Origin of the sequence: Krasilnikoviella flava (assembly GCF_900167525.1) — a bacterium.
GTDB lineage: Bacteria > Actinomycetota > Actinomycetes > Actinomycetales > Cellulomonadaceae > Isoptericola > Isoptericola flavus.
This window is the reverse complement of record NZ_FUZQ01000008.1, coordinates 1-114672: the sequence shown is the minus strand read 5'-3', so window position 1 is coordinate 114672 and position 114672 is coordinate 1. Positions and strand designations below refer to the sequence as shown.

Below are 114672 nucleotides of genomic sequence, written 5' to 3'. Positions count from 1 at the left end.
GTGGTGGACGACGTCGACTCGACGCTGGACTCGGCGACGGCCGGTGATCTGCCGGGCGTTCTCGATGATGTCGCCGCCGACGACGGTCTGGTCGACGACGTCCTGGAGGACGGTGGGGTCGACACGGCCGCGGACGATCTCGTCGGTCAGGTCTCCGACCTGGCGGTCGTGGTCGACAACACGGTCAGCACCGGGTCGCTGGTGCAGGACACGGTGGACGGTCTGGTTGGTGAGGACGGCGTGGTGGATGACGTCGTCGGTGCCGACGAGCCGCAGGGTGGTGTCACCGACGAGGCCGTGGAGCATGCGCTCGACGACCTGGAGCAGGTCGTGGGAGACCTCACCGACGGCGACCTCGGCGGGGTGACCGACGGCCTGACCGCCGAGGACGGTCTGGTGGACGACGTGCTGGAGGACCAGGGTCTGGACCCGGTCCTGGGCGACGTCGTGGACTCGACCGGCGTGGTGGACGACGCCCTCGGCACGGGCGACCTGGTCGAGGACGTCGTCGACGGGATCGCCGGTGAGGAGGGCGTGCTGGATGACGTCCTCGGTGCTGACGAGCCGCAGGACGGCGTCACCGACGAGCTCGTCGAGCACGTGGTCGAGGATGTCAACGAGACGGCCAACGATCTGCTCGAGGGCGACCTCGGCGGGGTGGTGGACGACGTCCTCGCCGAGGACGGCCTGATCGACGACGTCCTCGAGGACGGCGCCACCGCGACCGGTCCTGGTGACGGCACCGATCCGGGTGATGGCACTGACCCGGGTGATGGCACTGACCCGGGTGATGGCACTGACCCGGGTGATGGCACTGACCCGGGTGATGGCACCGATCCGGGTGATGGCACTGACCCGGGTGATGGCACCGATCCGGGTGATGGCACCGACAACGGCGATGGCACCGACACCGGCACCGGGACCGGCGACGGCACCGGGACCGGCGACGGCACCGGGACCGGCGACGGCACCGGGACCGGCGACGGCACCGGGACCGGCGACGGTACTGGGACCGGCGACGGCACCGGGACCGGCGACGGCACCGGGACCGGCGACGGCACCGGGACCGGCGACGGTACTGGGACCGGCGACGGCACCGGGACCGGCGACGGCACCGGGACCGGCGACGGCACCGGGACCGGCGACGGTACTGGGACCGGCGACGGCTTGACCACCCCGGCCGGTGGCCCGATCGCGGAGGCCTCGGGCGCTGACGGGCCGGGGCAGCTGACGGGCACCGGGGCGGACGGCGCCTCGGCGTCGGCCGCCGCGGACGGCACGGCCGGGGCGCAGACCCTGCCGGCGACGGGCGGTGACCTGCGGCTGCTGGGTCTGGCGCTGCTGCTGATGCTCACGGGCGGCGCGCTGGTGCTGCGCCGCCGGAAGGAGGCGGCTGCGGTCGCACACCGCTGACCCCACCGGAGCCGGCACCGGCTCCGGACGGGGCGGTGCGGTCACGGGGGATCACTGGGGAGTGTCCCGTGGCCGCTCCGCCCCGGCTGGGGCCGGCGTGGACGCAGCACGGCGCAGGGGGCCGGGCTGCGTCCACGGCTTCCGGCTGACGCGGGGCACGCGCGGCGGCCCCGGGAGGACGATCACCGGCCCTTCGAGAGACGGGCTGGCAGACCCGCCCGGGGCTGCCCGCGGAACGCGCCTACCCTGGTTCACCGTGCCCCGACTGATCGCCGACCTCACCCCGTTGCGCGTCTCACCGGCGTACCGACGGCTGTGGTGGGGCCTCGGGGTGTCGAACATCGGCACGCAGGTCACCGTCGTCGCGGTGGGCCTGCAGGTGTACTCGCTCACGGGCTCCACGCTCGCGGTGGGCACGCTGGGCATCGCGGCGCTGGTGCCGCTCGTGGCCCTCGGGCTGTACGGCGGGGCGCTGGTGGACCACTACGACCGCCGCCGGGTGTCGCTGCTCGCCTCGTCGGTGCTGTGGCTGGTGACGGCGGCCATCGCGGTGCAGGCATGGCTCGACGTCGGCTCCGTGAACCTCCTGTACGGGCTGGTGGCGCTGCAGTCCGCGGCGTTCGCCATCAACAACCCGGCGCGCACGTCGATCGTGCCCCGCCTGCTCGAGCCGCAGCTCATGCCGGCGGCCAACGCGCTGCAGACGCTGTCGATGAACGTCGCGCTCACGGGCGGACCGCTCATCGGGGCGACGCTCGTCGGCTGGGGCGGGTACGGCATCGCGTACACGCTGGACGTGCTGCTGTTCACCGCCGCGCTGTGGGCGGTGTGGCGGCTCCCGGCGGTCCCTCCCGAGGCGGGCACGGGGGAGGACGCCGGTGACCCGACAGCGGCACCGCCACGGCGTCGCGTCGTCGGGCTGAGCTCCGTGCTGGACGGGCTGCGCTACCTCGCGACGCGGCCCAACGTCCGCACCACGTTCGTCGTCGACCTCGCGGCGATGGTGCTCGCCTTCCCGCGCGTGCTGTGGCCCGCGGCCGGCGCCCTCTATCTCGGCGGGGGCGAGACGACGACCGGCGTGCTCGCGGCGGGCTTCGCCGTCGGGGGCATCCTCGCGAGCGTCTTCTCCGGTGCCCTGGTGCGCGTGCGGTGGCAGGGCCGGATCATCGTCTGGGCGATCACGGCGTGGGGGTTCGCCGTGGCCGCCTTCGGCGCGGTGCTCGTCGCCGTCGGCCCGGACTCCCCGGACGGCGTCCTGTGGGGCGCCGTCGTGCTGGCGGGGGTGGCGCTGCTGCTGGCGGGCGGGTCGGACGCCATCTCGTCCGTGTTCCGGCAGTCGATCCTGCAGACCGCGACGCCGGACCACATGCGGGGCCGGCTGCAGGGCGTGTTCATCGTGGTGGTCGCGGGCGGGCCGCGGCTCGGGGAGATGGTGCTCGGCACGGAGGCCACCTGGTTCGGCGAGGGCTGGGCGGCCGTCGTCGGCGGCCTCGCGTGCGTCGCCGTGCTGTGGCTGGTCGTGCGCCTCCAGCCGCGGTTCTGGCGCTACGACGCGCACCACCCGGAGCCCTGACCTCGGTCCCCGTCTCAGACGGTGGCGGTGTACGGCTTGCGCCGTCGCATCCCGGGCAGCGCCACCACCGCGAGGACCGCGCACAGCCAGCCGCCCGACATCGTGACGAGGAAGCCGGCGTGGGAGTCGACCGCGTCGATCGCGACGCCCGCGAGCCACGACCCGAGCGACACCCCGACCCCCAGCGACGTGCCCACCCAGGTGAGGCCCTCGGTGAGCTGGTGCGGTGCGACCAGCGCCTGCACCAGCGCATTCCCGTTGACCAGCGTGGGCGCGATGGCGAAGCCGGTCAGGAACATCACGACGGCGAGCACCGCGATGTGGTGCACGAGGAAGAACATGGAGACGCCGACGGCGATGGCGCACGCGCCGATCGTGAACCGGGTGGACAGCGGCGACACCCAGTGGCGCGCCCCGTAGGCGAGGCCGGAGATCATCGAGCCCAGCGCGAAGCAGGCCAGCACCAGACCCGCCATGCCCTTGATGCCCTGCTCCTCCGCGAAGGCGACCGTGGCCACGTCGCTGGAGCCGAACATGACGCCCATCGCGACGAAGACGACGGCGAGCACCGGCATCCCCGGCATCCGGATCGCCGACCGGTGCTCCAGCCGGACGGCGTCCGGGTGCGCCACCGTCCCGAGATGCTCGCCGTCCACGGGCACGGCGACGCGGCCCGCGGGCGGCTCCGTGGCGCGCTGGGTGAGGAACCACGCGGCGCCCCCGCCGCCCACGATCGCCGCCACGAGCAGGCCGCCCGCCGGCGCGACCGTCGTCGCGAGCGTCGTCGCCACCACCGGCCCGACGATGAACACCAGCTCGTCGAGCGCCGCCTCCAGCGAGTACGCGGTGTGCAGCCGCTTCGCGTCGTCCAGAGAGTGGGACCAGCGGGCGCGCACGAGCGACCCGTACGAGCCCTGCGACGCGCCGCCGACCGCGGCGAGCACCCAGAGCACCCACTCCGGCGCGCCCGCGAGGGCGGCCGCGACCAGGCCCAGCAGCCCGATCGTCGTCGCCACGAGCAGCGGCGTCATGACCTTCGCCTGCCCGCGGCGGTCCACCACGCGCGCGATCTGCGGCGAGACGATCGCCTGCGCGACGACGAGCACGGCGGCGACACGGCCCGCCATCGCGTAGGAGCCGTACAGGGTCTGGACCATGAGCACGGTGCTGATGCCGACCATCGACATCGGCAGGCGCGCGATCACGCCGGCGGTGGAGAACGGGACGGCGCCCCGCACCTGGAGGACGTCGAGGTACGGGTTGCGCTTCCGGGCACCCGGCGCCGCGCCGGGGTTCTCGGGGGCGGGCTGGGTCACTGCCGGATTCTCCCACCACCGGGGTGCGGCGGCAGCGCCACCGCGCGCACCTGGCCCCGGGCACCTACCGTGACGAACCATGACCCTCGGTGGCCGCGTGCAGGCGGCGCAGCTCGTCCCACGTGCGCTCTGGGCGCTCGGCGGCGTCGCGGTGCTCGCCCTCGGGTCGGCCGTGCTGCTCTCCGCGCACGTCGGCGTCGACCCGTTCACTGCCGCGAACATCGGGGTCAGCGGGCACCTCGGCGTCGGACTCGGGGCGTATCAGCTCGCCGTGAACGTCGTCCTGCTCGTGCCCGTGGTGGTGTGGGCGCGCCGGTACGTCGGCCTCGGCACGGTCATCAACATGGTGATGACGGGGTTCTTCGTCCAGTGGTTCGGCGCGCTGGTGGAACCCCTGGTGCCCGACCCTCCCGGCCACCTGCTGCAGGCCGTGCTGTTCCTGGTGGGGATCGTGCTGTTCACCGCGGGCGCGTCGGCGTACATGACCGCGGGGATCGGGACGGCGCCGTACGACGCGATCGCGCCCATCGTCGTCGACCGCACCGGCTGGCGATACCGGGTGGTGCGCGTGGTGCAGGACCTGGCGTTCGTGGGGCTGGCGGTCGTGTTCGGCGGGCCGGTGGGGGTCGGGACCGTCATGACGGCGTTCTTCGCCGGGCCGCTCATCGACTACTTCACCAGGAAGGTCAACACGCCGCTGCTGCACCGCTTGCTGCCTGACGACGAGACGCCTGCCCGCGCGGTGCGGTGAGGTGCGTCTCGCCCACGGCGCGGGGGGCGACAGACGTCGGGGGCAGCGGCCAGGATGGGGCCATGACGGACTCCCCGACCCCTGTCACCGTGGTCGACGATCGCGACCAGCAGGTCTTCCTCGCCCGGCTCGACGACGGGCGCACCGCCGGCGGCGCGTACTACGAGCGGACCGACGGCGTGGTCGTCTTCACGCACACGGAGGTCGACCCGGCGTTCGAGGGGCAGGGGATCGGGTCGCAGCTCGCCGCGGGCGCGCTCGCCCAGGTGCGTGACGCGGGCGAGAAGATCGTGCCGCTGTGCCCCTTCATCAAGGCCTACGTCCGGCGTCACCCCGAGCAGGCCGACCTGCTCGCGCACTCCGCCCGGTGAGGGCCCGCACCTCGGCGCGACGTCCCTCGGCGCGGCCGTCCACGGCACGATCCTCCTTGACACGGCGCGGTGGGGCCGGCGCCGCCCTGGGCCTCTCCGTCGCGCTCCTGCTCGGCGCGTGCGCGGGCGGCCTCGAGCCCGCCTCCACGGGCCTCGGCGGGGAGGACGTCGAACGGCCGGCCGCCACGTCGACGCCCGCGCCGGCAGAGTCCGCGCCGGCCGATCCCGATGAGTCCGCGCCCGCCGCGTCCGGCACCGCCCTGGCCGCGCTCGACACCCTGGCGGTGAAGGGACGCGCGCCCAAGACGGGCTACTCGCGCGACCAGTTCGGCCCCGCCTGGGCGGACGTCGACCACAACGGCTGCGACACGCGCAACGACATCCTGGCGCGCGACCTGACCCGCACCGTCACCGACCCGGGCACGCACGACTGCATCGTGCTGAGCGGCGTGCTCGCCGACCCGTACACGGCCACCACGGTCGACTTCCTCCGCGGGCAGGCCACGTCCACGGCGGTGCAGATCGACCACGTCGTGGCGATGTCGGACGCGTGGCAGAAGGGGGCGCAGCAGCTCGACGGCGTCGCGCGCCGGCAGCTCGCGAACGACCCGCTGAACCTGCTCGCCGTCGACGGGCCGACCAACGCCGGCAAGGGCGACGGCGACGCCGCCACCTGGCTGCCGCCGAACAAGACGTTCCGCTGCCAGTACGTGGCACGACAGGTGGCCGTGAAGCAGGCGTACGCGCTGTGGGTCACGCAGGCCGAGCACGACGCCATCGCGACGGTGCTCACCCGCTGCCCCGACGAGCCGCTGCCTGCCGGCGGGCCCGCACCGCGGGTCGACGACGCCGGAGACGGCACGGCGTCCGACGGCGCCGCGTCCAACGACACCGGGTCTGCGGAGACCGGGTCAGACGACGCGACGTCCGAGACGCAGGCGCCGTTCGCGAGCTGCGCCGAGGCGCGGGACGCCGGGGCCGCTCCGGTGCGCCGCGGCGACCCCGGCTACTCGTCGCGCCTCGACGGCGACGGGGACGGGGTCGGCTGCGAGTAGCACCGGGTGCGGGCAGGGGTCAGGCGGGGAGGGTCGCGCCCTGTGCGGCCTGGATCTCCAGCTCGACCTTGAGGGTGGTGCCGACGACGGCGACGCCGGCCGCAGCCACCTCGTTGTAGCGGATGGCGAAGGCGTCCCGGCGCAGCTCGGTGGTGGCGCGGAACGCCGCGCGCACCACCCCCTGCGCGTCGGCGCCGGTGCCCAGGTAGGTCACGTCGAGGTCCACGGGGTGTGCCCGGCCGTGCAGGGTGAGCTCGCCGTGCACGGTCCAGCGGCCGGCGGCGACGGGCGTCATCCCGCCGGAGCGGTACGTGATGTGCTCGTACCGCTCCACGTCGAGGAAGTCCGGGGAGCGCAGATGGCCGTCGCGGTACGCGTTGCCGGTGTCGATCGACGCCGCCGAGATCACCGCCGCCACCCCGGAGCGGGAGACGTCCCCGGGTGCGACGTCGATGCGGCCGGCCAGCTCGGTGAACCGCCCCCGCACGCTGGAGATGCCCAGGTGCTGGGCGACGGCCGTCACCGACGAGTGCGCCGGGTCGATCGTCCACGGCCCGGGCGGCGGCAGCTCGGTGCCGCCCTGCCGCGCCAGGGTCACGACGCCGACGGCCGCGTGGCCGGCGGCGGTGACGATCGTCGACGTCGCGGCGGGCGCGTAGCCCACCGCCGTGACGATCGCGACGTACGCGCCCGGCGGGAGCGCGGCCTCGCCGCGGACCGCGCCGTCGTCGTCGGCGTCCGCCCGCAGCACCTGGCTGCCGGCGGCGTCCGTCAGCGTGACGACGGCGTGCGGCACGGCCCACCCGTCGCGCGTCCGGACGGTCGCGGTCAGCATCCCGTTCACCGTCCCCCTCACCGACCCGCTCACTCGGCCGGGTGGGCGAGGGAGATGTCGTGGCCGTCGACCCCCGCGCCCGTCAGGCTCAACGCTGTCGCCGCCGGCGGGTAGCCCGTCGCGATCAACGTGTACTCGCCGCCGTCCAGGTCGGCGAAGGCGTAGGCGCCGTCGGCCCCCGTCGTGGCCGTCCCGGCGACGTTGCCCGCCGCGTCGACGAGCGTCACGCGCGCGTCCGCGAGCGGGCCGTGCGGCGCCTGCACGACGCCGGTCACCCGGGCGCCCGCCGCGAGCTCCACCTCGATCCGGGTGACGCCGGCGGCGCCCACCTCGACGGGCAGCGCGCGGGGCCGGAACCCGGCGGCGTTGACCGCCACCGTGACCGGGCCCGGCACGAGCTCTTCGAACGCGAACGTGCCGTCGTCGGCCGTGCCGGCGCTCGCCTGCAGGTCGCCGCGCACGTCCGTGACCAGCACCATCGCGCCGGCGACGGGCTGCAGGTCCGGGCCGCGGACGACGCCGCGCAGTCCGCTGGTGCCGCTGAGCAGCACGTCGTGGGCCAGCGGCGTCGAGCCGACGACGATCGTCGACGCCTGCGGCTGGAACCCGTCGGCCGAGGCGATGAGCACGTACGTCCCGGCGCCGGGGGCGTCGACGGCGTATGCGCCGTCGGACCGGGCGATCGCCAGGCCGAGCTGGCGCCCGCCCAGCGAGATGAGCGTGATCGCCGCCTGCGGCAGCGGGGCGCCCTCGGCGCCGCGGACCAGGCCGTGGACGGGGACACCGCCGCTCGAGACGCCGGCGGGCAGGACGCCGGTCGCCGGAACGGCGCGCTGAGCCGTCGGCTCGGCGCCGACCGCGACGAGCTCCGGGACGTAGGCCTCCTCGGACTCCGTGGCCGCGGCGCCGGCCTCCTCGGCGGCGGACTGCTCCATCGCGCCCTTGGTCTGCAGCGGGACCTCCTTGATGAAGGCCACGAGCAGGAAGGCGACGAGCGCGGCGCACGCGCCGATGAGGAAGACGTCGGCGATGCCGTGCCCGTACGCGCTCTCCAGGATGCCGCGCAGGGGCTCGGGCACCTGGTCCATGTCGGGGATCTCGCCGGAGCCGCCCGCCGCGCCCTGCGCGATCTCGGCTCCCTTCGGGCCCAGGTTCCTGAGGCCGTCCGCGACGTAGTCGGGGATCCGGTGGGCCAGGACGGCGCCGAGCGCGGAGACGCCGATCGCGCCGCCGAGCGAGCGGAAGAACGTCACCAGCGAGCTGGCGGAGCCCAGGTCGGCCGGTGCCACCTGGTTCTGGGTGCAGAGCACGAGGTTCTGCATCATCATGCCGACGCCGACGCCCATCACGGCCATGAAGACGGCGACGTGCCAGTACTCGGTGTCGTACCGGATGGTGCCGAGCAGCCCGAGCCCTGCGGTCAGCAGCAGGGCGCCGGAGACGAGCCAGCCCTTCCAGCGGCCGGTCCGGGTGATGATGAGGCCGGAGAGGGTCGACGAGACGAACAGGCCGCCGATCATCGGGATCGTCATGACGCCGGCCATCGTCGGCGACTTGTCGCGCGCCAGCTGGAAGTACTGGCTGAAGAAGATGGTGCCGGCGAACATCGCCACGCCCACGAAGAGCGACGCCACCGAGGACAGGGCGACCGTGCGGTTGCGGAACAGCCGCAGGGGGATGATCGGCTGGGAGACCTTCGACTCGACCAGCACGAACAGCAGCACGAGGACCAGCGCGCCGCCCGTCATCGCGTACGTCTGCCACGAGTTCCACTCGTACTTGTCGCCCGCGAACGTCACCCACAGGAGCAGCAGGCAGACCGCGGCGGTGGAGAGGAACGCGCCGCCCCAGTCGATCTTGACGTTGTCGCGCTTCGCGACGGGCAGGTGCAGCGTCTTCTGCAGCACGACCAGCGCGACGAGCGCGAACGGCACGCCCACGTAGAAGCACCAGCGCCAGCCGAGCCAGTCCGTGTCGGTGATGACGCCGCCCAGCAGCGGGCCGCCCACCGTGGCCACCGCGAACGTCGCGCCCAGGTACCCCGAGTACCGGCCGCGCTCGCGTGGGGCGATCATCGTGGCCATGACGATCTGCGCCAGGGCCGACAGGCCGCCGGTGCCGATGCCCTGGAACACGCGGCAGACGATGAGCCACTCCGCGGACTGCGCGAGCCCTGCGGCCGCCGAGGCGACGACGAAGATCACCAGCGCGACCTGGACCAGCACCTTCTTGCTGAACAGGTCGGCGAGCTTGCCCCAGATCGGGGTCGTGGCCGTCATCGACAGCAGCGAGGCCGTGACGACCCAGGTGTAGGCCGACTGGCCGCCGCCGAGCTCGGCGATGATCTCCGGCAGGGCGTTCGAGACGATCGTGGAGGACAGGATCGCGACGAACATGCCCAGCATGAGGCCCGACAGGGCCTCCAGGATCTGCCGGTGGCTCATCGAGGCCCCGGCCTGGTGATCGGTGCGCCCGCCGCGCTTGGCGTGCGCGGGCGCCGCCGCTGTGGTCGATGCCATGAGGTTCCTCTCGAGGTGCTGCGTGTCGCGGTGCTGCTGCGACGGGGTGTCAGGCCTGGGCCGAGACGGCGCCGCGGGTCGTCGGGGGACAGTCGGAGAAGCTGCCGTGCAGGCGCGCCATGAGGCCGGTCAGCTGGTCGATCTCCCGGTCGTCCCAGTCGGTCATCCGGTCGGCGAGCAGCTGCGCGGTGCGCGTGGAGATCTGCTCGAGCATCCCCAGGCCCGACGGTGTGAGGCTGAGGATCGACGACCGCCCGTCGGCCGGGTCGGGCGTGCGCTCGACCCAGCCCCGCTCGACGGCGTGCGACACGTGCCGGCTGGTCACGGAAGGGTCGATCCAGAGCAGGTCGGCGAGGCGGCTGAGCCGCATCGGCCCGTGCCGGCGCAGGGTCGACAGGACCGCCGTCGGACCGACGGCGCAGTCGTGCGGCAGGTTCCGCACGATGGTCCGCTTGACGACGCCGACGGCCCGCAGCTGGCGCTGGAGCTCTTCGAACCTCGCGTGCTCAGGCATGCTCGCCCACTCCCATATCGGTTGCGGGGAGCAAACATAAAAAGGTTGCCTGCTGAAATCAAATTGATGTCAGGGAGTGGGCGGCCGGCGCCGCGCCTCCCGCCACATCGTCGCCATCTCACGGACGCCGTACCGGAGGTACACCCGCTGCGGGCGGCCGCCGCGCGTCAGGGCGTCGGTGCCCCCGTCGCAGTAGACGACCTGGCCGGTCATGAAGCGGTTCTCCCGCGAGACCAGGAAGGCGAGCAGGTCGGCGACCGGGGCCACCGGCCCGGGCGCGCCGAGCGGCTGGGGGAGCGCCGTCTCCAGCAGGGCCCGGTCGCGCTCCCAGGTGCGGGTCACGACGTCGGTCGCGACGATCCCCGGTGCCACCGCGTTGAGCACGATCCCCGCGCGTGCCCACGACGGCGACACGGCCGTGGCGCGGGTCCACAGGTTCAGGGCGGCCTTGCTGGACCGGTAGAGCTGGCTCCCGCGCCCGGTGCGGACCAGGCGGCCGGCCAGCGCCAGCGCGCGCGGCTCGTCGCCGCTGCGGCAGGCGCGGACCAGCGCGCCGCTGCCGCGGTTCAGGGTCGACGACGAGGACACGACGACGGCGGCCGGCGCGTCCGAGGCCGCCAGGCAGTCGCGCAGGCCCTCCAGCACGGCGGTGGCGCCGAAGTAGTTCAGCGCGACCGTTTCCGCCCGGGGAGCGCCCGCCCCGGCGGCCGCCACCAGGCCGTCGACCCGGCCGCCGGTGAGCGACCGCACCTGCCCGACCAGGTCGGCCCGGCCCTCGGCGGTCGTGAGGTCGGCGCGCACGTCCACGCCGTCGGCCAGCCCGCAGGTGATCACCCGCCCGCGCGTGGCGAGCAGGGCCGCGACCGCTCGGCCGAGGCCGGAGTCGGCGCCGGTGACGACGTAGGTGCGCGGGTCCGGCACGGCGGGCCCGGTCAGGCGTCGCCGAGCGCGCCGTCGACCAGCTCCTTCGCGGCGGCCTGCACCTCGGCGAGGTGGTCGGCGGACACGAACGACTCGGCGTAGATCTTGTACACGTCCTCGGTGCCGGACGGGCGGGCCGCGAACCACGCGTCGTCGGTGGTCACCTTGAGGCCGCCGATCTTCGCCCCGTTGCCGGGCGCCTCGGTGAGCGTCGCGGTGATGTCCTGCCCGGCGAGGGTGGTGGACGTGACCTGGTCGGGGGAGAGGGCGGACAGCTTCGCCTTCTGCTCGCGCGACGCCGGGGCGTCCACCCGCGCGTACCAGGACTCGCCGTGGCGGGCGACGAGGTCGGCGTGGTGCTCCGACGGCGTGCGGCCGGTGGTCGCGATGATCTCGGAGGCGAGCAGCGCCAGCAGCAGGCCGTCCTTGTCGGTGGACCAGACGCGGCCGTCGCGGCGCAGGAACGACGCCCCCGCCGACTCCTCGCCGCCGAACCCGACCTCGCCGTCCAACAGGCCGGGCACGAACCACTTGAAGCCCACCGGCACCTCGACGAGCCGCCGGCCCAGGCCCGCCGCGACCCGGTCGATCAGCGCCGACGACACGAGCGTCTTGCCGATCGCCGCGCCCTCGGGCCAGCCGGGACGCGCGCCGCCGTACAGGTACTCGATGGCGACGGCCAGGTAGTGGTTCGGGTTCATCAGCCCGGCGTCGGGAGTGACGATGCCGTGCCGGTCGGAGTCCGCGTCGTTGCCGGTCGCGACGTCGAACGGCGTCTCGGCGGCCGAGCCTGTCGAGACCATCTTCTCCACGAGCGACGCCATCGCGTACGGGGAGCTGCAGTCCATGCGGATCTTGCCGTCCCAGTCGAGCGTCATGAACGACCAGCGCGGGTCCACCTGCGGGTTCACCACGGTGAGGTCGAGGTCGTACCGCTCGCCGATGGCGCCCCAGTACTCCACTGACGCGCCGCCCAGCGGGTCCGCGCCGATGCGCACCCCGGCCGTGCGGATCGCCTCGAGGTCGACGACGTTCGGCAGGTCGTCGATGTACGTGGTGAGGAAGTCGTGCTTGTGCGTGGTCTCGGCGCCGAGCGCGTCCTCGAGCGAGACCCGGCGCACGGACGCCAGCCCGCCGGTGCGCAGGATCTCGTTGGCGCGGTCCGCGATCCAGCCGGTCGCCTCCGACCCGGCGGGCCCGCCGTGCGGCGGGTTGTACTTGAAGCCGCCGTCGCGCGGCGGGTTGTGCGACGGGGTGACGACGATGCCGTCGGCGAGCCCCGGGCCCTCGGTGCGGACGCCGTCGCCGGTCGTCGCACCGTTGTGGATGAGGATCGACTGCGACACCGCGGGGGTGGGGGTGAACGAGTCGCGCGCGTCGACCATGACCGTGACGCCCGCGGCGGCGAGCACCTCCAGCGCCGTCTGCCACGCCGGCAGCGACAGGGCGTGCGTGTCCCGGCCGATGAACAGGGGCCCGTCCGTGCCCTGCGACGCGCGGTACTCGACGATCGCCTGCGTGACCGCCGCGATGTGCGCCTCGTTGAACGCCGTGTCCAGGCTGGAGCCGCGGTGGCCCGACGTGCCGAACACCACCTGCTGCGCCGGGTCGGCGACGTCGGGGACGAGGTCGTAGTACGCGCCCACCACCTGGTCGACGTCGATGAGGTCGCTCTCCTGGGCCGGCTTCCCTGCGCGCTCGTGCATGGGTCGATCTTGCCAGGCGCCGCCCCCGGATGTCAGGGCGGCGCCTCCGTCGGTCAGCGGCGGAAGTCCGCCTTGCGCACCAGCCCGTGCACGCCGACGGTGCGGTCCACGACCTGCGAGACGGCGAAGTCGGCGGCCGCGGACAGGTAGGCGTACGCGATCGCGCGGTCCAGGCCCTGGTCGTGCTCGAGGAAGTCGAGGGCGTTGACGACGGCGCGCCGCATCGCGACGTCGAGGTCGCTGCCGTTCCCGCCGACGGCGCCGTCAGGATCGGACAGGCCGATGGGGATCCACGCGTCGTCGGTCTCGGCGAAGGGGTAGGAGTACGCGACGGACGGGGCGTCGCCGGAGCCCGGCTTGCACACCGAGAGGCGGAACGTGCCGCGCAGCGAGCCCTCCATCGCGGTGAGCGCCACCTCGCCGTCGCCCATCGCCATGTGCGGGTCGCCCACGTAGAACAGGGCGCCCGGCGCGCGCACCGGCAGGTAGAACGTGGACCCCGCACCCAGCCGGCTGATGTCGATGTTCCCGCCGCCCAGCGTGGGCGGGATGGAGTTCGCCTCGGGGGCCGTGAGGCCCGTGTTCTCCGAGAAGGCGACGCCCATCGTGCCGAAGAAGTAGCGCAGCGGGAACGACACGCGGGAGCGGCTCTCGCCGATGACCGCCTTGCCGCCCTGGATCTGCGCGAGCACCGACACGTTGCCGTACTCGGTGGGGACGCCGGTGTCGCGGCCGTCGGTCGCGACGGGCGGCATCACCTCGTCCAGCGTGATGCCCGCGGGCGCCCCGCCGGCGGTCAGGGCCAGCGCTCCCTTGCCGTGCCGCGAGGAGATCACGCCGTACGGCACACGCGGGACGACGTCGAGCGTCTCGATCTTCAGCACGTCGCCGGGCTCGGCGCCCTCGACGTGCACCGGCCCGGTGATGACGTGCGGGCCGTCGGTGTCGAAGTCGCGCGGGGTGCGGTCGTATCCCCCCGCGATGGCGACGGCGTCGTCCAGCACCTCGCGGCGACGCACGCCCCGCTCGCCGAACCACTCGACGGGGTCGCGGCCCTGGTCCTCGAGGATGCCCTCGTGCGACACGGAGTCGATCGTGATGGTGCGGCCTGAGCGGACGCGCGCCACGGCCGTCGCGTGCACCGAGGGGACGTAGCCCCACAGCACGTCGTCGACGTCCGAGCGCAGGTAGTGGTCCCCGCGGATGCGGCCCTGGCCCGGCTGCAGGATGCCGCCGAAGCTCGCCCCGCCGCCCCGGCCTGCGGTGGCGGGGGCCGCCGCGGCGGGGACCGCCGAGCCCACCGTCAGCGCCGCGCCCGCCCCCACGCCGGCCGCGGCCTGCAGGAAGCGGCGGCGGCCGAGTCCGGCGGTGAGGGTCTCGGCAGCGTCTCGTCCGTCGTGCATGTGGTCCTCCTGAGGTCGGCTGGGCCCGACGGTAGGCAGCCCGCATGACGTGCGTGTTCGGGCCCGGTGTCCGCCGGGTAACGGGGAGGGCTCGTTCGCTGGGAGTTCGCCGTGCCTCCTCTGACGTTCCGCTGCCCGGCGTCTCGCCGTCACCGGACGGTTGCCTCGGCTGCCTACCGTCGTCGCCATCGGCATGCCGGAGCGCCCTGACGAGGGCGTGTACTCGATCCGCTCCATCGACAACGGAGGAAGTACATGAACCCCCGCAGCACTCGCCTGGCCTGTGCGCTCGCCGGGATCGCCCCGCTCGTCGGGCTGGTCCTGGTGGCACCGAGCGCCAGCGCTGCCACGGCTCAGGCGCGCAGCGCCGAGCCCGACCTCTACACCGGCCACGTCGAGGTGGTCCGCGGCGACGCGGCCGACCCGGAGGTGCTCAACGGCACCGTCTTCGACGACAGGGACGAAGACTCGACGCAGGACCGTCGCGAGAAGGGCATCGCCGGCGTCACGGTGTCCAACGGCCGCGACGTCGTCACCACCGACGGCAAGGGCCGCTACTCGATCCCCGCGTACGACGGCATGACCGTCTTCGTCACCCAGCCCGCGGGCTACCAGGTGCCGGTGGACGAGGACAAGGTCGCGCAGTTCAGCTACAACCACCTGCCCGAGGGCTCGCCGGAGCTGAAGTACGGCGGCATCGAGCCGACCGGCCCGCTGCCGGAGGCGGTCAACTTCCCGCTCGCGAAGTCCAAGGCCACGGGCAAGGCGCAGCAGAGCTGCCCGATCGCCTCCGACACGCAGGCGTACAACATGACCGAGATGGGCTACGCCCGGGACGGCGCCGTGGCGGACCTCATGGACCGCGACGACTACGCCGGCTGCGGCATCCTCATGCTCGGCGACAACGTGGGCGACGACCTGAGCCTCAACCCGGCGCTGAGGGACATCTATGCCGAGGCCAACGGGCCCATCCGCCTGGCGCCCGGCAACCATGACATGGACTACGACGCGGCGGACGACACGCGCGCGCTCGACACGTTCCGTCAGCAGTTCGGGCCTGGCTACTACTCCTACGACGTCGGCCAGGCGCACGTCGTCGTGCTGGACAACGTCATCTACAACGGCGCCAAGGAGGGTGGCAAGAACGGCGGCTACAAGGAGGCGATCGACGACCAGCAGCTCGCCTGGCTCGAGGCCGACCTCGCCGAGGTGCCGGCCAACAAGCTCGTCGTCGTCGCCGCGCACGCGCCGATCGTCGACCACCGCATGGTCGTCACCGACAACGCCGCGGAGCTGTACGACGTGCTGGAGGGCCGCAACGCCGTCACCGTCGGTGGCCACACGCACATGCTGGAGAACCTGCTGCCGGGCGACACCCGCGCCGAGTGGCAGGCCGGCGGGGTCGACGAGCTCGAGCACACCCAGCTCGTGGCCGGCGCCGTGTCGGGCAACTGGTACTCCGGCGGCCTCGACGAGCAGGGCCTGCCGTACGCGTTCATGACCGACGGCGCCCGCCCCGGCGTGCTCACCATGGAGCTCGACGGCAACGAGTTCTCCGAGCGGTACACGATCCGCGGCGAGTCGGACGACCTGCAGCTGGCGCTCGGGGTGAACACCCCGCACTGGCGCGAGTGGGCGGCCAAGCAGCTCGAGTGGCGCGACGGCGGCAAGGAGGGCGACGCGCCCGCGCTCGGTGACGAGGGCGTCGTCTCCGCACAGGACCTGGCCGGCGACAGCTGGCTGACCGCCAACTTCTACGCCGGCTCCTCGGACGCCCGCGTCGAGGTGTCGATCGACGGTGACGCTGCGGTCGAGGCGGAGCACACGCAGCCCATGCAGGGCGAGGCGCTCGCGAAGGGGTGGGAGTACTCCGACACGTTCGCGGCCACGCGCAACCTGCTCACCAGCGGGGGCGTCACGCAGTCGAACGCGCACCTGTGGCGGCTGCCGATCCCGGCCGACCTCGAGGCGGGCACCCACACCGCGGAGGTCACCGCGACCGACAACCACGGCCGTGAGTTCACCGAGACCCTGCGGTTCACGGTGACGGACGAGCGGCCCACCGCGACGACGACCGTGCTGCGCGGCGAGGTGCCGGGCAAGGTCCCCGCGAACATCGGGGTGACGGCGAACAACTGACGCTGCCTCACTCGAAGTAGCGCGGCACGTCCAGCGGGCCGCCGTGCGCGACGAACTCGTCGTGCACGGCGGTCCGCAGCGCGTCGTCGGACAGGTACTCCAGCGCGGTGAGGGCGAGCCCGACGGCGCTGTCGACGGCGGCGGGCACGGCCGCGGGGCCGCCGGCGGCGGCGGCGAACTCGGCGGTGTGCAGCGCCACGTCGGGAGCCGACACCTGCACCAGGGGGTGCATCCCGGGGACGCGGAACGACACGTTGCCGAAGTCGGTCGAGGCTGCGATCGTCTCGGAGACGACGCCGGCGGGCAGCGGGTCGCGGCCACGCCGTCGCTGTGCCGCCACCCAGCGCTCGGTGAGCGCGGCGTTGGTGCGCACGGGCAGGCTCGGCAGGGCGCCGTCGTCCCAGGCGATCTCCACCTCGGTGCCCGTCATGAGCGCGGCGCCGCGGGCGACGTCGTCGAGCCGGGCGGACAGGTCGCGCAGGGTGTCCGGGTACTTCGACCGGGCGTAGAGGCGCATGACGGCCCGCTCGGTGATGATGCTGGGCCGGGTGCCGCCCTCGACGATCGTCGCGTGCACGCGGTCCACCGGCGGCATCTGCTGCCGCAGCAGGCCGATGCCCTGGTAGGCCAGGTTCGCGGCGTCGAGCGCGTTGCGCCCCATGAACGGCTGGGCCGACGCGTGCGCCGGCCGGCCCGTGAACGTCCAGGTGAGCAGCCGCCGCCCCAGCCACACCTGCTCGGCGACGTCCTGCCCGTACGGGTGCACCATGATCGCCGCGTCCACGTCGTCGAACGCGCCGGCGCGGGCCAGCACCTCCTTGCCGGAGTGCCCCTCCTCGGCGGGCGTGCCGAGCAGGACGACGCGGCCGGCGGGGGCCTTGCCGGAAGAACCGTCGCCCGACAGCACGTCGCGCAAGGCGAGGAACGCGCCCACCCCGGCGGCGGCGATGACGTTGTGCCCGCAGGCGTGCCCGATGACGGGCAGCGCGTCGTACTCCGCGCAGATCGCGATCGTCGGCCCGTCGCCGCCGTCGCGGGACCCGCCGAGCTCTGCGCGGAAGGCGGTCGGGACGCCGTGGGCTCCCAGCTCGGCCTCGACGCCGTGCCGCGCCAGCACCTCGACGAGCGTGGCCGCACTGTGGTGCTCCTCGAACGCGGGCTCGGGGTCGGCGTGCAGCCGCTCGACGATCTCGCGCAGATCGGGCTCGAGCGCCTCGGCCGCCCGCTCGACGGCGTCCGCCACCGCGGCGGGCAGCAGCGACGGGGCGACGTCGGACGGCGGGGCGGCCCGCCGCCGTTCCTCGCTCTCCCGGAACAGGTGGTCGAGGTAGGCGGTGCTCGGGCGGGCGGGAGGAGCGGCGTTCGCGTCGGGCACGGTCATGTCCTGCATCGTAGGGAAGCCGTCGCGGCGACCGGGAGGAACGGCGCGAATCTCATGATGCGGACGAATCTCTCGCCACGGATGCCCGGGGCCACTACGGTCGGCCGGACACGCCCGCGGCGGCGGGCCGGACCCTGGAGCTCGCGTGACCAGCACCGTCGACGCACGATCCCGCACCGACCGGTTCCTGGCGGGGGTGGAACGGGTCGGCAACAAGCTGCCCGAGCCCTTCACGCTGTTCCTCATCCTGTTCGGCGTCATCGCCCTGGCGTCGACCGGGATGGCGCTCGCGGGCGTCACGGTGCAGATGCCCGGCAGCGACGAGGTGGTCGAGGTCAAGGGCCTGTTCACGGCCGAGGGGATGACCTGGCTCACCGAGAACCTCGGCGAGAACTTCCTGGGCTTCCCGCCGCTGGTCACGGTGCTGCCGATCCTCATGGCGGTCGGCGTGGCCGAGAAGTCGGGGCTGCTCGGCGCGGCGGTGCGCTACGCGTTCGGCTCCGCGCCGCGGTGGGCGCTCGCGTACGCCGTCGGGTTCGTCGGCGTGATGGGCAGCATCATGTCGGACACCGCGTTCATCGTCATCCCGCCGCTCGCCGCGATGGTGTTCCGGGCCGCCGGGCGCCACCCGGTCGCGGGCCTGCTCGGCGGGTTCGCCGCCGCCGGCGCGGGCTACTCCACGAACATCCTCGTCACCAGCCTCGACGCGCTCTTCGCGGGCATCACCAGCTCGGTCGCCCAGATCCTGCCCGACCCGGGCTCGCCCGTGAACCCGCTGTCGAACTGGTTCTTCAACGCCGTCTCGTCGATCGCCCTGTCCCTGCTCGCGGGCTTCCTCATCGACAAGGTGCTCGAGCCGCGGATCCGCCGGCAGGGCGTGCCGACCGAGCAGGTGGCGGACGACGGCGAGGACCCGCTCGCCTCGGCGTCCGCGGCCACGACGACGGACGAGCGCCGCGGGCTGCGGAACGCGCTGGTCGTGGCGCTCGGCGTCGCGGCCGTCATGGTGGTCGCCGCGCTCGTGCCGGCGTCCCCGTGGCGCAACGAGGACGGCGCGTTCCTGCCCGAGTCGCCGCTGCTCAGCTCCATCGTGTTCATCGTCTTCACGATGTTCCTGGTGCCGGCGATCGTCTACGGGCGTGCGGTCGGGACGGTGCGCCGCATCGAGGACGTGCCGATCATGTTCGGCCAGGCGCTCAAGGACATGATCGGGTTCGTGGTGCTGGCATTCGTGCTCGGCCAGTTCATCGCGTTGTTCAACTGGTCCGGCGTCGGGCAGTGGATCGCGGTGTCCGGGGCGTCGGCGCTCGAGTCGATCGGGCTGACGGGCTACGGCGCGATCCTCGGCTTCCTCGTCGTCGCCTCGCTGCTCAACCTGTTCATCATCTCGGGGTCGGCGCTGTGGACGCTCATGGCCGCCGTCTTCGTGCCCATGTTCGCGCTCATCGGGTACGAGCCCGCGTTCGTGCAGGCCGCGTTCCGGGTGGGCGACTCCGCGACGCAGATCATCACGCCGCTCAACCCGTACATGATCGTGCTGCTGGCCTACCTGCGGCGGTGGGAGCCGAGCGCCGGCCTCGGCACCGTCATGGCACGGCTGCTGCCGTTCACCGTCTGCTTCTGGCTGGTGTGGGCGGCCATCCTCAGCGTGTTCTTCTTCCTCGACCTGCCCGTGGGCCCCGGCAACGGGATCTTCCTGGACAGCTGATCCCGTCGCCGGGACGGTTCACGCGCGCCGGGTGCGGCTCGGCGCCGACTCGTTCCACAGTCGGTCGAGGGCGGTGACGGCGTAGGAGTAGCGCTCGCCGGGCACTGCCGTCGTGTCCGTGAACCCGTGCAGCACCTGCCCGTCGGAGCGGACCGTGCCGAGCAGCTGGGTGGCGTCCTCGATGTCCACGCGGGCGCCCTTCCCGGCGGCGCGGTAGACGGCGAACGACGTCGCACGGCGGCGGTGCGGCGCCGCGTCCACCCAGCGCAGCGCCACGCCGTCGTCGCCGGGGCGGGCGTGGGTGAGCACCGGCTGCTGCACGCGCGTGCCGGGCAGGTGCGGCATCGTCGGGACCAGCGCCGGGTGCGCGTAGTGGTCGGCGCGCACGCGGGACATGGAGCCCTGCGGGTCCTGCGGCACGTGCTTGGCGGAGAAGTAGACGTTGCCGTGCACGGGCGTGCCCTGCTCGGCGACCTCCGCGCAGAACGTGAGGTGGTTGCTCAGCTCGGCCGGGTCGGTGAACACCCCCGACGTCACCTTGTACAGGGCCTCGCCGATGTACAGGTGGGTGCCCGACTGCGCGGCCACGCCCGCCCACCACGGCACGAGCTTGGCGTAGTCCGCGACGGCGAGCCCGAACTGCCAGTAGATCTGCGGGTTGATGTAGTCGAGCCAGCCCTCGAGCACCCACCTGCGCGTGTCGGCGAACTGCAGGTCGTAGCTCTGCGACCCGCCCGTGTCCGAGCCGCGGGGGTCCGTCGAGGCGTTGCGCCAGATGCCGAACGGGCTGATGCCGAACTTGACCCACGGCTTGAGCTGCTTGATCCGCTCCGAGACGGTCCGGACGAAGGTGTCGACATTGTGCCGCCGCCAGTCCTCGATCGTCGCGAAGCCGGCGCCGTGCGCGGCGTACGTGGCAGCGTCCGGCACGGTCTGGCCGGCCACGGGGTAGGGGTAGAAGTAGTCGTCGAAGTGCACGCCGTCGATGTCGTAGTGCTCGACGCTGTGCAGGATCGCGGCGTAGATGTGCTCGCGCGCCTCCGGCAGGCCCGGGTCGAAGTAGAGCTTGCCGCCGTACGGCCACACCCATTCGGGGTGCCTGCGGGCCGGGTGGTCGGGCAGGAGCTGCGCCGGGTCGGCCTGCATGGACACGCGGTACGGGTTGTACCAGGTGTGCAGCTCGAGGTTGCGGGCGTGGGTCTCGGCCACGACGAAGGCGAGCGGGTCGAAGCCCGGGTCGCCGCCCTGCGTGCCGGTGAGGTACTGCGACCACGGCTCGTGGGGGCTGGGCCAGAACGCGTCCGCCGTCGGACGCACCTGCACGAAGACGGCGTTGAGGTTCATGGCGGCGGCGACGTCGAGCCAGTGCCGGTACTCGGCCCTGAGCTCGTCCGCGCTCAGGCCGGTGCGCGACGGCCAGTCGATGTTGACGACGGACGAGATCCACATCGCGCGCAGCTCCCGCTTGCGGGCGGTGGTGCCGGCGGCCTCCGTGGCATCCGTCGGCAGGGCGGCGGCGGGCGTCATCGAGCCGACGGTCACGGACAGCGCCGAGCCGGCGACCCCTGCCGTCGCGAGGGAGAGGAAGCCGCGGCGATCGAGGGCTCGTCCGGTCGGGTCAGGGTGCGTCATTGCAGACCTCCGTGGGTGAGAGCGGTCGGGTAAGGGAGTTTCACGCTCGGTGGTGCCGATGAAGACGAGTGTCGTGGATGGCCTCCGCGCGCGCTACCCCTCCCGTCGTGCTTACCGTGCCGCTGGGCAACGATGCCCCAGGACCCTGACGCTGAGAGGGCACCACCATGCGCACCCTGCGACGCATCATCACGACCGGAGTCACCATGGGGATCGCCACGACCGTGGCGCTCACGACGAGCCTCGCGGGAGCGGGTGCCGCGACGGCTGCCGTCCGGCCGCTCCCCGACAAGTCCTACGGACTCTCCTCCTACTACGGGCCGCGGTGCATGCCGATCAGGTCGGCGTCCACCTACCACCTCGGCCAGGACATGAGCGCGAAGAAGGGCACCCCGATCAAGTCCGTCGCGCCCGGCACCGTCATCAAGGCCGGCTCCACGCCCGGCTTCGGCCAGGTCGTCGTGGTGCGCTCCAACGCCAACGGCGGCAAGGTCTTCGCCGTCTACGGGCACGTCATCGACGGCGACAAGTACGTCAAGGCCGGCAAGTACGTGAAGCGCGGCCAGCGCATCGCCGACGTGGGCAGCTCCGGCACCTCGACCGCGCCCCACCTGCACCTGGAGATCTGGAAGGGCGCCTACAAGGGCTCCGGCACCACCACCGACCCGCTGCCGTGGATGAAGAACCACGGCGCGTCGCTCACCGCGGGCGCCGCCTGGGCGAACAAGCGCGTCGTGCCGTCGTCGTGCACGTACTACACGACGACGCGCGTGAACCTGCGCTCCGGCCCGGGCACGAACTACCGGGTGGTGCGGGAGGTCCGGGTCAACCGCGTGATGACTGCCAAGCCGGGAGCCAGCTCCGGGGTCTGGCGCAAGGTCACGCGCGACGGCACCACCGGCTGGATGCACGCGGACTACGTCTCGCCGGGGCTGACGTCCCTGGGGACGCGGTACGTGGAGGTGAACGGGCTGCGGCTGCGCTCGAAGCCCAGCACCAGCGGCACGGCCCTCGACACGCTGAACAAGGGCAAGGCCGTGAAGAAGATCTGGCCCACGTCCAACGGCTGGGTCAAGGTCTACGTCAACGGCAAGCAGGGCTTCGTCGCCGCGAAGTACCTGCGCTACTGACCTCTGATCGACCGGCCCGGCGTGGCCGGGCCGGTCGATCAGGCCGCGTGCGGGTCGGTGGCGTTGAGCCGCGCGACCGTCGCGTCGTAGGCGCCCGACGTCTCGGCGAAGCGGAGGAACTTCACACCCTCGACGAGGATCTCGTGGGCGTCGGGCCGGGCCGACAGGAGCTCGACCACCTCGTCCGCGAACGCGTCGAGCGGCATGGCGATCGGGCTGTCCTCCTGCCCCGGCATGAGGGCGGTGCGCACCGCGGGCGGCACGATCTCGATCACCTGCACGCCCGCCGGCTCGAGCTGCAGCCGGATGCCCTCGCTGAGCCGGTGGACCGCGGCCTTGGTCGCGTTGTACGTCGGCGTCACGGCGAGCGGCACGTGCGCCAGGCCGGACGAGACGGTGACGAAGGCGGACCCGGTGCGGGTCCGCAGGTGCGGCAGGAACGCGGCGGCGAGCCGGATCGGTCCCAGCAGGTTCGTCACCACGGTCCGCTCGGCGGTGGCGAGGAAGTCGTCGGTCGTCCAGTCCTCGGGCTCCATGATGCCGGCCATCGCGACGACGGCGTCCAGGGCGGGGTGGCGCTCCAGCACCTCGCGTCGTGCGGCCTCGATGCTCTCGGGGTCCGCGGTGTCGACGCGGACGGCGTCGATCCCGGGGTGGGCGGCGACGATCTCGTCGAGCAGCGCGGCGCGGCGGCCACCCACGATCACGGTGCTGCCACGGGCCTGCAGGCGCAGGGCGAGTGCCAGGCCGATGCCGCTCGTGGCGCCGGGGACGAAGACGGTGCTGCGGGTGATGTCCATGGCGTCCACCCTGCGTCGGGCGGCACCCGGGCGGGAGAGGAGCGGACATCGGGGGACCGGCGGTCCCTGGCTGGGGTGTGGCCGACCCGGTGTCGTCGGCGGACGATGGGCAGATGGATCGCCCCGCCCTCGCCGAGTTCCTGCGCCGCCGTCGCGAGGCGGTGCAGCCCGCCGACGTCGGCCTGCCCGCCGGCGCCCGACGCCGCACCGCCGGGCTGCGGCGGGAAGAGGTCGCGGCGCTCGCGGCGATGTCCGCGGACTACTACACCCGGCTCGAGCAGCAGCGGGGCCCGCAGCCGAGCGAGCAGATGCTGGCCTCCCTCGCCCGGGCGCTGCGCCTCACCGACGACGAGCGGGACTACCTCTTCCGCGTCGCGGGACGGGGCACGCCCGACCGCGTGACGATGTCGTCGCACGTCTCGCCCGCGCTGCTGCGGGTGCTCGACCGGCTGTCGGACACCCCGGCCCTCGTGCTCTCCGCGCTCGGGGAGACCCTGGTGGCGAACGACCTCGCCGTCGCGCTGCTGGGCGACCGCTCCGCCCTGACCGGGTGGGCGCGCAGCGACGTCTACCGCTGGTTCACCGACCCCTCGGAGCGGTTGCTGTACCCCGAGGACGACCGCGACCGCCAGGGGCGCTCGCTCGTCTCCACGCTGCGCGTGGCGCACGGGATGCTCGGCTCCCGCTCGCGGGCGGGGGAGCTGGTGCGGGAGCTGCAGGCGCGCAGCCCCGAGTTCGCCGAGCTCTGGGACCGGCACGAGGTGCACCAGCGCTTCGCCGACCACAAGACGTTGCTGCACCCGCAGGTCGGGCCCGTCGAGCTGGACTGCCAGGTGCTGTTCACCGAGGACCAGACCCAGGCGCTGCTCGTCCTCACCGCTCCGCCCCGCTCCGAGGCGGAGGAGAAGCTCGACCTGCTCGCCGTCGTCGGGCAGCAGGCCATGGCGCGGTGACCCCGGCGCCGTGCCGACCATGCACCTGCGCGCGGTACCCGGCCTGATTCCGCGCGCAGCTGCATGGTCGGCGGGAGGGCGGGGCCGGGCGGGTCAGGCCAGGTAGTCCTCGACGAGCTGCGCGGCGATGCCGGTGTACGACGCGGGCGTGAGGTCCGCGAGGCGAGCGGCGACGTCGTCGGGCAGGCCGAGGCCGGCGACGAACTCGCGCATCCGCGCGGCGTCGACGCGCTGGCCGCGGGTGAGCTCCTTGAGGCGCTCGTACGGGTTCTCCATGCCCTCGACGCCGGCGACGGACGCGGCGCGCATCGCCGACTGGACGGGCTCGCCGAGCACCTCCCAGTTGTGGTCGAGGTCGTCGGCCATGAGCGCGGCGTTGACGTTGAGCGCCTTGAGGCCGCGGCGGGTGTTGTCGATCGCGAGCAGCGAGTGGCCGAACGCCGGGCCGATGTTGCGCTGCGTCGTGGAGTCGGTGAGGTCGCGCTGCAGGCGGGAGGTCACGAGCGTCGCGGACAGGGTGTCGAGCAGCGAGCACGAGATCTCGAGGTTCGCCTCGGCGTTCTCGAACCGGATCGGGTTGACCTTGTGCGGCATGGTCGAGCTGCCCGTGGCGCCCGCGACCGGGATCTGCGTGAAGAAGCCCAGCGAGATGTACGTCCACACGTCGGTCGCGAGGTTGTGCAGGATGCGGTTGAACCGGGCGACGTCGGCGTAGACCTCCGCCTGCCAGTCGTGCGACTCGATCTGCGTGGTGAGCGGGTTCCAGACCAGGCCCAGGTGCTCGACGAACGCCTTCGACACGGCGGGCCAGTCGGCGCCCGGGACGGCGACGGTGTGCGCGCCGTAGGTGCCGGTGGCGCCGTTGAGCTTGCCCAGGTACTCGGCCCCGTCGATGCGGCGCAGCTGGCGGCGCAGGCGGTGCGCGAGGACGGCGAGCTCCTTGCCCATCGTCGTCGGCGTGGCAGGCTGCCCGTGCGTGCGGCTGAGCATCGGGACCTCGGCGTGCTCGCGCGCCAGCTCGGCGAGCTGGTCGGTCAGCGCGGTGGCGGCGGTCAGCCACACGTCGCGGACGCCGCCCTGCACCATGAGCGCGTACGAGAGGTTGTTGATGTCCTCGCTGGTGCACGCGAAGTGCACGAGCTCGCTCGCGGCGGGGAGGTTCGTCGTCTCGCCCAGGGCCTCGGGGGCGGCGGCGATGCGGCGCTTGATGAAGTACTCGACGGCCTTGACGTCGTGCACCGTCTCGCGCTCGATGGCGGCGAGCTCCGCGATCTCGTCCGCGCCGAACGTCGCGGGGATCGCGCGCAGGTAGGCGATCTCGTCGTCGGACAGCGTCGGGGCGCCCGGGACGACGGCGCCCGGGCTCTCCTGCGTGCCGTTGCACAGCGTGACCAGCCACTCGACCTCGACGTGGATGCGCGCCCGGTTGAGCGCGGCCTCGCTGAGGTGGTCCACCAGCGGCGCGACGGCGCCGCGGTAGCGGCCGTCGAGCGGCCCGAGGGCGATCGGCGGGGTGACGTCGGCCAGGTTCACACGGCTGTTCACGCGGGTCTGGACGTCGGACGGCGAGCTCTGCGGCGCGGGGGAGGTCACGGCCCACATTCTCCCACGAGGGTGGGTCCGGTGGTCGAGTCGGTCGTGCCGGTCGAGGCCCGGAGGTCTCGACCGGCACGACCGACGGTTCAGCCGAGGAGCGGGTACGCGCCGCGGATCGTGCCGCGCGGGTCGCGGGCACGCTTGAGGTCCCGCAGCCGCGCGAGGGTCTCGCCGTCGTAGGCGGCCGCCGCGCTCTCGCCCGGGGCGAGGAACGTGGCGGGCTTGCGCAGGGTGCCGACGCCGGCCAGCTCGGCGGGCAGCGCCTCGAGCCGGCGCCCGACGGCGGTCGCGAGCCCTGGCTCGAAGGCCAGGCCGAACGCGTACAGCAGGTAGGGCTCGGCGATCGCCCCGAGTGCGCCGGCGTCGTCACCCGGCTCGGCGAGCGCGCCCCCCAGGTGCCGCAGCTGCAGCATCAGCAGCGGGGCCACGGACGACGTGAACAGGCGCTCCACGGCCTCGCCGTCGATGCCGCGCAGCAGCTCGGTGCGTCCTTTCCCCGCGGCGGGGTCGGCCGGGTCGGCCGTGACGTCCCCGACGTCGGCCAGCGCGACCGGGCCGATCGCGACGTCGAGGCCGGGCCCCAGCACGTCGGGCACGGCGGCGAACGGCGCGAGCAGGTCGCGCGCCGCGCCGGCCTCGCCGAGGTACGCGGCGTGCAGCACGACGACGGCCGGGGCGCCCGGTGCCTCGACCCGCGACAGCCACAGGCTGAGCGCAGGCGGGGCCGTCGCCGTCACGCGCCGGTAGACGTCGAGGACCTCCCCGGCGCGGGCGGCCGGCCAGGCGACCCTGCCGCCCGAGAACGCGGGCACCGGCTCCAGGTCGATCTCCATCGAGGTCACGACGGCGAGGTCGCCGCCCCCGCCCCGCAGCGCCCAGAACAGGTCGGGGTCCGCGGTGGCGGAGACCGTGCGGCGCTCGCCCCCGGCGTCGACGACGTCGAACGACCGCACGTGGTCGGCCGCGAGGCCGTGCGCGCGGCTGAACCAGCCGAGGCCGCCGCCCAGCGTGTAGCCGACGGCGCCGACGCCCGGCGCGCTGCCGAGCAGGGTCGTGAGGCCGTGCGGTGCCGCCGCGGCCTGCACGGCGCCCCACGGCGCCCCGGCGCCTACCCGGGCCGTGCGGCGCAGGTGATCCACCTGCACGTCGTCGAGGCGGCCGGTGCGGAGCAGGACGGTGCCCGCCACGTCGCCCGACGCGCCGTGGCCGGTGGACTGTGCCGCGACCGTGAGCCCCGCGGACCGCGCGTGCCGCACCGTGGCGACGACGTCGTCCGCCTCCGCGACCTCGACGACGGCCGCGACGGGCTGTCGCACGGCCAGGTTCCACGGGGTCGAGGCGGCGTCGAAGCCGTCGTCGCCCGGGAGGAGCAGCCGCCCGGTCAGCGCGCCCGCGAGAGTGGCGGCCAGGGTGCGGGCCTGGGTGTCGGTCGAGGTCAGGGAGGTCATGCGGGCTCCTCGGGTGATGGCCGGTGTCACCCTCCCGTGGTGGGGTGGGGCTCGGTGGGCACCGGCAGCGGGTGCTGTCACCTCTCTGACACGGCGCGGCGAAGGAGTGTGACCGGTGAGCGCGAACCAGTTCACGGCGGACCAGTTCGAGACGTTCCGCCCCCACCTGCGCGCGGTCGCGTACCGGGTGCTGGGTTCCACCGCCGACGCGGAGGACGCGGTGCAGGACGCGTGGGTGCGGGCGCAGTCGGCGGGCGCGGCGGGGGTGGAGAACCTCGGCGGCTGGCTGACGACGATCGTCGGCCGGGTGGCGCTCAACCTGCTGCGCTCGCGGACGACGCGCCGGGAGGCGGCCTGGGACGCCGCCGTCGGGGACGGCTGGGACGGGCACCTGCCCGACCTGCTCGTCGCGCCCGTCGACGGCCCGGACGCCCCGGAGCGGCGGGCGGTCGAGTCCGACCAGGTCGGTGCGGCGCTGATGGTCGTGCTGGACTCCCTGGCCCCGGCCGAGCGGGTCGCGTTCGTCCTGCACGACCAGTTCGCCGTGCCGTTCGAGGAGATCGCGCCCCTCGTCGACCGGTCGCTCGCGGCGACGCGTCAGCTCGCGAGCCGGGCGCGGCGCAAGGTGCGCGACGCCGTGCCCGCGCAGGACGACGTCGCGCGGCGCCGCGAGGTGGTCACCGCCTACCTCGCCGCGTCGCAGGCGGGCGACTTCGACGGGCTGGTGGCCCTGCTCGATCCCGAGGTGACGGTGCGGCTCGACTACGGCCCGGGAGACCTGTCGCGGCTGCTGCGCGGCGCGCGGGCGGTGGCCGAGCAGGCGCGGCTGCACTTCGGCACGGCGCGGAACTCGCGGCTTGCCCTCGTGGCGGGGTCTCCGGGACTGGTCACGGTGCTCGACGACGGGACGGTGTACTCCGTGCTCGCGTTCACGGTGCGCGGCGGCCGGGTGGTCGGCATCGACATCCTGTCCGACGCCGGCCGGCTCGCCGGGGTGCTGCCCCGCTAGCGGACGCCGGCGCGGGGGTGTGCGGCGCGGAGCCTGTCCCCAGGACGCGGTCGTCCACAGCCTCCGGAAGGCCGGCCGCGGCCGACGGCCGCGCGCCATAGCGTCGCGGTCATGACCTCACCCAGCTCGCCCTTTCCGTCCTCGGCGCCCCTGCCGAGCGGTGCCCGGGACCTCGCGCTCGCGGCCCGCCGCGACGTCGACGAGGCCGTGGCGGGCGCCCGCCGCAGCCTCGCGGTGGCCTGGGAGTCGCCGGCCGCCGACCGGTTCCGCGACGACGTGGCCGCCCTGCTCGTCGGCCTCGACTCCGACCTGCGGCTCCTCGACGACGCCGCGGCGGTGCTGGCGCGGTGACCCGCGGGCTGCCGCCGGAGGAGACCCTGGCCGTCGTGGGCGGTCGGTCCGTCTCCCGGGTCGACGCGGACGCGGTGCAGGGTGCGGCCGCCCTGCTCGACGACGCCGGAGCACGGCTGCGACGGGCGTCTCGGGAGTGTGCCGCCGCCCGGGGCGCCGTGCTGCGGGCGGTCTGGGCGCCGGACCCGCTGGCACCGCCGTTCTCGCCGCGGCCGGGCGCCGTCGAGGCCGCTCTGGCGCAGGCGGCCGGCACCCGGCTGGACGACGCTGCCGCCCGGCTGCGGCTGCACGCCACGGCGGCGGAGCGGTGCGCCCGGCGTCTGAGGTTCGCCGCCGGCCTCTACCGGCACGCGGAGAGCGTGGCCCAACGCGTCGCGGACGGAGCCGTCACCCTGCTGGCGGGCGCCGCCGGCCTCTGGCTGGGACTCCGGGCGACGCCCCTGCTCGCCGGCGCGGCCGTGGGCGACCGCCTCCGGGGCGAACCCGATCCGCGGGTGTCGCCGGCGCCGGGCGCGACGACGGTGCCACGGGCTCCGGCACCGCCCCCGCCGCCGACGGGCCCGGTGACGACCGGTCACGACGGTCCACTGGCCGGCGTGTGGCGCGTCGCCGCCCCGCTGTCCGACGACGCCGTCGCGGGGCTCGGGGCGGGGCTGAGCGCAACCAGGCCGTGGACCTGGCAGGACCTGCGGCGAGGGTTCGCAGAGGGCCCCGCGGCCATGGTGGACGGCGTGACGCGCAGCGCGGACGCGCTGTCCGACGTCGTGGGCGCGCTGCTGCCGGCCTCGGTGGCGCGGGTGGTGCCGCTCACCGACGAGGACCTGGCGGGGCCGCCCCCTGCCTGGACGGACCGGCCGGCCGGCACCGTCGCGGAGGCGCTCGCCCGCACCGCCGACCTGTACGGCCAGGGCAGCGAGATCGTCGGCCGGCCCGCGGCGGGCGCGCCGCAGGGGACGCTCGCGGTGGAGGAGGTGACGCACGACGACGGCACGACGTCGTGGACCGTGCTCGTGCCGGGCACCCAGGCGCTGCTGTCGCCGACGCACCTGTTCGACGCGGCCACCGACCTGGAGCTCATGGCGCACGAGGCCGCCGACGTCTCCGCCGCCGTGGAGCAGGCGCTCGACGTGGCGGGCGCGACGCCCGACCAGCCCGTGGTGCTCGTGGGGCACAGCCTCGGCGGGATCGCCGCGACGGCGCTCGCGGCGTCGCCGGAGTTCCGGGAGAAGCACGTCGTCGGCGGCGTCGTGACCGCGGGCTCCCCGACGGCGACGTTCGCCCTGCCGGCGGGGGTGCCGGCGCTGCACCTGGAGAACGACGAGGAGCTGGTGTCGGCGGTGGACGGGCGCTCCAGCCGCGAGAACCCGGCCTCGGCGGACCGTGTCACCGTCGGCCGGCGCCTGCTCGACTCGGTGGACCCGGCCGACGTCACCGCGGCGGGCAGCGTCGTCCTGGCGCACACCCTGCCCGCGCACCTGCGCACCCTGACGGCCGCGCGATCCTCCGGGAACACCCAGGTGGCGGGGGTGACCGGGCGGTTGGAGCGGCTGCTCGACGGCGCCCGCGCACGGACGCGGTTCTACGCCGTGCGCCGTGCGGGGCCGGCGCCCGCCACGGTCCTGGCCCCGGGAACCGTGCTCGGGACGACGGCGCCCCCGCCGGGTGTCCCGACGGGGGCGACGCTGCACTGATCGTGGGTGCTCGGTGGAGGCGGGCGGTCAGCCCTTCTTCGGCGCGAAGGCCCCGATGACGGCCTGCAGCACGGCGAGGATGAGGGCGATCCAGATGAACCACCAGAACCCGCCGCTGACCTCGACACCCCACTCGCCGAACCATCCCTGGTCGGTGATCCAGGCGGTGAGCCACAGCACGAAGGCGTTGATCACCAGGTAGAAGAGGCCCAGCGTGAGGATGAGAAGCGGGATCGAGATGATGCTGACGATCGGCTTCACGAAGCTGCTGATGATGGTGAACACCAGGGCCACGCCGAGCACCGCCAAGATGTACTCGAGCACGTTGTCGCCGTCGTACGGGGGCAGGATCTCGAGGTTGGTGAAGATCAGGTCGCTCAGCCACAGCGCCACGGCCGTGACGAGGGTGCGGACGATGAAGTTCATGCCGCCATCGTGGCACGTCAGGCACGCGGGGGGCGGGCGCGACTCTCGGCGCGCGGCCCACGGGCGCCCGGTGCGACGGCACGCGTAGGCTCGCCGGGTGAGCGAGCCGACCGCCCTCGTCCTGCACGACAACCCCGACTGGCTGCCGCCGTTCGAGCGGGCCTTCGACCGCGTCGGCGTGCCCCTGGAACCGCTGCACCTGGGCGACGTGACCCTCGACCTCGCCGAGGCGCCACCCCGGTCCGTGCACTGGTCGCGGCTCAGCGCTTCCGCGCACACGCGTGGCGTCCCGCACGCACCCGAGGCCGCGCAGGCGGTGCTCTCCCGGGCCGAGGCGGCGGGCCGCCGTGTGGTGAACGGCACACGGGCCGCCGCGCTCGAGGTGAGCAAGGTGCGGCAGTACGCCCTGCTGCGTGCGGCCGGGCTCGACGTGCCGCGCACCGTCGCCGTCACCGACCGCAGGGCGCTGCGTGCGGCCGCGGAGCAGTTCGGCGCCCCGTTCATCACCAAGCACAACCGCGGCGGCAAGGGGCTCGGGGTGCAGCGGTTCGACGACGTCGAGACGTTCGCCGCCGCCCTGGACGCGGACCTCCTCGACGCGCCGGTCGACGGCGTGTGGCTGCTGCAGGAGCTGCTCGTCGCGCCGGAGCCGTTCGTCACGCGGGCGGAGTTCGTCGGCGGCCGGTTCCACTATGCCGTGCGGGTGGACACCTCCACCGGGTTCGAGCTGTGCCCGGCCGAGGCGTGCGCGCTGCCGGGGGCCGACGGCGCCGCCCCGCCGCCGCTGTTCGCCCTGCGGCCCGAGGTCACGGCGGACCATCCGCTGGTCGCGGCGCTCGAGCGGCTGCTCGCGCAGCAGGGCATCGAGATCGCGGGCGTCGAGTTCTTCGAGACGGTCGACGGCCGCACCGTGCCGTACGACATCAACACCAACACCAACTACAGCCCGGACGTCGAGGCGTCCGTCGAGGTGCCGGCCGCCGACGCCATCGCGCAGTTCGTGGCCGGGCTGGTCCGGGAGCCGGAGCATGCCACCATCTGACCTGGCGCCGTCCGCAGGGTGGCATCCTTGAACGCTGTGACCACCCCCGCTGACTCGCCGGACGTCCCCCGCTCCGCCGTCCCCCTGCGCGCCGCCGTCGCCGCGCTGCCCGCGTACGTGCCGGGCGCCCGGCCCGCCCAGGGCGCGAAGCTGTGGAAGCTGTCGTCGAACGAGAACCCGTACCCGCCCCTGCCGTCCGTCCTCGAGGCGATCACCCGCGCCGCGGAGGAGACCAACCGCTACCCCGACATGTACGCCACGGAGCTGGTCGAGGCGCTCGCCGCGCACGCCGGCGTCCCGGCCGAGCAGGTCGTGGTGGGCAACGGCTCGGTGGCGGTGCTCGGGCACGTGCTGCAAGCGGTCGTGGAGCACGGCGACGAGGTCGTGTTCCCCTGGCGCTCCTTCGAGGCGTACCCGATCGTCGTCGCCGTCGCGGGCGGCGCCGCCGTCACCGTGCCCGTGGCGGCCGACGGCCGGCTCGACCTGCCCGCCATGGCGGCCGCCGTCACGCCCCGCACGCGCGTGGTCATGGTCTGCACGCCGAACAACCCGACCGGGCCCGTGGTGCACGCTGACGAGCTCGAGACCTTCCTCGCGGCCGTGCCGCACGACGTGCTGGTGATCGTCGACGAGGCGTACCTGGAGTTCGTGCGCGACCCGCAGGCCCCCGACGGCGTCGACCTGCTGCGCCGGCACCCGAACGTCGTGCTGCTGCGCACGCTGTCCAAGGCGTACGGCCTGGCGGGCCTGCGGGTCGGGTACGCCGTCGCGGAGCCGCGCCTCGCCGCCGGCATCCGCGCCGTGTCCACGCCGTTCGGCGTCAACCACGTCGCACAGCGGGCGGCGCTCGCGTCCCTCGAGCCGCAGGCCCAGGACGAGCTGCGCCAGCGCGTGGACGCGCTGGTCGTCGAGCGGGGGCGCGTCGTCGCCGCGCTGCGCGAGCAGGGCTGGGACCTGCCCGAGACGCACGCCAACTTCGTGTGGTTCCCGCTCGGCGACGCCACCCTGGACCGCGCCGCCGAGGCCACCGCCGCCGGCGTCCTCGTCCGCCCGTTCGCCGGCGACGGCCTGCGCGTGACCATCGGCGAGGTCGAGGCGAACGACGCGTTCCTCGCCGTCGCCGCCGGCTGGCGCAGCCTCGCTGGTTGAGCCTGTCGCAACCCGAGCCTGTCGAGACCCGGTCTCGACAGGCTCGACCGACGAGCACGGGCTAGCGGGGCAGGTTGCGCAGGTTCGAGCGGGCCATGGACATCACCTCGCCCATCCCGCCGCCGAAGATCTCCTTGGTCATGGCGGTGGCGAAGCCGCGGATCTGACCGGCGGAGATCGACGGCGGGATGGACAGCGCGTTCGGGTCGGTGACGACCTCGATCAGCGCCGGGCCCGGACGGTCGAGGCCGTCCTTGAGGGCGCGGCGCAGGTCCTTCGGCCGCTCGACCCGCACGGACGGGATGCCGACGGCGAGCCCGACGTTCCGGTAGTCCACCGGCGGCGAGTCCGTGCCGTAGGAGGGCAGGCCCTCCACCAGCATCTCGAGCTTCACCATGCCGAGGGTCGCGTTGTTGAACACGACGATCTTCACCGGCAGGTCGTAGGTGCGCACGGTGATGAGCTCGCCGAGCAGCATGGACAGGCCGCCGTCGCCGGCGAGGGCCACCACCTGGCGGCCGGGCTGCGCGAACGCGGCGCCGATGGCGTGCGGCAGGGCGTTCGCCATCGAGCCGTGGATGAACGACCCGATGACGCGCCGCTTCCCGTTCGGGGTGAGGTAGCGGGCCGCCCACACGTTGTTCATGCCGGTGTCGACGGTGAACACGGCGTCGTCGGACGCCGTCTCGTCGAGCTGCACGGCCGCGTACTCGGGGTGGATGGGCGTGTGCTTCTCCACGTTGCGGGTGTACGCGCCCACGACCTTGGTCATGATCCCGGCGTGCTTGTCGACCATCGAGCGCAGGAACTTGCGGTCCTTCTTGCGCCTCACCAGCGGGTTGAGCAGGCGAAGCGTCTCGCCGACGTCGCCGTGCACGGGCAGGTCGAGCCGGGTGCGCCGGCCCAGGTGCGAGGCGTCGACGTCGATCTGCGCCGTGCGCACGTCGGCCGGCAGGAACGAGTCGTAGGGGAAGTCCGTGCCCACCAGGACCAGCAGGTCCGCCGAGTGCATGGCCTCGTGGCACGAGCCGTAGCCGAGCAGGCCGGACATGCCGACGTCGTGGGCGTTCTCGTACTGGATGATCTCCTTGCCGCGCAGCGAGTGGCCGACGGGCGCGGCGGCCAGGTCGGCGAGCTCGAGCACGGCGTCGCGGGCGTCGCGCGCCCCGGCGCCGACGAACAGCGTCACCTTCTTCGCCTTGTTGATCGCCTCGGCGAGCGCCTCGACGTCGGCGTCGTTCGGCACGACGCGCGCCGGGCAGGCGCCGGGCACGAGGATCGGGGCGTCGTCGTCGGGCACGCGCTGGTCGGCGACGTCGCCCGGCAGGGTGAGCACCGCGACACCGGGCGCGGCGAGCGCGTGCTGGATCGCGGACCGGGTGACGCGCGGCAGCTGGGCCGGCGACGAGATGAGCTCCGAGAACACCGACGCCTCGTTGAAGATGCGGTCGGGATGCGTCTCCTGGAAGAACTGCGTGCCGATCTGGGCGCTCGGGATGTGCGACGCGATGGCGAGCACCGGCAGCCCGGACCGGTTCGCGTCGTAGAGGCCGTTGATGAGGTGCAGGTTGCCCGGCCCGCACGACCCGGCGCAGACGGCGAGCTCGCCCGTCACCTCGGCGTCGGCGGCGGCCGCGAACGCCGCGGCCTCCTCGTGCCGGACGTGCACCCAGTCGATGCCCTCGGTGCGGCGCACGGCGTCGACGACGGGGTTCAGGGAGTCCCCGACGATCCCGTAGATGCGCTTCACGCCGGCGGCGACGAGCTGGTCGACAAGGTGTTCGGCGACGGTGCGGGCCATGACGAGACCTCCTGATGACGGCGGCTGGTCCGTCTCGATCCTGCCTCCGACGTCGCGTTTCCGCAGGACGTCGGCACGTGAGGTGGCGCACGCCCCGCCGTTCTCCGGCAGGGGTTGACCTGAACCGTGGTTGAGGTCACAGCATCGAGGGATGACGACGACCTCACCGACGGCCCCGCCCGTCGAGACCTCGCGCAGCGTCCCGCAGCGTGTCCGGGACCTCGTCGCCCGGGTCACCGGCGACGAGAAGCACGACCCGAGCGCCCACTCCACGCTCGACGTCGTGTGGACGCTGTACGACCAGGTGCTCCGTGTGGACCCGGCCCGCCCCGACGCCCCCGACCGCGACCGCTTCCTGCTGTCCAAGGGCCACGGCCCGGCGTCGACCTACGCCGTGCTGGCCGCGCAGGGCTTCTTCCCGACGACGTGGCTGGACGACGTCGCGTCGTTCGACTCCCCGCTGGGTCATCACCCCGACCGCACGCTGGTACCGGGCATCGAGATCGGCAGCGGCTCGCTCGGCCACGGGCTGCCGCTCGCCGTGGGCCTCGCGCTGGGCCTGCGTGGCCGCTCGCCCGCCCGGGTCGTGGTGCTCGTCGGCGACGCCGAGCTGGACGAGGGCAGCAACGCCGAGGCGATCCAGGTCGCCGGCAGGTTCGGGCTCGCGAACCTCACGTGCGTGGTCGTCGACAACCACAGCGACAGCCTCGGCTGGCCGGGCGGCATCGCGTCGCGGTTCGCCCTCGAGGGCTGGTCGGCCGCGGAGGTCCGCACCCACGACCAGCCGCGCCTGACCGCCGCGCTGCGGCACGCCGAGGCCGACCGGCCCACGGTCGTGGTGGTCGACACGACGCCCGCCCCGACCGGCAACCCCGACCCGACCAGCAAGGAGGCGGCATGACCACCCTGGCCACCGCGCCGGCGCTCGACCTGCGTACCCGCTTCTACGAGGAGCTCGACCCGCTGCTCGACGCGCACCCGGACGTCGACGTCGTGCTCGCCGTCATCGGGTCCGGGTACATGGCGCGCGCGATCGAGCGGCACCCGGGCCGCGTCATCGACGTCGGCATCCGGGAGCAGGCGCTGATCGGCGTGGCCGGCGGGCTGGCCCTCGCCGGCCGCCGCCCGATCGTGCACACGTTCGCGTCGTTCCTGGTGGAGCGGCCGTACGAGCAGGTCAAGCTCGACCTCGGGCACCAGGACGTCGGCGCGGTGCTGGTCAGCGCGGGCGCGTCGTACGACGTGTCGGCCGGCGGCCGCACCCACCAGTCGCCCGCGGACGTCGCGCTGATCTCCGCGCTGCCCGGGTGGACGGTGCACGTGCCGGGCCACGCCGACGAGGTCGCCGAGATCCTGCACCGCGAGGCCGCGGGCACCGGCCGCGTCTACGTTCGCCTGTCGGGACAGCGCAACTCCCGGCCGCGCCCGGTCGACGGGCGCCTGCACCTGGTGCGCGACGGCGGGGGAGCGCCGGGCGTGCCGCTCGTCCTCGCCGTCGGGCCGATGCTCGACACCGTGCTGGAGGCCACCGCGGACCTGCCCGTCCGCGTCGCGTGGACCGCCACCCCGCACCCGCTCGACGCCGACGGGCTGCGCGCGCTGGCCGGCCCCGCCCCGGTGCTCGCCGTCGTCGAGCCGTACCTGGAGGGCACGAGCGCCGCGGCCGTCGCGGCCGCGCTGGTCGACCGGCCCAGCCGCGTGCTGCACGTCGGCGTGCCCGGCGAGACGGAGCTGCGGCGGTACGGCACGCCGCGCGATCATGCCGCCGCGCACGGCCTCGACGCGGCGGGGGTCCGGCGGCGGGTCACGAGCCTCCTGGGCTGACCGGCGGGCTGAGGGGCGGCGCGGCCTCGCGCACGTCCAGCCCGGCGAGGTCGGGCGCGGCCCACCCCTCGGGGCCGTGCCCGACCTCCAGGACGGCGACCACCGTGTCGCGGTCCATCGGCAAGGCTCCGCCGATGCGCGGGGAGGGCGTCCCCGCAGCGTCCGGCTCCCAGCGCACCGGGATCCCCTGGGCGGCCAGGGCGTCCTCGTCGACGACGACGAGCACCAGCGCCTCGGTGGCGTCGTCGTACGCGCCGCGCAGCACGGCCGGGAGGCCGCTCGCGGTGGTCGCGTGGACGTGGCCCGCGTCGTCGACCAGGGTGCGGCGCGTCGCGACGTCGTACTCCCCGAACCGCCCGCAGGCCTCCCAGTCGTCGCTGAAGGCCACGTGCAGCAGCCGTCGTCCCGTCATCGGTCCTCCTCGTGTCGTCGGGCGCGTGCTCGACGAGCAGTAATGAAACGCTGACGTATCATTAGAGCATGGACACGACGACGGGCCGACCCGGTGCGCGCCGCGGGCGCCCCCGCCGGGACGAGGTCGAGGCGCGACGGGCGGCGATCCTGGACGCCGCCATCACGCAGCTCGCCGAGCACGGGTTCGCGGGCACGACGATCGAGGGGGTCGCGGCGGCGGCCGGCGCGACCAAGCGCACGATCTACAGCCACTTCACGGACAAGCCCGGCCTCTTCCTCGCCGCCGTGGAGCGCCTGCACCGGCACGAGCAGGAGGGGCTCCACGCCGGGGCCGACCTCGAGGGGGTCGCCACCCGCATCGTGCGCACGCTGCACGGCGACGACGCCGTGACGCTGCACCGCCTGGTCATCGCGGAGTCGCGCCAGCTCCCGCAGCTCGCCGCCGACTTCTACGAGCGCGGCCCCGCGCGCTCCGTCGCCGTCCTCGCGACGCTGCTCGCCGCCGAGCACCCGGACCTCGACGCGGTCCCGGAGCGCGCCGAGGAGCTGTACACGCTGCTGCTCGGCGAGCCGCACCGGCGCCGGCTGCTCGGTCTCGAGGCGGCGCCGTCCGCCGCGCTGGCGCGGGCGCACGCCCGGCGCTCGATCCGGACCGTCCTCGGACGGGCCGCCGCCCCACCGGCCTAGGGTGACCGGGTGAGCAGCGACGTGCGCAACATCCTGACCGCCCTGGAAGGCATCCCCGAGCCCTGGCAGCCCCACCTGCTGGCGAGGGTCAACGACTACGCCGTGAAGGTGGTCAAGCTCGACGGCGAGTTCGTCTGGCACACGCACGACGACACCGACGAGCTGTTCCTCGTGCTCAGCGGACGGCTCACGATCCAGCTCCGCGACCGTGACGTCGTCCTCGGTCCCCACGACGTCTTCGTCGTGCCGAAGGGGGTCGAGCACTGCCCGCGCGCGGACGGCGAGGTGCACGCGCTCCTCGTCGAGCCGACCGTGACCGTCAACACCGGCGACGCCGGCGGGGAGCGGACCGCGCCGCTGCGCGAGCTGGACTGAGCGCGTGGGCGACGCGAGCGCGGCCTACGCGGCGCGCGCCGAGGAATACACCGCGCTGTTCGGCTCCATGGACGCGGTGCACGACGACGACCGGGACCTCGTCCTGCGCTGGGCCGCCGGGCTCACCGGCCGCGTCGTCGACGCCGGCTGCGGGCCGGGCCACTGGACGGACTTCCTCGCCCGGCAGGGCCTCGACGCGGAGGGTATCGACCTCGCGGAGCCGTTCCTGTCCCGTGCCCGGGCGGCGTACCCCGGCGTCCCGTTCCGCCGCGCCGCGCTGGACGACGTCGGCGTGCCCGACGGCGGCCTCGGCGGCGTGCTGGCCTGGTACTCGCTCATCCACACACCGCCCGAGGGTGTGGACGACGTGCTCGCCGAGCTCGCCCGCGCCGTCGCGCCGGGCGGCGGCCTGCTGCTCGGCTTCTGCCGCGGCCCGCGCGTCGAGCCGTTCGACCACGCCGTCGCGACCGCCTGGTTCTGGCCCGTCGACGCGCTGGCCGCCCGGGTCGAGCGGGCGGGGTTCGACGTCGTGGAGACGGCCGAGCGCACCGACCCCGGCGTCCGCCCGCACGGCGCGATCAGCGCGCGGCGTCGGGCGGGACTCAGCGCCTGAGAAGGCTCTGGGCGTACTGATCGAGCACCGTCAGGATTCCGGTGTGCTCCCACACGCGGTTGCGCCGCAACCCGGTCCGCTCGATCAGGACCCCGGCCTCGGTGAGCTGGGCGAGGGCGTTCTGCGCCGTCTGCCCCTTCATGCCCAGGTGGTCGGAGAGGAAGCGGGCGTTCACGACAGGATGGGATACCAGGTGCGGCACCACCCGCCACGCCACGGCCTGCCGCCGGAGGCCGCGCAGCTGGGCACGGGCCGCGTCGACCTGCGCGGCGAGGTCGTCGACGAGCCGGGAGCCCGACGACGCGGCGAACCTTGCGGCGTCCGCGAAGCCCTCGACGATCGGCCGGGCGTCGCCGTCACGATAGGCAGTCAGCGCCGCGAAGTAGCGTTCGGTCTGCTTGAGCAGGCCGGCCGAGACCGGCGCCGTGGTGGCGGTGACGATGCCCTTCGCGCGCAGGATCGAGTGGACCATGGCCCGACCCGTGCGGCCGTTGCCGTCGACGAACGGATGGACGGTCTCGAAGTGGGCGTGCGCAGCTGCGGCTTGGAAGAGCACAGGGAGGTCGTCGCGCCGGACGAACGCCACCAGGTCCTCCATTGCGGGCGGCACGAGCGGCGCCTGGGGGGCGACATGCGAGGCGCCGCGAGGGCTGATCGCACTCGTCCCGATCCACACGAGCTGTTGGCGCCAGCGCCCCGTGTGGTCCTCCAAGCCGCGCTGGCCTGACAGCAGTGCGCGGTGCATGTCCAGGATCGCGTCGGCGTCGAGCCGGTCGGCGAGCGCGAGCGCGGCCTCCATGGCGCGGACGTTTGCGACGACGGTGCGGGCGTTCGTCGACGTCGACTGCTCGATCTCGGCGAGGGCCAGCTGCCTGGGACCGACGGTGAGGTCCTCGATCTGGGACGACGACGCGGACTCCGTGCGCAGGAGAATGGAGCTCATGGGGCCCAGGGTCGGACTCGTCGTCCCGAGGATCTTGGCGGCGTACTCGTCGAAACGACCGAGGGCGGCGGAGGCCTCCTCGATGTCCGCGGACAGGTCGGCGGGGATGTTCGGTACCCAGTCGGCGATCGTCGGCGGGACGGTCGACCGGTAGGGCCCGGATGCTGCCGCTCGCGCGGACCGGCTCACCATCCCGTCCGTGTCGGCGACCCAGTACTCGTCGACGTACTCGAAGGCGGGAACCTTGACCATGGAGTCATGCTAATCAAGGTTTCCGCGAAACCTTGATGAAGGCTCGCGCTCTAGTCCAGGTTTCTCAACGCCGCCGGGATCGGCGTGCCCCCGGACGAGAACCGGACGAAGCGCCCCACGGTCGCGGGCTCGCGCAAGGTCGCGGCGACCACCTGCGCGACGTCGGCGCGCGGCACGCTCGTGTCCGTCCCGGCGGGCACGGCACCGGTCTCGGGCAGGACGGCGATGCGCCCGGTCGGCGGCTCGTCCGTCAGGGTGCCGGGGCCGAGGATCGTCCAGTCGAGGTCCGTGGTGCGCAGGTGGTCGTCGGCGGCCAGCTTGGCGTCCGCGTAGGCGAAGAAGCCTGCCGTCTCCGGGACGCCGTGCTCCGGCGTCGAGCCCACCCACGACACCATGACGTACCGGCGGACGCCGGCGCTCGCGGCGGCGTCCATGGAGCGGATCGCCGCGTCGCGGTCGACGGCGTACGTGCGCTCCGGGCTGCCGCCGCCGGCTCCGGCGGACCAGACCACCGCGTCCGCGCCGGCCAGCGCGGCGGCGATCTCGTCGGTGCTCGCGTGCTCGACGTCCAGCAGCACGGGGTCGGCCCCGAGGTCGGCGACGCGGTCGACCTGCTCGGGCTTGCGCACCGCGCCGACCACGTCCACCGCGGGCCCGGTGCCGCCGTCGACCAGCAGCGGGACAAGCTGGCGCGCGACCTTGCCGAGCGCGCCGATGACGACGACCTTCATGGCGACCTCCGAGCATCGAGCGTGGGATTCCACCGTCGCGCACCAGGTCGCGGATTGCCACCGGGGCCGCATCGAGCCTCCGCCGTCAGCGGTCTCGCGCGATGCGCGCGGCGAGCGCGGCGAACACGAGCGCGAGCCCTGCCTGGACGACGGCGGCGACGGCGAACCCGCGGGGCAGCCCCGCCGTCGCGCCCGCCGGGGCCGCGGCGGCGACGGTCTGGAACAGCCCGCCGAGCAGGGCCACCCCGAGGCCGAGGCCGAGCTGCTGCAGCGTGGTGAACAGCCCGCCCGCGACGCCGGCGGCCCAGGTGGGGGTGCGGGACAGGACCGTGCGGAGCACGGGCCCGTACATGAGCGCCTGGGCGGAGCCGAGCGCGACGAGCAGCGGCTGCAGGGCCGCCGTCGCCCCGCCGTGCCCGCTGCCGACGACCAGCGCCAGCGCGCCGAGCACCGCCGCCTGCGCGATGGCGGCGCCCGTCATCGTCCACCGGCCGGTGCGCCGCTCGATCACCGGCAGGAGGAGGGCGGTGGCGACGAAGCCTCCGCCGAAGCCGAGCAGCAGCACGACGGTGCCCCCGGCGTCGACGCCGAGCGCGCCCTGCGCCAGCGCCGAGAACTCGTACAGGAACGCCCCGTACCCGGTGAAGAACAGCAGCGTCATGACCAGCCCGAGCCGCACGGCCGGGGTGCGCAGCACGCTCGGCGGCACGACGGGCAGGTCGCCGCGGCGCTCCGCCGCCCGCTGCGACCGGGCGAACAGGGCGAGCACGACGCCGGCCGCGGCGAGCATGCCGAGCAGCGGGGCCGGCCAGCCGGCCGACGCGCCGAGGGTCAGCGGCACCACGAGCAGCAGCAGGCCCGAGCCGAGGAGCGCCGCGCCTCGCAGGTCGAGCGCCAGCGGCGCCGAGGAGCGTGACTCCGGCACCGTCCGCAGCGCCAGCAGCGCCGCGACGGCGATCACGCCGGTCGCCGCCTGCACCGCCCGCCAGCCGAGGTGCTCCCCGGCGAGCCCGGCCACGGCCCCCGCGAGGATCTGCCCGGCGATGGTCGCGACGCCGCTCACCGCGGTGAAGAGCGTGACGCCCAGGGCGCGCAGTCGCTCGGGCGCCGTCGCCTGGATGGTCGAGAGCACCTGCGGGGTGAACAGGCCGGCGGCGATGCCGAGCCCGGCGCGCAGCGCGACGAGCACGGGCAGGCTCGGCGCGAACGCGGCCAGCACCGACAGGGCGGCGAACGCCGCGAGCCCGGCGGCGAGCAGGCGCCGTCGGCCGTAGCGGTCGCCCAGGCGGCCCGCGACCACGAGCGTGGCGGCGAACGTCGTCGTGTACGCGGACAGCACGAGCTGGCCGCCCGACATCGCCACGCCGAGGTCGGTCGTGATCGCCGGGGCGAGCAGGTTCACCGACCCGAAGGTCATGTTGACGGGCAGGTAGGCGACGAGCAGGACGGCGAGGCCGAGGCCGGTGAGGACGCCCGGCCTCGCGGCGCGCGCGGTCGTCGGAGCCGCGGCGGCCCCGGTCGCCTGCGCGGCGGTGGTCGTGGAGGTGGTCATGCCACGACGGTGCGCCGTCGCTCATCCTGGTACCAGGAGCCTGCCGATCGTGGTACCAGCACCACCTGGCTGGGCGCCCCGCCCAGGGCGACAAGGCGCGAGACTGGGGCGATGACCGCCACCACGCCCGACCGCGCCGCCCTCGGCGCCTTCCTGCGCGAGCGTCGCGGCCGGGTGACGCCGGGCGACGTCGGCCTCTCGCCCGGCGGCCGTCGCCGCACCCCGGGGCTGCGCCGCGAGGAGGTGGCGCAGCTCGCCGGGGTCGGGGTCACCTGGTACACGTGGCTCGAGCAGGGGCGGGCCCGCAACGTCTCCGACCAGGTGCTCGACGCGGTGGCCCGCGTGCTCGGGCTCGACGACGCCGAGCGCCACCACCTCATGGTGCTCGCCGGCCGTGAGCACACCGTCGCGCCCGGCCCGGCGCCCGGGGTGCGCCCGGAACAGCTGGCCGTGCTGGCGGGGCTGCTCCCGTACCCGGCGGCGGTGCAGACCGACTGCTACGACCTGCTCGCCGCCAACCGGGCATACCGATACCTGTTCGACGACCTCGACGCCCGCCCGCCCGAGGACCGCAACTGCGCCTGGCTGATGTTCACCGAGCCGCGGTGGCGTGAGTCGCTCGGCGACGCCGAGGACGGGGTGCTGCACAACATCGCCGCCCGGTTGCGGGCCCGGGAGCCCGAGCACCGCGACGACCCGCGGTGGTCCGCCCTGCTGGCGCGGCTGCGGGCGTCGTCGGCGGACTTCGTGCGGCACTGGGAGTCGTACGACGTCGCCGGGGACAGCACCCAGCTGCGGCACTACCGCTCGGCGCGCGCGGGGCAGCTCGACGTGCACTTCCAGAGCCTGTGGCTGGACCGCGCCCGCGGGGACCGGATCATCGTCATGACCCCGGCCGACGACGCCACGGCGCAGCGGCTGGAGCGGCTGGACGCGCTGGTGGGGGCCGCGCCGGCCGTGACGTCGCAGGTCGACGCCGCCGCGGGCCCGGCCGCCGCCCGCTGACCTGCGACGTCGCGCCGCGGTCGTGACCGTGCTCAGGGACCAGGGGGCCGCTCGTCGCGGAATGGCCGTGTCGGCACCCGGGCCGCGGGGGGATGATGGTTCCCGTGCGTACCATCCACCAGAGCCGCAAGCTCCGCGGCGTCCGCTACGACGTCCGCGGCCCCATCCTCGTCGAGGCCCAGCGCCTCGAGGCCGAGGGCCACCGCATCCTCAAGCTGAACATCGGCAACACGGCGCCGTTCGGCTTCGAGGCACCGGCGGCCATCCAGGCCGACGTCGTGCACCACCTGCCGGAGGCGCAGGGGTACAGCGACTCGCGCGGCATCTACGAGGCGCGCACCGCGGTGGCGCAGTACTACCAGTCGCGTGGGCTGCGCGACACGACGGTGGACGACGTGTTCATCGGCAACGGCGTCTCCGAGCTCATCTCGATGGTGCTGCAGGCGTTCGTCGACGAGGGGAACGAGATCCTCGTCCCCGCCCCGGACTACCCGCTGTGGACGGGCGCGGTGACGCTGTGCGGCGGCACCGCCGTGCACTACCGGTGCGACGAGGAGAACGGCTGGATGCCGGACCTCGAGGACCTCGAGTCGAAGATCACCGAGAACACGCACGCCATGGTGATCATCAACCCGAACAACCCCACCGGCGCGGTGTACAGCAAGGAGATGGTGGAGGCGATGGTCGACATCGCGCGCCGCCACGACCTCGTCGTCCTCACCGACGAGATCTACGAGAAGATCCTGTTCGACGGCGCCACCCACCACCACGCCGCCGCGGCCGCGGGCGACGACGTGCTGTGCCTGACGTTCAGCGGCCTGTCCAAGGCGTACCGCGTGTGCGGCTACCGCGCCGGGTGGGTCATGGTGTCGGGCCCGAAGGAGAACGCGGCCGAGTTCCTCGAGGGCCTCACCCTGCTGGCCAACATGCGCATGTGCGCCAACGTGCCCGCGCAGCACGCCATCCAGACCGCGCTGGGCGGCTACCAGTCGATCGACGAGCTGATCGTGCCGGGCGGCCGGTTCTACGACCAGGCGATGCTGGCCGACAAGCTGCTCAACGAGATCCCCGGCGTCACCTCCGTGCGGCCGCGCGGCGCGCTCTACTGCTTCCCGCGGCTCGACCCCGAGATGTACCCGATCGACGACGACGAGCAGTTCGTCATCGACCTGCTGCGGGCCAAGAAGATCCTGGTCACCCACGGCACCGGCTTCAACTGGTTCGAGCCCGACCACTTCCGCCTCGTCACGCTGCCTGACGAGGAGGTCCTCACCGAGGCCATCGGCCGCATCGGGGAGTTCCTGGCCACACGCCGCCGGTAGCGCGATTCGATCTCCTGCAACCAGTGGTTGCACATCATGGGCCCGCGGGCTACCGTGATGTGCAACCACTAGTTGCAGGAGGGGTCATGGAGCTCGGAAGCATCGAACGCGAGATCTACGTCGAGGCGACGCCGGAGGTCGTCTTCGACGTGGTGAGCAGCCCGGACCACGTCAAGCAGTGGTGGCCGGACGACGCCCGGTACTCCCCGGAGCCGGGAGGCACGGGGGAGATCGTCTTCGGCGAAGGTGCCGACCGATCGGTCGAGCAGCTCACGGTCGTCGAGTCGCTGCCGCCGCGCACGTTCTCGTTCCGCTGGACGCACCCGGCCGGCGAGGAGGCCGCGCCGGGCAACTCGCTCCTCGTCACCTTCGAGCTCGTGCCGTCGGGCGACGGGACGCTGCTGCGCCTGACCGAGACCGGCTTCCGCGAGCAGGGCTGGGAGATCGCGGTGCTGGAGCAGCGGTACCAGGAGCACGTGGACGGCTGGGCCTTCTACCTGCCGCGGCTGGCGCCGTACGCGGAGAGCCTCGGGGTGCGGTCATGACGGCTCCGGCACCGGCGTCGTCCGTGGACGACGACCTCTGGTCGGCGATCGGCGACCCGACCCGCCGCCGCATCGTCGACCTTCTGCTGGCGGACGGCGGCGGCACCGCGTCGTCGCTGAGCCGGCAGCTGCCGGTCACCCGGCAGGCCGTGGCGAAGCACCTGGACGTGCTCGACCGTGCCGGACTGGTCCGGTCGACGACGGCGGGACGGGAGAAGCGCTGCGAGGTCGACGCCGCCCAGCTCGAGCGCGCCGCGGACCAGCTGGCCGCCGTCGGCCGCACCTGGGATCGCCGCCTGCAGCGCATCAAGTCGATCGCCGAGGCGATCGAGAACACCCAGAAGACCGACTCGACGAGGAGCTGATCACCATGGTGGACATCCTGCACAGGATCGGGGTCACGACCCCGACGCCCCAGAAGATGTACGACGCGCTGACGACGGTCGAAGGCCTCGCCGGTTGGTGGACGGAGAAGACGTCGGGCGACGCCGGCCCCGGGGGGAAGGTCGAGTTCCGCTTCCCTGACGGCGGCTTCGTGATGGAGGTCGAGGAGCTGCGCCCGCGCGAGCGCGTGGTGTGGCGGGTCGTCGGTGGCCCGGACGAGTGGGTAGGCACGACGATCGAGTGGGACCTGCGCCAGGACGGCGACTGGACGATCGTGCTGTTCGCGCACCGCGGTTGGCGCGAGCCGGTCGAGTTCATGCACCACTGCAGCACCAAGTGGGCCACGTTCCTCCAGAGCCTCAAGGCCCTGGTCGAGGACGGCGCGGGGGCGCCGTCGCCCCGTGACGTGAAGATCGACGACTGGAACTGAGGGATCCTCTCGTCGCGGTAGTGCCTCCCGTCGTCCGGTCGTGCCCGCCGTGCACGACCGGACGACGGGAGGCACTACCGCGACGCGGGGGCCACGGCGCGCGCGACGTGCGCGCGCGTGGCCGCGAACGCCGCCGCCATCTCGCGCGCCTGGCCGGGGTACTCCGCGTGCCCGGCGGAGTGCACGGCCAGCTCGAGCCCGGCCCCGGTCCCGGCGCGCTCGGCGACGCGGACTCCGGCCGCGACGCCGAACTGGCCCGGCGGCGGCACGTGCGCGTCCCACAGGGCGCACTCCACGCGGGTGGGCACCCGCAGGTACGTCGCCGCGACGGAGGCGTCCGTGAGGGCGAGGACGGCGCGGGCCTCCGGGTGCTCGGCGACGTACCGGCGCTGCGCCTCGCCGCTGCCGGTGCACGGCACGGCGAGGCGCTCGTCGTACTGGCCGAAGCTCGGCACCTCCAGCGTGGCGCCCACGAACCGGTCGTCCCACGGCACGGCCAGCGCACCGACCCCGCCGCCGAAGCTGGTGCCCACGTAGTACAGCGGCAGGCCGGCGGGCACCCCCGCGACCCCGGCGAGCACCTCCTGTAGCGCCGTGGCGGCATGCCACAGGTCGACGGCGCAGCGGCCCAGCACGGACGTCTCCACATCCTCGATGCCCGCCAGCACGTGCTCGGTGCTCAGCTCCGGCGCACCGACGCCGGCGTTGAGCGTGCCGAGGCCGCGCGCCACCGGGAAGATCACGGCCGCGTCGCGCGGCACCCGGTCGAACGACGGTGACTCCCGGCCGCCGTACCCGTGCCCGTGCACGATCCCCACGCGGACGGCCCCGTCCACCGGCAGAGCCAGCCACGCGCGCAGGCGCAGGCCGCCGTCGGCGGTGAACGTCACGACCGACACCTCGTGCGCGCCCTGACGGCCCAGAGGCTCCGTGGCGACGTCGGCCGGCAGCCCGCGCGCGGCGGCGTGCCACGACCGCCACAGGTCGGCGAAGCCGTCCGGCTCGGCGGCGGGCGGCACGGCCAGCAGGCCGTCGCGGTCGTACCCGTACGTGCCGTCGATCGGGCTGTCGGGGAACCAGGCGTCGTAGGGGGCGGGCAGGGTCACGGGACCTCCATCGCGGTGGGGCGCGGTCCGGGGCGGGACGGGGCGGGCGGCACGCTGCGTGACAGACTGTGCCGCGGGTCGAAAGGGGTGCGGGTGCTGGTCTCAGAGCGCAGGTCGCGGATCGTGGCCGAGGTACGTCGTCGGGGCGCCGCGAGCGTCACCGAGCTGGCCGAGGAGCTGGGCGTCAGCGGCATGACCGTGCGCCGGGACATCGAGGCGCTCGCGGACGCGGGCGAGCTCGACCGGGTGCGCGGCGGCGCCACCACGCGCGGCGATGCCGGGGGCACGCAGGAGCGCGGGTTCGCGTCGCGGGCGCAGCAGCAGGTCGAGGCCAAGCTGGCCATCGCCCGCCGCGCCGCGCAGCTGGTGGAGCCCGGCATGGCCGTCGGGCTGTCCGGCGGCACGACGGCGTGGGTGCTCGCGCAGGAGCTGCGCGCCGTCCCGGACCTCACGGTGGTGACCAACTCGCTGCCGGTCGCGGAGGTGTTCCGCCGCCCCGACCGCTCCGACGAGCCGTACACGCAGTCCGTGGTGCTCACCGGCGGCGTGCGGACGCCGTCCGACGCGCTCGTGGGCCCCGTCGCGGTGCGGTCGCTGGAGCACCTGCACCTCGACGTCGCGTTCCTCGGCGTGCACGGCGTCGACCTGCACGCGGGGCTCACCACGCCGAACCTGCTCGAGGCCGAGACGGACCGCGCGCTGCTGGCCGCGGGCCAGGACGCCGTCGTGCTCGCCGACCACACCAAGTGGGGCGTCGTCGGGCTCACGACGATCGTCGACCTGCACGAGGTGGAGCGGCTCGTGACGGACGACGGCCTGGACGCCGACGCCCGTGAGCTGCTCGAGGCGCACGTCGGCGAGCTGTGGGTCGTGCCGGTCGCCTGACCGCGGCGGGAGGTCGCCACCCGTCAGCGGGCGGTGCTGGCCCGCGGCACGACACGCGCGTCCACGACCACGTGCTGCACCGGCAGGTTGGCGCCGGGCGGCGTGGCGATCTGCCGCTCCAGCTCACCCAGCGCGCGCTCGACGAGCGCCTCCTTGTCGGGGGAGACGGACGTCAGCGACGGCGTGGTGAACCGGGCCCCGCGCACGTCGTCGATGCCGACGACGGCGACGTCCTCGGGGACGCGGCGACCGGTGTCGTGCAGGGCGGGCAGCGCCCCGAACGCGACGGAGTCGTTGGAGCAGACGATGCCGTCGAGCTCCACGCCACGCGCCAGGAGGTCGCGGACTGCCCGCTGCCCCTCGGCCGGTGTGAAGGACTCGACCTGCGCGACGAGCGCCGGGTCGTCCGCGATCCCGAGCGCGGCCACGGCCTCGCGGTAGCCGGCGTACCGGCGGTCGGCGGCGTCCGACGGCCGGGCGTCGCGGGGCCCGACGAACGCCACCCGGCGGCACCCGACCGACGCCAGGTGCTCCGTGGCGGCGTACGACGCGGCCCGGTTGTCGATCGTCACGTGCGTGAACGGGCTGACGAGGATGTGCTCCCCGAGCAGCACCAGCGGGCCGGGGGAGGTGCGCCGCGTCAGGTCCGCGACGGAGAGCGCGCGCGGGATGTGGATGAGGCCGTCGGTCGGGGGCAGCCCGATGCCGTTGGCGACGTCGACCTCGCGCTCGTGGTCGCCCGCGGTCTGCTGGATGAGGATGGACAGCCCGCGCTCGTCCGCGCGCCGCACGAGCAGCGCCGTGAGCTCGGCGAAGTACGGCTCCTCGAGGTCCGGCACGGCGAGCGCCACGATGCCGGTGCGCTCCTTCCTGTGCACGGCGGTCAGCGTAGCCCGGGCGCGGGTGGCGGCGCCGCGCGCCGTGCGGGTGAGTCCTGCGTGCGGCACGGTCACTCCTGTACGCGCAGCGCGACCACGCGGGCCTGCGCTGCGCCGTTCGTGGCGCCGACGACGAGGCGCGCGGCGCGCAGCGGGCCGACGTCGGCGGGGAGCGGGTGGGTGCGCAGGCGCCACCGGTTGTCGGTCTCGTCCGCGACGGTCACCCACCGGTCCTCGGCGGGGACGGCCCCGGCGGGCAGCACCTCGACCCGGTAGTCCCGGACGAGCGTCGGCATGATCTCGTCGGGCGTGCGGTGGTGGTGCAGCGTGTTGAGCTCGACGTCGAGGTCGTCGTCGAACACGACGCGCACCTCGCGCCCGGTGACGGGCTCGTCCCAGTCGAGGTGCAGCCACTCGTCGCGGCCGGCCACCATCGGGGACGACGCCCACAGGTGCGGGCCGCCGTGGTTGCGGTGGAACCCGCTCGTGGCGCGCTCGGGCGCGAGGGCGCGGGTGTCCGGGCCGGCGCGGAACACGACGGAGCGGCCTCGCAGCGGCTTGGTGGGCCACTGCACCAGCAGCTCCTCGGAGCTGATCTGCACGTTCTGGTCGTCGTTGTCGACGCGGTGCACCAGCGTGAGCACGCCCGCGGGCAGCGGGGAGGTGAGGCGGACCGCGACGTCGGGGTTGGCGCGCAGCACGACGACGGCGTTCTGCGGCGTGTCCGGCGCGAACGCCACGTGGGCGGTGACCCAGCGCTCGTCGCCCGCGGCCACGACCACGTCGGTCTTGGCCTCGAGGTGGGCAGGCACGACGTTCTGCGGCTTGCCGGTGGAGTACACCTCGACCGCCAGCGTGGTGTCCCGGCGGGCGGAGACGAGCAGCTCGACGGTGTCGAGGCGCGGGTCGACGGGCAGCACGATGCCGAGGTCGACGTCGAGGTCGTAGACGTCGAAGTCGTAAGGGTCGCCGTCCGCCGGCTCCGCGACGGGCGCGGCGATCCGCGTCGTCGTGCTGGAGGCCGTGACGCGGGCGCGGCGGGCGAGGTCGCGCGGGTCCGCGTTGGCGATGCCGACGGCGGGCGCGTCCCAGCGCAGCAGCGTCTGGCGCAGCTCGTCGAGGTGGTCGGTGTAGATCCCCCGCGGGGTGGTGCCGTGCTCGACGCACAGCGCCGCCGCGGTGCCGGCGGCCTGCCCCATCGCGCCGCACGTCGCCATGACGCGCGCGGCGCCGAACGCGATGTGCGTCGCGGAGACGTCGCGTCCGGCGAACAGCATGTTCTCCACGTTCACCGAGTACAGGGAGCGGTAGGGGATCTCGAAGACGCCCTCGGAGAACCGCTGCAGCGCGCCCGCGCCCTCGGCGTACATGCCCTGGGCGGGGTGCAGGTCGATGGACCAGCCGCCGAACGCGACGCCGTCGTCGAACACCGTCTGGTCGACGACGTCGCCCTGGTGCAGCGTGTAGTCGCCGACGAGCCGGCGGTACTCGCGCTTGCCGGGCACGTTGCCGATCCACTCGAGCGTGAGGTTGTCGGCGTCGAACCTGCCCGAGTTCTTGATGTAGTCCCAGATGCCGAGGATGACGCCGCGCAGCTCGTCGCGGATGCGCTCGTTGTCGTCGACGATGTCGAGCTCGCCGCCCCACTCGATCCACCAGTAGTGGGCGCCCGAGTCGCCGCTGCGGATGACGCGGTTCATGGGGATGGGCGTGGTGGTGATGTCGATCGCGGTCTCCGGCGCCACGTACTTCACCGGGTGGCCGAGGTCCTTGGTGTAGAAGAGCAGCGTGGAGCCGAGGAACTCGCGCACCGGCTCCGGCGGCGCCCACTCCTCGCCGAACTCGGCCTGCGACTCCTTGCCGAGCCGGTAGCGCGCGCCGGCCAAGGCGCCGACCAGGCCGTCGCCCGTGCAGTCGAGGAAGACCGGGGCGGTGAACGTCGTGAGGATCTCCGAGCCCATCGTCCAGCCCGTGACGGACTCGATGCGGCGCGCGTCCTCCGGGCCGGTCGCGACCACCTCGCGCACGTCCGTGTTGAGGAACAGCCGCAGGTTCTCCTCGCGGCGCACGGTGTCGAGCACGACGTCGTCCCAGTAGACCGGGTTGCCCTCGGGGTTGCGGTACTGGTTCTCGACGTACATCTCGCCGACGATCCCGGTCTCGCGGGCCCAGCGCTGGTTGCCGTGCGCGGTGGCGCCGCACACCCACACCCGCACCTCGGACGAGGAGTTGCCCCCGAGCACGGGCCGGTTGTTGACCAGCACCACCTGGCGGCCCAGCCGTGCGGCGGCGACCGCCGCGCTGACGCCGGCGAGCCCCCCTCCGACGACGACGACGTCCGCCTCGACGGTCTGCGTGCGCATGATCTCTCAGTCCTCGATCCGGTGGTTCAGGTGGTTCTGGTGATGCGGGGTGGGTGTGCGGCGCGGCTCAGCCGCGCAGGCCGGCGACGACGTCGGCGAGCGGGCTGCCCGCGATCGGCGCCCCGGTGCGCGGCACCCGGGCGTGGAACAACGTGCCCGACGTCGGCCCCGACTGGGCGGCGCTCAGGTAGAGCACGTCGGTCCCTGCGGACGCGCCGGTGCGCAGCGTGCGGGCGGCGAGGCGCTGCTGGCCCACCTGCACGTCGCCGAGGCCGGCGAACCGCCAGGTGCCGCCGGTCAGGCCGCGCTCGGCACGCACCACCTGGGTGCGCAGCGTGCCGCCGACGGTGCCCTGCACGACGGCGTAGGCGCGGGTGACGCCGGCCGCGGACGTCGCGTCCAGCGCGGCGACGGTGTCGATGCCGTCGCCCAGGGAGTCGGCGTCGATCACCGTCTCGCGCTGCCACGCGGAGCCGTCGAAGCGGGCGAACCGCACGTCGAACCGGTCGGGGGTGCCGTCGGCCTTCGCCTCCGCGTACCGGTAGACCACGCCCGCGAGCGTGTCCCCGTGCACGGCGAGCTTCGCGGTCTGCACCGTCGGGGCGTCGGACTGCATCGTCTCGCCGGGGCGGAACGGCTGGTACACCACGGCGCCGCCCGCCGTCGGGGAGATCGGGGTCGTGAGCGGGGCACCCGCGGCGTCCTGCCACGTGCCGGCCGCCGGGTCGTACACGGCGTACGAGCCGAGGTGCCGGTACGGGCCGGCCGCCCAGCGGTGCCACTCCCACAGCACGTGCAGCCGGCCGTCCGTGCCGACCTCCAGGTCGTCCGGGTAGACCGAGTACCCGACCCCGGACGCGAAGACCGCGACACGCGACCAGGCGTCCGTGGCCGTGTCGTACCGGTACAGGCGGCCGTCGCGCACGGTCGCGCCGTCGCGCCCGCCACGCACCATGACGTACGCGTCGCCGTCGGCGCCGCGCGCCGTGACCGGGTAGGTCATGGGCACGCCCTGGTCGGGCAGGTCGGTGCTCGCCTCCACGAGGGACGTGATGTCGCCGGGGGTGGCGGACCGGTAGTACTGCCACGGCACGTGGTGCATCGACACGAACGCGTGGATGGTGCCGTCGCCGTCCACGACGATCGACGGCTGGTCGTGGCCGCTGTCGTCGAGGAAGGTCGCGCAGGTCCCGTCGTCGGCGCGCAGACAGCCGGCCGTCCACCCGCCGTCGGGGCCCTTCGCGGCGAGGTGCACCTCGTGCCGCGACGTCTCGGCGGCGGGAGCGTCGAACGCCATGTAGGTGACGCCGTCGACCACGTCGAGCGGCGTCCACCAGCCGGCGTTGTTGGACGGGTCCACGGGGAACGGGAGCTGTTCGACGCTCTCCGTGTGCTTCGCGGGCGTGGCCGGCACGGCCGCCGACGCGGCGAGGGACGTGCCGGCGAGCAGGGCGAGCGCCGTCGAGGCGAGGACGAGCCCGCGGGCGGTCCGGCGGGCCATCAGCCGACCAGCTTCTGGGCGGCCTCGCCGGCCTTCTGCATGGCGGTCTTCGCGTCCGTCTTGCCGACGAGCACGGCCTGCACCTGCTCGGCGACGACGGTCTCGATCTGCGAGTACGCGGTGAACGCCCAGAACGGGTTGCTCGTCGAGGTCGCGGTGATGCGCTCGTTGAACTGGGTCCCGAAGGTGTCGGAGGCCACGACCTCGGACTGCTGGGCCTCGGTGGTCACGGGCGGCAGGCCGCGCACCTCGTAGTCGGCCAGCACGGTGTCGAGGTCGGACGTCGCGAACTGCGCGAAGTCGGCCGCGGTCTCGGCGCCCTCGCCGTCCACGACGGCGAGGGCGCCGCCCCACACGAGGGCGCGCGGGCTGTCGCCCGCCTTCAGCACCGGGCGGGAGACGGGGACGAGCTTGCTGCCGAGGTCCTTGTCCGGTGACTCCTCGGTGACCGCGCCCCGGCCGACGGGGGCGTCGTCGTAGACGGCGGCGCGGCCCTGCGCGAACAGCGAGCGGGCGTCGAAGCGGTCGACGTCGGCGGCGATGAGCTTCTGGTCGTACAGCGACTTGTACCAGGTGACGGCCTCGACCGACGCGTCGTCGCCGATGGTGACGGTGTCGCCGTCGACGAGCGGGCTGCCGAACGTCTCCATCCAGATGAGGGCGTCCTTGAGCTGCGCGGCCTTGGTGGACGCGGCGTAGGGGATGAGCCCGCCGCCGAGCCCCTTGAGGTCCTTGAGCGTCTTCTCGAACTCGTCGATCGTGGTCGGGAAGGCGTCGCCGGCGACGCCGACCTTCTCCAGCAGGTCCGAGTTCCCGATGAGGCCGATCGCGCCGATCGTCCACGGCAGGCCGTACTGCACGCCGTCGAACTGGGCGGCGGCGAGCGCGGCGTCGGTGTACCCGCGGCCCTCGGTCAGCGCGGACAGGTCCTGCAGCTTGCCCATGGCGGCGAGCGAGCCGAGCCACGCGACGTCCACGTGCGCGGCGCCGGTGAACTGGCCGCCCTTCACCTGCAGGGTGAGCTGGTTGATGTACTCGTTGTACGGGAACGAGATGTCCTTCACGGTGACGCCGGCCTGGTCCTGGTAGGCCTTGACGATCGCCTCGAGGGCCGGGGCCGCGGCCTCCTCCGTGAAGGACCACGAGGAGAACGCGAAGTCGGTCTTGGCGCCGCCGGTCGCGGCGGCCGAGGCGGCGCCCGTGGACGAGCCGGGGGCCGACGGCGCGCAGGCGGCGAGGGCGGCGGTGCCGGCGCCGATGCCGAGCAGCTGGAGCATGCGCCGGCGGGAGACGGCCGAGGGCATCAGGGGAGTGGTGGACATGAGGATCCTCCGCATCGAGGGTCGTTCGGGGTGGGGAAGGGGGTGGAGCGTGCAGTGCGTCAGCCCTTGACGGCGCCGGCCGTGAGGCCGCCGACCAGGTACTTCTGCAGGGCGATGAAGGCGATCGCGACCGGGAGCGACACGACGAGCGACGCCGCCATGAGCTCGGGCCACGCCGTCGAGGCCTCGCCGATGAAGGTGTTGACCAGGCCGGGCGGCAGGGTCTGCTTCTCCGGGCCGGCGAGGGTGAGGGCGAAGACGAAGTCGTTCCAGCCGCGGACGAAGGCGAACAGCCCGGCGGCGATGAGGCCGGGCGCGGCCAGCGGCAGCACGATGGAGTGGATGATCCGCAGGCGGGAGGCGCCGTCGACGCGGGCCGCCTCGATCAGCTCGTCCGGGATCGTGTCGAAGAAGCCCTTGAGCATCCACACGCACAGCGGCAGCGTGAACGTGGTGAAGCTCAGCACCAGCGCGGTGTACGTGTTGAGCAGGTTGTAGGCGCTGAACACGCTGTAGAGCGTCACCAGCAGCAGGGCCTGCGGGAACATCTGCGACGCCAGCACCAGGTACATCAGGGACCGACGGCCGCGGTAGCGGAACTTGGAGAACGAGTACCCCATGTACGCGGACACGAGCACCGACAGCACCGCGGTGAGCACCGAGACGATGACGCTGTTGCGCAGGTAGCCGAACAGCTGCTCGTTCGAGGCGAGCGCGGCGAACGCGTCCAGGGTGGGCGCCGACGGGAAGAACTTCGGCGGGTAGCTGAACACCTGGTCGCGCGGCGTCAGGGACGTGGCGAGCAGCCAGTACACCGGCAGGAGGCCGAAGCCGCCGCACACGACGACCGTGGCCCAGGCGGCGATCCGCACGCCGGGACGCTCGGAGCGCAGGGCGCCGCGGCGCAGCCGCTGGGGCGGCCGGGGCGCGTCGCCGCCGGCCGGCGACGAGGCGGAGGGCGGCGTGGGCGTGGCGGGGAGCTGGGTCGTCGCGCTCATCGCTCCTCTCCCTTCTCCGAGAAGCGGACGTACACGACGACGAGCGCCATGAGCAGCACCATCCACAGCAGGCCCAGCGCGCCGGCCTTGCCGAGGTCGTAGCCCTGGAAGGCCGTCTCGTACACGGCGGTGGCGAACGTCTGGGTGGCGCCCGCGGGGCCGCCGCCGGTGAGGACGTAGATGATGTCGAAGTGCTGGAAGTTCCAGATGAACTCCAGCAGCAGCACCAGGCCGACGATGCCCTTGAGGTGCGGCATGGTGATGGCGAAGAAGCGCCGGACCGTGCCCGCGCCGTCCATCTCGGCGGCCTCGTGCAGCTCGACCGGCACGGTCTGCAGGCCGGCCAGGAGCATGACCATCATCCAGGGGAACGACTGCCAGGTCTTCGCCAGGATCACCGCGCCCATCGCGGTGCCGGGCTGGGCGAGCCAGGCCTGCGGGTCGTCGACGAGGCCGAGCGTCTGCAGCAGCGCGTTCATCACGCCGTAGTTGGCGTTGAAGATCCACATCCACAGGAACGACACGACGACGCCGGGCACGAGCCAGGGGATGAGCATGAGCCCGCGCAGCACCTTGGCGCCGCGGATCTTCGTGTTCAGCGCCAGCGCGAGGGCGAAGCCGACCACGAACGGCAGGATCGTGGTGCCGAGCGTGAAGACGAGCGTCTGGCGCAGCAGCCGCAGGAAGTCGCCCTGCAGGACCTCGACGATGTTCTGCAGCCCGACGAACGTGCGCCCGGGCAGCACGAGGCTCTGCTCGAAGAATGCCGTGACGAGCGCGGCGATCAGCGGGTAGAGCACCACGCCGGCGAGCAGCGCGACACCAGGCAGGAGCAGCAGCACCGCGAACTGTCCGTCGCTGAGCCGCCGTGGCGGCGCTTGTGATGTTGTGTTCTGAAGAGTGTGAGTTTGTGAACTCGACATGTCCACGTCCCTGTGGGTCAACCTCGGCAACGAGGGTGATGAGCGGGTGTCCGCGACACACTCTGGCCGATCCTGGCCGATCTGGTCAAACGCCTCCGGTCTCGGTGCGATAACAACTGAAGACGCAATGGAACATAAAGTCACACAAACGTACAGCCGAGTGAACATGCAAGAGGCCGCCGATCCGACATGACGTCGAGCTCGGCGGCCTCCCTGGGCGGTGGGCGCTCAGGCGGTGAACGGCAGCTGTTCGGGGCGCGTCTCGTGGCGCAGCGGCTCGCCCGCCGCCCAGCGGTCGACCTCCTCGGCGGCGGCGCGGCCCAGGCGGGCCTCCTCGGTGCCGAGCGAGCCGGCGACGTGCGGGGTGAGGAAGACGTTGTCGAGAGCGAGCAACGGGTGCCCGGCCGGCAGCGGCTCGGGGTCGGTGACGTCGAGGACGGCGAAGAGGTCGTCCCGGGCCGCGAGCGTCCGGGCGAGCGCGTCGTGGTCGAGCAGCCCGCCACGGGCGGTGTTGACCAGGGTGGCGGACGGCGCGAGCCGCCCGAGCTCGGCGGCGCCGAGCATGCCGCGCGTGCCGTCCGTGAGCGGGGCGTGCACGGAGACGACGTCGCTCGCGGTCAGCACGTCGGCCAGGCCGACCAGCTCGACGCCGGCCCGGCGGGCCTCGGCGGCGTCGTAGTACGGGTCGTGGGCGAGCACCCGCACGTCCAGCGGGCGCAGGGTCTCGGCCACGAGGCGGGCGATGAGCCCGAACCCGACCAGGCCCACCACGCTGCCGTCGAGGCCGCGGATGCCGTCGCGCCCGGGCACCGTGTGCGTGCGGGCCGCCGTGAGGCCGAGCCGCAGCACGTTCTTCACCGCCAGGTGCACCATCGAGACCGTGAAGTCCGCGACGGCACGCGCGTTGGCGTGCGCCGCCGACGTGACGCGGATCCCGCGCGCCCACACCCCGGGCGTCACCAGGCCCTGCACGGAGCCGGCCGCGTGCGCGACCAGCTCCATGCGCGGCAGCCGGTCGAGGAGCGCCGCGTCCAGGGTGGGGGCGCCCCATCCGGTGACGAGCACCCGCGCCGAGGCGAGGGCGTCGTCGTCGGCGGTGGCGAGGTCGGTCACCACGCCGTGCGCGGCCAGCCGGTCGCGGACGGCGGGGTCGAGGACCGACCGCGCCCACGGGTCGCCGACGGCGGTGAGGATCGTCGTGGGCGCGGTGGGGTGGGGCATCGTGAGGGCTCCTTGTGTCGGGGCAGTGTGTCGGGGCGGTGGCTCGGGGTCAGCGGGACGGGGTCAGACGGGCGCGGATCCGGCCGGAGGCGGCGGGCCCGGACGCCACGAGCGCGAGGCGCCACAGCCGGTCGCCCCACACGGCGACGAGCAGCGGGTCGTCGAGCTCGACGGCGTGCCAGGCGGCGTCGGCGGTGCCGGCGACGTCGAGCAGCAGGGTGGGCCCCTCGGCGGTCGCCCGCAGCTCGAGCCGCCCGTCCGCGCAGCGCACGGGCTCCGTGCGGAGCAGGAGGTGGGTGCGCACGTCGCGGGGCGGCGCGTCGAGCGCCCAGGCGTCCGTCACGTCGAGGGCGCCGTCGGACCCGAGCCGCAGCTCGCGCACCAGCGAGCCCTCGCGGCCGGGGGCGAGCTCCGCCAGTACCGGGTAGACGTCGCTCAGGTCCAGGCGCAGCGCGGCGACGGTGGCCGGGGAGGGGCCGGCGGCGTCCGCCGGGTCGGGGGCGACGAGGCCGGTGCGCGCGGCGAACCGGCGCCCGACGCCCTGCTCGGTGCCGTCGACCTGCGGCACGGCGTGGAACGACGACGTCGTCCACCACGTCTCGTAGCGGCGGTCGCTGAAGGTGTCCTTCGTGTAGGTGCCGACGCCCACGTCGACCACGACGGGCTCGCCGTCGAGCGCCAGCACGAAGGACCCGACGTCGAGGTGGTTGTGCGGGTCGTCGTCGTGGCCGCCCCGCGCGACGAGCCGCACCTCGTGGCCGTCGGGCCGGGCGGTCGCGCTGAGCAGCTCCAGGGTGGGCAGGTACTCGACGGGCGGGCGGTCGTCGCCGGGGGCGTCGGGAGCCTCCAGCCAGGCGACGTCGCCGAGCACCGCGACGGCGCGAGCCAGGTCGGTGGGCCGTTCCAGCGGCGTCCCGTCGCCGCGGCGCCGGCGGGCGAAGCGCTCGAGGTCCGGCTGGCCCGTGCGGCGCGCGTACCGCGCGAACAGCCCGCCGGGCGACGCGTCGCGCACGAGGCCGGAGCCGGGCCGCGGCGCCCGCGCGGCGCCGTCGCCGAAGTTCGCGCTCCACGGACCGCCGAGGTGCACGACGCGCGGGTAGCGCGCCAGCGCGGCGAGGACCGGGTGCGCCAGCAGGTCGTCGGCCGCCTCGGGCACGAGCGCGGCGAGCAGCTCCACCGCCTCGAAGGCGCGCGCCGCGGACTGCCACCAGTAGGCGACGCCCTCGTCGCAGCCGCCGTCCTGCGGCACGCCTCCGAGGTACGCGTCGAGGCTCTCGACGGCGAGGTCGACGACGGCGGCGAGGTCGGTGTCGTCGTCCGGGCTCGCGGCGTCGGACGGCTCCGGGCCGGTGAGCACCGCGCCCGCGCACAGCAGCACGTTCGAGACGATCCACGGGTTCCAGTTCGAGGGCAGCGCGAACCAGCGGTACGACCGGGCCTCGGTGCGGAACGGGTCCAGCACGCGTGTGCGGATCCCGGCGCGCACCCGGCTCGCGAGGTCGGGGTGGGCGGAGGCCCACCGCGGCAGCAGGCGCAGGAGGGCGGTGAGGGTGGCGCCGGTCTGCGCCTGGAAGAGGTCGAGGACGGGGGCGGCCGGGTCGGGCAGCTCGCGCACCCCCAGCGGGGGTCCGGAGTCGTGCGCGGGCACGCACCACGTGGGCTCGTCGAGGACCGAGGCCACGCGGGCGGCGAGGCCGTCGTCGCGACCGGGGTCGTCGTCGGCCGCGAGGCCCAGCGCGATCGCCGTGAGCAGACGGCGGCGCGCGAAGTACGGGCGCTCGTACGCCTGCCGGTCACCGGACTCCTGGAAGGCGCGCCACGCCGCGGTGGTCGGCGCGGGCCACGGCGCGCTGCGCGCGGCGTCCGCCTCGGCGCGCAGGTCGGCGAGCAGCCCGGCGGGGACGCGCGCGGGGTCGAACCAGCCGGCCGACGGCGCGCCCGGGTCCGCCGCGCGGGCCGACAGCGCCCGCGGGGCGGGCGCCCCGGCGCGGTCGAGCGCCTCGCGCAGGGACGCGCTGGCGGGGGTGGACGTCGTCGTCGACGGGTGTGGCATGAGGGCGACCCTGCCGCACGACGGCGCCCACGGGGATCGCACGGCGGCCAAACGGTCAGAAGTGATCCGGCGTCAGGCGCGAGATTCCGCGGCCGGCCCGCCCATGGCGATCGGGCTGTGGTCGAATGACCGCCGAACGCTACGACCGCTCGAGGGAGAGTGCCGTGATCGCTGCGGAACGCAAGGACGCCGTGCTGCGCGAGCTGCGCCTGCGCGGCACGCTCAGCGTGGCGGAGTTCTCCGGGCGGATCGGGGCCGCGCCGGTGACGCTGCGCCGGGACCTGCGCGAGCTCGAGCGGGAGGGCCGGCTCGCCCGCGTGCACGGCGGCGCCCGGGCGCTGCACGGGGCGCCCCTGCCCGACGGGGATGCGCGGGCCGTGACCCGGCTCGCCGCGACCTTCGGCATCGGGCCGCGCGCCGCCGCGGACGCCGCTCCCGTCGCGACGATCGGGATGATCGCGCCGACTGCCTCGTACTACTACCGCGGCGTCATCGAGGGCGCGAAGGACGCGGCCCGGCTCGCCGGGGTGCGCCTGGTGCTGGCCGTCTCGGAGTACGACGAGGACGAGGAGCTGCGCCTTTTCCGGCGCATGGTGGGGCTCGGCCTCGACGGCATCCTCATCACCCCGGCCACCCAGGGGGTCGGGGAACGCGCCCTGCGCCAGGCGCTCGACGAGTCGCCGGTGCCGGTGACCGTCGTCGAGCGCGGGTGGGACCTGCGCACCCGCGGGCAGGTGATCGACTCGGTCCGGTCCGACCACCTGCACGGCGCCGGGCTCGCCGCCGACCACCTGCTCGACCTCGGCCACGAGCGCCTGGCGGTGTGGACGTCCGAGAACCCGCACGCCGTCGAGGTGCGGGACGGCTTCACCGAGGCCGTCGGGCGTCGGGGGGCCGGGGTCGTGACGCCGAGGTTCACGGCAGGCCGGCCCGACCGGTCGCCGGCCGACCCGGCGGCCGCCGTGCGGCGCTACCTCGACGAGGTGCTCGACGCCGGCGTGACGGCGGTGCTCGTGCACCCGGACCAGCTCGCGCTGCAGCTCGCGCAGGCGGCCCTGGCCCGGGGCCTCGACATCCCCGGCGACCTCAGCATCGTCGCGTACGACGACGAGGTCGCCAGCCTGGGCGAGCTGCCGCTCACCGCCGTCGCCCCGCCCAAGCACGCGCTGGGGTTCGCCGCGATCGACGCGTGCCTGCGCGCCGTCGCGCACCGCTCGCCGGTCGCGTCGTCGATCCCCGCCCGCTTCCCCGCCCAGCGCGTGCGCCTGCTGCCCGAGCTCGTCGCCCGCGCGTCCACCGCCCCTCCGCCTGCCATCGCCCGCCCGACGTCCGAGCCCGTCCGAGAGGTGCCCGCATGACCGCCCCCGCCACCCGACCCACCGGCTTCGCCGCGCGCCTGCGCGACCTCGACGACCACGTCCTGTCCCCGCACACCGGCTGGACGCGGGCGCACTGGGAGGCCCTGGCCGACCACCTGCTGCTCTCCGCCCGCCGCTGGGCGTCGCCCGCGCACGCGGGGATCGCCTTGCCCGGGGAGACCGGCGGCTACGGCGCGCGCATCGACGCCCTCGAGGGGTTCGCGCGCACGTTCCTCACTGCCGCGTTCCGGGTCGCGGGCTCCCGCGGCCAGGACCCGCACGGGTTCCTGGAGCGCTACGCCGAGGGGCTCGCCGCCGGGACCGACCCGGAGTCGGCCGAGGCGTGGCCGCGCCTGCACGAGCACGGCCAGGCGAAGGTCGAGGCGGCGTCGGTCGCGCTGGGCCTGCACCTCACCCGCCCGTGGCTGTGGGAGCGGCTCGACCCGGCGGTCCAGGAGCGCGTGGTCGACTACCTGTCCGACGGCCTCGACACCTTCTACCCGCCGATCAACTGGCTGTGGTTCCGCGTCGTCGTCCGGGAGTTCCTGCACTCCGTGGGGGCGCTGGACGACCTGTCCGGCGTCCGCGAGGAGGTCGCGACGCTGGACGGGTTCTACCGCGGCGACGGGTGGTACGCCGACGGCGACGAGCGCTCCTACGACCACTACGTCGGCTGGGCCATGCACCTGTACCCGGTGCTGTGGGCACGGATGGCGGCCGGCCGCGCGGAGGCGGACGCCGCGGCCGCGACGGCGCACGAGCGCCTGGAGCTGTTCCTCCCCGACGCGCTCGGGCTGGTCGGCGGCGACGGCGGGCCCCTGGTGCAGGGCCGCTCGCTCACCTACCGGTTCGCGGCGGCAGCCCCGTTCTGGGTCGGCGCGATGGCCGACGCCGGGTCCCCCGGCCTGCTGCGCCGGGCGGCGTCGGGCGTCGTCAAGCACTTCGTGGAGCGCGGCGCCCCCGACGACGACGGGCTGCTCACGCTCGGCTGGTACGGGTCGTGGCGGCCGCTGGCGCAGCGGTACTCCGGCCCGGGGTCGCCGTACTGGGCGTCCAAGGGGCTGCTGGGCCTCGTGCTGCCGCCCGAGCACCCCGCGTGGACGGCGGTCGAGGAGCCGCTGCCCGTCGAGGTCCGCGACACGTCGTTCGTCGTCGGCCAGGCCGGCTGGCAGGTGAGCGGCACGCGCGCCGACGGCCTGGTCCGCGTGCTCAACCACGGCACCGACCACTCGCGCCCCGGCTCCGGGCTGAGCGACGGCCCGCTCTACTCCCGCCTCGGCTACTCCACCGCGACGTGGCCCGTCGTGGCCGGGGACCTGCGGCACCGGCCGCTCGACCAGTCCGTGGTGCTGCTCGACGGCGCCGGGGAGCCCAGCCACCGCACCGGGTTCGAGGACGGCCACGTGAGCCTGCTCGACGGTGGCACGTCGGTCGGGAGCTCGCGCTGGCGGTCGCACTGGGTGGAGCCCGACCCCTCCGCGCCCGACCACGGCTCCGGCTACCCGGACGCCTCCGGCAGCCCGCGCCTCGGGCCGTGGCTGGAGGCCGTGAGCCTGCTGCGCGGGGCGTGGGAGGTGCGGCTCGTGCGGGTCGCGCCAGGCCTCGGCGACGACGTCGTGCCGGCCGGGCTGCGGGTCGGGGGGTGGCCCGTGACCGGAGACGTCGTCGACGCCGCGGCCGGCGACGGCGCCGCCCACGCGGTCGTCGCACCCGCCCCGCTCGTCGAGCCTGCCTCGCCGGTCGAGCCTGTCGAGACCCCGCTCGCCTCCGTGCTGCGCACCGCCGACGGGCGGGGCGCGTTCGCGCGCGCGGGCGTCGAGCAGCTCGTCGGCGTCACGCCGTTGGCCGGTACCACCTGCGTGCCCTGGCTCGCGACCGACGGCGCACCGGAGCCCGGCCGCTGGTACGCGGCGGCCGTGGCGCTCGCGGGGGAGGCGCCCGCCGACGCCCCCGAGGTCACGTTCCCGGTCCCCGGCGTCGCGCGCGCGGCCTGGGCGGACGGTGCCGTCGACGAGGTGGTCGTCGACGGCCGCTGACGCCGGTCACCGGTGGGGGTTCAGTCCACCGCCTCCACGCGCAGCACCAGGGACGTCTCGGGCGCGGACTCGGGAGCCTGCAGCCCGGCGACGGCGAGCGTGCGCCCGGTCAGCACGGTGCCGCGGGGGACGTCGCCGGGCTGCGCGGGCCGGGGCTGCGGCGAGACGCCGTCGGAGGCGACCGCGCCGTCGGCGGACGGCAGCCCGAACCAGGGTGGCGCGTTCCAGACACCGAACGCCTCGCGGCTCAGCGGCAGGGGAGTGACGCGGTACCGGCGCTCCGGGTCCAGGCCGCGCAGGGTGAAGCGGCCGAGCGGTGCGACGGAGGGCCGGGACAGGGTCGCGAGCTGGAACAGGGCGGCGGAACGGTCCGCCGCGACCACGCCCCACACCTGCAGGCCGTCGCCCGCGGGCAGGTCCTGGCGCACGAGCGTGCCCGTGTGCAGCAGCCCGCGCTCCGCCTTGTACAGCTCGATCCAGCCGCGCAGGTCGGCGAGCTGCTCGGGCGTCGAGCGCGTGAGGTCCCACTCGATCCCGAAGTGGCCGAACAGCGCCGTCGCCGCCCGGAACGCGAGGGAGTGCGCGCGGCGGGTCTGGTGGCTGACGTCCGCCGCGACGTGCGCGCCCAGGTACTCCAGCGGCAGCAGCTGCGCCGTCCACGGCTGCATCTGCTGCCGCTCCAGCGGGTCGGTGCAGTCCGACACCCACACGCGCTGCGTGTGCTCGGCGACGCCCAGGTCGACGCGGCCTCCGCCCGACGAGCAGGACTCGATCTCCAGCCCGGGGTGCCGCCGCCGCAGCTCGGCCATGATCCCGTAGGCGGCGAGCGTCTGGGCGTGCACGACGGGCCGCCCCTCCCGACCGGAACCGGGGTCCACGAGGTCGCGGTTGTGGTCCCACTTCACGTAGTCCACGCCGTGGCGGCCGATCAGCGTGCTCATCCGCTCCAGCACGTACGCGGCGGCGTCGGGGTCCGACAGGTCGAGCACGTGCTGGTGCCGCGACGGCACCGGCACGCGGCCGCCGGCGCCCATGACCCACTCCGGGTGGGCCCGGGCCAGGTCGGAGTCGAGGTTGACCATCTCGGGCTCGAACCACAGCCCGAACTGCATGCCGAGGCCGTGCACGTGGTCCGCGATCGGGTCCAGCCCGTCCGGCCAGACGTCCTCGTCGACGAACCAGTCGCCCAGCCCCCGCGTGTCGTCTCGCCGCCCGCGGAACCAGCCGTCGTCGAGCACGTAGCGCTCCACGCCCAGGTCGGCGGCGGCGTCGGCCAGCGCCGTGAGGCGCTCCAGGTCGTGGTCGAAGTAGACGGCCTCCCAGACGTTGAGCGTCACCGGGCGCGGGTCGCGCGGGTGCCCCGTGCGACGGCGCAGCATCCGGTGCAGGCGCGCGGCCTGCGCGTCCAGGCCGTGGCCGTGCACGCCGTACACCCAGGGGGTCTCGTACTCCGCGCCGGTCGCGAGCGTCACCTCGCCGGGCAGCAGCAGCTCGCTGCCGCCCAGCACCTGCTCGCCGGTGGGCAGCCGCTCCGCCCAGTGCCGGTGGTTGCCCGACCAGCCCACGTGCAGGCCCCACACCTCGCCGTGCCCGAAGCCGAAGCCGGGCACGCCCACCGTCAGCACCGTGGGCGCCTCGAAGCCCGTGCGGCCGCGGCGGCCCTCGCGCAGGTGCGTGCCGACCGCGAGGTCGCGCCGCTGCGGCACCCGCTCCTTGCCCCACCGGCCCGTGAGGTCGAGGACCTCGCGCGCCCGCGGCGGCACCGGGAGCACGACGGCGAGCTCGTGCAGCCGGTACGGGGCCCCGTCGTTGCGGAGCGTGGCGCGGGCGCGCAGCACGCCGTCGGGGGTGAGCTCGACGTCGAGCACCAGCGTGAGGCCCGCGACCTCGTCCTGGGCCTCGACGCGCAGCGCCCCGGCCCCGGCCTCGGTGAGGCCGCGGGGCAGGGTGCCGCCGCAGAGCGTCGCGACCGTCGTGGTGAAGCGCGGCGACCAGGCGTCGCCGTCGCGCTCGCCGACGATCCCCGGGCGGCCGAGCCAGCCCGTGCGCGGCTCCGGCACCAGCGCGAGCCGCACCGGCTCGTCCGGGGCGCTGTTGGCGAGCGGCGCCGCCGCGGCGAGGGCGACGGCGGCCGCGTCGTCGGCGGTCAGCGGGCCGAGGTCGTCGCCCCAGTGCACGACGGCGGGCAGCTCGCCGCCGCGGGCGTCGATCAGCACGCTGACGCCGTCCGCCCGCAGGTGGAGGAGGGCGTCGACGGCAGGGGAGCGGTCGATCGTGGCGGCGGCGTCGGCGCGGCCGGAGGTGACGGTCACCGCACGAGCGTGCCATGCGGGGTGGCGTGGATCACGGTCGCGCCCGCGATCCGGTCGAACCCGGTCATGCCGGCCGCCGCACCACCCGGAGCTGCCACCCGACGGCGGCGGCCAGGACTGCGACGACGAGCCAGAGCAGCCCGTGCACCAGCGCGTCGTGGGCCTTGGCGATGATCTCGAGGGCGTACTCGGGCGAGGAGTCCTCGAACATCGTCGAGACGTACCAGCGGTTCCCCCAACGGAAGCCGTCGGCGACGGCGAAGAGCGCCGCCAGCACAGCTACCACCCGGAGGATCCTGCGACCGCGGTGTCTGCGCACGGCCGTCAGCCTAGGGTGCCGTCTGCGGGCGCGTCAGCCCTCGGGGACCGTCGCGACCGCCTCGACCTCGACGAGCGCGCCGGGCCGGGCCGGCGCGACGGCGAGCACGGTGACCGCGGTGCGCGAGCGCCAGACCTTGCCGGACGCGGCGTAGGCGTCGTTCGGGTCGACCGACGGGTCCAGGTAGATCGTCAGCTTGGCGACGTGCTCCGCGTCGGTACCGGCCTCGGCGAGGACGGCGAGCACGTTGTTCAGCGCCTGCTCCGTCTGCGGCCCGGGCCCGCCGTCCACGAGGGCTCCGTCGGGGCCGGTGCCGTTCTGCCCGCCCACGTAGAGCGTGCGCCCGGCGGGCAGGATCATGCCCCACGCGAACGCGGGGTTCTGGTGCAGCTGCGGCGGGTTGACCGGCGTCGGCGTCGACTGCGTGCTCATGGGCGCGTCCCTTCGTCGAGGTGTCCCCCGAGCATGTCGTGCGCCACCGACACGCCGCGCGGGTTCCGGTTGCGCCGCCGCCGCGCGGCGGAAGACTCCCCGCCATGGACACCGTGGACTACGACCAGCTCGCCGACGACTACGGGTGGCTCGTGGGTGGGGCCGCCATCGCCGTGTACGTGGCGATCGCCGTGATCTTCCTGATCGCGTACATCCGGATCATCCAGAAGGCCGGTTACTCGGGCTGGTGGGTCCTGGTCGGCATCGTGCCGATCCTCAACGTGGTGATGTTCCTCGTGTTCGCCTTCTCGCGCTGGCCCGTGCTGCGCGAACGGGACGCGCTGCGGGCCGGGCAGGCGTACCCGCGCTGACCAGGTCGAGGGCCGGTGGACGCCTGCCATGTTGGAGGAAACCTCCAATCTGACGCGGAGGACGTTGGCACCACCGTCGGGGGGTGTGCCCCCTGGACGGCAACCTACGCTGGCGTAGGCTACGAAGGCGTAGGTTCCGGTGGGCCACCGTTCTGGTGGGCTCGGCGGGACCTCCTCCCATGCCGGAGCAGCCCAGCCCCGTCCAGGGGCCGACAGCGAAGGAGACCGCGTGCCGCACACCACCCCCGGCGAGCCCGACGTCGCGCCCGCCGACATTGCGCCCGCTGACGTCGACCCCCTGGTCCAGCTCGTCTCGCCCACCGGCGAGCGTGTCGTCGAACCCGACAACGCGACCTACCGCTCGCGTGTCGACCACCTCACCTCCGAGGATCTGCGCGCCCTGTACCGCGACATGGTGCTGACGCGACGGTTCGACGACGAGGCCACGGCCCTGCAGCGGCAGGGCGAGCTCGCGCTGTACGCGCAGGGCCGTGGCCAGGAGGCCGCCCAGGTCGGGTCGGCCGCCGCGCTGGCGCCGCAGGACTACGTCTTCCCCTCCTACCGCGAGCACGGCGTGCTCCAGAGCCGCGGCGTCGACCCCGTCGACCGCCTCCGCCTGTACCGCGGCGCCGACCACGGCGGCTGGGACCCGGCCGAGCACAATGTGCACCTGTACACCCTCGTCATCGGCTCCCACGTGCTGCACGCCACGGGCTACGCGATGGGCGTGCAGCGCGACGGCGCGGTCGGCACCGGCGACGCCGGGCGCGACGCCGCCGTCGTCACCTACTTCGGCGACGGCGCCACGAGCCAGGGCGACGTCAGCGAGGCGCTCGTCTTCGCGGCCGTCAACAACGCGCCGGTCGTGTTCTTCCTGCAGAACAACCAGTGGGCGATCTCGGAGCCGACGTCGCGCCAGTCGCGCGCGCCGCTGTACCGGCGCGGCGAGGGCTTCGGCATCCCCAGCGTCCGCGTGGACGGCAACGACGTCCTGGCCTGCTACGCCGTGACGGCCGAGGCGCTGGAGCGCGCCCGTTCCGGCGGCGGCCCCACCTTCGTCGAGGCGTACACGTACCGCATGGGCGCCCACACCACCTCCGACGACCCGAGCCGGTACCGGGCCCGCGCGGAGGAGGACCACTGGGCGCGCCGCGACCCGATCGACCGCCTGGCGGCGCTGCTGCGTGCCGAGGACGGCTGGGACGACGGATGGGCCGCCGGGATCGAGCGGGAGGCCGACGCCCTGGGCGAGCGGCTGCGCAAGGAGGTGCGCGAGCTCGGCGCCCCGCCCGCGACGACGATGTTCGAGCACGTGTACGCGACCGAGCACGCGCAGGTCCAGGCCGAACGGGCCTGGTACGAGCAGTACGAGAACGAGACGAGCACGGAGGCGGCCCGATGAGCTCTGCTCCCGCACAGACCCTCACCTTCGCCCGGGCCATCACCGAGGGCCTGCGCTCGGCGCTCGAGTCCGATCCGAAGGTCCTCGTCATGGGCGAGGACGTCGGCCGCAACGGCGGCGTCTTCCGCGTCACCGACGGCCTGCAGAAGGACTTCGGCGAGGACCGCGTGGTCGACACCCCGCTGGCGGAGTCGGGCATCCTCGGCACCGCGATCGGCATGGCACTGCGCGGCTACCGGCCGGTGTGCGAGATCCAGTTCGACGGCTTCGTGTTCCCGGCGTACAACCAGATCACGACGCAGCTCGCCAGGATGCACTACCGCTCGCGCGGCCGGCTGCAGGTACCGGTCGTCATCCGCATCCCCTACGGCGGCGGCATCGGCGCGGTCGAGCACCACTCGGAGAGCCCCGAGGCGCTCTTCGCGCACACGCCCGGCCTGCGCGTCGTCTCGCCGTCCACCCCGCAGGACGCCTACGACATGATCCGCGCGGCCGTCGCGTCGCCGGACCCGGTGCTGTTCTTCGAGCCCAAGGGCCGCTACTGGACCAAGGGCGAGGTCGCGGCCAGCCCCTACCCGACGACGCAGGTCGCGGGCGGCGCGGACGTGCTCAACCGGGCGCGCGTCGCCCGGCCGGGCACCGACGTCACGCTCGTCGCGTACGGGCCCACCGTCGCGACGGCGCTCAAGGCCGCCGACACGCTGGCCGCCGAGGGCACCAGCGTCGAGGTGGTCGACTTGCGCGCGATCTCGCCGCTCGACGTGACCGCGGTCGCGGAGTCGGTGCGGCGGACCGGGCGCTGCGTCGTCGTGCACGAGGCGCCGACGTTCCTCGGTTCCGGCGCCGAGGTCGCGGCCCGCGTGAGCGAGGAGTGCTTCTACTCGCTCGAGGCCCCCGTCCTGCGGGTGGGCGGCTTCCACGCGCCGTACCCCGTCGCGAAGCTCGAGCACGAGTACCTGCCGAGCGTCGACCGCGTCGTCGACGCCGTCGACCGCGTGCTGGCCCACTGACCCCCACTGACACGCACGGTTCGCGGACCGGAGGAGAACGATGACGACCCAGCGCTTCCCGCTGCCCGACGTGGGCGAGGGCCTCACCGAGGCGGAGATCGTCGAGTGGCGCGTCGCCGTCGGCGACACCGTCGCCGTCAACCAGGTGATCGTGGAGATCGAGAGCGCCAAGTCGCTCGTCGAGCTGCCGTCGCCGTGGGCGGGCACCGTCTCGGCGCTGCTCGCCGAGGAGGGCACCACCGTCGACGTCGGCACGGCGATCATCGAGATCACCACCGACGCGGAGGTGCCCGGCACCTCCGAGCCCACCTACTACGGGTCCGGAGAGGCCTCGGGGGAGGCGTCGGGCGAGGGCTCCGGCTCCGTGCTCGTCGGGTACGGCACCGGTGACGGCGAGGGCTCCGGCCGCCGCCGCCGGCGTGCCGCCGCCCCGTCGGCCAAGCCCGTCCAGACCACCCCTCCGTCGGTCGAGCCAGTCGTGACCGCGCCTTCGCCGGTCGAGCCAGCCGTGACCGCGCCTTCGTCGGCCGAGCCTGTCGAGACCGCGAACCGGGTCTCGACAGGCTCTACCGGCGGCCCGGCGATCGAGAAGCCGATGGCGAGCGTGCCGGCGACGTCGTCCGCGGGCGCCCAGAGCACGCGCGTGCTGGCCAAGCCCCCGGTGCGCAAGCTCGCGAAGGACCTCGGCGTCGACCTCGCGTCCGTGCACCCCACGGGCCCGGGCGGGATCGTCACGAGGGAGGACGTCGTCGCGCACCACGAGGGCGCGGCCCCGAAGTCCCTCGCCACGTACCCCGACGACGACCGGCCGTGGCTCGCGTCGGGCACCGTCAGCCAGGACGGCCGCCAGACGCGCGTGCCGGTGAAGTCGGTGCGCAAGCGCACGGCCGAGGCGATGGTGGCCAGCGCGTTCACGGCCCCGCACGTCACCGTCTTCCAGACCATCGACGTCACGAAGACGATGAGGCTGGTGGCCCGTCTCAAGGAGGACCGCGACTTCGCCGACGTGCGCGTCACGCCGCTGCTCATCGCCGCCAAGGCGATGCTGCTCGCGGTCAACCGGCACCCGCAGATCAACGCGAGCTGGGACGAGGCCGCGCAGGAGATCGTCTACAAGCACTACGTGAACCTGGGGATCGCGGCGGCTACGCCGCGCGGGCTCGTCGTGCCGAACATCAAGGGCGCGCACACCCTCGACCTGCTCGGACTGGCGAAGGCGATCGCGACCCTCACGTCCACCGCGCGCGCGGGCCGCACGCAGCCGGCGGACATGGCGGACGGCTCGATCACGATCACCAACGTGGGCATCTTCGGCACCGACACGGGCACGCCGATCCTCAACCCTGGCGAGGCGGGCATCCTCGCGTTCGGCGCGATCCGCAAGCAGCCGTGGGTGCACAAGGGCAAGATCAAGTCCCGGTGGGTCACGCAGCTCGCGCTGTCCGTCGACCACCGGCTGGTCGACGGCGAGCTCGCCGCGCGCTACCTGGCCGACGTCGCGAAGGTGCTGGAGGACCCGGCCCGCGGCCTCGTCTGGGGCTGACCCGAGTCCAGCCGAGATAGAGCGCGCGCCGCGCCGAGATAGATCTATCTCGGCGCGGCGCGCGCTCTATCTCGGGTCAGAGGGGCATGCCGACGTACTGCGTCTCCTGGTACTCGGCGATGCCCTCGAAGCCGCCCTCGCGGCCGCTTCCGGACTGCTTCATCCCGCCGAACGGCGCGGCCGCGTTGGAGATGACGCCGGCGTTGAGGCCCAGCAGCCCGAACTCGAGGCGCTCGGCGAACGCGAGGCCGCGGCGCACGTCGGCGGTGAAGACGTACGACGCGAGCCCGTACTCCGTGGAGTTGGCGAGCCGTGCCGCCTCGTCCTCGGTGCTGAACGTCGCGACCGGGGCCACGGGGCCGAAGATCTCCTCGGTCATGCAGCGGGCGTCTGCGGGCACGTCGCGCAGCAGGGTGGGCTGGTAGAAGTGCCCGGGCCCGTCGACGCGCGAACCGCCGACGACGACCTTCGCGCCGCGCGCGACGGCGTCGTCCACGAGCGCGGCGACGGAGTCGACGGCCTTGGCCTCGACGAGCGGGCCCAGCGTGGTCCCCTCGTCCAGCCCGTCCCCGACGACGACGGCGCGCATGCGCTCGGCGAACCGCTCGACGAACTCGTCGGCCACGGACTCGTGCACGTAGAACCGGTTGGCGGCGGTGCAGGCCTCGCCGCCGTTGCGCAGCTTGGCGGCCATCGCGCCGTCGACGGCGACGTCGAGGTCGGCGTCCTCGAAGACGACGAGCGGCGCGTTGCCGCCGAGCTCCATCGAGGTACGCAGCACGTTGTCGGCGGCGGACCGCAACAGGTTCTGCCCCACCGGCGTGGACCCGGTGAACGACACCTTCCGCAGCCGCGGGTCCGCCATCAGGGGCTCGCTCACCGCCGAGGCGGAGGCGGAGGGCACCACGTTGAGCACGCCGTCGGGCAGGCCGGCCTCGACCATGAGCTGCGCGAACAGCAGCGACGTCAGGGGCGTGAGCCGGGCCGGCTTGAGCACCATGGTGCAGCCGGCGGCGACGGCGGGCGCCACCTTGCGGGTGGCCATCGCGAGCGGGAAGTTCCACGGCGTGATGAGCAGGCACGGGCCCACCGGGCGGCGCTGCACCAGCATCCGGAGCGACCCCTCGGGGGTGTGCGCGTATCGGCTGTCGTCGTGCGTGGCCTGCTCCGCGAACCAGCGCAGGAACTCGCCGCCGTAGGTGACCTCGCCACGCGCCTCGGCCAGCGGCTTGCCCATCTCGAGGGTCATGAGCAGGGCCAGGTCCTCGCGGCGCTCCTGCACGAGGGCGAACGCGCGGCGCAGGATCTCGGCGCGCTCGCGCGCCGGGGTCGCGCCCCACGAGGCCTGGGCGGCCGCGGCGGCGTCCAGCGCGGCCCGCGCGTCGTCGCCGGTCGCGGAGGCGACGCGCGTCAGCGTCTCCCCGGTGGCCGGGTTCTCGACGGCGAACGTGCCGCCGTCGGACGCCTCGCGCCACGTGCCGCCGATCAGCAGCCCCGTCGGAGTGGCGGGCAGGAGCTCGGCCGCGCGCTCGCGACGCTCGCTGGTTGAGCTTGTCGAGACAGTCGTCATCGGTGTCCACCGTCCTTCGGCTGTGCGGTCGTGGGGGTGCGAGAGGCGACGCGGGCGGCGAGCTCCCCGGCCCCGCGGGCGATCAGGGTGACGTCGGCGCCGACGACGACGTACGACGCCCCGGCGTCAAGGTAGCGGTCGGCCATGGCCGGGTCGAAGGCGTTGACGCCCGCGGGCGTCCCGGCCTCCCGGCACGCCGCCAGGGCCGTGACCACCGCGTCGACGACCTCCGGGTGGTCCTGCTGCCCGAGGTGGCCGAGCGACGCGGCCAGGTCGGCGGGCCCGATCAGGACGGCGTCGACGCCGTCCGTGCCGGCGATGGCCGCGGCGTCGTCGATCGCCGCGCGGGTCTCGAGCTGCACGACGAGCGTGATGCCCTCGTCCGCGCCGGCGAGGTAGCCGGGCACGCCGTTCCAGCGCGAGGAGCGCGCGAGCGCGCTGCCGACGCCGCGGATCCCGGCGGGCGGGTAGCGCACGGCGCGCACGGCGGCGTCCGCCTCGGCGGCGGAGTCGACCATGGGCACCAGCACGTTGGTGGCGCCCAGGTCGAGCACGCGCTTGAGGCCCACCGGGTCGCCGGACGGTACCCGCACGAGCGTCGCGACCGGGTAGGCGGCCGTGGCCTGGAGCTGCGCGAGGACCGTGGTGAGGTCGTTGGGTCCGTGCTCGCCGTCGACCAGCACGACGTCCAGGCCGCTGCCGGCGAGGATCTCCGCGGCCACGGGGCTGCCCATCGACGACCAGGCGCCGACGGCGGCGCGGCCCTCGGCGGCCGTGTCGGCCAGGACGGCCGAGAGCGAGCGGTCGGTCGTCAGACGAAGCGGCATGTCACGGCCCCCAGGGTCCCGTAGTCGGCGTGCACGGTGTCGCCGGGGTGCACCCACGTGGGGCGGGTGAACGACCCGGCCAGGACGGTCTCGCCGGCGGCGAGCGAGTCGCCGTGCGCCGCCAGCTTGTTCGCGAGCCAGGCGACGCCCGCGGCGGGGTGCCCGAGCACCCCGGCGGCCACGCCTGTCTCCTCGATCGTCTCGTTGCGGTACAGCAGGGCGGACACCCATCGGAGGTCGACGTCGTCGACCCGGACGGGCCGCCCGCCCACCACCATGGCACCCATGGCGGCGTTGTCGCTGATCGTGTCGACGATGGTGCGGCCCGGCATCTCGACGCGGGCGTCGAGGATCTCCAGGGCGGGCACGACGCGATCGGTGGCGCGCAGCACGTCGGTCACGGTGACGCCGGGCCCGGCCAGCGGCTCGGCGAGCACGAACGCCAGCTCCACCTCGACGCGCACGTTCGAGTACGCGGCGTGCTCGACGACGCTGCCCGACTCGATCACCATGTCGTCGAAGATGACGCCGTAGTCGGGCTCGGTGATGCCGGTCGCGGCCTGCATGGCCTTCGACGTCAGGCCGATCTTGTGCCCGACGACGCGGCGCCCGCGCGCCTCCCCGCGCTCGCGCCACGTGCGCTGCACGGCGTACGCGTCGGCCACCGTCATGCCCGCGTGCCGCGCGGTGAGCAGCGGGACGGGTGTGCGGGTGCGGTCGGCCTCGGCGAGCTCGTCGGCGATGGCGACGACGGCGTCGTCGTCGAGGGTGCGCTCCCCGTCTGGCGCGCTCGGGGCGGCCGTCACAGCGTGGCCCCGAGCTTGAACCCCTGTACCCCGCCGCCGTCGACGTCGTCCCGGCGGGTGTAGGAGAAGCCGTCGGCGCCCACGGTCACCTCCATCTCGGAGTCGTCGGTGCGCGCGACCACCGGCTGCGGGACGCCGTCGAGGTCCAGCACGAGGGACGCCTCGGTGTACCAGCTCGGCACCACGGGGTTGCCCCACCAGTCGCGGCGCTGGTTGTCGTGCACGTCCCAGGTGACGACGGGGTTGTCCGGGTCGCCGGTGTAGTAGTCCTGCGTGTAGATCTCGACGCGGTGCCCGTCCGGGTCGCGCAGGTACAGGTAGAACGCGTTGGACACGCCGTGCCGGCCCGGGCCGCGCTCGATGCAGTCGGAGCGGCGCAGCGCCCCGAGCTTGTCGCAGATGGCGAGGATGTTGTGCTTCTCGTGGGTCGAGAACGCCACGTGGTGCATGCGCGGCCCGTCGCCGCCGGTCATCGCCGTGTCGTGCACGGTGGGCTTGCGGCGCATCCACGCCGCGTACACGGTGCCCTCGTCGTCCTGGATGTCCTCGGTGACGCGGAAGCCCAGGTCCTGCATGAACTTCACGGCCCGCGGCACGTCCGGGGTCACCTGGTTGAAGTGGTCCAGGCGCACCAGCTCGCCGGGAGTGTGCAGGTCGTAGCGCCACGACAGCCGCTCGACGTGCGTGGTGGCGTGGAAGAACTCGTACGGGAAGCCGAGCGGGTCGACCACGCGCACCGAGTCGCCGATGCCGCGGGTGAAGCCGCCCGGCTCGCGCCGCACCTCGCAGCCGAGCTCGGTGTAGAACGCGACGGCCTTGTCGAGGTCCTCCGGCGTGCGCACGCGGTAGGAGAACGCGGCGACGGCGGCGACGTTGCCCTGCCGCAGCACCAGGTTGTGGTGGATGAACTCCTCGGTGGAGCGCAGGTAGACGCTGCGGGAGTCCTCCGTGGTGACGTACAGGCCGAGCACGTCGACGTAGAACGCGCGGGAGGCGGCGAGGTCCGTGACGACGAGCTCCATGTACGCGCAGCGCAGGATGTCCGGCGCGGGGCTCGACGGCGTCGCCACCGGGTCGTCCGAGTGGATCGGGGCCTCCTGCGACACGTAGAAGCCCGAGGAGGTGAGGGTGCGGTCGTTCTTGTGGGTCATGTCAGGCGTCCTTGCCGTCGGGGCCGGTCAGCTCTTGCCGAATGTCGGGTTGTGGACCTTGCCGAGCGTGATGTGCACGGCCTGCTGGTCGGTGTAGAAGTCGATCGAGCGGTAGCCGCCCTCGTGGCCCAGGCCGGACGCCTTGACGCCGCCGAACGGGGTGCGCAGGTCGCGCACGTTGTTCGAGTTCAGCCACACCATCCCGGCCTCGACGGCCTGGGAGAAGTTGTGGGCCCGCTTGAGGTCGTTGGTCCACACGTAGGCCGCGAGGCCGTACTTCACGCCGTTGGCCAGCTCGAGCGCCTCGGCCTCGGTGTCGAAGGGCGTGATCGCGACGACGGGCCCGAAGATCTCCTCCTGGAAGATGCGGGCGTCGGGCTTGACGTCGGCGAACACCGTGGGGGCCACGAAGTTGCCCGTCTCGAAGCCCTCGGGGCGGCCGCCGCCGGCGACCAGACGGCCCTCGGTCCTGCCCAGCTCGACGTAGCTCATGACCTTCTCGAAGTGCTCGGGGTGCACGAGGGCGCCCACCTCGGTGGTCTTCTCGTGCGGGTAGCCGACGCGCACGCGCTTCGCCTGGGCGGCGTAACGCTCGACGAACTCGTCGTACACCGGGCGCTCCACGAGGATGCGGGAGCCGGCCGTGCAGCGCTCGCCGTTGAGGGAGAAGACGCCGAAGATCGTCGCGTCGATCGCGGCGTCGAGGTCGGCGTCGGCGAAGACGACGGCGGGGGACTTGCCGCCGAGCTCCATCGACAGGCCCTTGAGGTGCGGGGCGGCGTTGCCGAAGATCAGCCGGCCCGTGCTGCTCTCGCCGGTGAACGAGATCAGCGGCACGTCCGGGTGCTTGACCAGCGCGTCGCCGGCCTCCTCGCCGAGCCCGTTGACCAGGTTGAACACGCCCTGGGGCAGCCCGGCCTCCTCGAAGATCCCGGCCCACAGCGACGCCGACAGCGGCGTGAACTCGGCCGGCTTGAGCACCACGGTGTTCCCGGTGGCCAGCGCGGGCGCGAGCTTCCACGACTCGAGCATGAACGGCGTGTTCCACGGCGTGATGAGCCCGGCGACGCCGATCGGCTTGCGGTTGACGTAGTTGATCTGGCGGCCGGGCACCTTGTAGGTGTCGTCGGCCTGCGCCACGATCAGGTCCGCGAAGAAGCGGAAGTTCTCGGCGGCGCGGCGCGCCTGGCCCAGCGCCTGCGTGATCGGCAGGCCGGAGTCGAAGGACTCGAGCTCGGCGAGGCGGGCGTCGCGCGACTCCACGAGGTCGGCGATCGTGTGCAGCACCCGCGACCGCTCGCGGGGCAGCATCCTCGGCCACGGGCCCTCGGTGAACGCGCGGCGGGCGGACGCGACGGCCGCGTCGACGTCGGCCTGCTTGCCCGCGGCGGCCTGCAGGTAGGTCTCGTTCGAGACCGGGTCCAGCACGTCGAAGGTGGCGCCGTCGACCGAGTCGACGAAGCGGCCGTCGATGTAGTGCCGGATCGCGGTGGGCAGGTCGTCGGGGCGGTGCGCCTGCGGGGTGCTCTGGTCGGTCATCACGTCTCCGAAAGGTGGGGCCGGTGGGACGCCTGGCGGGCGAGCACGGCGTCGAGGGTGGTGGTGCGGTGGCGGCGGGCGGCGAGCTCGACCTCGGTGGCGTCGGCGTCCCCGGCCTGCAGGGCGACGACGAGGTCGAGGATCCGGTCGTGCTCCGCGACGGACTCCTTGGCACGGCCGGGCACGAACGCGAACGAGGAGTCGCGCAGCACGGTCATGCGCCGCCAGCCGCGGTGGACGAGGTCGAGCACGTGCGGGTTGGGGCACGGCTCGAACAGCACCGCGTGGAACTCGAGGTTGAGCTCGGTGAAGCGGTGCGGGTCGAAGTCGGCGAGGCAGCGGCGCATCCGCTCGTTGACCTCGCGCGCGGCGTCGAGCTGGGCGGCGGACAGGTGCGGCGCCGACAGCGCGGTGGCGAAGCCCTCGACCAGCGCCAGCGTCTCCATCGTGTGCTGGTACTCGGTCTCCTTGATGAGGGCGACCTGGGCGCCGACGTTGCGCTCGAACGTCACCAGCCCCTCGGCCTCCAGGCGGCGGATGGCCTCCCGCACCGGCACCACGGACATGTCCAGCTCGCCGGCGAGCTGGGCCAGCACGAGCCGGAAGCCCGGCACGTAGCGGCCGTCCTCGATCCGCTCGCGCAGGAAGACGTACGCCCGCTGCGACTTGCTCATGGTGGTTGAGCCTGCCGAAACCCGGGTCTCGACAGGCTCGACCAGCGGGGGCTTCGTCGTCATCGGGCCCCCCCGGCGGTCTCGCGCTCGTAGCGGGCCCGCCACTCGGCGTTCATCGGGAACAGGCCGTCGACGGGGGCGCCGGCGGCGACCTGCGTCGCGACCCACGCGTCGGCGGCCTCCTGGGCCTCGGCCTCGGCGAGCACCTCCTCGACGAGAGCGGGCGGGATGACGAGGACGCCGTCGCCGTCGCCCACGACGACGTCGCCCGGCTGCACGGACGCTCCGCCGCATGCGACGGTCACGTCCGTCTCCCAGGGCACGTGCTTGCGGCCGAGGACGGACGGGTGCGGGCCCTGGGAGAAGACGGGGATCCCGATCTCGGCGACGGCGTCCGAGTCGCGCACGCCGCCGTCCGTGACGATCGCCGCGGCGCCGCGCACGTGGGCGCGCAGGGCGAGCACGTCGCCCACGGTGCCCGTGCCGCGCTCGCCGCGCGCCTCGACCACGATCACCTCGCCCGGTGCGACGGTGTCGAACGCCCGCTTCTGCGCGTTGAACCCGCCGCCGTGGGAGGCGAACAGGTCGGGCCGGAACGGGATCAGGCGCAGCGTGCGCGCCGTGCCGACGAACCGGTCGCCGGGGTGGTTGCCGTGCACGCCCTCGACGAAGACGTCGGTGTAGCCGCGCTTGCGCAGCGCGGCCGACAGCGTGGCGACGGCGACGCCGGCGAACCGCTCGCGCAGCGCGTCGGGGAGGGTGAACCCGTCGGTCGAGGCTGTCGAATCCTGGGTCTCGACAAGCTCGACCGACGATCGGCCCCACGCCTCGGCGCGCTGCTTCTCGTCGACGGCGGGCTTCGCTCCGAAGTCGCCGAACGCGCGCGTGCCGGCGGTGACGGTGGTGACGAGGCGGCCGCTGGTCGGCGCGCCGGGTGCGTCGGGGGCGTCCACCTCGACCTCGACGACCTGCCCCGGCCCGACGACGGACGAGCCCGCGGGGGTGCCGGTGAGGATCACGTCGCCGGGCTCGAGCGTGAGGTGCTGGGAGAGGTCGGCGACGAGGCGGCCGAAGTCGAACAGCAGCGTGCTGGTGGAGTCGTCCTGGACGAGCTCGCCGTCCACCCAGGTGCGCACGCGCAGGCCGCCGGGGTCGACGTCGGCCGCCGGGATCCAGGACGGGCCGAGCGGGGTGAAGCCGTCGCCGCCCTTGTTGCGCAGGTTGGAGCCCTTGTCGGCGACGCGCAGGTCGTAGAGGCCGAGGTCGTTCGCCGCGGTGACGGCGTCGACGTGCGACCAGCCGTCCGCGGGGGAGACCCAGCGGGCGGCGGTGCCGATGCGGATCGCGACCTCGCCCTCGAACGCGAGCAGCTCCGTGCCGAGCGGCCGCTCGATCGTGCCGCCGGTCGCGGCGAGCGAGGACGCGGGCTTGAGGAAGTAGGACGGTTGGTCCGGCGTCCGGCCCCGCTGCGCTGCGCGGGACGGGTAGTTCAGGTGGACGGCGATGATCTTGCCGGGCTCGGTCTGGTCGTCGGTGACCACAGGCACCCCATTGTCAGGTCGAGGCTGTCTTGTCGTATCCCAGATGATATACGATCTCGCGCACCGCACCACGTACGGACTGACAGAGAGGTCTTCCGGCCATGTCCACGAACGGGACCATCGGCACCGCAGCCGTCCCCAGCGACACCGAGCGTCGCGAGCTCCGTCGCGTCGCCTTCGCGACCGTCATCGGTACCACCATCGAGTGGTACGACTTCTTCCTCTACGCCAGCGCCGCCGGCCTGGTGTTCGGCGCGCTCTTCTTCGAGCCCGCCGGTTCCTCGATCGGGACCCTGCTGGCGTTCGCGACCGTCGGCATCAGCTTCCTGTTCCGGCCGCTCGGCGCCTTCCTTGCCGGGCACTTCGGCGACCGGATCGGCCGCAAGGCGATGCTCGTCGTCACCCTGATCCTCATGGGCGGCGCCACCACCCTCATCGGCCTGCTGCCCACCTACGACCAGATCGGCATCCTGGCCCCGATCCTGCTGGTGCTGCTGCGCATCCTGCAGGGGCTGTCGACCGGCGGCGAGTGGGGCGGCGCGGTCCTCATGGCCGTGGAGCACGCCCCCGACGGGCGGCGCGGGCGCATGGGCGCCTTCCCTCAGATCGGTGTGCCGATCGGCCTGCTGCTCGCCTCCGGCGTGCTCGCCCTCATGACCGGCGTGATCTCCCCGGGGGACGCGTTCGTGCAGTGGGGCTGGCGCATCCCGTTCCTGCTGAGCGTCGTGCTCATCGTCGTCGGCATCGTCGTGCGCCGGTCGGTCGAGGAGAGCCCGGTCTTCCTCGAGATCGCCGAGAAGAAGGCGGCCGCGAAGACGCCGGTCCTCACGCTGTTCCGCAAGCACTGGCTGCTCGTGCTGCTCGCCGCGCTCACGTTCGCGGGCAACAACGCCGCGGGCTACATGACCACCGGCGGCTACCTGCAGAACTACGCGACGACGCCGCTCGCCGACGGCGGCCTCGTCGGCATGGACCGCACGCCCGTGCTGCTCGCCGTCGCCGGCGCGTCCGTCGTCTGGCTGGTGTGCACGTTCGCCGCGGGCACCGTGTCCGACCGGATCGGGCGTCGGAACACCTACATCATCGGTTGGCTGGCGTTCCTCGCCACCGTGTTCCTGCTGTTCCCGCTCGTGAACGCGGGAAACCCCTGGATGCTGTTCCTCGGCGTCTCCCTGTTCGCCGTCGGCAACGGGTTCACCTACGGCCAGCAGGCGGCCTACTTCGCCGAGCTCTTCCCCGCGTCGATCCGCTACTCCGGCGTGTCCATCACGTACGCGATCGGCGCCATCCTGGGCGGCGCGTTCGCCCCGACCATCGCGGCCTGGCTCGTGCAGACCACCGGGACCGCGACGTCCGTCGCGTCCTACATCGCCGGCGTCATGGTGGTCGCCTTCGCCGCCACGCTGCTGCTGCGAGACCGCACCGGCATCCCGCTCGGTCCGGAGCACGAGGACGAGCAGGCCGTCAGCCCGATCTACGGGGTCTCGAAGGTCTGAACCCGCGCCGTCGACCGGGGGTGACCGGGGCCGCCCGGCCCCGGTCAGCGCAGCTTGTTGCGCAGGCTCGTGTAGGCGCGCTCGGTGGCCGGGCCCCAGGTGCCCGTGTCGGACACGGAGACCACGCGCTGCAGGGCCGCGACGGCCTTGTCGTGGGCCGCGCGCGACTTCGGTCCCCACTTGCCGTCGGCCGTGACGCCCACGGCGCGCTGCGCCGTCTTCACGCCGTACGGGAACTTCGTGCCGTGCATGCGGGACGCTGCGCGGATCGACTGCAGCCGCTGATCGGTGTTCGGGCCCCACAGGTTGTCCCGCTGGGCCAGCGGGAAGTGGGCTACCTTCTGCAGCTGCTGGGTCTTGCGCGTGCCGACCGGTGCCGGCACGCGGCCCCGGCCGTAGTTGGACGTCGTGCCGACGTCGACGTGCAGGTGGCTGCGGTGGCTCCCGGCCGAGCCGACCGTGCCGTCGCGCGCGTAGATCACGCCGAGGCCCATCGAGTCGGCCACCTTGATCGCGAACCTCGCGCGGGTCCGTTCCGAGGCGGGCGCGCCGGCCGGGCCCCAATTGAGGTCAGCGGCCAGGCCGTCGTAGTGCCAGGAGTTCGACGAGTGCGCCCCGCGGGTCACGCCGCCGTACGACGGGTGCTCGGAGACCCGGAACCCGTAGGCGCGCGCCCAGCTCAGGTACGCCTTCAGCGTCGTGGACGAGCTCTTCTGCCTGCCGATCCGCAGGGGCAGGGGGGCTTCGGCGGGCCGGGCCGCGGGACCCGACCGGGCGGGCGCCGCCTCCGGGACGGCGCCCGCGGGCGGCGTCCAGAGGGTGACGAGGAGGGCGGCGCAGACCCCGGCGGCCGCGAGGCGTCCGCGAGGCCGGGGCGCGCGGGCAGGAACGGACGGACGTGAGCTCATGGGCACCTCGCTCCTCGACGTGACGGCGGTGACCGCGACCTGCACGGACGCTCCGGGCCACCCCAGACACCATGCACAGGAGTTGACGGTTCTGCCAGGCGACCGTTGCCGCTGCGACGTCCTCGGTGCGCCGCGCGACGCGTCCCGGCGGCCGTGCGCCCCGCGGACGGCGGAAGCGGTTCCCCGTGCGTCGCCGCCCGCACGACGCACCACTGCCGCCCCTTGCCCTCGCGCCGGCCGGAGCGTGGGCCTAGCCGCCGAGGGCCTCGCGGACGGCGCTCGCGGACCGGGCGAGGCGGGCGGCGATCTGCTCGTGGTCGACGGGGCTGGCCACGTGCACGACGGCGACGGCGGCCGGCCCGCGCCCGCGGAGCTCGAGCGGGACGGCGACGGACTCGAGGCTGGGGATGACCTCGTCGTGGCTGGTGGCGAAGCCGCGGCGGGCGGCCTCTGCGACGGTCTCGTGCAGGTCGGCCGGTGCGTCGGCGGGCCACCGGGCCGGGGGCAGCAGCGTGAGGATGGCCTTGCCGGGCGCGCCCGCGGTGACGGGATGGCGCGTGCCCGGGCGCTGCGCCACGGGCGCGACGGCGTGGCGCGGCTCGACGCTGACCAGCGTCACGCACTCGTCGTGGTCGAGGACGGCGAGGAAGCAGGTCATGCCCAGCTCGTTCGCGACGGCGGTGAGCTCGGGCAGGGCCTCGGCCTGCAGGTCGTGGGCGACTCCCGCGGCCAGGGCGGCCATGCGGGCGCCGAGCGCGACGTGCCCGTTCGCGTCGCGTGTCACCAGCCCGTGGTGCTCCAGCGTGCGCAGCAGCCGGTACGCGATGGAGCGGTGCACCCCGAGGCGCGCGGCGACGTCGTCGATGGTGAGGGGCGCGCGGGCGTCGGCGAGGGTCTCGAGGATGCGGATGCCGCGGCTGAGGGTCTGCGACGGTGGTGTGGCGGCGTCGGGCATCGTCGTCCTCCGGTGGGTTAGGCTGCATTCAATAGTAGAACTACGTGTTCGAATATAGAACGCTCCTGGCTCCGGAGGCAACACCGGGCAGGCGAGGTCCCGACACGGCCGTCGGGAGCGCATCGACGACGATGAGGAGAGCTCGTGCAGTTCCACCACCACGGTTACGTCTCCGGCGACCCGCGGGTGCTGCCGCCCGCCGGCACCGGCGTGAACCGGCCCGACGAGCTGCCCGACGTCGTCGACGTCCTCGTCGTGGGGTCCGGTCCGGCGGGCATGCTGCTGGCCGCGCAGATGTCGCAGTACCCGGACGTCACGACGCGGGTCATCGAGCGCCGCGAGGGGCGCCTCGTGCTCGGCCAGGCCGACGGCATCCAGCCGCGCAGCGTCGAGACCTTCCAGGCGTTCGGGTTCGCGGAACGCATCGTGGCCGAGGCGTACAACATCGGCTGGATGAACTTCTGGGGCCCCGACCCGGAGAACCCCGAGAACATCGTTCGCACGACGCGCACCGAGGACTACGGCCTCAAGATCAGCGAGTTCCCGCACCTCATCGTCAACCAGGCGCGCGTGCTCGACTACTTCGCCGAGGCCGCCGCGCACGGGCCCGGCCGCGTCGTGCCGGACTACGGCGTCGAGTTCCTCGGCCTCACGGTGCACGACGGCGACGAGCACCCCGTCGAGGTGCGCGTGCGCCACGTCGCGGGCGACCGCGCCGGCGAGGAGCGCACCGTGCGGGCCAAGTACGTCGCCGGGTGCGACGGTGCCCGCAGCGCCGTGCGCGAGGCGATCGGCCGCAAGCACGTCGGCGAGCTCGCGGCGCACGCCTGGGGCGTCATGGACGTGCTGGTCAACACCGACTTCCCCGACTGGCGCACCAAGTGCGCCATCAACTCGGAGGCCGGGAACATCCTGCTCATCCCGCGCGAGGGCGGGTACCTCTGTCGCGTGTACGTGGACCTCGGCGAGGTCGCCGCGGACGACCACCACCGGGTCCGCAAGACGCCGATCGAGGAGATCGTCCGCCGGGCCAACGAGATCATCACGCCCTACACGCTCGACGTGAAGGAGGTGGCCTGGCACAGCGTGTACGAGGTCGGTCACCGCGTGACCGACAAGTTCGACGACGTGCCCGACGGCGAGGAGCACCGCACCCCGCGCGTCTTCCTCACCGGCGACGCCTGCCACACCCACAGCGCGAAGGCCGGGCAGGGGATGAACGTGTCGATGCAGGACGGGTTCAACCTGGGCTGGAAGCTCGGTTCCGTGCTGACCGGGCTCAGCCCCGAGAGCCTCCTGGCCACCTACTCGGCCGAGCGGCAGCCCGTGGCGCAGCAGCTCATCGACTTCGACCGGGAGTGGTCGAGCCTCATGGCCCGCAAGCCCGAGGAGATCTCGGACCCGCAGGAGCTGGCCGACTACTACCTCGCGACGTCGGAGTTCCCCTCCGGGTTCATGACCCGGTACGGGCCGTCGGCGATCGTCGGCGGCAGCGCGCGGCAGGAGCTCGCCACCGGGTTCCCGGTCGGCAAGCGGTTCAAGTCGGCGCAGGTGACGCGCGTGTGCGACGGCAACGCCGTGCACCTCGGCCACCACGCCAAGGCCGACGGCCGCTGGCGGGTCTACGCGTTCGCCGACGCGGCCGCGCCGGGCGAGGGTTCGCTGCTCGACGCCTGGGCGGACTGGCTCGCGTCACCCGCCTCGCCCCTGGCGCGGTGCACGCCGGCAGGCGCCGACATCGACGCCGTCCTCGACGTGAAGGTCGTCTACCAGCAGGCCTTCCAGGACGTCGACCTCGCCCACGTCCCCGAGGTGTTCAAGCCGCGGACCGGCCCGCTCGGCCTTACCGACTGGGAGAAGGTGTACGCGGCCGGCCCGACGGTCTGGAACGCGGACGACATCTTCGCCGAGCGCGAGCTGTCCCGCGACGGGGTGGTCGTGGTGGTGCGCCCCGACCAGTACGTGGCGCACGTGCTGCCGCTGGACGCCACCGACGAGCTGGCCGAGTTCTTCGCGGGGGTTTTCGCAGGCTGAGATAGCGTCCGCACCCGACCGCGTACGTCGCGCCGACGGCGGTGGTCGTCGGCGACGTGCACGTCGCGGCAGGAGCCCGGATCCTGCACGGCGCCGTCCTGACGGCGGAGGACGGCGTCGTCGTCGTGGGGCAGGACTCCGTCGTCATGGAGCAGGCGCTCGTGCGTGGCCGCAGCGGCCACGACACGCGGATCGGCGCCGCCGTGATGGTGGGCCCGCATGCCCACGTGAACGGCAGCACGGTCGAGGACGAGGCGTTCGTCGCGACACAGATCCTGCCGCCCGACCGCCACGACGAGATCGGGGCCGTGCAGCGTGAGCTCGACTTCCCGGGCACGGTCTACGGGGTGGGGCGGGACGTCCCGATGCGGGAGCTGGTGCGTCGCCAGTCGGAGCTCTACGGCGCGCACCGGGACGACGAGGTGGTGCCGGAGCCGGACGGCACGGCGTGAATGTCCTGGAGGCCGAGCGTGCGATGGGCGATCATCGTCCGATGCCGCTGACGCTCCGACCGCCGCGCTCGCACGACGAGACCGCGCTGCTCCGCATGCACGACCAGCTCGCGGAGGACGGCTTCGCGCTCCTGCAGCACGACGGGACGTGGGACCAGGTGCTCGCGGCGGTGCGTCGGGAGTCGCTCGGCGTCGACCTGCCCCCGGACCGCGTCCGCTGCGACTTCCTCGTCGCCGACGTGGACGGCGTCCCCGTGGGCCGCGTCTCCGTGCGGCACGAGCTCAACGCGTACCTGCACGAGATCGGCGGCCATGTGGGCTACGCCGTCGCGCCCGAGCACCGTCGTCGTGGGTACGCGACGGAGATGCTGCGACAGTCGGTCGCCCTTCTCGCCGCGGGTGGGGTCGAGCAGGTGCTCGTCACCTGCGACGGCGACAACGCGGGCTCGGCGGCCGTGATCGAGGCGTGCGGGGGCGTGCTGGAGGACGTGCGCACGCGCGGGGACGAGACCAAGCGGCGATACTGGATCGCGACCGGGAGCGACGAGCGGCCCTGAAGGGATCTGCGATGGCGCAGCTGACGATCGACTACATCACCTCGCTCGACGGATTCGGCTCGGCCGAGGGGTGGCCCGGCCTGTGGGGGATGGGCGGCCCGGACTACTTCGCGTTCCTCGAGGAGGACGGGCGACAGGAGTACACGACGCTGCTGGGCGCCACGACCTACCGGCTCTTCGCCGGCTTCGCCGAGACCGGCGAGGAGGGGATGGCGGAGGTCACCGCCCGCCCCAAGGTCGTGTTCTCCCGCACCCTCACGGAGCCGCTGGAGTGGGCGAACACCACCCTGGTCGCGGGAGACGCCGTCGAGGCCGTGCGCGCGATGAAGGCCGGCGACGTCCCCCTGCGCACGATCGGCAGCCCGAGCCTGTGCCGCTCGCTCCTGCGGGCCGGCCTGGTCGACCGCGTGCGCGTGGTCGTGTTCCCCGTCGTCAACGGCGCCACCGGCGGCGACCGTCTGTACGACGGCTGGCCCGACGTCCGCCTGGAGCTCCTCGACCACCGGACGCTCGACGGACGCCTCACCCTGCTGGAGTACGCGCCCACCGTGCTCGACGGACCGCCCGGCGTGGGCTGAGGACACGCTCGTCGGATCACCGCCTCGCACGTGCCGTCGTCGTCTCGAGGGATTCGGCTGGAACGACCGGACCCGTGGCGCCTAGGTTCGGGGCATGCGCCTCGACGACGCCCCGCTGACCGGCCGGACCGCTCTCGTCACCGGGGTGTCCCGGCGGCAGGGGATCGGCCATGCCGTGGCCTGCGAGCTGGCTCGGCTCGGCGCCAGCGTCTTCACCCACCACTACGCGCCGCACGACGTCGGGCGGCCGTGGGGTGCCGACGACCTGGACGCCGTGCACGACAGCGTCCGGTCGGCCGCGCACGAAGGTGCCCGCACCGGGTCCGGCGGCGCCGACCTGCGCGACCCTGCACAGGTCGACGGCCTGTTCGACGAGGCCCTGGCACTCACCGGACGGCTCGACGTGCTGGTGTGCAACCACGCGCGCAGCGGCGGCGACGGCTCCATCGTCGACATGACGCCCGAGGCCCTGGACGCGTTCTGGGCCACCAACACGCGCTCGACGCTGCTGCTGACGCGCCGGTTCGCCCGCCAGTTCGTCGCCGATGACGCCGCGCCCGCCCGGCCAGGGGACCGCGTCGAGCGTCGGGCGGCAGCCGATCCCGCCACGGCGCCGAAGGTCGTGTGGATGACGTCGGGACAGCAGGGCGGTCCCATGCGCGGCGAGGTCGCCTACGCCACGTCGAAGGCAGCGCTCGCCGGAGTGACCGCGACCGTCGCCGCCGAGCTGCTCGACCGCGGGATCGTGCTCAACACGATCAACCCGGGCCCGGTGAACACGGGGTACCTGAACCCGGAGTCGACCGACCGCTCGCTCGAGGAGCTCGACCAGGTCCGCGCGGCGCTGCCCTTCGGGCGCTGGGGGGAGCCGGCCGACCCGGCGCGCCTCATCGGGTGGCTCGTCAGCCCGGCCGGGTCGTGGGTCGTGGGCCAGGTGATCAACTCCGACGGAGGCTTCGGCCTGCAATGAGCTCCGCCTATCGTGTGCGGTTCACCCGCAGGATCTCTTCCTGGTAGGGCGCGACGACGGTGGGCGACACGCGGCAGTCGAGCATGAGGAACGGTCGTTCGCCCGCGGGCTCGGCGGCCCACGACGCGAGCCGGTCGAGGTCGGCGAGCGACCGCACGACGACCCCCTCTGCGCCGACGGCGGCGGCGAGCGCGGCGAAGTCGGTCTCGGGGATGCGCATGGGCTCCTCGGCGAGGCCCTGCCGCCCGTAGACGTGCACCTCGGCGCCGTAGACGGCGTCGTTCCACACCACGCCGACGCCGCGCCCTGCGGCGGTGCGCACGGCGGTCTCGAGGTCGGCCAGGGCCATGAGCCCGCCGCCGTCGCCGGTGGTCAGCACGACCGTCGCGTCGGGCAGGGCCGCGGCGGCGCCCGCGACGCTGGGGAAGCCGAGGCCGATGGACTGGAAAGCGGTGCCGACCATCATCATCCGGTCGGGGGAGGCCACCGGCCAGTACATGTTGGCCCAGCCGATGAAGTGGCCGCCGTCGGAGACGACCACGCGGTCGGCGGGCAGCAGCGCGCCGATCCGGTGCGCGACGGCGCGCGGGTCGAGGCGCCCGTCCGCGGCGAGGCCGTCGGCGGGCCCGGCGTCGTATGCGCGGGCCGTCAGGACGTCGACGGACTCGCGCCACCCGGACGGCGCGGCGTCGAGCGCGCGCAGCTCGTCCACGAGGTCGCGGGCCACCAGCGCGGCGTCGCCGCGCACGAAGCCGCCGACGTGGCGGTGCGTCGCGGCGGGCGCGACGTCGACCTGCACGACGCGGGTGCCGGGGGAGAAGAGGTCGCCGAAGCGCATCGTGAACTGGTTGAGCGACGCGCCGAGCACGACGGCGACGTCCGCCTCGCGCACCAGAGCCATGGCGCCCTCGGCGCCGAACCCGCCCGCGACGCCGAGGTCGTACCGGTCGTCGGGGAACACGCCGCGGCCGAGTGCCGTCGTCGCCGTGAGCGCGCCGGTCGTCTCCGCGAGCGCGCCCAGCGCGGCGCCGGCTCCGGCGAGCCAGGCGCCGCGGCCCGCGAGCAGCAGCGGCCGCTCAGCACCGGCGAGGGTGCGCGCGAGGTCGGCGAGCGCGGCGGCGTCGAACGGGCCGGCGGGGGCGAGGGGGCCGGGCAGGGCGGGCTCGGGGGCCGCGGGGACGGGGCCGGCCTCGAGCGCGGCGACGTCGTAGGGGATGGCCAGCACGACGGGCACGCGGTAGGTGAGCGAGTGCTCGACCGCGATGACGGTGGTCGCGGCGGCGTCCGCGCGGCCGACGGTATACGTGCGCGCGCCGACGGCCGCGGCCAGGGCGATCTGGTCGACGTCCCAGGGCCGCGGGCCCGACGTCGGCTCGTCGCCGGCGAGCAGCACCAGCGGCACGCGGGCCTGCGCGGCCTCGGCCAGCGCGGTGAGGGTGTTCGTGAAGCCGGCGCCGTAGGTGACGGTCGCGGCGGCGATGCGGCCGGACGCCCGGAAGTACGCGTCCGCCGCGACGACACCCCCGGCCTCGTGCCGGACGGCGGTGAACCGGGCGGACGTCGTGCGCTCGACGTCGTCGAGGAACCAGGCGTTGCCGTTGCCCATCACGCCGAAGACGTGGTCGACGTGCAGGGCGAGAGTGCGGGCGACGTGCGCGGACACGGTGGGCACGAGGGCCTCCAGGGAACAGTGACGGATGTGGTGCGGTCCGTATGTGTCCCGTGCGGGCCCCGGCACCGGTCACCTGTGACCGGAAGGTCCGCCGCGCGCCCCTTTTTCGAGCGCAGGCGGCGCATGTCCGCCTCGACGCGGCGAGTATAGCGGCGGCCGCGGAAATGCCGTGGCCTCCGGTGCGTCGGGTACCTAGCCTCGAGGGAGGCTCGCCCTGAGCCCCGCTCGCCGTCGGCGAGCGGACGACCGCAGAAAGACGTGATGCTCGATGACCGTCCCGGTGCCGGTGAGCGGCCCTGCCCGCTCCCACACGACCACCCACCGGAACCTCTGCAAGGAGCATCACCGTGTTCGACCTTCGTCTCTTCTCCATCCGTGAGTCCCGCCACCGCATCCACAACCCGCTGACCGAGCGACAGCTCGGCGACCTCGGGGAGAGGCTCGACCTTCCCGCCGGCGCGCGCTTCCTCGACCTGGCCTGCGGGTCGGGCGAGATGCTGTCCACCTGGGCACGCGACCACGGCGTCACCGGGGTGGGGGTGGACCTCAACCCCGACTTCGTCGCGGCCGCACGGGCGCGCGCCGACGAGCTCGGCACGAGCGACGCCGTGCGCTTCGTCGAGGCCGACGCCGCTGGCTACGTGGCCGACGAGGCCGTCGACGTGGCGGCGTGCGTGGGCGCCACCTGGATCGGCGACGGGGTGCCCGGCACCCTGGACCTGCTGAGCCGGAGCGTCCGGCCCGGCGGGATGCTGCTGGTCGGCGAGCCGTACTGGCGCACGAGCCCCGCCACCCCGGAGGCCCTCGCCGCGTGCGGCGTGGAGTCCGCGGACGCCTACCTGCCGCTGCCCGACCTGCTGGCGTCGTTCGGCGCCCAGGGGTACGACGTGGTGGAGATGGTCTGCGCGACCGAGGAGTCCTGGGACCGCTATATGGCGCCGCAATGGCTGGCCATGCGCCGCTGGGCCGACACCCACCCCGGGCACGAGCTGCACGACGAGGTCCGCCGCCTGCTGGCGACCGAGCCGCAGCAGTACGCGGCCGGCGCGCGCATGCACTTCGGGTGGGGTGTGTTCGCGCTGATCGCCCGCTAGCCGGGACGCGTGGGCGGCGGGTGGGCCCAGGGCCTACCCGCCGCCCACGTGCCTATCGCGTGAGGAACAGCTCGACCACGGGGACGGCGACGTCCGGGCGCACCGTCGGCAGGTGCAGCGTGACCGTGCCGGGCGGCTGGCCGCCGGGGTTGGTGTTCCACGCCTTCTGGTCGGGGTCGGAGACCGAGGTGCGCAGCTCGGAGCCGTCGTGCAGCAGCTGGGCGTACCGCACCCGGTCGGCCAGGCCGCGCAGGTGCACGTGCCCGAAGGGCCACGCGAACAGGTGCAGGTAGAGGCGGTCGTCGCGCTGCGTGAGCACGACGCCGGGCGGCAGGCCGGGCGCGACGGCGGCGGCCAGCTCCGGGTCGGCCGGGCCGGCGCCCGTGATCGCCCGGTCGTGCAGCCGCGTCCACTCCCCGAGGGCGGCGAGCGTGGCGGCGTCGCGTGCGGGGGTCGCGCCCCGGCCGTCGGGGCCGATGTTGAGCAGCAGGTTGCCGCCCTTCGACACCGTGTCGACGAGCATGCGCACCAGCAGGTCCGGGTCCTTGAACTGCGTGTTGTCGCGGTCGTAGCCCCAGCTGCCGTTGAGGGTCTGGCAGGCCTCCCACACGACGAGCTCCCCCGCCTCGTCGCGCATCGGCGCGTCCGGCTGGTACTGCTCGGGCGTCACCAGGTCGCCCGGGATGCCCAGCCGGTCGTTGACCACGGCCTGGGGCTGCAGCTCGCGGACCATGGCGAGCAGGGCCTCGGCGTCCCAGTCCTCCGGGTACTTGCCCCGCCAGCCGTCCTTGTCCTCGGCGAACGTGAAGTCGAAGAACACGTAGTCCACCGGCCCGTACCCCGTGAGCAGCTCCCGCACCTGGGCGTGCAGGTACTCCCGGTAGCGGGCCATGTCCCGGCCCTCGTCGAGGGCGTGCGCGTCCGGGTCGTCGCGACGCGGGTGCACGTGGTCCACCGTGAAGTCCGGGTGGTGCCAGTCGATCAGCGAGTGGTACATGCCGAGGTGCAGCCCTTCCGCGCGCACCGCCTCGGCGAGCTCCGCCACGAGGTCGCGGCCGCGGGTGCGGGCGATGCTGTAGTCGCTGACGGCGGAGTCCCACAGCGCGAAGCCGTCGTGGTGCTTGGTGGTCAGCACCACGTACTTCATCCCGGCGTCCTTGGCGGCGCGCACGAGGGCGCGCGCGTCGAACAGGTCCGGGTCGAACACCTCGGCGTACCGTGCGTACTGCTCGACGGTCATGCGCTCGTTGCTCATCACCCACTCGTGCCGGGCCGCGGCGGAGTAGAGGCCGAAGTGCACGAAGAGGCCGAAGCGGGCCTCGGTGAACCACGCCTGCTCGGGGCGCAGGGGCGGGGCGGCCGGGGTCATGGGGATCACTCCTCGTCGAGCGGGCTGACCGGGCGGAAGACCCGGTAGAGATATGACGTATCGGTCGTGCGTTCCGAGACTACTCGCCGCGGTCGGGGCTGGCGCAAGCGGATCACGCCCCTATACATTGGATGAATCAGTCCGCAGGTCGAGGGAGTCCGGATGTCCGACGTCGTCGTCGACGCGCACCACCACCTGTGGGTCCGCGCGCGGCACCCGCAGGACTGGATCGACCCCGTGACCATGGCAGCCATCGACGCCGACTTCACCCCGGCAGACCTCCCCGCCCGCGAGCACGGCGTCGACGCCACCGTCGTCGTGCAGAGCGTGAGCAGCTGGAGCGAGACGCGGGACCTGCTCGACGTCGCCGCGTCGCCGGAGGGGCGTGCTGCGCGCGTTACGGGGGTCGTCGGGTGGGCCGACCTGTGCGACGCGGCGCTCGAGGACCGCCTCGCCGCCCTCCGGGAAGCGCCTGGCGGCCAGCACCTCGTCGGTATCCGCACGATGGTGCAGGCCGAGCCGGACCCCGACTATCTCGACCGCCCCGACGTGCACGCCGGCGTCGTCGCCGTCGGCGCCGCGGGCCTGCCCTTCGACCTCGTGGTCCGCGCCGACCAGCTCGCGTCGTGCGCGCGGCTCGCGGCGGCGCTGCCCGACACGAGGTTCGTGCTCGACCACCTGGCGAAGCCGCCGATCGCCGCGACGACGCCCGATGCCGCCGGCCGCCCCGGCGACCCCGCCGCCCTCGACGCCTGGCGGCGGGACCTCACGGCGCTCGCGGCACGACCGAACGTCGTCGCGAAGCTGTCCGGTCTGGTCACCGAGGCGCGGTGGGACGCCTGGACCACCGCCGACCTGCGCCCGGCCGCCGACCACGCGCTCGACGTCTTCGGTCCCGACCGCCTCATGCTCGGCAGCGACTGGCCGGTCTGCCTGCTGGCCTCCGGCTACGGCCGCTGGCTCGCCGCCGCCGACGAGCTGCTCGCGGCCCTGTCGGCCGACGAGCGCGCCGCCGTGCGCGGGCGCACCGCCGTCACCACCTACGGGCTCGACGTCGGCGTGCGCGCCGGCGCCGTGCCGGTCCCCGTCCCGAACGAGAAGGAGCAGCAGTGACCGCCGCCATCGAGACCCCGCCGGAGTTCGCCGGCATCCGCGCGATCGTGACGGGGGGAGCGTCCGGCATCGGCGCGTCCGTCGTGCGCGCCCTGCTCGCGCGCGGCGCGCAGGTGGTCGCGATCGACCGCACGCGCGACGGCGTCCCCGAGGGCGCGGGCTCCCAGGTCGCCGAGGTCACCGACGACGTCGCCGTCCGCGCGGCAGTCGCGGGGGCCGCCGCCGAGATGGGCGGCATCGACGTCGTCGTGAACAACGCCGGGATCGGCGCGCAGGGCACGGTCGCGGACAACGACGACGCCGAGTGGCTGCGGGTGCTCGACGTCAACGTGCTCGGCATCGTGCGCGTGACGCGCGCGGCGCTGCCGCACCTGCGGGCGTCGGAGCACGCGGCCGTCGTGAACACCGCGTCCATCGCGTCGTGGTCGGGACTGCCGCAGCGCGCGCTGTACTCCGCGAGCAAGGGCGCCGTGCAGGCCCTGACCCTCGCGATGGCGGCCGACCACGTGCGCGAGGGCATCCGCGTGACCTGCGTGAACCCGGGCACGGTCGACACCCCGTGGGTGGGCCGGCTGCTGGACGCCGCGCCCGACCCGGCGGCGGAGCGCGCGGCGCTCGAGGCCCGCCAGCCCACCGGGAAGCTCGTCAGCCCGGAAGCCGTGGCGCACGCCGTCTGCTACCTGGCGAGCCCGCTCGCGACGGCGACCACCGGCACGGCGCTCGCCGTCGACGGGGGCATGCACGAGCTGCGGGTGCGTCAGCCGGAGCAGGCGTGAGCGCGCTGTCGGCCCGGGAGGTGCGCGACACCGGGGTGCGTCTGACCAGCCTCGGCTACGGGGCGGCCCAGGCAGGCAACCTCTACCGGCCGACGACGGACGCCGAGACCCAGGAGGCGGTCGACGTCGCGTGGGACGCCGGCGTGCGGTACTTCGACACCGCGCCGCACTACGGGCTGGGCCTGTCCGAGCGGCGGCTCGGGGCGAGCCTGGCCGCCCGCCCGCGCGAGGAGTACGTCGTGTCGACGAAGGTCGGCCGCCTGCTCGTGCCGTCCCCCGAGACCGCGCACCTGACGGACCCGGACATGTTCGACGTGCCCGCCGACGTGCGGCGGGAGTGGGACTTCTCGCGCGACGGGGTCCTGCGGTCGCTCGAGGCGAGCCTCGAGCGCACCGGCCTGGACCGGGTCGACGTCGTGTACCTGCACGACCCGGACGACCACGAGGAGCAGGCGTTCGCCGAGGCCGTCCCCGCCCTGGTGGAGCTGCGCGAGCAGGGCGTCGTCGGCGCGATCGGCGCCGGCATGAACCAGTCCGCGATGCTCGCCCGGTTCGTCGCCGAGGCCGACGTGGACGTGGTGATGTGCGCCGGCCGGTTCACCCTGCTGGAGCAGCCCGCGCTGACCGACCTGCTGCCCGCGGCCGCCGCGCGGGGGGCGGCCGTCGTCGTCGCCGGCGTCTACAACTCGGGGCTGCTGGCCCGCGACGTCGTGCCCGACGACGCGACCTACGACTACGCGCAGGCGCCTCTCGCGCTGCTCGACCGCACCCGTCGCATCGCCGCCGCGTGCGCCGAGCACGGGGTGACCCTGCCGCAGGCCGCGCTCGCGTACGTGCGCACGCATCCCGCGGTGGCGAGCACCGTCGTCGGGCTGCGCACCGCGGACCAGGTGCGGCAGGCCGTCGAGCGGCACGCCGCCGTCGTCCCGGCCGACCTGTGGACCGACCTGGTGGACCAAGGGCTGCTCGCCCCGGACGCCCACCCCGACGTCTTCGCCTAGAGGCGGGCGTCGCCGGCGCCCGCATGGCGGGACGGAGGTGACCGCACCGCGACACGGGGCGATGATCGACACGCCCCCAGAGAGAACAGAGGACACCGATGCAGCTGCTCCGCCTGGGCCCGGTGGGCCAGGAGATCCCCGCCGTCACCAACGACGGCGTCACCTACGACCTGCGACCGCTGACGGCCGACGTCGACGGCGCGTTCCTCGCGGCCGACGGGATCGGCCGCACCCGGGCCGCCCTCGCCGCCGGCGAGCTGCCCGTGCTCGACGGCGCGGACGCGCTGCGCCGCGGCGCGCCGATCGCGCGGCCCACCGCCGTCGTCTGCGTGGGCCAGAACTACGCGGCGCACGCGCGCGAGTCCGGCGCCGAGCCGCCGCGCCTGCCGATCATCTTCTTCAAGCACCCCAACACGATGGTCGGCCCCGACGACACCGTGCCGATCCCGCCCGGCGCCGAGAAGGTCGACTGGGAGGTCGAGCTCGCGATCGTCGTCGGCAAGCGGGCCGGCTACCTGGCGTCCGTCGAGGACGCGCTCGGGCATGTCGCGGGGTACACGGTGGTGGACGACGTGAGCGAGCGGTCGTGGCAGATCGACGACTCGCTCGGCCAGTGGTCGAAGGGCAAGTGCGGCCCCGCGTTCCTGCCCGCCGGGCCGGCGCTGGTGCCTGCGGACGAGGTGGACACCCGCGACCTGCGGCTGCGCTCGTTCGTCAACGGCGAGCCCCGCCAGGACTCCTCGACCACGGACATGATCTTCGGCGTCGCGGAGATCGTGCACCACCTGTCGCAGTACATGACGCTCGAGCCGGGCGACCTGATCTGCACCGGCACGCCCGAGGGGGTCGCGCTGTCCGGCCGCTTCCCGTACCTGGCCGACGGCGACGTCGTCGAGGTCGAGATCGAGGGCCTCGGCCGCCAGCGGCACGCCTTCGCCGACGCGCGCGTCCCGGCCGCCTCCGGCGCGGCCTGACGTGCTGCGCTACGAGCTGCTGCACCCGGGCCTCGTCGCGGCACTGGCCGCGGCGGGGCACGGGTCGCGGGTGCTGCTCGCCGACGCGAACTACCCGCACTCCACGGGCGCCCGTCTCGGTGCCGCGCGGGTGCACCTCAACCTTCGTCCCGGCCTGCTGACCGTGGACCAGGTGCTCGAGGTGCTGCTCGACGCGGTGCCGGTCGAGTCCGCCGCCGTCATGGTGCCCGGCGGCGTGGCGGGCGACGTCGTCGCCGCGGGGGAGGAGATCCCCGCCCACACCGGCTACCGGGAGCTGCTCGGCGGCGACGTCGGCTGGCAGGAGCTGGACCGCTTCGCGTTCTACGACGCCGCCCGGTCCGACGACGTCGCGCTGCTCGTGGCGACGGGCGACCAGCGCGTGTACGCCAACCTGCTGCTTACCTTGGGCGTCCGCACCCCTGCGACGTAGCGTCGGGGAGATCCCTGTCCGTCTCGCGGTGCCCCGATTCGTCAGAGGAATCGGGGCACCGCGTCGTCGTGCGCCGATGCTCCTCGGTGCATGGGCGCCCGGGTTCAACCACCAGATCGACGGCACCGGGCTCCAGCGCGGAGGGGCTCTCACCTGCGGACTCGTCATTCGCGACCCCTCCGCGGATCACCTGCCGACGACGATCATCGGATCTTTCGGGGGTTGAGGGGTATGCGGGGCGTTAATCATCAGGTAGCCTGGCTAAAAGTATCCACCGCGGCCACCCGGCCGCCCGGACGAGATGGTCGCGATGATGCGGAAGTCCCTGTCGGTGAACGAGCGGATGGTCCTCGACCTCCTCCTCGAGCGCCAGTCGGCCTCTCGGGCCACGATCAGCAAGGCCACAGGCCTGTCGAAGCCGTCCACCGGCGATCTCGTCGTCCGGCTCGTCGAGGCCGGTCTCGTCACGCCCGTCGGCGAGGTCTCGTCGGCCCAGCGAGGACCGAACGCGGTGCACTTCCGCGCGGTGACCGACCTCTGCCACGTCGCCGGCGTCGAGATGCAGCCGGGCCGGTTCGTGCACGCCGTCGTCTCCGACCTCTCCGGCGCCGCGCTCTCCGACGTCCGAATCCCGCAGCGCGGCGACGACCCGGTCGAGACCGTGGCCGAGGCGGTCGCCGCCGCCTGCGCGGAGGCGGGCATCGAGCCGTCCAGGCTGTGGCAGGTGCTCGCGGGCACGCCCGGCGTCGTGAACCCCCAGGGGGACATGGACTTCGTCTCCGGGCACCCGGCGTGGCGCGCGGGCCAGCGGGGCCGGCTCGCCGCCCGGCTCGGCTGCCCCGTCGCGCTCGAGAACGACGTCAACCTCGCTGCCCTCGCCGAGGCCGAGAGCGGCAACGCGGCCGGTATCGAGAGCTTCACCCTCCTGCGCCTGGACGAGGGCATCGGCGCCGCGACCGTCGTCAACCGCACGCTGCTGCGTGGTGCGCACGGGTACGCGGGCGAGATCGGCCTCGCGCCGACGACGGGCGGCGGCCCGCTGGGCTCGTCGTCCGCTGGGTTCCAGAGCCTCGTCGGCTCGGCGGCGCTCCAGGAGGTGCTCGACGGGCTGGGGCTCGACGGGACCTCGCCGGAGCAGGCGCTCCGCGACGACGACCCGGGCGATGGCCTCCGCGCGTTCCGTCGCGAGGCAGCGCGACGGGTCGCCGTCGTCGTCACCACGATCGCCACCGTCGTCGACCCGCACCGCGTCGTCCTGGCGGGGACCGTCGGCACGGCGGGGGCCGAGCGGTTTGCCGCGGAGGTCGAAGAGCTCCTCCGCGCGGAGTCCCCGCTGCGGACCGAGGTGGTCGCGTCGTCGTTCGGCCCGGGCGGCGTGGTCCGCGGCGCGCTGACCCTCCTGCGCGAGGCCGCGCGGGAGTCCGTCTACGGGATCGGCGCTGTCGCCGCTCCCGTCCGGACCTGGCCGGAGCTGCGCGGGCCCTGACACCCACCCACCACGCGACCCACCACGCACGAGAACGACCTCGTGCGACGGCCAGCCGTAGAGAGGCGCCTGGACCAGACCGGGCGCCAGTGACGGCACCCACCGCCACAACTGTGGAACACCACGGACCGCATCGAGGTCCGGCCCACCGTCGGGTAGACACTTCACGAGGAACGGTTGAACACCATGAGCACTCATACCCTCACGCCTCGACCGCGCCGCCGCGCCCGCACGCTCACGGGCGGCATCGCCGGGGTCGTCGTCGCATCCCTCGCCTTGTCGGCGTGCGGTATCGGCGGCAGTTCCGACGCGGTCGGCGCCAACGGCAAGCCGACCACGGCGGGCAAGTGCGAGCTCTCGGAGGAGGTGACCTCGGACCAGCGACTGTCGGGTGAGCCGTCCGGCGAGATCACCTTCCAGACCACGGCGCTCAAGCAGGACTTCAGCCCGTACTTCGAGAAGCTCATCGCGGCCTTCGAGAAGAAGTACCCGGACGTCACGGTGAAGTGGCAGGACGACCCGGGCGACGCCGAGTTCACGCAGCGCCTCGTGACCAACGCGCAGTCGTGCGACCTGCCCGACGTCGTCAACCTCAACCAGACGACGGCCTACGCGCTCTACCGCGAGAATTTCCTGCTCGACCTCACCACGAAGGGCCCGGAGGACATCGGCGAGCCCTTCATCCCGTCGGTGTGGGAGTCGCAGAAGTTCCCCGGCGACGACGACCACTACGTCCTCCCGTGGTACTGGGGCCTGAACGGTCTGCAGACGTTCAACAAGGACCTCATGAAGGACGCCGGCCTCGACCCGCAGGCCCCGCCGTCGACCGTCATGGAGCAGCTCGACATGGCGAGCCAGATCGCCGAGAAGTCGGGCGGCGAGTACTACGCGTTCCCGGCGAACCCGTACACGCACGTGCCGAACGACTGGCAGCTCATGAACGCCGCGATCACGAACGCGGACGAGACCGAGTTCACGTTCGCGGACGACCCGAAGATCCAGGAGTGGCTGACGAAGTACGCGGAGCTGTACGCGGAGGGCGCGCTGCCGAAGGACACCCTCTCGAGCGACGTGGACGTCACGCAGCTCTACTCCGCCGGCGACGTCGTGTGGGGCTCCACCAACGCCTCGTTCCTGCGCTACGTGAAGGACACCAACGAGGCCACCTACGACGTCACGGGCGTCGCCACGCTGTTCGACGCCCGCGGCCACGCGTTCCAGGACGGCCAGCTCATCGGCGTCCCGTCCACGTCGAAAAACCCCGTCGCGGCGGTCGCCTTCGCGCAGTTCCTGCTGAGCCCGGAGTGGCAGACGGAGTTCGTGTCCAGCCCGCTGGTCTCCAACTTCCCCTCGACCGAGGAGTCGCTGGACATCCCCAAGTTCACGGACATCACCGGCGACTCGCCGCTCGACGAGGCCAACCGCCTGTCGGTCGAGGCTGCGACGGACGCCGAGAACGTCTTCATCTTCGCGTGGTCGGACGCCGTGCAGACCGCGGTCGTCTCCGAGCTCCAGCTCGCGATCTCGGGCAAGAAGCCGGTCGACGAGGCGCTCCAGGCCGCCGAGGACGCCGCGAACCGCATCCTCGAGCAGCAGGGCTGACCGATGGCGACCGACGTCTACGCGGGGACCCTGGCCGCCGGTGAGCCGGCGGCCAAGGTCACCCGGCCCAGCCGGACGCGCTCCCGCCGTCCGCGTCCGACCTCGGGAGCGGCGCTCTACCGGCCCTGGTGGACCCCGTGGCTGTGGGTCGCGCCGGCGATCATCGTCATCGGGGTGTTCGGGGTCTTCCCGTTCCTCAACACCATCGTGCTGTCCTTCACGGACGCCCGGCCGCTCGGTGGCGGTGGCGACTGGGTCGGCCTGGACAACTACTCGCGCATGGTCGCGGACCCGGCGTTCTGGCTCGCCGTGCGCAACTCCGTGCTCTACGCGGTCGTCGCGGTCCCGCTGCTCGTGGTGCTGCCGCTGATGCTCGCGCAGCTCGTGTACAAGAAGGTCCCCGCCATCGGGTTCTTCCGGACGGCGTTCTACGCACCCGTGGTCGCGTCGATGGTCGCGGTCGCGCTGGTGTGGCAGAACCTCGTCTCCGAGAACGGGCCGGTCAACACCGCGCTCATGCAGGTCGGGATCATCCACTCCCCGATCCCCTTCCTGTCGGACACGACGCTGCTGCTCCTCACGGCCGTCGCGCTGACCGTCTGGAAAGGCCTCGGGTGGTACATGATCTTCTACCTCTCCGCCCTGGCCAGCGTGCCCAAGGACCTCTACGAGGCCGCGTCGCTCGACGGCGCCGGCACGTTCCGCCAGTTCGTCCACGTCACCGTCCCTGGCGTCCGCCTCACGATGCTGCTCGTCGGCATCATGTCGGGCATCGGCTCCCTGCGGGTGTTCACCGAGATCTACATCCTCGGTGGCGCGACGGGCGGCGTCGGCGGCCAGGCACGGACCCTGCCGTTCTACATCCGGGACGTCGCGCTCGACCCGATCTCGGGGAACGTCGGCTACGGCGCGGCGATCTCCGTCGCCCTGTTCGTCCTCACGATCGGTCTCGCGGTCGCGTCGCACAAGCTCGGCTCCAAGGAGGAGGACTGATGACCTGGTGGCGCACGCACGGGCGCACCCGCGCGCTCGTGACGCGGTACGTCCTCCTGCTGGTCGTGCTCGCGATCTCCGTGGGCCCGCTCCTGTGGCAGTTCTTCTCGTCCCTCAAGGGACCGCAGGACGCCCTGTACGGGAGCAGCGCGACCTTCTTCCCGGCGAACCCGACGTTCGCGGCCTACCAGACCGTGTTCGAGCAGGTGCCGATGGGCATGTACATCCGCAACAGCCTGATCATGTGCCTGCTCACGGTCTTCTCGCAGGTCGTCTTCCCGACGCTCGCTGGCTACATGCTCTCGCGCCAGGGGTGGCGGGGCCGCGGCGTCTTCTACTGGGTGCTCATCATCTCGATGATGTTCCCGTTCGAGTCGATCATGGTCTCGCTGTACACCCAGATCACCGACCTCGGCCTCGACGACTCGTTCATCGGCGTCTGGCTGCCCGGCGCGATCGCGGCGGTCAACGTCCTCATCACGAGGGCCGCGTTCAGCGCCGTGCCGAACGAGGTCGAGGACGCCGCGATGCTCGACGGCGCCGGCGAGGTGCGCCGGTTCTGGAAGATCTACCTCCCCGCGGCGCGGGGCGCGATGGTCGTCGTCGTCATCAACTCGTTCATCGCCGCGTGGGACGACTTCCTGTGGCCGTTCATCGTGCTGCGGTCGGAAGAGCTGTACACGCTCTCCCTCGGCCTGTCGCGCCTCGCGTCCTCGTCCCTCTCGTACGACCCGCGCGTCACCATGGCCGGGTCCATCATCGCCATCGTGCCGATCCTCGTGCTCTTCGTCGCACTGCAGCGGTACTTCTTCAAGGGTGTGGAATCAGGAGCAGTGAAGTGACCTCGAACCAGGGCGTCGTCCAGGACGTCGCGGCCCAGGACGTCATCGTGCCGACGGCGGAGCAGCTGCACTGGCAGCGGCTCGAGGTGGGCATGTTCTTCCACTTCGGCATCAACACGTTCCACGCCAAGGAGTGGAGCGACGGCTCCCTGCCGGCGTCGTCGTTCGACCCGACCGAGCTCGACGCCGACGAGTGGGTGGCGCTGGCCGTGGCCGCGGGCGCGACGTACGTGGTGCTCACCGCGAAGCACCACGACGGGTTCTGCCTGTGGCCCACCGCGACCACCGACTACTCCGTCGCCTCGTCCCCGTGGCGCGACGGGAAGGGCGACGTGGTGGCCGAGGTCGCCGCGGCGTGCCGCGCCGCGGGGATCGGCCTCGGCCTGTACCTGTCCCCCTGGGACCGGAACCACCCGGCCTACCAGGACCCGGAGGCGTACGCCGACGTCTACGTCGCCCAGCTCACCGAGCTCTGCACCCGGTACGGGCCGCTCGTCGAGCTGTGGTTCGACGGCGCGGGCTCCGAGGGGTACTCCTACGACTGGGCGCGCACCATGGAGGTCGCGCACACGCACCAGCCGCAGGCGATGGTGTTCAACATGGGCGCCCCGACGATCCGGTGGGTCGGCAACGAGGACGGGCTCGCGAGCGACCCCGTCGAGTACGTCGTGCACCACACGCAGATGAGCAACTACACGGTCGTCTCGACGCAGTTCGCGGAGGCGCTGTACCTGCCCCCGGAGTGCGACGTGTCCGTGCGCCGCGGCTGGTTCTGGGCCGAGGACGACGAGCCCAAGTCGCTGGAGCACCTGCTGGCGATCTACTACCGGTCCGTCGGCCTGGGCGCGAACCTGCTGCTCAACGTCCCGCCGGACCGTCGCGGGCGCATCGACGCGGCGGACGCCGCGGTGGTCACGGCGTTCGGCGACGAGGTGCGTGCGCGGTTCGGGGACCCCGTCGCGGCGGCCGTCACCCGCACCGGGGACACCACGTGGCGCGCCGACCTCGGCGACGAGCCCGTCAAGCTCGACCACGTGCTGGTCCGGGAGGACCTCACGGCCGGCCAGCGGGTCGCACGGCACGAGGTCCGACTCGGCGGGACCCTGGTGGCCGCGGGCGGCACGGTCGGCGCGGGGCGGCTGCACGTCGTCGACGCACCCGCCACGCGGGAGCTCGAGATCGAGCTGGAGGGCCCGGACGCCCGCCTCGCGGAGGTGCTGGTGTACCGGACCGGCCACCGGACCGCCCCGGTGGTCCCGGAGGACTACACCGCGCCGACCGACTACCCGGAGGACTGAGCACGTGCACGACCGGAACACGCAGGGCACGACCGCCGCCGGGACCGTCCACCGGGTGGACCTGGGCGGCCCGGGCTGGACCGTGCGGTGGGGGGGAGGCCTCCCCGCCGGTGGCGCCGGGCCTTCCGGCGACGTCGTCGCGCGCCTGCGAGACGGGATCCCGGCGTCGGTCCCGGGGTGCGTCCACGACGACCTGCTCGCCGCGGGCGTCATCGCGGACCCGTACGTCGACGACAACGCCGCGGCGGTGCGCTGGGTGGGCGAGAGCGACTGGGTGTACGAGGCGGACGTCGAGCTGACGGACGCCCTCACGGCGGGCCGGGCCGAGCTCGTCCTCGACGGCCTCGCGACCGTCGCCACGGTCCGCGTCAACGGCCGTGAGGCCGTGGCCACGGCGAACATGCACCGCTCGTACGCGGTCGACGTGTCGGCGCTCGTGGGCCCCGGCGTGAACCGGCTCGCCGTCGAGCTCTCCTCGGCCGCGCGGGCGATGCTCGACGCCGACGACGGCACCCTGCCGTACGACTGGGCCTACCCGTACAACCGGCTGCGCGTCATGGCGTCGAGCGTGGGGTGGGACTGGGCGCCCCCGCTGGTGTCGGCCGGCCTGTGGCGCCCCGCCCGGATCGAGGCGTGGAGCGGCGTGCGGCTGCGTTCGCACGCGCGCGGCGAGGTCTCGGCGGACCTCGCCGGCCGCCGGGTCGTGGTCGCCGTCGAGCTCGACGGGCAGGACGGCGACGTCGCCACGGGCGAGGTCGAGGTCGGGTTCGGCGAGCACCGGTCGCGGCACGTGGTGGCCGGCCGCGACGAGATCGTCCTCGACGTGCCGGACGCCGAGCTGTGGTGGCCGCGCGGGTACGGCCCCCCGACGCTCCACGAGGTCACCGTCGCGCTCGTCGGGACGGACCAGGAGCAGACCCACCGGGTCGGGCTGCGCCGCGTCGACCTCGACACGACGCCGGACGCGCACGGGCGCCGGTTCGTCGTCGTGATCAACGGGCGCGAGGTCTTCGCGCTCGGCGCGAACTGGATCCCCGACGACCTGCTGGTCTCGCGCACGACGGCCGGGCGCTACGCGGAGCGCGTGGACCAGGCGGTCGCGGCGAACATGAACATGCTGCGCGTGTGGGGCGGCGGCGTCTACGAGGCCGACGCGTTCTACGCGGCCTGCGACGCCGCGGGGATGCTGGTCTGGCAGGACTTCGCGTTCGCCTGCGCCGCCTATCCCGAGGAGGAGCCGCTGCGCTCCGAGGTCGAGGCGGAGGCGCGGGAGCAGGTGCGCCGCCTCGCCGCGCACCCGAGCGTCGTCGTGTGGAACGGCTCCAACGAGAACCTCCAGGGCTGGAGCGACTGGGGCTGGCCCGACCAGGTCGGGTCCAACACGTGGGGCGAGGGGTACTACCGCGAGCTCCTGCCGCGCGTCGTCGCCGAGGAGGCCCCCGGCACCCCGTACGTGCCGTCGAGCCCGTTCTCCTCGACCGACGGCGTCGGGCCGAACGTCGACGGGGAGGGCACGAGCCACCTCTGGGACCAGTGGAACCTGTACGACCACACGACGTACCGCCACCACGTCCCGCGCTTCGCCGCCGAGCTCGGCTTCCAGGCCCCGCCCACGTGGGCGACGCTCTCGGCCGCGCTCACCGAGCGCCCGGTCGACGTCCGGGGCGACGCCCTCGCGACCCGCCAGCGGCAGGTCGGCGGGATGCGCCACCTCGTGCGCCGGCTCGACGGGCACGTCCCCGACCCCGACCGCCTGCTCGACGACGTCGACGACTGGTCCTGGGCGACCCAGCTCAACCAGGCCGACGCCCTGCGCACCGCCGCCGACCACCTGCGCGGCTCGTGGCCACGCACCGCCGGGATGCTCGTGTGGCAGCTCAACGACGCGTGGCCGGGGATCTCGTGGTCGGTGGTCGATCACGGCGGGCGGCCCAAGCCCGGGTGGCACGCGCTGCGCCGGGCGTACGCGCCGCGCACCCTCGCGATCCAGCCGCACGACGGCGCGCCCCGGGTGACCCTCGTCAACGACACCGACGCGGTGTGGCAGGCGCGCGTCGTCGTGCGGCGCGTGCACGTCGTGGGCGGCCCGCTCCGCTTGCCGGCGGAGGTGGAGCACACCGTCGAGGTCGCGCCCCGCTCGGTCGCACGGTGGGACCTGCCGCCGCAGGTCGCGCTCGCCGGCTCGCGCCGCGACGAGGTGCTCGTGGCGGACTGCGACGGCCTGCGGGCCTGGTCCGCGCTGTGCCGCGAGGACGGCGTGCGCTGGGCCCGGCCGGCACCGGCGGTCGAGGCCGAGAGGACCCCGCAGGGCTGGCGCGTGCGGATCACGGCGGACGTCGTGACCTGCGACGTCGCGCTGCTCGTCGACCGGCTCGACCCGGCGGCGCGGGTCGACGACCTGCTGACGCTCCTGCTCCCCGGCGAGACCGTCGAGCTCGACGTGACCGGAGCCGAGGCCGCCGACCCAGCGGCGTTCGGCGCACGCCCCGTACTGAGGACGAGGAACGACCTGTGGCACCGATGACGCACGACGCCCCCGCACCCCGCGTGCACGGCGGCGGGACCGACCCGGCACGGCGGCGCGCCGCCGAGGTGATGGCGGGCATGTCCCTGCGCGAGCGGGTCGGCCAGCTCAACCAGCGGCTGCTCGGGTGGCAGGCCGTCGAGCGCACCGCCCAGGGGGCGTGGCGCACCACCGACCTGCTGCGCGCGGAGGTCGACCGGTGGGGCGGGCTGGGCGCGCTGTACGGCCTCTTCCGCGCCGACGCGTGGTCCGGGCGGGGATGGGCCGACGGGATCCGGCCCCAGGAGCGGGCCGAGGTCGCCGCGCTCGTCGTCGACGAGGTGCGTGCCGCGTCCGGGCAGGACGTCGGGCCGCTGCTCGTCGAGGAGGCCCCCCACGGGCACCAGGCGCTCGGCGCCGAGCTGCTGCCCGTGAACCTGGCGGTGGGCGCCACGTGGGACGCCGAGCTGTACCGGCAGGCGTGCGCGTCGGTCGCCTCGTCGCTGCGCGCCGACGGCGTGCACCTCGCGCTGCTGTCCACCCTCGACCTGCTCCAGGACCCCCGCTGGGGCCGCTCCGAGGAGTGCTACGGCGAGGTCCCCGCGCTGGCGGCGCGGATGACCGAGGCCGCGGTCGTGGGGATGCAGGGGCGGGACCGCTCGCGCCTGGCCGATGGCACGGGTGTCGGCGTCGTCCTCAAGCACTTCGCCGCGCAGGGCGCCGGCGCCGGTGGCCGCAACGGGCACTCCGCGGCGCTGGGCCCGCGGGACCTCGCCGAGCTGCACCTGCCCGCCGCGCGCGCAGGCGTCGCGGCGGGGGCTCTCGGCCTCATGGCCGCGTACAACGACGTCGACGGCGTCCCGTGCGTCGCGAACCGTGCGCTCCTGACCGACCTCCTCCGGGGGGAGTGGGGCTTCGACGGCCTGGTCATGGCCGACGGGCTCGCCGTCGACCGGATCGCCGAGCAGGTCGGGGACCTGGTGGCGGCGGCCGCCACGGCGCTCCACGCGGGCGTCGACCTGTCTCTGTGGGACCGGTCGTTCACGATGCTGGAGGAGGCGGTGGCGCAGTCGCCCGACGTCCTGTCCTGCGCCGTCGACGAGGCGTGCCTGCGCGTGCTCACGGTCAAGGCGCGGTCGGGTCTCCTCGGGCCGGTCGACGACGCGCGACCGGGCCCCGGCGGACGTCCGGAGGGGCGGCCCTCCGGACGTCCGGCCACCGGCGACCTCTCCCTCGAGATCGCCGCCCGCTCCGTCGTCCTGCTCCGCAACGGGCCCGCCGCGGGCGCGGACCGTCCGGCGCTGCCCGTCGCCCCCGGGGGGCGGTGGGTGGTCACCGGACCGCGCGCCGACGACGTCGACGCCATGCTCGGCGACTACGTCGCCCCGCTCGCCCCGGACCGCCGTGCGTCGGTCGCGGATGCGCTGACGGCGTCGGCCGGCGCGCACGGCGTGGTCGTCGAGCGCGCGGACGCCGAGGACGTCACCGCGGTCGCCGCGGCGGACGGGGTCGTCGTCGTGCTGGGCGGGTCGAGCCACCGCGCCTACACGGACGAGTTCGCGGACAACGGCGCGAACGCCGGCCAGACCGCCGCGGACTGCGGCGAGGGCGTCGATATCGCCTCCCCGGTCCTGCCCGCCGGGCAGGTCGAGACGCTCGCCGCGGTGCGCGCGGCCGCGCGCGGACCCGTCGTCGCCGTCGTCCTCGCCGGACGTCCGTACGTGCTCACGGACGTCGTCGCGCACGCCGACGCGCTCCTCCTCGCCTTCTACCCGGGGCCGGGCGGGGGCCGCGTGATCGCCGACCTGCTGCTCGGGGAGCGCCAGCCCGTCGGCCACCTGCCGGTGACGCTGCCCGCGCACCCGGGCGCGATCCCGGTGCGCGACGACGAGCGGATGCCCGCCGACGGCGTCTACCGCGACGTCCCGGAACCGGTGCTGGCACGCGTCGGGGACGGGATCGGCTACGGCGGCCTCGACGTCCAGGGGGTCGCTCTCACGGTGAGCGGCGAGGATCTGGTGGTCGAGGCGGACGTGCGTGCCGCCACGGGGGACTGGGACGGCGAGGGGCTGCTGCTCGTCCGCTCGCGGCGGGTCGGCGGCCTGGACTGGGCACGCTCCGTCGTCGTGGGGTGGCACCGCGTGAGCGTCGCCCCGGGGAGCGGGTCGCGGGTGTCCGTGCGCGTCCCGGCGGACGACGTCCTCCGCCCCGACCTGCCGCTCGCGGTCCTCGCGGACCGACGCGCGCGCGTCGAGGTGGCCCTCGCCGGGCGGCGGTGGTCGTTCGACCTCGTGCAGGACGGCGCCGGGGAGGTGACCGTCGATGGGGCTCGAGCCTGACGACGTCACCCTCGGTCGCGTCCGGCGCTTCGTCGACGAGCGGCTCACCCCCGCGCTGGACGCCGCGCGCGCGCCGATCACCGTGACGGCCTGGTCGCAGCCGGGGGAGCCCGTGCGCCCCGACGTGGTCCTGGCACTGCCGGACGACGCGTTCCACCCCGTGGCCCCGGGCGAGCCCTGGGGCGAGCCCTGGTCGACGACGTGGCTGCGGCTGCGCGGCGAGGTGCCCGCCGCGTGGGCGGGCGAGGAGTCGCGCGTCGACCTGGAGGTCGACCTCGGGTTCACGCGCGACACCCCCGGCTTCCAGGCCGAGGGCACGGCGCGCGCCCACGACGGCCGGGTGCTCAAGGGCATCTCGCCGTACAACAGGCGCGTGCCCCTCCCGCTCCTCCTGCGCGCCGACCGCACCGGAGTGGAGGCGTGGTCCGCCGGGGCAGCCGCCCTGCCCGTGGACGTGTGGGTGGAGGCCGCGGCCAACCCGGTCATGGACCCGGACTTCACCTTCGCGCCGACGCCGCTCGGCGACCCCGCGACCCTGCCCGCCGTCCCCCAGTACGCGTGGGGCGAGATCGGCCTGCGGCTGCGGGACGACGCCACGTGGGGGCTGTGGCGCGACGTGCGCGTCCTGCGCGAGCAGCTCGAGGTGCTGCCCGGTCCCGGGCTGCGTCGCGGCCGGGTCCTGCGGGCGCTGGCGCGCATGCTCGACGTCGTGCAGGTCGCCACGCCCGAGGCGCTCCGCGCGTCGGCCCCCGCGGCGCGCGCGGAGCTCGCCGGGGTGCTGGCGGAGGGCAACGGGGACGGCGGGCACGAGGTCGTGGCCGTCGGCCACGCGCACATCGACTCCGCGTGGCTGTGGCCCTTCCGGGAGACGCGCCGCAAGGTCGTGCGGACGTACTCCAACGCCCTCGCCCTGCTGGAGGAGTACCCCGAGACGACGTTCGTGACCTCCTCCGCGCAGCACCTCGCGTGGGTGCAGGAGAGCGAGCCGGAGCTGTTCGAGCGGATCCGGTCGGCCGTCGACGCGGGCCGGTTCGTCCCGGTCGGCGGGATGTGGGTCGAGTCCGACACCATGCTGCTGTCGGGGGAGTCCATGGTCCGCCAGCTCCTGGAGGGGACCACCTGGTTCTCCGACGAGCTCGGGGTGCGCTGCCGCGAGGTGTGGCTGCCCGACTCGTTCGGCTACTCCGCCGCCCTGCCGCAGATCTTCCGTGCCGCGGGCATGCGCCGCTTCCTGTCGCAGAAGATGTCGTGGAACGACACCAACCGGATGCCGCACCACACGTTCACCTGGGAGGGGATCGACGGCTCGCGCGTGCTCGCGCACTTCCCGCCGGTCGACAACTACAACAGCGACCTCACCCCGCGCCAGCTCGCGCACGCGGAGGCGAACGTCGCGGACTCCGACACGGTGTCCGCCGAGCTCTCGCTCGCACCGAGCGGGTGGGGCGACGGCGGGGGCGGCCCGACGCGCGAGCACGCCGAGACGGCGCGGCGCGTGCGCGACCTCGCCGGTTCGGCCCGCGTCGCCTGGGGCACGCCCGACGACTTCTTCGCCCGGTCGGAGGCGCTCGCCGCCGCCGCGCAGGAGCGGGGCGAGGCCTCGCCCGTGTGGGTCGGCGAGATGCCGCTCGAGCTGCACCGCGGCGTGTCGACGTCGCAGCAGCGGCTCAAGGCGGACAACCGGCGGAGCGAGTCGGCGCTGCGCGAGGCCGAGCTGTGGTGCGCGACGGCGACGCGGCGCACCGGGGCCGCCTACCCGCTCGACGAGCTGCGCGGCCTGTGGCGCACCGTGCTGGTGCACCAGTTCCACGACGTCCTGCCGGGCTCGTCCATCGCCTGGGTGTACCAGGACTCCGCGCGCGACCACGAGTGGGTCCAGCGGCGGTGCGCCGAGCTGGTCGCGGACGCGCTGGACGTTCTCGCCGGCGCAGGGGCGCAGGGCGCTCCGGCAGCGGGCCGGGACGAGCTGTGGGCGAACCCGAGCCCCGTCGTCCTCGACGGCATCCAGCCGCTGTCCGTGGGCCCGCGTCGCGTGGCGGGGTCTCCGCCTGCGCAGGCGGACGGCGCGACGTGGATCCTCCAGGACGACGCGCTGCGCGTCGTCGTCGACGGCTCCGGCCACGTGGTCTCCCTCGTCGACCGCGCGACCGGGCGCGACGCGGTCGCCGGGGCGGGGCCGGCCAACGTCGCGCGCCTGTTCCGCGATCTGCCCAACCGCTGGGACGCGTGGGACATCGACGCGCACGCGCACCGCGTGTCCCGGGACGTCCCCGAGGCCCGCGTCGGGGTCGAGGACGGCACGATCGTCGTCGAGCGCGTGCTCGGGCCCGGTGGCAGCACCCTGGCGCAGCGGCTCGAGCTGGTGGACGGCGCGCTCGAGGTCACGACGGCCGTGGACTGGAACGAGCGCGAGGAGCTCCTCGTGCTGTCGTGGCCGCTCGACGTGCGCGCGCACGAGGTGGCGGCCGAGACGCAGTTCGGCCACGTCCGCCGCCCCACGCACCGCAACACGAGCTGGCAGTCGGCGCGGTTCGTCGACGTCGCCCACCGCTGGGTCCACGTGGGGGACGCCGGCTTCGGCGTCGGCATCGCCAACCGCACGACCCAGGGATACGACGCGGCGAGCGAGGTCCGCCCCGACGGGGGGACCACCACGACCGTCAACCTGCACCTGCTGCGGGGGCCGCGGTACCCCGACCCGGGGGCCGACCTCGGCCGGCACACGTTCGTCCACCGCGTACGCCCGGGGGCCGCCGTCGTCGACGCCGTGCGGGACGGCTACGCCCTGTCGCTCCCGCCGCGCCAGGTGTCGTCCGGCCGCGCAGCCGTCGAGCCCTTGGTGCGGGTCGACGGGCCGGGCCTGCTCGTGGAGTCGGTCAAGCTCGCGCACGACGGGAGCGGGGATCTGGTCGTCCGGCTGTACGAGCCGCACGGCGCGCAGGCGAGCGTCGGGGTCGCGTTCGACGGGCCCGGGACGGTCGCGCGCGTCGACCTGCTCGAGGAGCCGCTCGGGGACGAGACCGACGGCGCCCGCAGCTTCGAGGGATGGACGGAGGACGACGCATGCGGTGCCGCGCTGGTCGTGCGGCCCTTCGGGATCGTCACCCTCCGGCACGTCCCTGGTACACGAGTCGAGCCGGCGCAGCACGTCGAGGTCCCGCGCACAACCCCACGAAGGGAATCATGATGACGAGGTCGCGACAGGGCGTTCCAGGTACCACGGTGGGTATCGACGTGGGGGGAACGATGCTCCGCGGAGGGTTGGTCGGGCCCGACGGTTCCCTGCGGGACGTCGTGCGCCGACCGTTGCCCCACGGCCCCGAGGCTCGGCACGCCGCGGTGCTCGAGCTGGCGCGAGACCTCGGGCAGGACGCCGTCGCCGTCGGCGTCGCCGTCGCCGGTGTCGTCGACGACGGTCGCCTCCTGCTCAGCGCGAACCTGGGGCTCGGGGACATCGACCTGCGTACGGCTCTCGTCGAGTCCACGGGGCTGCCCTCCGAGGTCGTCAACGACGCACAGGCCGCGGCTCTTGCCGAGGTCCGAGGGGGCTCGGCGCAAGGCCTCGTCCTCGTCGTCACGGTCGGCACCGGGATCGGTGGCGCGGTCGTCCTGGACGGCAAGCTCGTCCGAGGGCGCGGCTTCGCCGGCGAGATCGGCCACGTGGTGGTCGACCGCGGCGGCCTGCCCTGTGGTTGTGGCGCCGCCGGCTGCTGGGAGGGCCTCGCGTCCGGGGAGTCGCTGCGCCGCGCAGCCGAGCGGGTGCTGCCGGGTCCGGACCGCACGGTCGACCGCCTCGTCGCCGCCGCCGACTCCGGAGACCCGGGAGCCGTCGGTGCCTTGATGGAGGCCGCCGAGGCCTTCGCCGACGGGCTCAACGGCATGTGCGCGGTCCTCGCACCGCACCGCATCGTGCTCGGGGGCGGCGTGTTCGCCCGAGGCGGCCTCGTCGCCGACGTCTACCGGTCTCAGGCCTCTACGAGGCGGTGGGTCCGAGGGGCTGAGATCACGATGGCCGCCCAGGGCGACCATGCCGGTCTGCTCGGAGCCGGGCTGGCGGCCCGTGATCTCGTGGCCGGCCCGCCGACGGGCGTCCTCGCCGCACTCTGACCAGGAAGACGCACCATGGCTCAGCAGATGACTCCTCGACTCGACCCGGCGATCGACGCGACGCTGCGAACGGCGGCCGACCGCGTGCGAAGGGTCGCCGGCGAGCGCATCGGCACGATGGTCGACGACGCGCTGCGGCGCACCCTCACCGACACCATGACCGTGGGAGCGGACGGCAGCACGTTCGTCATCACCGGCGACATCCCCGCGATGTGGCTGCGGGACTCGACCGTCCAGCTCACGCCCTACCTGCGATTCCTGGCCGACTGTCCACCGTTGGCCACGCTCGTGGCCGGTGTCGTGCGGCGCCAGTTCGCGTGCCTGGACCACGACTCGTACGCCAACGCGTTCAACGACGGCCCCACCGGGGCGAGATACGACCTCGACGACATCTGCGCCGACCCTCACGTGTGGGAACAGAAGTACGAGGTCGACAGCCTGGCGTACCCGGTGACGCTCGCGCACCGACTCTGGCGTACCGACCCGGGCCAGGCGGCGAGCCTCTTCGACGAGCGCGCGCACCGGGTCCTCCGGGTGGTCGTCGACCAGCTGCGCACCGAGCAACGGCACGACAGCTCGACCTACCGCTTCGCCCGCGACACCACGATTCCCACCGAGACGCTCGCCCGTGGCGGCCGAGGCACGCCCGTGGGAGCCACCGGGATGACATGGAGCGCGTTCCGCCCGTCCGACGACGCATGCACGTATGGCTACAACGTGCCGGCCAACCTGTTCGCCGCGCAGGCGCTCCTCGACCTGGCCGAGATCGCGGGCGAGGTCTACGGCGACGTCGTGCTGGCGCACGACGCGCGCACGCTCTCCCGCGAGCTGGTCGACGGCGTCGCTACCCACGGGGTCGTGACCGCTCCGGGCGACGAAGCACAGATCTATGCCTACGAGGTCGACGGTCTCGGCGGTGTCCTGTGCATGGACGACGCCAACACCCCGTCGCTCCTGTCGCTCCCGCTCGTCGCACCGGACGTGATCGACGCGGAGGTCTGGCAGGCGACGCGCCGGTTCGTGCTCAGCCCTGCCAACCCGTACTTCTTCACCGGGACTCTCGTGAGCGGCATCGGCAGCCCGCACACGGCACCAGGCTTCGTCTGGCCGATCGCCCTCGCCGTCGAAGGGCTGACCGGCACGCCAGACGACCGCAGACGCGTGCTCGAGCTGATCGCGCGGGCGGACGGCGGCACTGGGCAGGTCCACGAGAGCTTCGATCCCTCCGACCCGACGCGGTACTCACGACCCTGGTTCTCCTGGGCCGACTCGATGTTCTGTGAGCTCGCGCTCGCCGTGGTCGACGACGCCTCGCCCTGAGCCTCGATGCACCGACGGCCGGTGGTGCGTCATCGGCGCGGTCTGGCATCGCGCCCGTGGATCGGGGCTCAGTGCGGCGCGGTCATTCCGCGGCGTCGGGTGCGTCGGCCGGGACGAGAGGCAGCGTCTCCTCGACGTCGAGGAGGTGCGCGGCCATACGCACGCGCGCCGCCTCGGCGTCGCCGGCGGCCAGCGCCCGCCAGACGGCCTCGTGGTCCCTCTGGGTGCGCGCCTCGGCGCCCTCCTCGTGCAGCCCGCGCCAGAGGCGCTCGCGCGCGGTGCGGCCGGCGATGGCCTCGACGAGCGCGGTGATCACGGGGTTGCCGCCCTGGTCGGCGACGATGCGGTGGAACTCGGTGTCCGCCTCGATGAAGGCGGGGTGGTCCACCGGCTGCTGCGCGAGGGTGCGTGCCGCCTGGTCGAGGACGGTCCGGGCCTGCTCGAGCGCCTCGGGCGTGATGCGGTGGGCGGCGAGCCCGGCGGCCTCGGTCTCCAGCACCCGGCGCACGGCGTGGAACGGGCGGGCGCTGGTGTCGCCGTGCAGGTCCACGACGAACTGCAGCGAGGACATCAGCCGCGCGGGGTCGAGGCTGGTCACGTACGTGCCGTCGCCCTGCCGGGTGTCGAGCACGCCGAGCACGGTGAGGGCGCGCACCCCCTCGCGCAGCGACCCGCGGGACACCCCGAGCCGCTCGGCGAGGTCCTTCTCCACGGGGAGCCGGTCGCCGGGGCCGAGCTCCCCGCCGGTGATCATGCGGCGGACGCCGTCGACGACCTCATCGGTGCGGGACATGCCGTGGATTATTGCCCAGTTCGCATCCCCGGCGCACCGATTCCTCCGATGAATCCCTGCGCGCCGTCGTCAGAGGCCGTCGAAGAACGCGGTGACGTCGGCCGCGGTCTGCGCCGGCTCGAGGTGGGCGGCGAAGTGGCCCCCGCGCTCGTAGATCGTCCAGGCGCGGATGTCGGCGTGGTCGCGCTCGGCGAACCGGCGGATCGACGCGAAGTCGCCCTTCGCCTGCGCCAGGGCCAGCGGGACCGTCGTCGGCGCCGGCCGGGCGCCGGACTCCTGCGCGCGCTTCTGGGCGAGCGTGTTCTCGCGGTACCTCCGCAAGGCGGAGCCCTGCGTCCCGGTGAGCCAGTACACCGCGGCGTTCGCCACCACGAACTCGGGGTCGGTCGTGGCCAGGTCGCCCATCAGCTGGGCATGCCACCCCAGCAGCCCGGACGGGGAGTCCGCGAGCGCGTGGGCGAGCGTCTGCGGCTGCTGCGACTGCAGGGTGTTGAACGCGCCCAGGTTCTCCCAGAACCAGCCCAGGTGCGCCAGCGCCGCCTGCTCCTCGTCGGTGAGGTCGTGCATCTCGCCGGGGGCGCCGGAGGGGAAGGAGAAGACCTGCGCCACGTGCACGCCCACGACGTGCTCCGGGTCGAGCCTGCCGACCTCGGGGGAGATCATCGCCCCGGCGTCGTTGCCGACGGTGCCGTAGCGCTCGTAGCCCAGCCGTCGCATGAGCTCGACCCACGCCCGTGCGACGCGCGCGTCGTCCCAGCCGGGCTCGGTGGTGCGACCCGAGAAGCCGATGCCGGGGATCGACGGGATCACGACGTCGTACCCGGCCGCGTTGAGGGGCTCCAGGAGGTCGAGGTACTCCAGCGCTGTGCCCGGCCACCCGTGCGTGAGGACGAGCCCGACGGCGTCCGGTCGGCCCGAGCGAGCGTGGAAGGCGTGGACCCGCTGGCCGTCGATAGTGGTCTCGATCTGGGGGATCGCGTTGAGACGGGACTCGAGCGCGCGCCAGTCGAAGTCCTCCAGCCAGTACCGGACGAGCTCGCGGACGGAGCCGACCGGGGTGCCGTACGCGCCCTCGGTGTCGATCTCGTCGGTGAAGCGGGTGCGCGCGAGGCGCTCGCGGAGGTCGTCCAGGTCGGCCTGCGGGACGTCGATCCGGGCGGGGGTGAGCTGCTCGAGCATCGCATTCTCCTCGACATCGGGGAACGGAACGAACCGTTCCGTTGAAAATGAGCGTAGCGGAATGATCCGTTCCGTACAAGAGGTATCGTCGTGCCCGTGGTCCGGGGCGCGTCCGCTGCGTGCGGCGAGCGACGGGACCGAGCGACGAAGGACGTAACACGAGGAGGCCGTGATGCCCGACCCCGTTCCTCCGCTGAGCGGCCGCCGCGCACAGGCGGCCCGCAACGACGGCGTGATCCTCGCCGCCGCCCGCGACGTGTTCGTCGCCCGGCCCGACGCGCCGGTGGCGACGGTCGCCCAGGCGGCCGGCGTCGGCATCAGCGCCCTGTACCGCCGGTATCCGAGCAAGGAGGCGCTGCTCGCCACCCTCTGCCTCGACGGCCTCGAGCGCTTCGTGGCGGTCGCGCGCCGGGCGCTGGAGACGGACGACCCGTGGGACTCCTTCGAGGCGTTCCTGCGCGGCATCGTCGACGCCGACGTGCACTCCCTGACGGTGCGGCTCGCCGGTCTGTTTCCCCCGTCCCCCGAGCATGACGCGCTCGCGCGGGAAGCCGGGGGGCTCGCCGCCCGGATCCTGCACCGCGCCCAGGAGGCCGGCAGCGTGCGGGCGGACCTCGCCGAGACCGACCTGCCGCTGATCTACGAGCAGCTGGCTGCGATCCGGCTCGGCGACCCCGAGCGGACGGCCGGCCTGCGCCGGCGCTGCCTGGACGTGCAGCTCGGCGGGCTGCGGGCCCGCGCGGCCGAGGACGGCCCTCTCGACGGGACACCGCCGGAGCCGGCGGAGCTCGGCGCTCGATGGATCCCGAAGGGATGAGCGGCGCGTTCATGGCCACGGCGACGACGGCGTGACCCCCGGTGTCCCCGGCGTGCGGGCCGCCCGGCCCTGTCCCTAGCCTGGCGCGATGGTGGACCTCACGCTCGACCGGCTGCTAGACCTGGAGCGCCAGGGGTGGGACGCGCTGTGCCGGAGCACCGGGGGTGCGCACTACGGCGACCTCATGACGCGCGTGGCGCTCATGGTGCTCGTGGACGGCTCGGTGCTCGACCGCGACGCCGTCGTCGCCTCGCTCGACGGCGCCCCGCCGTGGGACTCCTACGAGCTGCACGACGTGCGCCGCGTCGGCCTCGGTGAGGGCGCCGCCGCGCTCGTCTACCGCGCGCGGGCCGTGCGCGGCGATGAGGCGCCGTTCGTCGCGCTCATGGCGAGCACGTACGTCGTCGTCGACGGCGAGCCCCGCCTGGCGCTGTACCAGCAGACCACCGCCACGCACGGGTCATGAGACGACGCGGCCGCCCCGCCCGACGGCGTGCGTCGGGCGGGGCGGCCGCGGCGGGGCGGGGCGGGCGTCAGGCGGGGATGATGAGCCCGGCGGTCTGGGTGCGGGCGCGCTGCAGGCGGGCGGCGACGTCCTGCCAGTGGGCGATGTTCCACACGGCCTTGACGTAGTCGGCCTTGACGTTGAGGTAGTCGAGGTAGAAGGCGTGCTCCCACATGTCCAGCATGAACAGCGGGGTGATGCCGACGGGCACGTTGGCCTGCTGGTCGAAGAGCTGGAAGATGGCGAGGCGCTGGCCGATGGAGTCCCAGCCGAGCACGGCCCAGCCGGAGCCCTGGATGCCGGTGGCGACGGCGGTGAACTGCGCCTGGAACGTCGAGAAGGAGCCGAAGGCGTCCTTGACGGCCTCGGCGAGCTCGCCCTCGGGCTGGCCGCCGCCCTCGGGGGACAGGTTGTGCCAGAAGACGGTGTGGTTGGTGTGGCCGCCGAGGTTGAACGCGAGGTTCTTCTCGTGCAGGTTCACCGCGGCGAGGTCGCCGGACTCGCGGGCCTCGGCGAGCTTGTCCAGGGCGGTGTTGGCGCCGGTGACGTAGGCGGCGTGGTGCTTGTCGTGGTGCAGCTCCATGATCTTGCCGCTGATGTGCGGCTCCAGGGCGCTGTAGTCGTACGGCAGGTCGGG

General features: G+C 74.0%; 99 protein-coding genes (1 of these 99 only partly in view). 55 read left to right on the top strand and 44 right to left on the bottom strand.

Features of this window, described 5'->3' with window-relative positions; all coding sequences use genetic code 11:
• Together B5Y66_RS22620 and B5Y66_RS20405 are read left to right on the top strand one after the other, a co-directional pair.
• On the top strand, window positions 1–1413 hold the end of the coding sequence (locus B5Y66_RS22620; protein WP_176168948.1) for a beta strand repeat-containing protein. It extends 1944 nt beyond the left edge of the window; the window shows 1413 of its 3357 coding nt (coding positions 1945–3357); its start codon lies off the left edge, out of view; the stop codon is at window positions 1411–1413.
• Window positions 1414–1669: 256 nt separating this feature from the next.
• Window positions 1670–2986, top strand: a complete 1317-nt coding sequence (locus tag B5Y66_RS20405; protein WP_079576462.1) for an MFS transporter — start codon at window positions 1670–1672, stop codon at window positions 2984–2986.
• Window positions 2987–3000: 14 nt separating this feature from the next.
• Here the strand turns inward: B5Y66_RS20405 and B5Y66_RS20400 are convergent, their stop codons facing one another.
• Window positions 3001–4302 (bottom strand): MFS transporter, encoded by a 1302-nt coding sequence (locus B5Y66_RS20400; RefSeq protein ID WP_245807257.1) that lies wholly within the window; start codon window positions 4300–4302, stop codon window positions 3001–3003.
• 79 nt (window positions 4303–4381) lie between these two features.
• Between B5Y66_RS20400 and B5Y66_RS20395 the strand changes: the two genes are divergently transcribed.
• The 3 genes from B5Y66_RS20395 (at window position 4382) to B5Y66_RS20385 (ending at window position 6479) form a co-directional block, all read left to right on the top strand.
• Window positions 4382–5053 (top strand): YczE/YyaS/YitT family protein, encoded by a 672-nt coding sequence (locus tag B5Y66_RS20395; RefSeq protein ID WP_079576460.1) that lies wholly within the window; start codon window positions 4382–4384, stop codon window positions 5051–5053.
• A gap of 62 nt (window positions 5054–5115) precedes the next feature.
• Window positions 5116–5424, top strand: a complete 309-nt coding sequence (locus tag B5Y66_RS20390; RefSeq protein WP_079576459.1) for a GNAT family N-acetyltransferase — start codon at window positions 5116–5118, stop codon at window positions 5422–5424.
• A gap of 56 nt (window positions 5425–5480) precedes the next feature.
• Window positions 5481–6479: a GmrSD restriction endonuclease domain-containing protein gene (locus B5Y66_RS20385; protein WP_245807256.1), complete on the top strand. Its 999-nt coding sequence runs from the start codon at window positions 5481–5483 to the stop codon at window positions 6477–6479.
• A gap of 19 nt (window positions 6480–6498) precedes the next feature.
• Here the strand turns inward: B5Y66_RS20385 and B5Y66_RS20380 are convergent, their stop codons facing one another.
• The 6 genes from B5Y66_RS20380 to B5Y66_RS20355 form a co-directional block, all read right to left on the bottom strand.
• Window positions 6499–7314: a YceI family protein gene (locus tag B5Y66_RS20380; RefSeq protein ID WP_079576457.1), complete on the bottom strand. Its 816-nt coding sequence runs from the start codon at window positions 7312–7314 to the stop codon at window positions 6499–6501.
• A gap of 29 nt (window positions 7315–7343) precedes the next feature.
• Window positions 7344–9833 carry an MFS transporter gene (locus tag B5Y66_RS20375; protein ID WP_176168947.1) on the bottom strand — a complete coding sequence of 830 codons (2490 nt, stop codon included), beginning with the start codon at window positions 9831–9833 and terminating at the stop codon, window positions 7344–7346.
• Window positions 9834–9882: 49 nt separating this feature from the next.
• Window positions 9883–10347 carry a MarR family winged helix-turn-helix transcriptional regulator gene (locus B5Y66_RS20370; RefSeq protein WP_079576456.1) on the bottom strand — a complete coding sequence of 155 codons (465 nt, stop codon included), beginning with the start codon at window positions 10345–10347 and terminating at the stop codon, window positions 9883–9885.
• Between the two features lie 69 nt (window positions 10348–10416).
• A complete protein-coding gene (locus B5Y66_RS20365) occupies window positions 10417–11268 on the bottom strand; it encodes an SDR family oxidoreductase (RefSeq protein ID WP_079576455.1) in 852 nt (283 codons plus the stop codon).
• An 11-nt stretch (window positions 11269–11279) separates the two neighbouring features.
• A complete protein-coding gene (gene pgm, locus B5Y66_RS20360; protein WP_079576454.1) occupies window positions 11280–12974 on the bottom strand; it encodes a phosphoglucomutase (alpha-D-glucose-1,6-bisphosphate-dependent) in 1695 nt (564 codons plus the stop codon).
• 53 nt (window positions 12975–13027) lie between these two features.
• Window positions 13028–14377, bottom strand: coding sequence for an acetamidase/formamidase family protein (locus tag B5Y66_RS20355; protein ID WP_079576453.1), 1350 nt, complete (start codon window positions 14375–14377; stop codon window positions 13028–13030).
• A gap of 255 nt (window positions 14378–14632) precedes the next feature.
• On the opposite strand from B5Y66_RS20355, the gene B5Y66_RS20350 reads away from it, so the two are divergent.
• On the top strand, window positions 14633–16516 hold the full coding sequence (locus B5Y66_RS20350) for a calcineurin-like phosphoesterase C-terminal domain-containing protein (protein ID WP_176168946.1): 1884 nt from the start codon (window positions 14633–14635) through the stop codon (window positions 16514–16516).
• A 7-nt stretch (window positions 16517–16523) separates the two neighbouring features.
• Here the strand turns inward: B5Y66_RS20350 and B5Y66_RS20345 are convergent, their stop codons facing one another.
• Window positions 16524–17897: a M20 family metallopeptidase gene (locus B5Y66_RS20345; protein WP_079576452.1), complete on the bottom strand. Its 1374-nt coding sequence runs from the start codon at window positions 17895–17897 to the stop codon at window positions 16524–16526.
• Window positions 17898–18042: 145 nt separating this feature from the next.
• On the opposite strand from B5Y66_RS20345, the gene B5Y66_RS20340 reads away from it, so the two are divergent.
• Window positions 18043–19605, top strand: a complete 1563-nt coding sequence (locus B5Y66_RS20340) for an AbgT family transporter (protein ID WP_139821017.1) — start codon at window positions 18043–18045, stop codon at window positions 19603–19605.
• A gap of 18 nt (window positions 19606–19623) precedes the next feature.
• Here the strand turns inward: B5Y66_RS20340 and B5Y66_RS20335 are convergent, their stop codons facing one another.
• Entirely contained in the window at window positions 19624–21237 is a 1614-nt protein-coding gene (locus tag B5Y66_RS20335) for a glycoside hydrolase family 10 protein (RefSeq protein WP_079576451.1), read from the bottom strand.
• Window positions 21238–21404: 167 nt separating this feature from the next.
• Between B5Y66_RS20335 and B5Y66_RS20330 the strand changes: the two genes are divergently transcribed.
• Entirely contained in the window at window positions 21405–22367 is a 963-nt protein-coding gene (locus tag B5Y66_RS20330; protein WP_079576450.1) for a peptidoglycan DD-metalloendopeptidase family protein, read from the top strand.
• Window positions 22368–22405: 38 nt separating this feature from the next.
• On the opposite strand, the gene B5Y66_RS20325 is transcribed toward B5Y66_RS20330, so the two are convergent.
• Window positions 22406–23167: an SDR family oxidoreductase gene (locus tag B5Y66_RS20325; protein ID WP_079576449.1), complete on the bottom strand. Its 762-nt coding sequence runs from the start codon at window positions 23165–23167 to the stop codon at window positions 22406–22408.
• 113 nt (window positions 23168–23280) lie between these two features.
• On the opposite strand from B5Y66_RS20325, the gene B5Y66_RS20320 reads away from it, so the two are divergent.
• Complete coding sequence (locus B5Y66_RS20320; RefSeq protein WP_079576448.1) at window positions 23281–24120, top strand: helix-turn-helix transcriptional regulator; 840 nt, start codon at window positions 23281–23283, stop codon at window positions 24118–24120.
• A 93-nt stretch (window positions 24121–24213) separates the two neighbouring features.
• On the opposite strand, the gene purB is transcribed toward B5Y66_RS20320, so the two are convergent.
• Window positions 24214–25722, bottom strand: a complete 1509-nt coding sequence (gene purB / locus B5Y66_RS20315) for an adenylosuccinate lyase (protein WP_407656415.1) — start codon at window positions 25720–25722, stop codon at window positions 24214–24216.
• 80 nt (window positions 25723–25802) lie between these two features.
• Entirely contained in the window at window positions 25803–27164 is a 1362-nt protein-coding gene (locus B5Y66_RS20310) for an FAD-binding oxidoreductase (protein WP_079576447.1), read from the bottom strand.
• Between the two features lie 115 nt (window positions 27165–27279).
• On the opposite strand from B5Y66_RS20310, the gene B5Y66_RS20305 reads away from it, so the two are divergent.
• The 3 genes from B5Y66_RS20305 to B5Y66_RS23205 all read left to right on the top strand — a co-directional run bounded on the left by B5Y66_RS20305 (window position 27280) and on the right by B5Y66_RS23205 (window position 30215).
• Window positions 27280–28173, top strand: a complete 894-nt coding sequence (locus B5Y66_RS20305; RefSeq protein WP_079576446.1) for a sigma-70 family RNA polymerase sigma factor — start codon at window positions 27280–27282, stop codon at window positions 28171–28173.
• Between the two features lie 111 nt (window positions 28174–28284).
• Window positions 28285–28524: a hypothetical protein gene (locus B5Y66_RS20300; protein ID WP_079576445.1), complete on the top strand. Its 240-nt coding sequence runs from the start codon at window positions 28285–28287 to the stop codon at window positions 28522–28524.
• The gene (locus B5Y66_RS23205) at window positions 28521–30215 is read left to right on the top strand and encodes an alpha/beta hydrolase (protein WP_139821016.1); all 1695 of its coding nucleotides are present in this window, start codon (window positions 28521–28523) and stop codon (window positions 30213–30215) included. The genes B5Y66_RS20300 and B5Y66_RS23205 overlap by 4 nt, the downstream gene beginning before the upstream one ends.
• Before the next feature lie 27 nt (window positions 30216–30242).
• Here the strand turns inward: B5Y66_RS23205 and B5Y66_RS20285 are convergent, their stop codons facing one another.
• Window positions 30243–30641, bottom strand: coding sequence for a phage holin family protein (locus B5Y66_RS20285; RefSeq protein ID WP_079576442.1), 399 nt, complete (start codon window positions 30639–30641; stop codon window positions 30243–30245).
• A 97-nt stretch (window positions 30642–30738) separates the two neighbouring features.
• On the opposite strand from B5Y66_RS20285, the gene B5Y66_RS20280 reads away from it, so the two are divergent.
• Both B5Y66_RS20280 and hisC read left to right on the top strand, forming a co-directional pair.
• Window positions 30739–31683 (top strand): ATP-grasp domain-containing protein, encoded by a 945-nt coding sequence (locus B5Y66_RS20280; protein WP_079576441.1) that lies wholly within the window; start codon window positions 30739–30741, stop codon window positions 31681–31683.
• A gap of 36 nt (window positions 31684–31719) precedes the next feature.
• Window positions 31720–32832 carry a histidinol-phosphate transaminase gene (hisC, locus tag B5Y66_RS20275; protein ID WP_139821015.1) on the top strand — a complete coding sequence of 371 codons (1113 nt, stop codon included), beginning with the start codon at window positions 31720–31722 and terminating at the stop codon, window positions 32830–32832.
• A 61-nt stretch (window positions 32833–32893) separates the two neighbouring features.
• Here hisC and B5Y66_RS20270 read toward each other — a convergent pair whose 3' ends face one another.
• Window positions 32894–34633 carry a pyruvate dehydrogenase gene (locus B5Y66_RS20270; protein ID WP_079576439.1) on the bottom strand — a complete coding sequence of 580 codons (1740 nt, stop codon included), beginning with the start codon at window positions 34631–34633 and terminating at the stop codon, window positions 32894–32896.
• A 151-nt stretch (window positions 34634–34784) separates the two neighbouring features.
• Here B5Y66_RS20270 and B5Y66_RS20265 point away from each other — a divergent pair, with 151 nt between their 5' ends.
• Complete coding sequence (locus B5Y66_RS20265; protein WP_079576438.1) at window positions 34785–35534, top strand: thiamine pyrophosphate-dependent enzyme; 750 nt, start codon at window positions 34785–34787, stop codon at window positions 35532–35534.
• Window positions 35531–36457, top strand: coding sequence for a transketolase family protein (locus B5Y66_RS20260; RefSeq protein ID WP_079576437.1), 927 nt, complete (start codon window positions 35531–35533; stop codon window positions 36455–36457). The genes B5Y66_RS20265 and B5Y66_RS20260 overlap by 4 nt, the downstream gene beginning before the upstream one ends.
• Here the strand turns inward: B5Y66_RS20260 and B5Y66_RS20255 are convergent.
• Complete coding sequence (locus B5Y66_RS20255) at window positions 36438–36869, bottom strand: DUF952 domain-containing protein (RefSeq protein WP_079576436.1); 432 nt, start codon at window positions 36867–36869, stop codon at window positions 36438–36440. The two genes, B5Y66_RS20260 and B5Y66_RS20255, sit on opposite strands and share 20 nt — an antisense overlap.
• Window positions 36870–36937: 68 nt before the next feature.
• On the opposite strand from B5Y66_RS20255, the gene B5Y66_RS20250 reads away from it, so the two are divergent.
• Genes B5Y66_RS20250 through B5Y66_RS20240 form a run of 3 tightly spaced genes read left to right on the top strand, consistent with a single transcriptional unit; the run spans window position 36938 to window position 38546 of the window.
• Window positions 36938–37558: a TetR/AcrR family transcriptional regulator gene (locus B5Y66_RS20250; protein ID WP_079576435.1), complete on the top strand. Its 621-nt coding sequence runs from the start codon at window positions 36938–36940 to the stop codon at window positions 37556–37558.
• A gap of 9 nt (window positions 37559–37567) precedes the next feature.
• Window positions 37568–37933: a cupin domain-containing protein gene (locus B5Y66_RS20245; RefSeq protein WP_079576434.1), complete on the top strand. Its 366-nt coding sequence runs from the start codon at window positions 37568–37570 to the stop codon at window positions 37931–37933.
• A 4-nt stretch (window positions 37934–37937) separates the two neighbouring features.
• A complete protein-coding gene (locus tag B5Y66_RS20240; RefSeq protein WP_245807254.1) occupies window positions 37938–38546 on the top strand; it encodes a class I SAM-dependent methyltransferase in 609 nt (202 codons plus the stop codon).
• Here the strand turns inward: B5Y66_RS20240 and B5Y66_RS20235 are convergent.
• The 3 genes from B5Y66_RS20235 to B5Y66_RS20225 all read right to left on the bottom strand — a co-directional run bounded on the left by B5Y66_RS20235 (window position 38536) and on the right by B5Y66_RS20225 (window position 42024).
• Window positions 38536–39741, bottom strand: a complete 1206-nt coding sequence (locus B5Y66_RS20235) for a Fic family protein (RefSeq protein ID WP_079576433.1) — start codon at window positions 39739–39741, stop codon at window positions 38536–38538. The genes B5Y66_RS20240 and B5Y66_RS20235 overlap by 11 nt on opposite strands.
• A 50-nt stretch (window positions 39742–39791) precedes the next feature.
• Entirely contained in the window at window positions 39792–40472 is a 681-nt protein-coding gene (locus B5Y66_RS20230; RefSeq protein WP_079576432.1) for an SDR family oxidoreductase, read from the bottom strand.
• An 85-nt stretch (window positions 40473–40557) separates the two neighbouring features.
• Window positions 40558–42024 carry an MFS transporter gene (locus B5Y66_RS20225; RefSeq protein WP_079576431.1) on the bottom strand — a complete coding sequence of 489 codons (1467 nt, stop codon included), beginning with the start codon at window positions 42022–42024 and terminating at the stop codon, window positions 40558–40560.
• Between the two features lie 111 nt (window positions 42025–42135).
• Between B5Y66_RS20225 and B5Y66_RS20220 the strand changes: the two genes are divergently transcribed.
• From B5Y66_RS20220 to B5Y66_RS20200, 5 genes are all read left to right on the top strand, one after another.
• Window positions 42136–43029 (top strand): helix-turn-helix transcriptional regulator, encoded by an 894-nt coding sequence (locus B5Y66_RS20220; RefSeq protein ID WP_079576430.1) that lies wholly within the window; start codon window positions 42136–42138, stop codon window positions 43027–43029.
• A 104-nt stretch (window positions 43030–43133) separates the two neighbouring features.
• Complete coding sequence (locus B5Y66_RS20215; protein ID WP_079576429.1) at window positions 43134–44351, top strand: pyridoxal phosphate-dependent aminotransferase; 1218 nt, start codon at window positions 43134–43136, stop codon at window positions 44349–44351.
• Between the two features lie 86 nt (window positions 44352–44437).
• Window positions 44438–44896 carry an SRPBCC family protein gene (locus tag B5Y66_RS20210; RefSeq protein WP_079576428.1) on the top strand — a complete coding sequence of 153 codons (459 nt, stop codon included), beginning with the start codon at window positions 44438–44440 and terminating at the stop codon, window positions 44894–44896.
• The gene (locus B5Y66_RS20205) at window positions 44893–45261 is read left to right on the top strand and encodes an ArsR/SmtB family transcription factor (protein WP_079576427.1); all 369 of its coding nucleotides are present in this window, start codon (window positions 44893–44895) and stop codon (window positions 45259–45261) included. The genes B5Y66_RS20210 and B5Y66_RS20205 overlap by 4 nt, the downstream gene beginning before the upstream one ends.
• 5 nt (window positions 45262–45266) lie before the next feature.
• Entirely contained in the window at window positions 45267–45710 is a 444-nt protein-coding gene (locus B5Y66_RS20200) for an SRPBCC family protein (RefSeq protein WP_079576426.1), read from the top strand.
• A gap of 74 nt (window positions 45711–45784) precedes the next feature.
• Here the strand turns inward: B5Y66_RS20200 and B5Y66_RS20195 are convergent, their stop codons facing one another.
• Entirely contained in the window at window positions 45785–46816 is a 1032-nt protein-coding gene (locus tag B5Y66_RS20195) for an acetylxylan esterase (RefSeq protein ID WP_079576425.1), read from the bottom strand.
• 93 nt (window positions 46817–46909) lie between these two features.
• Between B5Y66_RS20195 and B5Y66_RS20190 the strand changes: the two genes are divergently transcribed.
• The gene (locus B5Y66_RS20190; protein ID WP_079576665.1) at window positions 46910–47701 is read left to right on the top strand and encodes a DeoR/GlpR family DNA-binding transcription regulator; all 792 of its coding nucleotides are present in this window, start codon (window positions 46910–46912) and stop codon (window positions 47699–47701) included.
• Window positions 47702–47724: 23 nt separating this feature from the next.
• On the opposite strand, the gene B5Y66_RS20185 is transcribed toward B5Y66_RS20190, so the two are convergent.
• The 8 genes from B5Y66_RS20185 to B5Y66_RS20150 form a co-directional block, all read right to left on the bottom strand.
• Window positions 47725–48648, bottom strand: a complete 924-nt coding sequence (locus B5Y66_RS20185; protein WP_245807253.1) for a LacI family DNA-binding transcriptional regulator — start codon at window positions 48646–48648, stop codon at window positions 47725–47727.
• A 2-nt stretch (window positions 48649–48650) separates the two neighbouring features.
• Window positions 48651–50942, bottom strand: a complete 2292-nt coding sequence (locus B5Y66_RS20180; protein ID WP_079576424.1) for an FAD-dependent oxidoreductase — start codon at window positions 50940–50942, stop codon at window positions 48651–48653.
• 67 nt (window positions 50943–51009) lie between these two features.
• Complete coding sequence (locus B5Y66_RS20175; RefSeq protein ID WP_079576423.1) at window positions 51010–52443, bottom strand: BNR-4 repeat-containing protein; 1434 nt, start codon at window positions 52441–52443, stop codon at window positions 51010–51012.
• Window positions 52443–53765, bottom strand: a complete 1323-nt coding sequence (locus tag B5Y66_RS20170) for an extracellular solute-binding protein (protein WP_079576422.1) — start codon at window positions 53763–53765, stop codon at window positions 52443–52445. Before B5Y66_RS20170 ends, B5Y66_RS20175 begins: the two co-directional genes overlap by 1 nt.
• A gap of 59 nt (window positions 53766–53824) precedes the next feature.
• Window positions 53825–54763, bottom strand: a complete 939-nt coding sequence (locus B5Y66_RS20165; RefSeq protein WP_079576421.1) for a carbohydrate ABC transporter permease — start codon at window positions 54761–54763, stop codon at window positions 53825–53827.
• A complete protein-coding gene (locus B5Y66_RS20160; RefSeq protein WP_245807252.1) occupies window positions 54760–55605 on the bottom strand; it encodes a carbohydrate ABC transporter permease in 846 nt (281 codons plus the stop codon). Before B5Y66_RS20160 ends, B5Y66_RS20165 begins: the two co-directional genes overlap by 4 nt.
• Window positions 55606–55914: 309 nt before the next feature.
• Entirely contained in the window at window positions 55915–56907 is a 993-nt protein-coding gene (locus B5Y66_RS20155) for a hydroxyacid dehydrogenase (protein WP_079576420.1), read from the bottom strand.
• A 49-nt stretch (window positions 56908–56956) separates the two neighbouring features.
• On the bottom strand, window positions 56957–58960 hold the full coding sequence (locus tag B5Y66_RS20150) for a heparinase II/III domain-containing protein (protein ID WP_079576419.1): 2004 nt from the start codon (window positions 58958–58960) through the stop codon (window positions 56957–56959).
• 164 nt (window positions 58961–59124) lie between these two features.
• Here B5Y66_RS20150 and B5Y66_RS20145 point away from each other — a divergent pair, with 164 nt between their 5' ends.
• The gene (locus B5Y66_RS20145; RefSeq protein WP_176168945.1) at window positions 59125–60318 is read left to right on the top strand and encodes a substrate-binding domain-containing protein; all 1194 of its coding nucleotides are present in this window, start codon (window positions 59125–59127) and stop codon (window positions 60316–60318) included.
• Window positions 60315–62354 (top strand): DUF2264 domain-containing protein, encoded by a 2040-nt coding sequence (locus B5Y66_RS20140; RefSeq protein ID WP_079576417.1) that lies wholly within the window; start codon window positions 60315–60317, stop codon window positions 62352–62354. Before B5Y66_RS20145 ends, B5Y66_RS20140 begins: the two co-directional genes overlap by 4 nt.
• Window positions 62355–62374: 20 nt before the next feature.
• On the opposite strand, the gene B5Y66_RS20135 is transcribed toward B5Y66_RS20140, so the two are convergent.
• The 3 genes from B5Y66_RS20135 to B5Y66_RS20125 form a co-directional block, all read right to left on the bottom strand.
• On the bottom strand, window positions 62375–64627 hold the full coding sequence (locus tag B5Y66_RS20135; RefSeq protein WP_079576662.1) for an alpha-galactosidase: 2253 nt from the start codon (window positions 64625–64627) through the stop codon (window positions 62375–62377).
• Window positions 64628–64730: 103 nt separating this feature from the next.
• A complete protein-coding gene (locus tag B5Y66_RS20130) occupies window positions 64731–64952 on the bottom strand; it encodes a hypothetical protein (protein WP_139821014.1) in 222 nt (73 codons plus the stop codon).
• Between the two features lie 66 nt (window positions 64953–65018).
• Entirely contained in the window at window positions 65019–65417 is a 399-nt protein-coding gene (locus B5Y66_RS20125) for a RidA family protein (RefSeq protein WP_079576415.1), read from the bottom strand.
• A 104-nt stretch (window positions 65418–65521) separates the two neighbouring features.
• On the opposite strand from B5Y66_RS20125, the gene B5Y66_RS20120 reads away from it, so the two are divergent.
• From B5Y66_RS20120 to B5Y66_RS20105, 4 genes are all read left to right on the top strand, one after another.
• Window positions 65522–65788 carry a DUF805 domain-containing protein gene (locus B5Y66_RS20120; RefSeq protein ID WP_217700862.1) on the top strand — a complete coding sequence of 89 codons (267 nt, stop codon included), beginning with the start codon at window positions 65522–65524 and terminating at the stop codon, window positions 65786–65788.
• A 229-nt stretch (window positions 65789–66017) separates the two neighbouring features.
• Window positions 66018–67190 carry a pyruvate dehydrogenase (acetyl-transferring) E1 component subunit alpha gene (pdhA, locus tag B5Y66_RS20115; protein ID WP_079576414.1) on the top strand — a complete coding sequence of 391 codons (1173 nt, stop codon included), beginning with the start codon at window positions 66018–66020 and terminating at the stop codon, window positions 67188–67190.
• Window positions 67187–68200 (top strand): alpha-ketoacid dehydrogenase subunit beta, encoded by a 1014-nt coding sequence (locus tag B5Y66_RS20110; RefSeq protein ID WP_079576413.1) that lies wholly within the window; start codon window positions 67187–67189, stop codon window positions 68198–68200. The genes pdhA and B5Y66_RS20110 overlap by 4 nt, the downstream gene beginning before the upstream one ends.
• A 40-nt stretch (window positions 68201–68240) precedes the next feature.
• The gene (locus B5Y66_RS20105; RefSeq protein WP_079576412.1) at window positions 68241–69743 is read left to right on the top strand and encodes a dihydrolipoamide acetyltransferase family protein; all 1503 of its coding nucleotides are present in this window, start codon (window positions 68241–68243) and stop codon (window positions 69741–69743) included.
• Between the two features lie 76 nt (window positions 69744–69819).
• On the opposite strand, the gene B5Y66_RS20100 is transcribed toward B5Y66_RS20105, so the two are convergent.
• The 7 genes from B5Y66_RS20100 to B5Y66_RS20070 are packed head-to-tail and all read right to left on the bottom strand — an operon-like array spanning window position 69820 to window position 77851.
• A complete protein-coding gene (locus B5Y66_RS20100) occupies window positions 69820–71313 on the bottom strand; it encodes an NAD-dependent succinate-semialdehyde dehydrogenase (protein ID WP_079576411.1) in 1494 nt (497 codons plus the stop codon).
• Entirely contained in the window at window positions 71310–72140 is an 831-nt protein-coding gene (locus B5Y66_RS20095) for an HpcH/HpaI aldolase family protein (protein WP_079576410.1), read from the bottom strand. The genes B5Y66_RS20100 and B5Y66_RS20095 overlap by 4 nt, the downstream gene beginning before the upstream one ends.
• Complete coding sequence (gene hpaH, locus B5Y66_RS20090) at window positions 72125–72946, bottom strand: 2-oxo-hept-4-ene-1,7-dioate hydratase (protein ID WP_079576409.1); 822 nt, start codon at window positions 72944–72946, stop codon at window positions 72125–72127. The genes B5Y66_RS20095 and hpaH overlap by 16 nt, the downstream gene beginning before the upstream one ends.
• The gene (gene hpaD, locus B5Y66_RS20085) at window positions 72943–74097 is read right to left on the bottom strand and encodes a 3,4-dihydroxyphenylacetate 2,3-dioxygenase (protein WP_079576408.1); all 1155 of its coding nucleotides are present in this window, start codon (window positions 74095–74097) and stop codon (window positions 72943–72945) included. Before hpaD ends, hpaH begins: the two co-directional genes overlap by 4 nt.
• 27 nt (window positions 74098–74124) lie before the next feature.
• On the bottom strand, window positions 74125–75636 hold the full coding sequence (gene hpaE, locus B5Y66_RS20080; protein ID WP_079576407.1) for a 5-carboxymethyl-2-hydroxymuconate semialdehyde dehydrogenase: 1512 nt from the start codon (window positions 75634–75636) through the stop codon (window positions 74125–74127).
• A complete protein-coding gene (locus tag B5Y66_RS20075; protein WP_079576406.1) occupies window positions 75636–76310 on the bottom strand; it encodes a GntR family transcriptional regulator in 675 nt (224 codons plus the stop codon). Before B5Y66_RS20075 ends, hpaE begins: the two co-directional genes overlap by 1 nt.
• Window positions 76311–76369: 59 nt before the next feature.
• Complete coding sequence (locus B5Y66_RS20070; RefSeq protein ID WP_079576405.1) at window positions 76370–77851, bottom strand: fumarylacetoacetate hydrolase family protein; 1482 nt, start codon at window positions 77849–77851, stop codon at window positions 76370–76372.
• Between the two features lie 101 nt (window positions 77852–77952).
• Between B5Y66_RS20070 and B5Y66_RS20065 the strand changes: the two genes are divergently transcribed.
• Window positions 77953–79347, top strand: coding sequence for an MFS transporter (locus tag B5Y66_RS20065; RefSeq protein WP_079576404.1), 1395 nt, complete (start codon window positions 77953–77955; stop codon window positions 79345–79347).
• A gap of 44 nt (window positions 79348–79391) precedes the next feature.
• Here the strand turns inward: B5Y66_RS20065 and B5Y66_RS20060 are convergent, their stop codons facing one another.
• Window positions 79392–80255, bottom strand: a complete 864-nt coding sequence (locus B5Y66_RS20060; protein ID WP_139821013.1) for a hypothetical protein — start codon at window positions 80253–80255, stop codon at window positions 79392–79394.
• Between the two features lie 250 nt (window positions 80256–80505).
• Complete coding sequence (locus B5Y66_RS20050) at window positions 80506–81210, bottom strand: IclR family transcriptional regulator (RefSeq protein WP_079576401.1); 705 nt, start codon at window positions 81208–81210, stop codon at window positions 80506–80508.
• A gap of 144 nt (window positions 81211–81354) precedes the next feature.
• Between B5Y66_RS20050 and B5Y66_RS20045 the strand changes: the two genes are divergently transcribed.
• From B5Y66_RS20045 to B5Y66_RS20025, 5 genes are all read left to right on the top strand, one after another.
• Window positions 81355–83244: an FAD-dependent monooxygenase gene (locus B5Y66_RS20045; protein ID WP_079576400.1), complete on the top strand. Its 1890-nt coding sequence runs from the start codon at window positions 81355–81357 to the stop codon at window positions 83242–83244.
• 41 nt (window positions 83245–83285) lie between these two features.
• Window positions 83286–83696 (top strand): hypothetical protein, encoded by a 411-nt coding sequence (locus tag B5Y66_RS20040; protein ID WP_217700861.1) that lies wholly within the window; start codon window positions 83286–83288, stop codon window positions 83694–83696.
• A 41-nt stretch (window positions 83697–83737) separates the two neighbouring features.
• A complete protein-coding gene (locus B5Y66_RS20035; RefSeq protein WP_079576399.1) occupies window positions 83738–84253 on the top strand; it encodes a GNAT family N-acetyltransferase in 516 nt (171 codons plus the stop codon).
• An 11-nt stretch (window positions 84254–84264) separates the two neighbouring features.
• Window positions 84265–84831, top strand: coding sequence for a dihydrofolate reductase family protein (locus B5Y66_RS20030; RefSeq protein ID WP_079576398.1), 567 nt, complete (start codon window positions 84265–84267; stop codon window positions 84829–84831).
• Window positions 84832–84925: 94 nt separating this feature from the next.
• Window positions 84926–85801, top strand: coding sequence for an SDR family oxidoreductase (locus tag B5Y66_RS20025; protein ID WP_079576397.1), 876 nt, complete (start codon window positions 84926–84928; stop codon window positions 85799–85801).
• 7 nt (window positions 85802–85808) lie between these two features.
• Here the strand turns inward: B5Y66_RS20025 and B5Y66_RS20020 are convergent, their stop codons facing one another.
• Complete coding sequence (locus B5Y66_RS20020) at window positions 85809–87473, bottom strand: thiamine pyrophosphate-binding protein (RefSeq protein WP_079576396.1); 1665 nt, start codon at window positions 87471–87473, stop codon at window positions 85809–85811.
• A gap of 347 nt (window positions 87474–87820) precedes the next feature.
• On the opposite strand from B5Y66_RS20020, the gene B5Y66_RS20015 reads away from it, so the two are divergent.
• Window positions 87821–88567 (top strand): SAM-dependent methyltransferase, encoded by a 747-nt coding sequence (locus tag B5Y66_RS20015; RefSeq protein WP_079576395.1) that lies wholly within the window; start codon window positions 87821–87823, stop codon window positions 88565–88567.
• Window positions 88568–88619: 52 nt separating this feature from the next.
• On the opposite strand, the gene B5Y66_RS20010 is transcribed toward B5Y66_RS20015, so the two are convergent.
• The gene (locus B5Y66_RS20010) at window positions 88620–89936 is read right to left on the bottom strand and encodes an alpha-L-fucosidase (protein ID WP_079576394.1); all 1317 of its coding nucleotides are present in this window, start codon (window positions 89934–89936) and stop codon (window positions 88620–88622) included.
• A gap of 162 nt (window positions 89937–90098) precedes the next feature.
• Between B5Y66_RS20010 and B5Y66_RS20005 the strand changes: the two genes are divergently transcribed.
• The 15 genes from B5Y66_RS20005 (at window position 90099) to B5Y66_RS19935 (ending at window position 110741) form a co-directional block, all read left to right on the top strand.
• A complete protein-coding gene (locus B5Y66_RS20005) occupies window positions 90099–91049 on the top strand; it encodes an amidohydrolase family protein (protein ID WP_079576393.1) in 951 nt (316 codons plus the stop codon).
• Window positions 91046–91825 (top strand): SDR family NAD(P)-dependent oxidoreductase, encoded by a 780-nt coding sequence (locus B5Y66_RS20000; RefSeq protein ID WP_245807250.1) that lies wholly within the window; start codon window positions 91046–91048, stop codon window positions 91823–91825. The genes B5Y66_RS20005 and B5Y66_RS20000 overlap by 4 nt, the downstream gene beginning before the upstream one ends.
• The gene (locus B5Y66_RS19995; RefSeq protein ID WP_139821011.1) at window positions 91822–92826 is read left to right on the top strand and encodes an aldo/keto reductase; all 1005 of its coding nucleotides are present in this window, start codon (window positions 91822–91824) and stop codon (window positions 92824–92826) included. Before B5Y66_RS20000 ends, B5Y66_RS19995 begins: the two co-directional genes overlap by 4 nt.
• A 98-nt stretch (window positions 92827–92924) precedes the next feature.
• Complete coding sequence (locus B5Y66_RS19990; RefSeq protein WP_079576392.1) at window positions 92925–93800, top strand: fumarylacetoacetate hydrolase family protein; 876 nt, start codon at window positions 92925–92927, stop codon at window positions 93798–93800.
• 1 nt (window position 93801) lies between these two features.
• Window positions 93802–94251, top strand: coding sequence for an RbsD/FucU domain-containing protein (locus B5Y66_RS19985; protein ID WP_079576391.1), 450 nt, complete (start codon window positions 93802–93804; stop codon window positions 94249–94251).
• A 310-nt stretch (window positions 94252–94561) separates the two neighbouring features.
• A complete protein-coding gene (locus B5Y66_RS19980) occupies window positions 94562–95737 on the top strand; it encodes an ROK family transcriptional regulator (RefSeq protein WP_176168944.1) in 1176 nt (391 codons plus the stop codon).
• A gap of 186 nt (window positions 95738–95923) precedes the next feature.
• Complete coding sequence (locus B5Y66_RS19975; protein ID WP_079576389.1) at window positions 95924–97339, top strand: extracellular solute-binding protein; 1416 nt, start codon at window positions 95924–95926, stop codon at window positions 97337–97339.
• A gap of 3 nt (window positions 97340–97342) precedes the next feature.
• Window positions 97343–98332, top strand: coding sequence for a carbohydrate ABC transporter permease (locus tag B5Y66_RS19970; RefSeq protein ID WP_079576388.1), 990 nt, complete (start codon window positions 97343–97345; stop codon window positions 98330–98332).
• Complete coding sequence (locus tag B5Y66_RS19965) at window positions 98332–99174, top strand: carbohydrate ABC transporter permease (protein WP_079576387.1); 843 nt, start codon at window positions 98332–98334, stop codon at window positions 99172–99174. The genes B5Y66_RS19970 and B5Y66_RS19965 overlap by 1 nt, the downstream gene beginning before the upstream one ends.
• Window positions 99171–100472: an alpha-L-fucosidase gene (locus tag B5Y66_RS19960; RefSeq protein WP_245807249.1), complete on the top strand. Its 1302-nt coding sequence runs from the start codon at window positions 99171–99173 to the stop codon at window positions 100470–100472. Before B5Y66_RS19965 ends, B5Y66_RS19960 begins: the two co-directional genes overlap by 4 nt.
• A gap of 4 nt (window positions 100473–100476) precedes the next feature.
• Entirely contained in the window at window positions 100477–102996 is a 2520-nt protein-coding gene (locus B5Y66_RS19955) for a glycoside hydrolase family 2 protein (RefSeq protein WP_079576386.1), read from the top strand.
• A complete protein-coding gene (locus B5Y66_RS19950; protein WP_079576385.1) occupies window positions 102993–105314 on the top strand; it encodes a glycoside hydrolase family 3 N-terminal domain-containing protein in 2322 nt (773 codons plus the stop codon). The genes B5Y66_RS19955 and B5Y66_RS19950 overlap by 4 nt, the downstream gene beginning before the upstream one ends.
• On the top strand, window positions 105298–108501 hold the full coding sequence (locus B5Y66_RS19945) for an alpha-mannosidase (RefSeq protein ID WP_079576384.1): 3204 nt from the start codon (window positions 105298–105300) through the stop codon (window positions 108499–108501). Before B5Y66_RS19950 ends, B5Y66_RS19945 begins: the two co-directional genes overlap by 17 nt.
• Before the next feature lie 35 nt (window positions 108502–108536).
• The gene (locus tag B5Y66_RS19940; protein ID WP_176168943.1) at window positions 108537–109421 is read left to right on the top strand and encodes an ROK family protein; all 885 of its coding nucleotides are present in this window, start codon (window positions 108537–108539) and stop codon (window positions 109419–109421) included.
• A gap of 15 nt (window positions 109422–109436) precedes the next feature.
• Window positions 109437–110741: a glycoside hydrolase family 125 protein gene (locus B5Y66_RS19935; protein WP_079576382.1), complete on the top strand. Its 1305-nt coding sequence runs from the start codon at window positions 109437–109439 to the stop codon at window positions 110739–110741.
• 82 nt (window positions 110742–110823) lie between these two features.
• Here B5Y66_RS19935 and B5Y66_RS19930 read toward each other — a convergent pair whose 3' ends face one another.
• Together B5Y66_RS19930 and B5Y66_RS19925 are read right to left on the bottom strand one after the other, a co-directional pair.
• Window positions 110824–111534: a FadR/GntR family transcriptional regulator gene (locus tag B5Y66_RS19930; RefSeq protein WP_079576381.1), complete on the bottom strand. Its 711-nt coding sequence runs from the start codon at window positions 111532–111534 to the stop codon at window positions 110824–110826.
• A gap of 69 nt (window positions 111535–111603) precedes the next feature.
• Entirely contained in the window at window positions 111604–112713 is a 1110-nt protein-coding gene (locus tag B5Y66_RS19925) for an epoxide hydrolase family protein (protein WP_079576380.1), read from the bottom strand.
• A 172-nt stretch (window positions 112714–112885) separates the two neighbouring features.
• Here B5Y66_RS19925 and B5Y66_RS19920 point away from each other — a divergent pair, with 172 nt between their 5' ends.
• Together B5Y66_RS19920 and B5Y66_RS19915 are read left to right on the top strand one after the other, a co-directional pair.
• Complete coding sequence (locus B5Y66_RS19920; RefSeq protein WP_079576379.1) at window positions 112886–113530, top strand: TetR/AcrR family transcriptional regulator; 645 nt, start codon at window positions 112886–112888, stop codon at window positions 113528–113530.
• A gap of 88 nt (window positions 113531–113618) precedes the next feature.
• Entirely contained in the window at window positions 113619–113996 is a 378-nt protein-coding gene (locus tag B5Y66_RS19915) for a DUF4440 domain-containing protein (RefSeq protein ID WP_079576378.1), read from the top strand.
• Between the two features lie 67 nt (window positions 113997–114063).
• Here B5Y66_RS19915 and B5Y66_RS19910 read toward each other — a convergent pair.
• The coding region (locus tag B5Y66_RS19910) for a superoxide dismutase (protein ID WP_079576377.1) at window positions 114064–114672 on the bottom strand (609 nt) is incomplete at its 5' end.

Coding starts and splice junctions, on each gene's coding strand:
- B5Y66_RS20395 (WP_079576460.1), top strand. CDS start 4,382: ATGACCCTCGGTGGCCGCGTGCAGGCGGCGCAGCTCGTCCCACGTGCG.
- B5Y66_RS20390 (WP_079576459.1), top strand. CDS start 5,116: ATGACGGACTCCCCGACCCCTGTCACCGTGGTCGACGATCGCGACCAG.
- B5Y66_RS20380 (WP_079576457.1), bottom strand. CDS start 7,314: ATGCTGACCGCGACCGTCCGGACGCGCGACGGGTGGGCCGTGCCGCAC.
- B5Y66_RS20375 (WP_176168947.1), bottom strand. CDS start 9,833: ATGGCATCGACCACAGCGGCGGCGCCCGCGCACGCCAAGCGCGGCGGG.
- B5Y66_RS20370 (WP_079576456.1), bottom strand. CDS start 10,347: ATGCCTGAGCACGCGAGGTTCGAAGAGCTCCAGCGCCAGCTGCGGGCC.
- pgm (WP_079576454.1), bottom strand. CDS start 12,974: ATGCACGAGCGCGCAGGGAAGCCGGCCCAGGAGAGCGACCTCATCGAC.
- B5Y66_RS20355 (WP_079576453.1), bottom strand. CDS start 14,377: ATGCACGACGGACGAGACGCTGCCGAGACCCTCACCGCCGGACTCGGC.
- B5Y66_RS20350 (WP_176168946.1), top strand. CDS start 14,633: ATGAACCCCCGCAGCACTCGCCTGGCCTGTGCGCTCGCCGGGATCGCC.
- B5Y66_RS20345 (WP_079576452.1), bottom strand. CDS start 17,897: ATGACCGTGCCCGACGCGAACGCCGCTCCTCCCGCCCGCCCGAGCACC.
- B5Y66_RS20335 (WP_079576451.1), bottom strand. CDS start 21,237: ATGACGCACCCTGACCCGACCGGACGAGCCCTCGATCGCCGCGGCTTC.
- B5Y66_RS20330 (WP_079576450.1), top strand. CDS start 21,405: ATGCGCACCCTGCGACGCATCATCACGACCGGAGTCACCATGGGGATC.
- B5Y66_RS20325 (WP_079576449.1), bottom strand. CDS start 23,167: ATGGACATCACCCGCAGCACCGTCTTCGTCCCCGGCGCCACGAGCGGC.
- B5Y66_RS20320 (WP_079576448.1), top strand. CDS start 23,281: ATGGATCGCCCCGCCCTCGCCGAGTTCCTGCGCCGCCGTCGCGAGGCG.
- purB (WP_407656415.1), bottom strand. CDS start 25,722: ATGTGGGCCGTGACCTCCCCCGCGCCGCAGAGCTCGCCGTCCGACGTC.
- B5Y66_RS20310 (WP_079576447.1), bottom strand. CDS start 27,164: ATGACCTCCCTGACCTCGACCGACACCCAGGCCCGCACCCTGGCCGCC.
- B5Y66_RS20300 (WP_079576445.1), top strand. CDS start 28,285: ATGACCTCACCCAGCTCGCCCTTTCCGTCCTCGGCGCCCCTGCCGAGC.
- B5Y66_RS20285 (WP_079576442.1), bottom strand. CDS start 30,641: ATGAACTTCATCGTCCGCACCCTCGTCACGGCCGTGGCGCTGTGGCTG.
- B5Y66_RS20270 (WP_079576439.1), bottom strand. CDS start 34,633: ATGGCCCGCACCGTCGCCGAACACCTTGTCGACCAGCTCGTCGCCGCC.
- B5Y66_RS20265 (WP_079576438.1), top strand. CDS start 34,785: ATGACGACGACCTCACCGACGGCCCCGCCCGTCGAGACCTCGCGCAGC.
- B5Y66_RS20260 (WP_079576437.1), top strand. CDS start 35,531: ATGACCACCCTGGCCACCGCGCCGGCGCTCGACCTGCGTACCCGCTTC.
- B5Y66_RS20255 (WP_079576436.1), bottom strand. CDS start 36,869: ATGACGGGACGACGGCTGCTGCACGTGGCCTTCAGCGACGACTGGGAG.
- B5Y66_RS20250 (WP_079576435.1), top strand. CDS start 36,938: ATGGACACGACGACGGGCCGACCCGGTGCGCGCCGCGGGCGCCCCCGC.
- B5Y66_RS20235 (WP_079576433.1), bottom strand. CDS start 39,741: ATGGTCAAGGTTCCCGCCTTCGAGTACGTCGACGAGTACTGGGTCGCC.
- B5Y66_RS20230 (WP_079576432.1), bottom strand. CDS start 40,472: ATGAAGGTCGTCGTCATCGGCGCGCTCGGCAAGGTCGCGCGCCAGCTT.
- B5Y66_RS20225 (WP_079576431.1), bottom strand. CDS start 42,024: ATGACCACCTCCACGACCACCGCCGCGCAGGCGACCGGGGCCGCCGCG.
- B5Y66_RS20220 (WP_079576430.1), top strand. CDS start 42,136: ATGACCGCCACCACGCCCGACCGCGCCGCCCTCGGCGCCTTCCTGCGC.
- B5Y66_RS20210 (WP_079576428.1), top strand. CDS start 44,438: ATGGAGCTCGGAAGCATCGAACGCGAGATCTACGTCGAGGCGACGCCG.
- B5Y66_RS20205 (WP_079576427.1), top strand. CDS start 44,893: ATGACGGCTCCGGCACCGGCGTCGTCCGTGGACGACGACCTCTGGTCG.
- B5Y66_RS20200 (WP_079576426.1), top strand. CDS start 45,267: ATGGTGGACATCCTGCACAGGATCGGGGTCACGACCCCGACGCCCCAG.
- B5Y66_RS20180 (WP_079576424.1), bottom strand. CDS start 50,942: ATGCGCACGCAGACCGTCGAGGCGGACGTCGTCGTCGTCGGAGGGGGG.
- B5Y66_RS20175 (WP_079576423.1), bottom strand. CDS start 52,443: ATGGCCCGCCGGACCGCCCGCGGGCTCGTCCTCGCCTCGACGGCGCTC.
- B5Y66_RS20170 (WP_079576422.1), bottom strand. CDS start 53,765: ATGTCCACCACTCCCCTGATGCCCTCGGCCGTCTCCCGCCGGCGCATG.
- B5Y66_RS20165 (WP_079576421.1), bottom strand. CDS start 54,763: ATGAGCGCGACGACCCAGCTCCCCGCCACGCCCACGCCGCCCTCCGCC.
- B5Y66_RS20155 (WP_079576420.1), bottom strand. CDS start 56,907: ATGCCCCACCCCACCGCGCCCACGACGATCCTCACCGCCGTCGGCGAC.
- B5Y66_RS20150 (WP_079576419.1), bottom strand. CDS start 58,960: ATGCCACACCCGTCGACGACGACGTCCACCCCCGCCAGCGCGTCCCTG.
- B5Y66_RS20140 (WP_079576417.1), top strand. CDS start 60,315: ATGACCGCCCCCGCCACCCGACCCACCGGCTTCGCCGCGCGCCTGCGC.
- B5Y66_RS20125 (WP_079576415.1), bottom strand. CDS start 65,417: ATGAGCACGCAGTCGACGCCGACGCCGGTCAACCCGCCGCAGCTGCAC.
- B5Y66_RS20120 (WP_217700862.1), top strand. CDS start 65,522: ATGGACACCGTGGACTACGACCAGCTCGCCGACGACTACGGGTGGCTC.
- B5Y66_RS20110 (WP_079576413.1), top strand. CDS start 67,187: ATGAGCTCTGCTCCCGCACAGACCCTCACCTTCGCCCGGGCCATCACC.
- B5Y66_RS20105 (WP_079576412.1), top strand. CDS start 68,241: ATGACGACCCAGCGCTTCCCGCTGCCCGACGTGGGCGAGGGCCTCACC.
- B5Y66_RS20100 (WP_079576411.1), bottom strand. CDS start 71,313: ATGACGACTGTCTCGACAAGCTCAACCAGCGAGCGTCGCGAGCGCGCG.
- B5Y66_RS20095 (WP_079576410.1), bottom strand. CDS start 72,140: ATGCCGCTTCGTCTGACGACCGACCGCTCGCTCTCGGCCGTCCTGGCC.
- hpaD (WP_079576408.1), bottom strand. CDS start 74,097: ATGACCCACAAGAACGACCGCACCCTCACCTCCTCGGGCTTCTACGTG.
- hpaE (WP_079576407.1), bottom strand. CDS start 75,636: ATGACCGACCAGAGCACCCCGCAGGCGCACCGCCCCGACGACCTGCCC.
- B5Y66_RS20075 (WP_079576406.1), bottom strand. CDS start 76,310: ATGAGCAAGTCGCAGCGGGCGTACGTCTTCCTGCGCGAGCGGATCGAG.
- B5Y66_RS20065 (WP_079576404.1), top strand. CDS start 77,953: ATGTCCACGAACGGGACCATCGGCACCGCAGCCGTCCCCAGCGACACC.
- B5Y66_RS20060 (WP_139821013.1), bottom strand. CDS start 80,255: ATGAGCTCACGTCCGTCCGTTCCTGCCCGCGCGCCCCGGCCTCGCGGA.
- B5Y66_RS20050 (WP_079576401.1), bottom strand. CDS start 81,210: ATGCCCGACGCCGCCACACCACCGTCGCAGACCCTCAGCCGCGGCATC.
- B5Y66_RS20035 (WP_079576399.1), top strand. CDS start 83,738: ATGCCGCTGACGCTCCGACCGCCGCGCTCGCACGACGAGACCGCGCTG.
- B5Y66_RS20030 (WP_079576398.1), top strand. CDS start 84,265: ATGGCGCAGCTGACGATCGACTACATCACCTCGCTCGACGGATTCGGC.
- B5Y66_RS20025 (WP_079576397.1), top strand. CDS start 84,926: ATGCGCCTCGACGACGCCCCGCTGACCGGCCGGACCGCTCTCGTCACC.
- B5Y66_RS20010 (WP_079576394.1), bottom strand. CDS start 89,936: ATGACCCCGGCCGCCCCGCCCCTGCGCCCCGAGCAGGCGTGGTTCACC.
- B5Y66_RS20005 (WP_079576393.1), top strand. CDS start 90,099: ATGTCCGACGTCGTCGTCGACGCGCACCACCACCTGTGGGTCCGCGCG.
- B5Y66_RS19990 (WP_079576392.1), top strand. CDS start 92,925: ATGCAGCTGCTCCGCCTGGGCCCGGTGGGCCAGGAGATCCCCGCCGTC.
- B5Y66_RS19980 (WP_176168944.1), top strand. CDS start 94,562: ATGATGCGGAAGTCCCTGTCGGTGAACGAGCGGATGGTCCTCGACCTC.
- B5Y66_RS19975 (WP_079576389.1), top strand. CDS start 95,924: ATGAGCACTCATACCCTCACGCCTCGACCGCGCCGCCGCGCCCGCACG.
- B5Y66_RS19970 (WP_079576388.1), top strand. CDS start 97,343: ATGGCGACCGACGTCTACGCGGGGACCCTGGCCGCCGGTGAGCCGGCG.
- B5Y66_RS19965 (WP_079576387.1), top strand. CDS start 98,332: ATGACCTGGTGGCGCACGCACGGGCGCACCCGCGCGCTCGTGACGCGG.
- B5Y66_RS19950 (WP_079576385.1), top strand. CDS start 102,993: ATGACGCACGACGCCCCCGCACCCCGCGTGCACGGCGGCGGGACCGAC.
- B5Y66_RS19945 (WP_079576384.1), top strand. CDS start 105,298: ATGGGGCTCGAGCCTGACGACGTCACCCTCGGTCGCGTCCGGCGCTTC.
- B5Y66_RS19935 (WP_079576382.1), top strand. CDS start 109,437: ATGGCTCAGCAGATGACTCCTCGACTCGACCCGGCGATCGACGCGACG.
- B5Y66_RS19930 (WP_079576381.1), bottom strand. CDS start 111,534: ATGTCCCGCACCGATGAGGTCGTCGACGGCGTCCGCCGCATGATCACC.
- B5Y66_RS19925 (WP_079576380.1), bottom strand. CDS start 112,713: ATGCTCGAGCAGCTCACCCCCGCCCGGATCGACGTCCCGCAGGCCGAC.
- B5Y66_RS19920 (WP_079576379.1), top strand. CDS start 112,886: ATGCCCGACCCCGTTCCTCCGCTGAGCGGCCGCCGCGCACAGGCGGCC.
- B5Y66_RS19915 (WP_079576378.1), top strand. CDS start 113,619: ATGGTGGACCTCACGCTCGACCGGCTGCTAGACCTGGAGCGCCAGGGG.